We start from the raw sequence: 113,843 nt of genomic DNA, 5'->3' as shown, positions 1-113,843 counted from the left end.
AGCGCACCTGCGGCACGGCCACCAGCTTCCAGTGGTCGCGTTCCTGACGGCCTCTCAGGGGCGCACGACGACGGTCCATCCGGGGTTGTAGGTGTCCGGCACCGGGAATCGTTGCCAGTCACGCGCCCAGTGCGGTGGCCTCCGCTCGCGAAGGACCACCGCACTGGCGTGTGTCGGGGGGACCGTCTCCGTGACAGCGCAGCCCGCGGTGTAGGCGATGGGGATCGTCGAACTGTTCCCCGCGAGGACACACGGAGGACGCACCCCGTGCTCACGCAGCACGGAGACGATCCGGTCCCAGTCTCCGCGGGCCTGCTGCTGGATGCCCGCATGAGCGTGGACGAGACCGGCCTGGATGCCCCAGTGCCCGAGGAGTGCCAGGGCCAGCACCGCGGCTGTCGGCAGTGAACGGCGCGCGCGGGCCCGGTGGACGACGGCCAGGAGCCCGACAGCCGCGGGGAGCGCCAGCAGCGCGTACGCCGGCAGCAGGAACCGCGGCGCGGCGTAGGGGACGAGGAAGAGATACGGCGCCGCCGCGGCCACGGCCACCGCCACCGCCAGCCACAGCGGTGCAGCGGATCGGCGCGCCCGGCGCTCCGCCCACAGTCCCAGGCCGACCAGCAGCGGCAGCAGCACCCACCACTCCGTCACGGGCAGCGGTACGCCGTCGCCCGTACAGGGACGGCACAGCAGCGGGCCGTCCAGCGCGGTGAGATGGGCGCGCAGGGAGAAGACGGCCCGCAGGCCGCCCTGGACCTGGTCGGCCTCCGCTAGCCGGTTCCGCACCCCGCCGAACCGCACTTCGGCCTCGACGACCCAGGGCAGCGCACCCGCCACCAGTCCGGCCGCCACGGCCGACAGACGCCCCCTCAGGCGGCCGTGGCCGCGCAGTGCGGGCATCAGTACGGCCGCCAGGAGCAACGGCGCGGCGACGGCCACGCCGTCGTTGGGCCGCATCAGTGTCACCACCGCCAGGCCCGCCGCGACACCCGCGTACCGGGGACGCGGCGCGAGGAAGCAGCCCACCGCGGCGGTGGCACCCATCGCGGTGTAGTGGTTCGGCATCGCGGAACCGCCGTAGAACACGGTGATCCACAGGCTGCCGTACAGCCCGGCCGCCACCCACACCGTCGCCGGGCGGTGCACGATCCGCAGCCACGGCCGGAATCCCAGCCAGAGCGCACCACCGGCCAGCAGGAGCAGCCACACCCTCAGCAGTACCGTCGAGTCGCTCCAGGAGGCGATCGGAGCGAGCAGCAGGGGGACGCCGCGGGTACGCGGGGCGCTGAACGGGGTCGCGGGACCGTACGGGCCGAAGCGGCTGGCATACACGATCTCGTCCCAGCCGAGCGGCAGCGTGAGCGGTACGAGGACGGCCGACAGCAGGCAGAACCCGGCGGCCACGATCAACAGCTTCCGCTGGGCCGAGGCAGCCGTACGATCCGCGTTCATCCGACCCAGCCCAGCTTGCGCCGCCCTCGACGCACCGCTCCGCGGGCGAGGATGCCCGCGGTGGCGGTGAGCGCGGCAGCACGGTCGCGCCAGTCGGCCGGGCCGGGCGGTGGAGCAGCGGACCGCCCGGCCCGGTCCTCCAGCAGTGTGTCGAACAGGCGCTCGTAGCGGTCGGCGATGTCCTCGGGGGTGAATCGTTCCGCCGCACCGGTCCGGGCGGCCATGCCCATCTCGGCGCGCCGTCCGTCGTCCCGCATCAGCGCCACCAGCGCGTCGGACACACCCCGGGTGCTGTCGCGCGGGACCAGGAGGCCGTCCACACCGTGGCGGATGATCTCGCCGGGCCCGTGGGGGCAGTCGGTGCTCACCACCGGCAGGCCGCAGCGCATGGCCTCCACGATCGTCATTCCGAACGACTCGTGCGCGGAGGTCACCGCGGCGATGGAACCCTTGACCCACTCGGCCTCGATGGGAGTGGCCGCACCCATCAGGAAGACCCGGTCCCCCAGCCCGTGGTGGGCTATCCGGTCGGCTATCCGGGCGCGTTCCGGGCCGTCCCCGTAGATGCGCAGGGACCAGTCGGGGCAGGCCGCGCCCGCCAGGGCGAACGCGTCCACCAGCATCTCGTACCGCTTGACGCGGGCCAGCCGTCCCGCCGCGACGACGACCTTGGCCGCCGGGTCGGCCGGCGGCACCGCGGGTTCGGGGACGCTGTTGGGGATGGCCAGAACCTGGGTGTGCGGCAGCCTCATGCCGCGCCGGTGGTCGCGCGCGTCGGCCTCGGTCATGGTGACCAGGGCGTCGAGACCGCCGTACCAGCGCTGGAGTTCCGTCCGCAGGCGGTGCGGATGGTTGTCGTGGGTGAGGTGCTCCTGCCCAACGAGTACGGCATGTCGAGGACCGAATCGGGCCACCAGTGCGTTGAGTCCGGCCCTGGTGCCCACGATGACGTCTGCGTCCGTCTCCCGCAGCCAGTCGATGACCCGCCGCTCGGCGAGTTGGTGGTACTGCTCCGAGCGGCTGTCCCCCGTGGGGAAGAACTCTCCGGCCCCCAGGGCGAGCGGGTCCACCGTGTCCGCGGATCCCTTGCGCCGGTCCACCAGGGCCCGCAGCGGCACTTCCGGCGACCGCCCCAGTCGTGGCTTCTCGCGGTGCCGGAAGACCGACACGAGTTCCACCTGGTGTCGCCGTGCGAGCGTGTCGGCGAGTGTCATGGTCGTTCGTACGGTGCCGCCCACCGCGTAGGCGTTGTGCAGCAGGAAGGCGATGCGCATGTGCGGCGTCCCCCGGTTTTTCTGTGATGCGTCGCCTCAGCCGCGGTCGCTGTTCCAGCGGGCCTGTGGGAAGTCGATGTGCTTCGTGTCGGCGACGGTGTCGGTGCTGGTCGTCGTTCGGTCCGCCGCCGTGGTGTCCGGCCTGTGGCTGTCCCCCCGTGTGCTCCGGATGGTTCGACGTGCGGCGATGCCGCTACCGACGTTCACAGCCGACCAGTTGTCTGGCAGTCCCCTTCTGCCGCCGCATACAACTCCCGGGGCCCGGCTTCCTCACGTCTTGTCCGGGTGTGGGGTCGTTGCGGTTCCCGCAGCCTCACACAGCCCCGGCCAGTCCGCCGGGTGACGCAGTCGGCTGCGACTCCTGAAGACGACCGGGAAGAAATAGTCCGAATTATCCGCATAAGTAACATTGTGCTGGGAACTCCAATGCGCATGTCATGTCCGTCACGGCGTCATCCACGGGACCGGGGGCCGGCCCCACCGGTCCACCGGTCGCGAGCGCGCCCGCCCCGTGCCAAACTCACTGTTCGGGCGTCCCCCGCCGACGGTGCGCATCCAGCCGCCGTTCCCACCCGGGGACGGGGCACCAGGGTCCTTGCCCCCTTCCCCTCACTCCCCTCATTCCTCTCATTCCTCTCATTCCGCCGCGAGCGGTGCGCCGCCATGCCCGGCGCGTGTTCAGGGGGGCGATACGCCGTCGCCCAGCACGGAGGAGATCGCCATGACCACCGCCTTCTCACCGACCTGGCAGCACGCCGTCGTCACCGGCGGCGCGGGTTTCGTCGGTTCGCATCTGTGTACGGCCCTGTTGGACTCGGGCACCGAGGTCACCTGTGTCGACGACCTCAGTACAGGACGTGTCGACAACATCACCGCCCTGCTCGACCGCCCGGGGTTCACCCTGGTCGAGGCGAATGTCGCCGAGGGCATACCCGTCGACCTGCCCACCGACCTGGTGCTGCACTTCGCCTCCCCCGCGTCACCGGCCGACTATCTGCGATTGCCCCTGCACACGATGGAGACGGGCAGCCTCGGTACCCGTCACGCCCTGGAACTCGCCCACGCCCACGGCGCCCGCTTCCTGCTCGCCTCGACGTCGGAGGTGTACGGCGACCCGCAGCAGAATCCACAGGACGAACGCTACTGGGGCCATGTGAACCCGGTCGGGCCCCGCAGCGTGTACGACGAGGCCAAGCGGTTCGGTGAGGCGCTGACCACCGCCCACGCCGACGCCAGGGGCACCGACACCTGCATCGTGCGCCTGTTCAACACCTACGGTCCGCGCATGCGCGGCCACGACGGCCGGGCCGTGCCGACCTTCGTGCGGCAGGCCCTCGCCGGAGAACCCCTCACCGTCACCGGCGACGGCCGGCAGACCCGCTCGCTGTGCTACGTCGACGACACCGTACGAGGGGTGCTCGCGGCGGCGGCCCACGGCATGCGGGGCCCCGTCAACATCGGCAACCCGGGCGAGATCACCATGCTCGACCTGGCCCGGCTCGTCATCGCCCTCGCCGGTTCCGACTCCGAGATCCGCTTCATCGAACGCCCCACCGACGACCCGGCGTTGCGCTGCCCGGACATCACCCTCGCCCACGACAAGCTCGGTTGGGAGCCGCGGGTGGCGCCGGTGGACGGACTGCGGCGCACGATCGACTGGTTCCGCGCCGAAGCGGAGGCCGAGGCGCGCCGCACGACACCGGCCGCGCCCCACTGACTCCGATCCGCGGCGCGCGGCCGCCCGGGAACGCCCGTCGGCCCCGCGCGCCCGCCGACGGCGTCATCCCCTCGCCGAAAGGTCCCCCTTCATGCGCATTCTCGGAATCAACGCGCTGTTCCACGACCCCGCCGCCGCGCTCGTCATCGACGGCCGTACCGTCGCCGCCGCCGAGGAGGAGCGGTTCTCCCGCCGCAAACACGGCAAGCGGCCGGTGCCGTTCGCCGCGTGGGAACTGCCGGAGAAGGCCGCCTCCTGGTGCCTCACCCGGGCGGGCCTGCGCCCCCAGGACCTCGACGCGGTCGCCTACTCCTACGACCCCCGGCTCGCCCGTCCCGCCCACGAGATGGGCCTCGACGACCCCTGGGACCATCTGCGCCAGACCTACGCGCGCGAGGCCCCCGGCTTCCTCGGGACCGCGCTGCCCGGTCTGGATCCCGGCGTCGTCCGCTTCGTCCCGCACCACATGGCGCACGCCGCGTCGAGCGCGTTCGGCGCACCCGACGCCGGGGACTCCTCGGTGCTGGTGCTGGACGGCCGCGGTGAACGCGCCTCCCACCTGGCCGCCCGCCGCACCGACGACCGGCTGGAGGCGCTGTACGCGCAGGAACTGCCCCATTCCCTGGGGCTGGTGTACGAGGAGCTGACCGGGCACCTGGGATTCCTGCGCTCCTCCGACGAGTTCAAGGTGATGGCCCTCGCCTCCCACGGCACCCCGCGCATGCTGTCCGAGCTGCGCCGGTACGTGCATCCCACGGGTGACGGCGGGTTCCGCGCCACGGGCGTGCCCTGGCACGAGCTGTGCGCGCCGCGCGGCCCGGACGAGCCGTGGACGCGGGAGCACGCCGATGTGGCGGCGAGCGCGCAGGCCGTCCTGGAGGAGACAATGCTGGACCTGGTGCGCTGGCTGCACGGCCGGACCCACGACAGCACGCTCACCCTGGCCGGCGGTGTCGCCCTGAACTGCGTCGCCAACTCCCGTGTCGCCCGTGAGGGCCCCTTCTCCCGGGTGTGGGTGCAGCCCGCGGCCGGCGACGCCGGAACGGCTCTCGGCGGAGCGCTGCTGCTCGCGGCCGGGGAGGGCGACGACCCGGAACCGATGCCCGGCGCCGATCTGGGCCGCGACTGGTCGGACGCCGAGCTGGGGGCGTGGCTGAAGACGGCGGGCGTCCCGTTCGAGCGGCCGGCGGACATCGCGGCCACCGTGGCGCGGGCGCTGGCGGACAACGCCATCGTCGCCTGGTTCCAGGGCCGTTCCGAGTACGGGCCGAGGGCGCTCGGTCACCGCTCCCTGCTGGCCCACCCCGGTCACGCCGGGAACCTGGAGCGCCTCAACGACGTCAAGGGCCGCGAGCAGTTCCGGCCGGTGGCGCCCATGGTGCTCGCCGAGCGCGCCGGGGAGATCTTCGACGGTCCGCTGCCCAGCCCGTACATGCTGTTCGTGCACGACGTGGCCCCCGAGTGGCGTGAGCGCATACCGGCGGTCGTGCACGTGGACGGCACGGCCCGCATCCAGACCGTGGACGCGGGGCGGGAGCCGCTGGTGGCCCGCGTGCTCGGGGAGTTCGAGCGGCTGACGGGGCTGCCGGTCGTCGTCAACACCAGCCTCAACACCGCGGGCCGTCCGATGGTGGACGATCCGCGCGACGCCCTGGAGTGCTTCGGCTCCTCCCCCGTCGACCTGCTCGCCATCGGCCCGTACGCGGTACGCCGCCCGGGCCTGTTCGGCGCCGCCGGGGGCGAGGAGGTGGCGCGATGAGCGAGTTCACCCGCCAGGGGCGGCACCCCGGCGCCCGCGGTGACTCCGGCGACGGTGGCGGCGCGTACGCCGTGGTGGTCCCGACCCTGGGGCGGCCGAGCCTGGGGACGTGTCTGGACGCGCTCGCCCGGTCCGAGGGGCCGATGCCGGTGCGGGTGGTCCTCGTCGACGACCGTCCCGAGCCGGACCTGCCCCTGGAACACGAGGTCCCCCCGCCGTTGCGGGGCCGGACGACCGTGGTGAGGGGCCGCGCGGCGGGCCCGGCCGCCGCCCGCAACACCGGCTGGCGGGCCGCGGGCGCGGTGCCCTGGATCGTGTTCCTCGACGACGACGTGGTGCCCGGCCCCCGCTGGGCGGACGACCTCGCCCTGGACCTCGCCACGGCGCCCCCGGACAGCGCCGGGGTCACCGCCCGTATCGAGGTGCCCCTGCCGGCCGGGCGGCGGCCCACGGACTGGGAGCGCAACACGGCGGGCCTGGCGACGGCCCGGTGGATCACCGCCGACATGGCCTACCGCCGGGAGGCCCTGGAGTCCGTCGACGGCTTCGACGAGCGGTTCCGGCGGGCCTTCAGGGAGGACGCGGACCTCGCGCTGCGCGTCCTCGGCGCGGGCTGGACGCTCACCGACGGGACCCGGACCACCCGGCACCCGGTGCGGCCCGCGGACCGCTGGGTCTCCCTGCGGCTCCAGGCGGGCAACGCCGACGACGTGCTGATGACCCGGCGGCACGGCCGTGACTGGTGGGGCCGGGCGGGGGCGCCACGGGGGCGCCTGCCCGGACACCTGGCGGTGACGGCGTTCGCCGCGACGGGACTGGCCTGCGCCGCGCTCGGCCGACCGCGCGCCGCCGCGCTGTGCGCCGCCGGATGGCTGGCCGGAACCGCCGAGTTCGCGCTGGCCCGGATCCTGCCGGGGCCGCGCACCCGCGAGGAGATCGTGAGCATGGCGCTGACGAGTGCGGCCATCCCGCCCGCCGCCGTCTGGCACCGGCTGCGCGGCCAGGTCACGCACCGGGGCACGGCGCGGTTCCGGGCGGCGGCCTCGACGCGGGTGGACCTCGAGGAACGGGTGGACCTGGAGGAAGGGGTGCCCTCATGACCGGCGTCCCGACGCGCCCCTGGCTGCTCGGCACGCCCGCCCCGGTCGCGGGCGAAATGGGTGCCGGCCTGCCGGAGGCCGTCCTCTTCGACCGGGACGGCACGCTGGTGGTGGACGTCCCCTACAACGGCGACCCCGAGCGGGTCGAGCCCCTGCCCCTGGCCCGGGAGGCCGTCGCGGCCGTACGCGCGCGGGGCGTCCCCGTCGGTGTCGTGAGCAACCAGTCGGGCGTCGCCCGGGGCATGCTGACGTACCGTCAGGTCGATGCCGTGCGGCGGCGCGTCGACGAGCTGTTCGGCCCGTTCGACGTCTGGGCGGTGTGTCCGCACGGCCCGGACGACGGCTGTGGATGCCGCAAGCCCGCCCCGGGCCTGGTGCTCGCCGCGTGCGCCCGGCTCGGCGTGCGGGCCGCGCGGACGGTCGTCATCGGCGACATCGGCTCCGACCTGACCGCCGCCCGTGCCGCGGGCGCGCGCGGGGTGCTGGTGCCGACCCCGGTGACCCGGGCCGAGGAGATCGCCGCCGCCCGCCGAGCCGCCGACGGCGTGGCCGCCGACCTGGCCGATGCCGTACGGCTGGTGCTGGGCCCGGGTGCCGAGGGCGACCGCCCGGCCGCGGTGGGCGCGGGAGGCCGGCGATGAGCACCGCCGCTCCCCTCCCCCGCAGTCTCGTCGTGCGGCTGGACAGCGCCGGTGACGTGCTGCTGGCCGGTCCCGCCGTCCGCGCGGTGGCGGCGGGCTCCTCCCACACGGCACTGCTGTGCGGGCCGCAGGGGGCCGCGGCCGGGCGGCTGCTGCCGGGGGTGGACGAGGTGCTCGTGTACGACGCGCCGTGGGTGGGCTTCGAACCCGCCCCCGTGTCACGCACTGCCACCGAAGGGCTGGTCCAGCAGGTGGCGGCACGCCGCTTCGACCGCGCCCTGGTGCTGGTGTCGTACCACCAGAGCCCGCTGCCGGTGGCGCTGCTGCTGAAGCTGGCCGGCGTCGGTCACGTCGCCGCCGACAGCGAGGACTACCCCGGCGGGCTGCTCGACCTGCGCCACCGGCGGCTGCCGCACCGTCACGAGGCCCTGGCGGCCCTGGACCTGGTGCGGGACGCGGGCTTCGTGCTGCCGGACGGCGACGACGGGGCGCCGCGCGTCCTGCCGCCGCCGGACATGACGTCCCTGACCGGGACCGAACCGTACGTGGTGCTGCACCCGGGGGCCGCCGTACCGGCCCGCGCCTGGAGCCCCGACCGGGCGGCACGGGCCGCGGCCGCCCTGTCCGCGGCGGGCCACCGCGTGGTGGTCACCGGAGGGCCCGACGAACGCGACCTGACGTCGTACGTGGCGGGCGGACACGCCCTGGACCTCGGCGGCGCCACCGGTCTGCGGCAGCTGGCGGGGGTCCTGGCCGGGGCGCGCGTGGTGGTGGCCGGCAACACCGGGCCGACGCACCTCGCCGCCGCGGTCGGGACCCCCGTCGTCTGTCTGTTCGCGCCGGTCGTGCCGGCCGAGCGCTGGCGCCCCTACGGCGTGCCGCACGTGCTGCTCGGGGACCAGGGCGCCGCGTGCGCCGGGAGCCGGGCCCGGCGGTGTCCGCTGCCGGGGCACCCCTGCCTGGACGGTGTCGCCGACCGGCAGGTCCTCGCCGCCGTCTCGGCCCTCGGCGACAGGGCGAACGACCGCACCGAACGAGGAGCGACCGTATGAACATCCTGCTGTGGCATGTGCACGGCTCGTGGACGACGGCCTTCGTGCAGGGCCCCCACACCTATCTCGTTCCCGTGACGCCCGACCGGGGACCCGACGGCCTCGGCCGCGCCCGGACGTTCTCCTGGCCGGCCTCGGTGCACGAGGTGCCCCCCGAGGAGCTGCGGGACAGGCCGGTGGACCTGGTGGTCCTCCAGCGGCCGCACGAACTCGCCCTCGCCGAACGCTGGCTGGGCGGCCGTCGACCAGGACGCGATGTGCCCGCCGTCTATCTGGAGCACAACGCGCCGGACGGCGACGTACCGCGGACCCGGCACCCGTGCGCCGACCGCGGCGATCTCACGCTGGTCCACGTCACCCACTTCAACCGGCTGTTCTGGGACTGCGGCACCACTCGCACGGAGGTGATCGAGCACGGCGTCGTCGACCCCGGGCACCAGTACACGGGACGGCTCGCCCGTGCCGCCGTCGTCGTCAACGAACCCGTGCGGCGGGGCCGGTACACCGGCACCGATCTGCTGCCCGCCCTCGCGGAGGCGGCGCCCCTGGACGTGTTCGGCATGGGCACGGAGGGGCTGGCCGCCCACCTCGGCCTGCCGGAGGACCGCTGTCGCTGCGCCGACCTGCCCCAGAACCATCTGCACCCCGCCATGGCCCAGCGCCGCCTGTATCTGCATCCGGTGCGCTGGACGTCGCTCGGCCTGTCCCTGCTGGAGGCGATGCATCTGGGGATGCCGGTCGTGGCGCTCGCGACCACCGAGGCCGTCGAGGCGGTCCCGGCGGGCGCGGGCACCCTCTCCACCCGGCCCGAGGTGCTCGCCCGGGCCGTACGGCACTACCTGGAGGACCCCGCGGCGGCGGCCGAGGACGGCGCGCGCGCCCGGCAGGCGGCCCTCGAACGGTACGGACTCAAGCGCTTCCTGGACGACTGGGAGCGCGTGTTGACGGAGGCCCGCTCATGAACTCGATCCTGACCCCCTTCCGGCTCGGCGGCATCGCCTCCGCTCCGCGGTCCAGGTCCATCGCCCTGGTCTCGGAGCACGCGAGCCCGCTCGCCGTCCTCGGCGGGGTGGACGCGGGCGGCCAGAACGTCCATGTCGCCGCCCTCGCCGCCGCGCTCGCCGACCGGGGCCACGAGGTCACGGTCTACACCCGCCGGGACGCGCCGGACCTGCCCGACGAAGTGCCGCTGCGCCACGGGGTGACCGTGCACCATGTGCCCGCGGGTCCGCCGGAGTCGCTGCCCAAGGACGAACTCCTGCCCCACATGGGGGACTTCGGCCGCCATCTGGCCCAGGTGTGGCGGTCGGGGCCGCCGGACGTGGTCCACTCCCACTTCTGGATGTCGGGCGTCGCCGCGCTGCGGGCCACCCGGGAGCTGGGGCTGCCGCTGCTGCACACCTACCACGCCCTCGGCACGGTGAAGCGACGGCACCAGCAGCTCGCCGACACCAGTCCGCCGCAGCGGATCGCCCTGGAGCGGGAGGTGGGCCTCGCCTGCGACCGGGTCGTGGCGACCTGCCGGGACGAGGTCGACGAGCTGGCCCGGATGGGTGTGCCGTCGAGCAAGGTGAGCGTCGTGCCCTGCGGGGTCGACACCGAGCTGTTCACCCCGCGCGGTCCGGCCATGGCGCGCGGGCCCCTCCCCCACCGGGTGCTGCAACTGGGCCGGCTGGTGCCGCGCAAGGGCGCCGCCGTCTCGGTCACCGCCCTCGCCCTGCTGCCCGACACCGAGCTGGTCGTGGCCGGCGGCCCCCCGGCGGACCGGCTGGACGACGACCCCGAGGTCCGCAGGCTGCGTGCCCTCGCCGACGAGGTGGGCGTCGCCGACCGGGTCCGCTTCACGGGCGGCGTGCCCAGCCGGGAGGTGCCGCCGCTGCTGCGGGGCGCCGACGTGGTGGTGTGCCCCGCGGACTACGAGCCGTTCGGCATCGTGCCGCTGGAGGCGATGGCGTGCGGCCGGCCGGTGGTCGCCAGCACGGTGGGCGGTCAGCTCGACACCGTCGCCGACCCCGGCACCGGGCGGTTGGTGCCGCCCCGCGACCCCGGGGCACTGGCCCGTGCCGTCGGGGAACTCCTCGCTGATCCCGAGGCCCGCGCCACCTGCGGGGAGACCGGCCGGCGCCGCGTGCTGCGCCGCTACTGCTGGGACCGGGTGGGCGCGGCCACCGAGGCGGCCTACGAGCAGGTCGTCGACGCCCGCCCCGCCATGACCGGCGTGGTCTGACGGCCCCGCCCCACGGCACTGCGACCCCGAACCCCCACAGGTCCGAAGGAGGTGCGGGTCAGGCCGCCGTCCCCCGGGACGCGGCGCACCCGATCGCCATGACCGAATCCCGCGTACTCGACGCCGCGCAACTGCACTGCCGATCCCTCGAACAGGCGCTCGGCCGACTCCGTCGGGAGGGCCTCGGCCGGATCGCGGAGTGGGGCGGGCTCCTCGCCGACGTCCTGCCGTCCGGCGGTCGGCTGCTCGCCGCGGGCAACGGCGGCAGCGCCGCCCAGGCCCAGCACCTCACCGCCGAACTGGTGGGCCGCTACCGGCGGGAACGCCCCGCGTACTCGGCGATCTCGCTGCACGCCGAGACATCCAGCGTGACGGCCATCGGCAACGACTACGGCTTCGACCACGTCTTCGCCCGCCAGGTCTCGGCGCACGGCCGTCCCGGTGATGTGCTCCTGCTGCTGTCCACGTCCGGCCGCAGCGCCAACCTGATCACCGCGGCCGTCACCGCCCGCCGGGCCGGGCTGCGGGTCTGGGCGATGACCGGGCCCTCACCCAACCCGTTGGCCGACGCCGCCGACGAGACGCTGGCCATCGGCTCCGACAGCACGGCCACCGTGCAGGAGACCCACCTCGTGGCGGTCCACCTGCTGTGCGAGTGCTTCGACGCCGCGGTGGCCGCGCCGCCGCTCGGCGCCGCCGTGGCCGCGGGGACGCCCCGCCCGGTGCCGGTCCACGGGAGGGCGTCATGACCGGGGCGCACGGGAGGAACGGCTCGCGGCGGGCGGGCGGGCCGCACGGCGTCTCCGGGCCGCTCGTGGTCGTCGGGGACGTGCTGCTCGACGAGGACGTGGAGGGCACGGCCACCCGGCTGGCCCCCGACGCGCCCGCGCCCGTCGTCGACGTCACCGGCAGCCGCCGCCGGCCCGGTGGCGCCGGACTGGCCGCCGCGCTGGCCGCCGGCCACGGCCGTGAGGTGGTGCTGGTGACCGCCCTCGGCGAGGACGAGGCGAGCGACGCCGTGCGGCGGGAGCTGCGCGGCCGGGTCCGGCTCGTCGAACTGCCGCTGGAGGGCACCCTCCCCGTGAAGACCCGGGTGCTCTCGGGCGGCCGTCCCCTCCTGCGGATGGACCGGGGCGGCGGCACGCCCGGCGCGCCCAGCACGGCCGTACGGCAGGCCCTGGAGCAGGCCGGCACGCTGCTCGTCGCCGACTACGGGCGCCGCACCGCCGACGCCGTGCGGGACCAGCTGGCGGCGTTGGCCCCCCGTACGCCGCTGGTGTGGGACCCGCATCCCCGGGGCGGGCCTCCGGTGCCCGGCGCCCGTCTGGTGACGCCGAACGCGGCGGAGGTGCGCGGCCTGTGCGCCGAGGAGGACGGGGCCGGCGGAGACGGGAACGCGGCGTACGGTCGCGGCGGCGCGGCGGGGGCCGGGGCCCCGGCTTCCGGTGGCGGCAGCTCGCTGCGCGCGTACGCCGAGCGGGGCGCGGGGCTGGCCGCCCGGTGGCGGGCGGCGGGGGTCGCGGTGACGCTGGGCGAGCGCGGTGCGCTGCTGACGCGGCCCGGCGGCGGGACGCCGATGCTCGTTCCGGCGCCGTACCGGGCCGTGGGCGATCCCTGCGGTGCGGGCGACTGCTTCGCGGCGACGGCGGCCGTGGCGCTCGCGGACGGCGCGCTCCCGGAGGAGGCGGTCCAGCGGGCCGTCGCCGAGGCCGCCGCGTTCGTGTCGGCGGGCGGCGCGGGCAACCCCGGGCTCTGGCGCCGGGACCGTGCGCCCCGCCCGCCGGACGAGTCCGCCGCCGACGCGTTCACGCTGGCGGAGCGGGTGCGGGCGCGCGGGGGCACGGTGGTGGCCACCGGCGGCTGCTTCGACCTGCTGCACGCCGGTCATGTGGGCCTGCTGGAGAGCGCCCGGCGCATCGGCGACTGTCTGATCGTGTGCCTCAACTCGGACGCGTCCCTCACCCGCCGCAAGGGCCCCGGGCGTCCGCTGACTCCGCAGGCCGACCGGGTCCGTGTGCTCACCGCCCTCGGCAGTGTCGACGCGGTCGTGGTCTTCGAGGAGGACACCCCCGAGGCGCTGCTGCGGCGGCTGCGGCCCGACGTCTGGGTCAAGGGCGGCGACTACGCCGTCCAGGACCTCCCCGAGGCGGACGTCCTGCGTGGCTGGGGCGGACAGGCGGTCGTCCTGCCCTACCTCGACGGCCGCTCCACGACCCTGCTGGCCCGCCGGGCGGCCCGCGCCGCCGTACGCGTGGGACCGGCCGGTCCCACCGGGCCCGCCGGACCGTCCGGGGGCTGAGCGGTGGGCCGCATGGAACCGCAACCGTGGGAGCCGGGCGCCGGGGCCCGGGCGCACCGCCCCGCCGTGCTGGTCCTGCGGGCGCTGGGGCTCGGGGACCTGTTGACCGCCGTCCCCGCGTTGAAGGCCCTGCGACGGCGGCTGCCCGGCCATGAGATCGTGCTCGCCGCCCCGGAGCGGCTGGCCCCGGCGACGGCGGCGACCGGCCTGGTGGACCGGCTGCTGCCCACGTCCGCGGCCGGGCGGGAGGTCCCGGCGGACCTCGCGTGGACCGGGCCGCCGCCCGACCTCGCGGTGGACCTGCACGGCAACGGCCCGCCCAGCCATCTGCTGCTCCGGCGCCTGGGTCCGCGCCGGCTCCTCGCGTACGCGCACCCGGGGACGCCGGATGTGCTCGGGCCGGTGTGGCGGGAGGACGAGCACGAGCGGGATCGCTGGTGCCGGCTGCTGCGCTGGTACGGCGTCGAGGCGGACCCGGACGACCTGGGCGTCCCGGCGCCGACGGCACCCTCGCCGGCGCCCGGCGCGGTCGTCGTGCATCCCGGGGCGGACGCCGGGGCACGGCGCTGGCCGGGGGAACGGTTCGCCGCCGTGGCCGGGGAACTGCGGCGCCGGGGCCAGGAGGTGGTGGTGACGGCGGGGGCCGGTGAGGAGGCGGGGGCCCGATTTGTGGCCGCGACGGCGGGGTTGCCGCCGTCCGCCGTGCTGGTCGGCGCGGACGGCGACCTGCCGTTCGACCGGCTGGCCGCGCTTGTCGCGGGCGCCCGCTGTGTGATCGTCGGCGACACGGGCCCGGCGCATCTGGCCACCGCCCTCGGTACCCCGTCGGTCGTCCTGTTCGGCCCGGTGGCCCCCCGTCTGTGGGGACCGCCGGCCACCCCACGCCACCGGGTCCTGTGGCACCCCGGCGGCGACCCGGCCCCGCGCCCCGGCGACGCCCACGGCCGCCTGCCCGACGAGCGTCTCCTCCGCATCACGGCCGACGAGGTCGTCGAGGCCACCCTCGCGGTCCTCAGCCACGACGAGCCCGGCGGGCCCGCTCCCGGCAGCTGGCCGGCGGACAGGAACAGCCGGGCGGGGAGAAGGAACGACAGCCGAGCGGCCAAGCCGGACGGTCGGCCGGCCGAGCGGCACAGCGGGGTACTGCCCTCGGAGGCCCTGCAGTGAGGGGGCGGGGGTCCGGGCGGGCCGGTCGTGGGGCGAGACGGGCGCGAGTGGTCGGGGGGTCCGCTCGGGTGTCGGGGTGGGCGCGGGGCGCTGGGCGATCCCTTCGTGTGTCGGGGCGGTCAGGCCGCTGTGCTCAGTCCCGGGTGTGCGGCTGCCGTCTTGTCGTGGGCGGGGCCGGGCTCGGGGGTGAAGCCCCGTACCGCGTGTTCCTCGGCGTCCGGGACCAGCGCGGTCGTGGTCCGGCGGCGGCGCAGGGCGAAGCCCGCCGTGATGGTGGCCGCGATGAGGAGGCCGCCGGTGACGAGAGCGCCGCGCGGGCCGGCGAGTTCCATGAGGAGGCCGAGCAGCGGCGGGCCGGCGAGGCCCCAGCCGGTGCTGATGCTGCCCCAGACACCGAGGACCCGGCCCCTGAGGTGGGCGGGCGGATCGGTCTGGAGGACCGTGGTGCCCGCGGTGTCGGAGACGGACTCCACCACGGCCATCGGCAGGACCAGGACCAGGAGCACCGCCAGCGACGGGGAGAACCCGGCCACCGCCTGGAGCAGCGCTCCCCCGGCCGCCAGGACGCCGACCAGGCGGACGGACGGTCTGCGCAGCCGGGCGCCGAGGACCGCCCCCAGGATGCCGCCGACGGCGAGCACCGTGGAGACCGTGCCGAACGCCCCGGCGCCGCCCGCGAGGGGCCCGGTGACGAGCACGGCCAGCGTCAGCCCGTAGTTCCGTCCGAACATCGAGCTGATCCCGGTGATACCGGCGAGCGCGACGAGCCGGGGCCGGCGGAAGAAGTAGACCAGCCCCTGCCGCACGGTCATGTCGGTGTGGTGACCATGACGCTCCCCCGTGGCCGCCGACGTTGTCCTCGTCCCGGAGGCCGCCTTCGCCCCCGTCCGCGTGCCGCGCTGAGCGGGGATCACGGGGTGGGCGGCGGCAGTCCGGGACGTCTGGACCGCCTCGTGCACGGGACGGAGGAACGGGATGACCGAGGCGACGAACAGGAAGGACAGCCCGTTGGCGGTGTACGCGGCGGCCGTCCCGAGGAACCCGACGGTCACCCCTGCCAGCGCCGTCCCGGCGAGCCGCCCGGCGCTGTGCACAAGCGAGCCGACACCGATGGCCGAGGGCACGTCCTCCTTGCGCACGAGGTCGTTGCCGAGGAGCGCGCAGGCGGGACCGTCGACCGTGGCCACGAGGCCGGTCACGGCGGCCAGCACCATCAGCACGGTCACGTCGAGCCGGTCCGTGGCGACGAGGGCGGCGGTCACGAAGGCCACCGCGCCGAGCACCGCCTGGCTGACCGCGGCGGTCGTCCTGCGGGGCCAGCGGTCCACGGCGGCACCGCCCACGAGGCTGACGAGCAGCGCGGGCGCGGCCTGGACGGAGATGGACAGGCCGGTCGCGGCGGCCGAGCCCGTGATCTGGAGCACCAGGAGGTTCTGGACGGTGAGCTGCATCCAGGTCCCGGCGTTGGAGAGGAAGTTCGCGAGGGACCACCAGCGCATGCTGGGGTACTTCAGGGAACGCCAGGGCGAGCGCGAGGCGGGGGCGGGCGCGGGGCCCAGAAGTGAAGAAGAAGGCACGGTGAGCTACTCGGAGACGGGTCCGTGGACTCGGGCAGGGCGGGGCGAGGGGTACGGCTGCGAGGTCTCGGAACGCCGGCTGCGCTGCACGGCCGCTCCACCGGATCGCTCCGGAGGCCGCCCCGGTGGACCGGTGTCCCACGACGGCTGCGGCGTGGGCCCGTCCCGGGCACGGCATCGCCCATCGTGGCAGACGGGAGGGCCAGGCCCTCCGGGGACCGCGGTGAGCCCGCTCGGCCACCCGCCCAACTGCCCGCGGCCGAGGCGCTTTTGCCCCACCGGGTGGGCTTGCTCACAGCCGCCGCACCGCCGAACCACCGCCCCGGCCGGGAGTGACCGGGACGACACCGCCACGGGGCCCACACACCCGGTCGATCGCCCGACCGGCCCTGAAAGGCGGTGCGCATGACATCCGTGAGGTTCGGCCGGGGCTTCGGGACGTTTCCGCAGGGATGATCGGGTACTCGCAGCGTGAACCACGTACATCCGGAACAAAACGGGCAAAGGTGTTCCCGGTGGCCCGGAAGACCGGGAAGGAGCATCGCGATGAGTCAGGCGACACGGACCCGGTCCGCCTCCGCCGAGCGGACGGACATGGATCTGCTCTCCATCTACCTCAACGACCATCTGGCCGGCGCGACCGCAGGCGTCGATCGCGCCCGCCATCTGGCCCGGTCCTGCCAGGGCACCGACCTGGGCCCCACCCTGGGAGTGATCGCGGGCGAGATCGCCAAGGACCGGCGCAGCCTGACGGACATCATGCACAGGCTGCACATCCCGGCGCGCCGCTACAAGATCGGCCTGGGCTGGGCCGCGGAGAAACTGGGGCGGCTCAAGACGAACGGCAGGCTGGTACGCCGTTCCCCGCTGAGCACGGTCGCCGAACTGGAGGTGCTGCGCGTCGGCGTCACCGGCAAGATCGCGTGCTGGGAGACCCTGCGGCACCTCTGCGAGAGCGACGAACGTCTCGAACCCGACGTGCTCGACGATCTCCTCCACCGGGGCCACCGGCAGCTGAACGCCCTGGAGGAACTGCACCGGGAGCAGACCACGTCCACCTTCCGCACCGCCGACCCGCACGGTCAGGGAGCACAGTGATGAGCGAACAGACCCCGTCCCAGGCAGAGGGCGAACCGGACAACGGCACCGACATCGACACCGGCCGCGAACCGGCCCCCGACGAGCAGGTGCCCCGCACCACCCCGTCCCAGGCCGAAGGCGAACGCGACGACGAGGCCGAGGGCACCGACGCCGGCACCGACAGCACCACCAGCCGAGGCGACAGCGACAGCGGTGCGGGAGACGGCGACGACCGCCCCTGACACGACGAATCCGACGACGCCATGAACACCCGAGACGAACTTCCCGTCCTGCGGACCCTGGAGGAACTCGCGGACCTGGTACGGCGCACCTCCGGTCTCCATGTCCGCTGGTCGAACGGCCCCGACGCGGACCGCGCCCTCGCCACGAGCAGGGACGGCCTCACCGGCGTCCGGCTGCCGGGGCTGTCCGCCAACCCGCTCGACCTGGAGCCCTGGTGGGAGGACCGGCCGGTCGAACTGTGGGTGGCACGCCGCCTGTACGACTACTCGCACCTTCCGCGCGAGAAGGGGCCGGGAGTCCGCCCCTGGATCCTGCGCGGCCGGGTGAAGGGCCGGGGGCCCGACAACGAACCGCTCCTCGGTGACATCGAGCCCGTCGGCTGGATAGACGAGGCGCTCATCAAGGAGGCCCGGGAGACGGTCGACCGCCAGGAAGGCGCATGGGGCCCCATGCAACGCGACGGCGACGAGCCGTCCAAGGGCACCACCGACAACACCGACGGCGGCACCCCCGGCGGGGACACGACCCCCGGCGGGGACACGACCGACTGACCCCCACCCCGCTCCCCGCCAACCGGCTGTCGCCCGAACATCAGCTCCGGCTACCGGATTTCCGGGGCGCGTGCCGCGAGTTCGGCGAGGGGCGCTCCTGTGAGGCGGCAGACCGTCCACTCCTCCAGGAGTTCGGCGCCGAGTGACTTGTAGAAGCCGATCGCCGGGTCGTTCCAGTCGAGGACCCACCACTCGAAGCGCTCGAACCCGTCCCGGCGGCAGATCGCGGCGAGCGACGCGAGCAGGGCCTTGCCGTGTCCGCCGCCGCGGGCCGTCGGCCGTACGTAGAGGTCCTCCAGATGCATGCCGCGCGTACCGGTCCAGGTCGAGAAGCGGGGGAACCACAGGGCGTAGCCCACGGTCCCGCCGGTCTCCTCGTCCTCGGCGATCAGGGCGTACGCGGCGGGGTGCTCGCCGAACAGGGCCTCACGGAGCTGCTCCTCGGTCGCCCGCGCCTGCTCCACCGCCCTCTCGTACTCGGCGAGTTCGCGGATCATCGCGCGGATGTCCGCGACGTCGTTCACAGTGGCTGCCCTGATCATGCCGGAGATCATCGGTCACCGGATCGGACGGTGTCCACCCGGACGACGGCTCGACTCGGCGTCGTCGGCGCCTCACGGCGAGCGTCGGTCGGGGGCCGGCGGTGGCGGTGGTGGGTTCAGACCAGCACGCAGTCCTGGATGACCTTGCGCGCCACCAGCCGCCGCGCTTCGTCCAGTTCGCCCTCGATGGCGTCGGCCTCCGGGCCACCGAGGGTGACCGTCGCCGGCCGACCGGTGTCCCGGGACAGCCGGGCGATACGCGGATCGTCGGCATCGGCATCGGCATCGGCATCGGCGCCGGCCGGGCCGCCCGGCTCGCGGTCGGGCAGGGCGGCCGCGTGGGCGGCGACCTTCGTCCAGAAGTCCCGCTCCGCGTTCCGTACCGCCTCGCCGCGACCGAAGGTACGGGCGGCGATGGCCAGGCGGTGCATCTCGGTGCCCACGCTGTCGGCGGACCGCCGGTCGCGCAGCAGGGAGGCCGGCGCCGGGGCGGAGGCGACCCGGGCCGCCTCGGCGTCCGCCCGGAACTCCGCGTACCGCGCCGCCGGGCGCGTGAGCCGGACCAGCGCTCGGGCCAGGCCCTTCATCACCAGGTGCGGGATCCACAGGACGTAGTTCGCGAGCCGTCCGCGCTTCTTGACATCGCGGGTGGCCTCGGACACCGTGCCCGCGTGGTAGGCGGCCGGGGCCCCGTCCCAGATCCCCGCCGGCGCGTCGGCGCGGGCCGCCGCCAGGTCGATCCCGCCGTTCAGCGAGGTGAGCGCCGTACCGACCAGCGTGCCCCGCCGGACGTCACCGCCGAAGCACACCAGTTCCTGCGCGAGCGCGGCGACCCGCTGCTCCGGACCTGACGTCACCCACAGCGGAAGCCCGAGGTCCAGCACCCGGTGGCGGCGGATGCCGTACGCACGGACCCGTACGGCGAAGTCCGCGGTGACGCGCACGGTGTCGACGCGCCGCTCACCGACCTCGTCCGCGATCGTGTCCAGCAGCGTGAACAGGGCCGGCGCCTGCGCACGGCGCAGGACGGGCCAGTCGGACCCGAGGCCCCCTGTGCGGGGCCGCAGTTGGGCGGCGACGCCGAGCAGTACCAGCCCGATCAGGGGCTGCACGACCGTCGCCCACCCGAACACGATCAGGGCCAGACCGCCGATCAGCAACCCCGCCACGACGAGGTGGGTCGCACACGCGACGCCGTAGGCGACCGCAGTGGCCGTTCTCCCCCTGCCGGGCGCCGCGTTGTCCGCCGCAGCCGCCATCTGTGTCCGCCCCATGATGCCCTCCCCGTCGGCTGCGGAGATCATATGCGCGGGCCCCGCTCCCCATGCCCGGACCGACGGCGGGCCCGGTGCGTCGTGCACCGGGCCCGTCGCTCGCGCAGTCCCCGTCCCCACGGGAGGCGCGCTCACCACATGCCGCTCGCATGTGGGGTCGAGGATCGCCGTGCCGGGGGGCCGTGACCGGTTCGCCGTGCCAGTTGTCGCCGCTCCCGTGGGGACATCGTGATACCCGTGGGGCCGGTGGGAAAAGGGGGAAAGAGGGGTTACTGAGGGGTCCTCACACTCCCTGCACAGTCGGTGAGTTGCTCAGCCCGTGAGGCCCGCGCGATCGCAGGCGCGGCGGAGCCCGGGGGTGCAGATCTGGTCGACGGTGTAGACGCCGTCGTCGACAAGGGTCGGCTCGATGGTGCCGACCGTCACGGGGGTCGGCGCGAGCAGCACGGTGGGGATGTCCTCGGTGGTGGGGCTGTCGGTCGTGGTGGTGGCGATGTCGTCGAGGTCCTCCCCGCGGCCCAGGGCGACGGCCATGCGGGCCGCCGCGGACGCCTCCGCCTGGAAGGGCTTGTACACCGTCATGGACTGCTCGCCCCGGACGATGCGCCGCACGGCGTCGAGGTCGGCGTCCTGTCCGGTGACGGGGGGCAGTTCGCGCACGCCGGCCTTCTTGAGGGCGGAGATGACGCCCGCGGCGATGGCGTCGTTGGCGGCGAGGACACCGTCGATGCGCCGGGGCCCGAGGGCCGCGATGGCGGCGGCCATGTTGGCGTGGGCGTTGTCCGTGCTCCACCCCTGGGTCTGGTACTCCCTGCCGATCTTCACCTTGCCCTTGATGACGGACAGGGCGCCCTCCCGGTACCAGGCGGCGTTGGGGCTGGCCGGGTCGCCGTTCATCATGACGACGGTCCCGCCCTTCGCGTCGCGGCCCATCGCCTTCAGCAGGGCCGCGCCCTGGAGCCGGCCGACCTGTGCGCCGTTGAAGGAGACGTAGCCCGAGATCGGGCCTTCGGCCAGCCGGTCGTAGGCGACGACATGGACGCCGGCGCGGCGGGCCTCCTGGATCGAGGAGCGGATCGCCCGGGTGTCGGCGGCGTCGAGGATCAGGACCTCGGCCCCCTTGGTGATCATCGAGGTGACCTGTTCCCGCTGGCGGGCCGCGTCGTTCTCGGCGTTGGCGTACTGCACGGTGCAGCGCCGGCACAGTTCCCGGACGCGCTTTTCGATCAGCGGCTTGTCGGAGTGCTCCCAGCGGGGGATCGCTCCGCTCGGCAGGAGCAGGCCGACGGTGAAGCCGCCGTCCGTGCCCGGCTCGTCGCCCCCTCCGCAGGCGGCCGCGGACAACGCCATGAGCGCGGTGACGACCGCCGCGCCGACCTGTCGCGTGCGTGTTCTCATGACAGGTCCCTCGGTTCCGTTCGGGCTCCCGGGGCCGCCGCGCGGCGCGGCACCACGATCTCGCTCCACACCTGTTTGCCGCCCGCCACCGGCACCGTGCCGAAGGAGTCGGACATCGCCTCGACGAGCATCAGGCCCCGTCCGCCGGTCGACTCCCAGTCCACGATCACCGGCTTGGCCGGGGCGCGGGGCGAGGAGTCGCTGACGCAGACCCGCACCCGGTCGCCGCGCAGGGTGAGATCGATGCGTACGGGGCCCTGGGTGTGCACCAGGGCGTTGGTGACGAGTTCGGAGACGACCAGCAGGACCGCGTCGGCCACCTCCTGCGCCTGCCAGCGGCGCAGGGTGCGCGCGGTGAAGCGGCGGGCGTGCATGACCGCGTCGGGCAGCCGCCACACCGCCCAGCCGGCCTTGACCGGCCGGGTCCGCATCCCGTCGTACCGCATCAGCAGCAGCGCCACGTCGTCCTCTCGGGGACCGAAGTCGCCGAGGAGGGCGTCGGCCACGCGTCCCGGGTCCGCCGGATCGGCCACGGTCAGCGAGGCGCGCATCCGGCGCATGCCTTCGTCCAGGGGCAGGTCGGCGGCCTCGACGAGACCGTCGGTGACCATGGTGAGCACCGCGCCGGGGACGATCGGGACGGCGGTCATGGGGAACTCGGCGTCCGCGAGGATGCCGAGCGGGGGCCCGCCCTCCACGAGGACCTCCTCGGTGCGGCCGTCGGGGTGGCGCATCAGCGGGGAGAGGTGTCCGGCGCGGACGAAGAGGATGTTGTCCTCCTCCATGTCCAGTTCGGCGTAGCAGCAGGTGGCGAACAGGTCGGTCTCCATGCCGACGAGGAGCCGGTTGGCGTGTGAGATGACCACGTCGGGCGGGTGCCCTTCGACGGCGTAGGCGCGGACCGCCGTCCGCATCTGGCCCATGATCGTCGCGGCGCCCGCGCTGTGTCCCTGGACGTCGCCGATGACGAGCGCCACCCGGTCCTCGGAGAGGGCGATGACGTCGTACCAGTCGCCGCCGACCTGGAGGCCCTGCCGTGCGGGCACATAGCGGGCGACGGCGATCCCGCCGGGCAGGTCGGGCAGGCGCCGGGGCAGCAGACTGCGCTGGAGCATCGTCGCGAGTTCCTGCTCGGCGTCGTGTGCCTGCGCGCGCTTGAGCGCGTCGCCGACGAGCGCGGCGGTGGCGGTCAGCAGGGACCGCTCGTCGGGGACGAACTCGTGCGGACGGTCCCAGCCGATCAGGCACACGCCGACGGCGCGGCCCTTGGCGGGCAGTGGCAGGACGGCCAGTCCGCCGTCGCCGATGCCGACGAGCCCCGGCTCGAACTCCGTGCCGGCCGGCCACAGGTCCATGCGCCCGTCCCGCAGGGCCGTCTTCAGGGTGGGCAGCACGCTGATCGGCGCCTCCGGCCACTCCGTACGCCATTCGGCCCGCCACCGCTCGGGCCAGTAGGTGGTCTGGGGCGGGTCCAGCACGGTCACCACGAGCCGGTCGCCCTGGAGTTCGGCGAGCGCCACCCGGTCGGCGCCGAGCGGCTCGCGCAGCGCGCTGACCACGACCCGGCCGACGTCGCGGACCGTCGTGGCGTCGTCGAGTGCCGCGGTCAGCCACTGGATCCGGGAGACGTCGTCGGCGCTGCGGCGGAGCTCGGAGGTCGCGGTCACGATGCCCTGCACCCGCTCGGGCCGGCCGTCGGCGCCTGCCAGGACACGGCAGCCGAGGCTCAGCCAGCGCATCCCGCCGGTGGGGCAGCGGACGCGGAACTCCAGTTCCCGGCGCTCGACGGCCTGGGTCGTGGGTTCCACCACCGACATCAGGGCGTGCATGTCCTCCGGCACGGCGTGGGCCAACAGGGTGTCCACCTTGCCGTCGAACTCGTCCGGGGTGATCCCGACCAGGTCGAGCAGGGTCTCGTCCGCCTCGATGAGGCCGGTGTCCGGCACCAGGGCGAACGAGCCGACGTGCATACCGCGCAGGGCGGTGGTCAGCGGCGACACCGGTACGGCGCCACCGTCCCCGGCACGCAGGACGTCGGCCACCGCGTCGGCGTAGCGGCCGAGGAAGCCGCGCTGTTCGGGGTCGAAGCCGACGGTGGACGGCCCCACGACGACGAGGCAGCCACGGCGGCCGCCCTCGGTCCTCAGGGGCAGGGCACCCAGGGAGGCGCGCGTGCCCGGCGGCACCGGCCCGCCCTCCGGGTAGCCGGCGAGCGCCGGGGGGTCGAGCCAGAGCGGCAGGCCGGTGCGGAGGGCGTGCGCGGCGGCGGAGCGGCCGGACAGGGGCAGCCGTTCGGGTGGCGTGTGGGCGGCGGTGCCGCGTCCCGTGGTCTCGATCAGCCGGAGGTCGGTGTCCGCGGGGCCGGCGGTGTAGACGGCGACGAGCGCCGCCCCGGCGAACGCCAGCGCCCGTTCGCTGGCGGTGGCCTCCGGCAGCAGGGAGGGGAAGCGGGTGTCGGCGGCACCGTACCCGGACATCCGCGGCTCCGAGACTCCGGCCTGGACAGGGCCGTCATGGGGCATGTCCGCAACCTTCCTCCCGTCCATGCCGCGAGCCCTGACAAGATCAGGCACTCACCTACCAGAATCGCATATACGAACCAACCGGACAGAACGGGAGCGGATGGGCGGTGGCTCAGCATTCGCAGAACATCGCGGCCGGTGCCACACTGACGACGTGGTCGCCCCGCCGCTTCCACGCGGTACGTTCCGAAGCCGGGCAGCACCGCTCCGCGACCGGACACGCATCCCTGACTCCGCGACGCACACGCAATCCCCGCGCGGTGCGGGGCGACGCGGCGAAGGGCGAGGAGGTCTGTCGCATGAAGGCCCGCATCCGGGACGCGGCCACCACCGTGACCGCGGTCTCGACAGCCGTGGTCCTGACCGCCTGCGGGGCCGACGACGCCTCCGACGACCCCTCGGGCGAGAGCAGCGCCACCACGATCGGCCTGCTGCTGCCGGACTCCACCACGGCGCGGTGGGAGACGCAGGACAGGCTGCTGCTGGAGCGGGAGATCAAGGAGCGCTGCGCCGACTGCGAGGTCGAGCACGGCAACGCCAAGGGCGAGGTGGCCGCCCAGCAGGAGCAGATGGACTCCATGATCACCCGGGGGGTGGACGCCATCGTGCTCGTGGCCGTGGACTCCAGGGCTCTCGCGGGTTCGGTGAGGAAGGCGGAGGAGGCCGGCATCCCGGTCATCGCCTACGACCGGCTCGCCGAGGGGCCCATCTCGGGCTACGTCTCCTTCGACGGCGAGGAGGTGGGCCGACTCCAGGGCGAAGCCCTGCTGAGGGCCATGGGCGGGAGCGTGGAAGACGGCCAGATCGTCATGATGAACGGCGATCTCAGCGACCCCAACGCGGTGGCGTTCAAGAAGGGCGCGCTGTCCGTGCTGGAGGGCAAGGTGAAGATCGGCAAGGAGTACGACACCGCCCAGTGGCGGACGGAGACCGCGAACATGAACATGTCCAGCGCGCTGGCCAGTCTCGGTGCCGAGTCCATCGACGGGGTCTACGCGGCCAACGACGGCCTCGCCGCGGGCAGCATCTCCGCCCTCAAGGCGAACAAGGTCGAGCCGCTGCCGCCGGTCACCGGGCAGGACGCCGAGCTGCGTGCGGTCCAGCGGATCGTCACCGGCGACCAGTACATGACGGTCTACAAGCCCTTCGAGCCCGAGGCGTCCGCCGGTGCCGCCATGGCGGTGGCGGCGGCCCGCGGCGAGAACCTCGACGAGGTGGCCACGGACACCGTGTCCAGCGACGGCAGGAAGGTGCCCGCCGTCATGCTCACCCCCGTGGCCGTGACCGCCGACACGATCGAGGAGACCCTCGTGCGCGACGGCGCCTACACGGTCGAGCAGATCTGCGTCCCCGCAGTACAGGCCGCCTGCGAGAAGATCGGCCTGACCTGACAGCCGGTCACGAGCGGGCCCCGCGCCCCGGTGAGGAGATGGTTGCCCGTGCCGAGTCCCCCGTTGCTGGCGCTGCGCGGTGTGTGCAAGCGCTTCGGCGTCGTCGACGTCCTCAAGGACGTCGAGCTGGAGATCCACGCCGGGCAGGTCGTCGCCCTGCTGGGCGACAACGGGGCCGGCAAGTCCACCCTGGTGAAGGTGATCTCCGGGGTCGCTCCCGCGGACCGGGGTGTCATCGAGTGGGAGGGCGGCAGGGTCCAGATCAGGCGCCCCCACGACGCCCGTGATCTGGGTATCGCCACCGTCTACCAGGACCTCGCGCTGTGCGGGAACCTCGATGTCGTCGGCAATCTGTTCCTCGGGCGTGAGATCCGCAGGTTCGGGTTGCTCGACGAGGTCGAGATGGAGCGCCGCACCCGGCATCTGCTGGAGCGGCTGACCAGGGGCATCCCCGATCTGCGCGCCCCCGTGGTCGCGCTGTCCAGCGGTCAGCGGCAGACGGTCGCCATCGCCCGCTCCCTGCTGGGCGAGCCCCGTGTGCTCATCCTGGACGAGCCGACGGCGGCCCTGGGTCTTGAGCAGACCAACGAGGTCCTGGACCTCGTCGACCAGCTGCGCGACCGGGGCCTCGGGGTCCTGCTGATCAGCCACAACATGGGCGACGTCAAGGCGCTCGCGGACCGGGCCGCCGTGCTGCGCCTCGGACGCAACAACGGCTTCTTCGATGTGAACACCGCCTCCCAGGAGCAGATCATCGCCTGTATCACCGGCGCCACGGAGAACGTGCCCCGGCGGGTGGCCGCCCCCGAGGCGGGGTGGTGAAGGGGATGCGCGAGATGCGGGAGGACCCGAGGACGGAAGCGACCGAACCCGGGCCTGAGGCCGAGGAGCCGCGACGCGGCCGGGCCGCCGGGGCGATGGAACGCGGGGCCGCCGTGCTGCGGCGCAAGCTCAGCTCGGGCGAGCTGAACTCGCTGCCCGTCGTCCTCGTCCTCGTCGCCGTCTGGATCACCTTCCAGATCCTCAACCAGAACTTCCTCTCGCCCCGGAACCTGTCCAACCTCAGTGTGGACATCGTGGGCACGGGGCTGATCGCCGTCGGCATCGTTTTCGTGCTGCTCATCGGCGAGCTGGATCTGTCGGTCGGCGCGATCAGCGGGCTCGCCGCCGCCGTCTTCGCCGTGCTGAACGTGAACAACGGCGTCCCCGAATGGCTGGCACTGATCGTCGCCGTGCTGGCGGGCACCGCCGCCGGCACGGTCCAGGGTTTCTCCTTCGCCAGGACGCGGGTCCCCGCGTTCGTGGTCACCCTGGCGGGTCTGCTGACCTGGAACGGCCTCATGCTCTACATCCTGGGCACCAGCGGCACCGTCAACCTCGGCGAGGACGGCATCGTCGCCAAACTCACCAGCCACTACTTCAGCAACGACGCCGCCGCGTACGGTGTGGCGACGGTCAGCGCCGTCATGGTGTTCGCCGCCGCCCACCAGGACCGGCGGCGCCGTATGGCGGCCGGCATGCCGCACCGCTCCTTCACGGGCATCGCGGTGCGCACGGCGATCGTGGCGGTGCCGGCGTTCGCCATCGCCTACGTCCTCAACCGCTTCCAGGGGCTGCCGCTGGCCCTGCTCGTCTTCCTCGTGGTGGTGTCGGGCCTCGACATCGTGCTCCGCCGCACCCACTACGGGCGGCAGGTGTACGCGCTCGGCGGCGGCGTCGAGGCCGCGCGCCGCGCCAGCCTGAATGTGACCGGCGTCCAGACGGCGGTGCTGGCGGTCTCGGGCACCATGGCCGGGATCGGCGGCCTGTTCCTCGCCTCCCGCATCACGTCGGTGAGCCAGAGTTCCGGGTCGGGTGTCCTGCTGCTCAACGCGATCGCGGCGGCCGTCATCGGTGGCACCAGCCTGTTCGGAGGCCGGGGCACGACCTGGTCGGCGGTGCTGGGCATGCTGGTCATCCAGTCGATCGCGTCGGGCATGGCCATCACGGACACGCCCGTCGCCGTCCAGTTCATGATCACGGGCGGAGTGCTGTTCGCGGCGGTGGTCATCGACTCGCTGTCACGCCGCTCACAGGAGGCGCACGGGCGGGCCTGACGGTGCCGCACCCCTGTGACCGCGCCCTTGACCGGGCCCCTCCCCCGCCCCGACCATGTTGCGTATCGCTCAATTCGTTGCCCCATACGCATCACACTCAAGCACCACCACTCCGGCGGCCGAGGACCTGGGCACACTGATCCGCGACGAAGTCACGCCCCACCGCCTCGACGCGGTGTGGACCGAGGCCGTCCGCCGGGCGGGAGGGGGCGGGTCCTGTCGCGGGTGAGGACGTACTAGGGTCACCCGGTGACGAGTAGCGACACGACGTGTGGCCAGGTTGCGGACGGCAGTGGTGTGTCGGTGGAGGACGGGGACCGGCGGGGGCGGTTGCGCCGCTTCGGGTATGTCGGACGTCCGGCGGCCGACGTGCGGGAACGGCTGGTCCCGGCGTTCTCCGAGCCGGGGACCCGGCCGTGGGAGCGCCTCGGGCTCGGGGCGGTCGCGGCACGCCGGGTCGCGCACGCGATGGGCTGGCTCGGCCCGTTGCTCGTCGCCGCCCTGGCGGGCGCCATCCGCTTCTGGGACCTCGGCCGGCCACACGCCGTGATCTTCGACGAGACGTACTACGCCAAGGACGCCTGGTCCCTGCTGCGGCTCGGCTACGAGGGCACCTGGCCCGACCGCAAGATCGCCGACCCCCAGATCCTGGCGGACCCCCAGGTGATCCCCCTGACCGATCAGGGGACCTTCGTCGCGCATCCGCCGACGGGCAAGTGGGTCATCGCCGCCGGGGAGTGGATGTTCGGGCTCGACCCGTTCGGCTGGCGCTTCATGACGGCCCTGCTGGGCACGCTGTCGGTGCTGATGCTGTGCCGAACAGGACGCCGGCTGTTCCGGTCGACGCTGCTGGGATGTCTGGCCGGCGCGTTGATGGCGCTGGACGGCCTGCACTACGTGATGAGCCGCTCCGCGCTCCTCGACATCATCGTGATGTTCTTCGTGCTGGCGGCGTTCGGCTGCCTCCTGGTGGACCGGGACCGTGCGCGGGCCCGGCTCGCGGCCGCCCTCCCGGTCCGTGACGACGGCCGCGCCGGACCGGACGCGAAGGCCGCCGAGCGCACCGGGACGGGGCCGCGGCCCTGGCGACTCGCGGCCGGGGTCTGTCTGGGCCTGGCCGCGTCCACCAAGTGGAACGGCCTCTACGTCCTCGTCTTCTTCATGGTCCTGACCGGGCTGTGGGACGTCGCCGCCCGCCGGGTCGCGGGTGCCCGCCGCCCCTACCGGGCGGTGCTGCGCAAGGACCTCGGCTGGTCCCTGCTGTCCGTCGTCCCCGTGGCGGTGGTGACGTATGTGCTCACGTGGACCGGCTGGTTCCTGTCCGACAAGGGCTACGGGCGCCACTGGGCGGACGGCCGCGGCGGCTTCTGGTCGTGGATCCCGGCGCCGCTGCGCAGCCTGTGGCACTACGAGTACGGGGTCTACCACTTCAACGTGGGACTGCACACGGCGCACAAGTACGAGTCGAACCCGTGGAGTTGGCTCGTCCTCGGCCGTCCCGTGCTCTTCCACTACGAGTCGCCGAGCCCCGGGCAGGACGGCTGCGCCACCGCGGTCGACTGCTCGCAGACGGTCCTCGCCCTCGGCACCCCGCTGCTGTGGTGGACGGCGTGCTGCGCGCTCGGCTATCTGCTGTTCCGGTGGGCGCTGCGCCGCGACTGGCGCGCGGGCGCGGTGCTGTGCGGGGTCGGCGCGGGCTATCTGCCGTGGTTCCTGTACCAGGACCGCACCGTCTTCTCCTTCTACGCCGTGGTGTTGGTTCCGTTCCTGTGCCTGGCCGTGGCGATGACCGTGGGTGCGCTGCTCGGGCCGCCGGGCGCGCAGGAGAACCGCCGCTCCGCGGGTGCGGTCGTCGCCGGCGCCCTGGTGCTGCTCATCGCGTGGAACTTCATCTACTTCTTCCCGCTGTACTCGGGCCAGACCATCCCGTACGAGGGCTGGCGGGGCAGGATGTGGCTCGACACCTGGATCTGACCGTCCGTCGCCCCGCCCGCCGCGCTCACACGTATTCGGTCGCCGCGTCCAGCAGCCAGTCCGCGAGATGACCGGCGAAGGACGAGCGGACCAGCACCCAGAAACCGGCCCGGGGCTCGTCGCGGGCGACCAGGACGACCTGGGTGCGCCCGAGGGTCGTCTGGGCGCAGCGTCCCGGGCCGAAGGCGCGGGGGTGCAGGTCCAGCGGGCAGCCGTGGGCCAGGACGTCGCGGGCGCGGGGGCCGGCGACGAGGAGCGTGGTGCGCTGGGCGGAGACGTCGGTGACGGAGACCGGCTCGTCACCGGCCGCCTCCCGGATCCGGGTCTCCAGGTCCCGCTCCCGGCCGGGCGGGGCCACCAGGAGCCATTCGTCGGGGCCGAGCCACAGCGCCGTCAACTCGCCGGCGCGGACGACGGTGTTGGGTTCGAGGGGCAGGGTCAGGTCCAGGGCGAGCCCCACGGCGTCGGCCGCCGGGCCCTTGGCGTCGAGGCGCACGTTCACCTGGGTGAGGAAGGGGAGTTCGGCCAGCCGGACCGCGCCCTTGGAGGTGCGGGTGGCGGCGGCCAGTCGGCCGGCGGCCCGGTCCAGGGGGCTGCGGGGCGGGGAGGTGAGGACGGTGTCAGCCATCGCGGCGGGCTCCCTCGGGGTCGAAGAGGACGGGGCTTGCGACGGTCACCGGGACCAGCCGGTCGCCCACGGGGGCGTACAGCCGTTCGCCGATCCGGTCCCGGCCGCCCTTGATCAGGGCGAGCGCGAAGGTCCGGCCGAGGGCGGCGCTGCGATAGCTGGAGGTGACATGGCCGAGCATCGGGACCGGCGGGGCGGGGAGCACGCCGTCGGCGACCAGGTGGGTGCCCTCCGGGAGGAAGGTGCCTGGGTCCTCGGGGAGCAGGCCGACGAGGTGCTTGCGGTCGGGGCGGGCGGTGTCGGCGCGGGCGTGGGAGCGCTTGCCGATGAAGTCGGGCTTCTTCTTGGACACCGCCCAGCCCATGCCGAGGTCCTGCGGGGTGACCGTGCCGTCGGTGTCCTGGCCGATGATCGGGTAGCCCTTCTCGGCGCGCAGGACGTGCATGGTCTCGGTGCCGTAGGGGGTGATGCCGTGCGGGGCTCCCGCCTCGTCCAGGGCCTCCCACAGGGCGAGCGCCTGCCACGGTGACACATTGATCTCGTAGGCCAGTTCGCCGGAGAAGCTGATCCGGCAGACGCGGGCCTCGATGCCGGCGACGGTCGTCTCCCGCCACGCCATGAACGGGAAGTCGTCGTTGGCGACGGCCAGATTCGGGGCGAGGGCGCCGAGGACGTCGCGGGAGCGGGGGCCGACCAGGGCGACGGTGGCCCACTGCTCGGTCACCGAGGTGCAGTGGACCCGCAGTTCGGGCCACTCGGTCTGGAGCCACTCCTCCATCCAGTCGAGGACGGTGGCCGCGTTGCCCGTGGTCGTGGTCACCAGGAAGCGGTCCTGGGCGAGCCGGATGACCGTGCCGTCGTCGAAGACCATGCCGTCCAGGCGGCACATCACGCCGTAGCGGATCATGCCGACCTTCAGGGTGCTCATCATGTTGGTGTAGAGCCGGTCGAGGAAGACGGCGGCGTCCGGGCCCTGGACGTCGATCTTGCCGAGGGTGGAGGCGTCCATGAAGGCGACGCCCTCGCGGGCCGCCCGGCACTCGCGCAGCACGGCGGTCTCCATGTCCTCGCCGCCCTGCGGGTAGTACCAGGGGCGCTTCCACTGGCCGACGTTCTCGAAGAGGGCGCCGTGCGCGACGTGCCACTCGTGCAGCGCCGTCGTGCGGACCGGGTCGTGGAGGGCGCCCCGGTCGCGGCCCGCGAGGGCGGCGAAGGAGACCGGAATGTACGGCGGCCGGAAGGTGGTCGTGCCGAGCGCGGAGACGTCCACGCCGAGCAGTTCGGCGACGACACCGCTGGCGAGGACACCGGACGTCTTGCCCTGGTCGTTGGCGGTGCCGGCGGTGGTGTAGCGCTTGGTGTGCTCGACGGAGCGCATACCGGCGCCGGTCGCGCGGGCCAGGTCGTCGACGGTGACGTCGCGTTGCAGGTCGACGAAGCGGGGGGCGCCGTCGCGGCCGGGGACGGTGAACAGGTGCTGGGGCGGTGTCGGCCGGGGCTGTGCGGGCACCTGCGGGAGGCGGGGCGTCCCGGCCGTGTAGCCCTCGGCCTCGATCGCGCGGGCACCGGCGGCGGCACCCTGGGCGAGGGCCCCGGCGAGGTCCGGTGTGCCGCTCGCGCCGCCCGCGACCTCGACGGCCTGGCGGCAGGTGTCGGGGACGAAGGTGCCGAGGGCGTCGTCGTGGCGGAGCCTGCCGCCGGCCTGGCTGAACAGGTGCGCCACCGGGTTCCAGCCGCCGGAGACCAGCAGCAGGTCGGCGGCGAACTCCCGTCCGCCCTCGGTCTGCCCGCAGGGGGCGACGGTCACGGCGGTGAGGCGGGGGTCGCCTTCGGTGCCGATGACGGCGTGGCCGGTCAGCACCTCGACACCGGTCTCGCGGGCGCGCTCGGCCCACTCCCCCGCGTCGGGGCGGGTGTCGGCGATCACCGCGATGTCCACGCCCGCCGCGGCGAGGTCGAGTGCGGCGGCGTAGGCGCTGTCGTTGGTGGTGAGGACGACCGCGCGCCGGCCGGGCAGGATGCCGTGGCGGTGCAGGTGGGCGCGGGCCGAGGCGGCCAGCATCACTCCGGGCCGGTCGTTGTCCGCGAAGGCAAGGGAGCGTTCGTGGGCGCCGGTGGCGAGGACGACCCGGCGGGCGCGGATCCGCCAGACCCGCTCGCGCGAGACGTTCTCGGGTGCGGCCGCGCCGAGATGGTTGGTGCGGCGCTCCACGGCGAGAAGGTGGTTGTCGTCGTAGTAGCCGAAGACGGTGGTACGGCGCAGGACGCGGGCCTCGGGGGCGTTGCCGAGGCGGGCGGTGACCGCCTCGACCCAGTCGAGGTGTTCGTCGGTGTCCAGGAGGCTGCCGCCGGGTTCGGGACGGTCGTCGGCGAGGATGACACGGGCGCCGCTGTCCGCTGCCGCCGCGGCCGCGGCGAGACCGGCCGGGCCGGCGCCGACGATCAGCAGGTCGCAGTGGGCGTGAACGGCGTCGTAGCGGGCGGGGTCGGGGGTGGTGGCGAGGCGGCCCTGGCCGGGGAGGCTGCTCGCGACGAGGCCGTCGTACAGCTCGACGGCGGTGGCGGGCAGCATGGGCTCGGGGAAGGGCTCCTCGATCTGGACGACCGCGTTGGGTTCCTCGGGCCCGGCGGAGAAGATGCCGCGGGGGCGGCCGAGCTTGATGCTGGTGCCCGCCTGGATCACGCCGTTGGCGAGGAGGGCGGAGGCGAGGGTGTCGCCCCGGAAGCCGCGGTATTCGGTGCCGTCGAAGGTGAAGGTGAGGGGGGTGTCGCGGTCGATTCGGCCGCGGGTCGCGTGGCGGAACGGCTGGGTCGTCCCGCCCCCGCCGCCCCTACCCGTCCCGTCCTGAAGGGGCTCCGCCCCTTCGGACCCGGCGGGTGCTTCGCCCCCTGCACCCCCGCGGCGGTGGTCATTCGACTGCGGGCTGGTGGGGGCTGGTCGCGCAGTTCCCCGCGCCCCTTCTGGGGCTGCCGCCCCGGACCCCGCTGAACCCACCGGCCTCGGCCCCACAGGTGCCGGGCGTTCCTCGCCCGCCCGGTATACCGTCAGGATCTCGTTGGTCGAGGTGTCGCGGACGGCGTTGAACCAGCGGCGGCAGCCCGCCGCGTGGCTCCAGCGTTCGGCGAAGGGGCCCTTGGGGTTGTCGCGGAAGAAGAGGTAGCGCGCCCACTCCTCGTCGGTGAGGGCCGACGGGTCCTCGGGACAGGGGACGTGGGCCTGACCGCCGTAGTGGAACTCGGCCTCGTCGCGGGGCCCGCACCACGGGCAGGGGATGAGCAGCATGGTTCGGCTCCCAAGTGGTCCAGCGGTCCTAGTGGGCCACCGCGGCCGCGCCGTGCTCGTCGACGAGCGCGCCGGTGGTGAAACGGTCGAGCGAGAAGGGGGCGTTGAGCGGGTGGGGGGTGTCGTGGGCGATGGTGTGGGCGTAGACCCAGCCGACACCGGGCGTGGCCTTGAAGCCGCCCGTGCCCCAGCCGCAGTTGAGGTACAGGTTGTCGACCGGGGTGAGGCCGATGATCGGCGAGGCGTCGGGGCTGACGTCGACGATGCCGCCCCAGGTGCGCAGGACGTGGGCGCGGGCGAAGACCGGGAAGAGTTCCAGGGCCGCCGACATCTGTTCCTCGATGATGTGGAAGGCACCGCGCTGGGTGTACGCGTTGTAGGAGTCGATGCCCGCGCCCATCACCAGCTCGCCCTTGTGGGCCTGGCTGACGTACACATGGACCGCGTTGGACATCACGACCGTCGGGTGGACCGGCTCCAGCAGCTCGGACACGAGTGCCTGCAACGGGTGGCTCTGGAGCGGCAGTTCGATGCCCGCCATGGCCGCCAGGACCGAGGTGTGGCCGGCCGAGCAGAGCGCGACCTTGCCCGCGGCGATCGGACCGAGCGTGGTCCGCACGCCGACCACCCGGCCGCCCACCACGTCGAGGCCGGTGACCTCGCAGTTCTGGATGATGTCGACCCCGGCGGCGTCCGCCGAACGGGCCAGGCCCCACGCCACGTGGTCGTGCTTGGCGATGCCGGCGCGGGGCTGGTAGGTGCCGCCGAGGACCGGATAGCGCACGTCGGGCGAGATGTTGACGATCGGGCAGACGTCCTTCACCCCGTCCGCGTCCAGCCACTCGGCGTCGACGCCGTTGAGGCGGTTCGCCTCGACGCGGCGCACGCTGTCGCGGACGTCCTGGAGGCTGTGGGCGAGGTTCAGCACCCCGCGCTGGGAGAAGAGGATCGGGTAGTCGAGTTCGTCCGCCAGCCCCTCCCACAGCTTCAGCGCGTGCTCGTAGATGCCGGCGCTCTCGTCCCACAGGTAGTTGGAGCGGATGATCGTGGTGTTGCGGGCCATGTTGCCGCCCGCGAGCCAGCCCTTCTCCAGCACGGCGACGTTGGTGATGCCGTGGTTCTTCGCGAGGTAGTGCGCGGTGGCGAGGCCGTGTCCGCCGCCGCCGACGACGATCACGTCGTAGGACCGCTTGGGTTCCGGTGTGCGCCACAGCCAGTCGGGGTGCTCGGGGAGTTCGGCGCCGGGGGTACGGGGGCTCATCGGACGGCTCCGTCCACGGGAAGGGACAGGTTCATACGGGGTTCGCGTTCCTCTCGGCGGCCTCGACCACATTGGCGAGGAGCATCGCCCGTGTCATGGGGCCGACGCCGCCGGGCATCGGCGCGAGCCGGCCGGCCACCTCGGCGGCGTCCGGGTGCACATCGCCGACCAGCCCGTCGTCGGTGCGGGTGATACCGACGTCGAGGACGGTCGCGCCGGGGCGCAGCATGTCCTTGGTGATCAGTCCGGGCGAGCCGGCCGCGGCGACGACGATCTCGGCCTCGCGTACGTGCCAGGCCAGGCCCTTGGTCCCGGTGTGGCAGAGGGTGACGGTGGCGTTCTCCGACCTGCGGGTGAGGAGCAGGCCGAGGGGGCGTCCGACGGTGATGCCGCGTCCGACGACGCAGACCCGGGCGCCCGCGATCGGGACGTCGTACCGGCGGAGCAGTTCGACGATGCCGCGCGGGGTGCAGGGCAGCGGTGCCGGCTCGCCCAGGGTGAGCCTGCCGAGGTTCACGGGGTGGAGTCCGTCGGCGTCCTTGGCGGGGTCCATGCGTTCCAGGACGGCGCCCGCGTCGAGGTGGCGGGGCAGCGGGAGCTGGACGATGTAGCCGGTGCAGGCGGAGTCGGCGTTGAGTTCGTCGATGACGTCCTCGACCTGCCGCTGGGTGGCGTCGGCGGGCAGTTCCCGGCGGAGGGAGGCGATCCCCACCTGCGCGCAGTCCCGGTGCTTGCCGGCGACGTAGGCGCGGCTGCCGGGATCGTCGCCGACCAGCACCGTACCGAGCCCCGGCGGGCGACCGCCGCCGGCGGTCAGCTTGGCGACGCGTTCGGCGAGTTCGCGGCGGATGACACCGGCGGTCGCCTTCCCGTCCAGTGTCCGTGCGGTCTGTGCGGTCACAGTGACCCCTCACCCGCGCAGACGCGACATCGACGGGTCGAACAGCGGCTCCTCGGTCACGACCGCCTCCACACGCTGGTCGAAGTACCCGATGTGCACGGTGGTCCCGGGCACCGCCACCTCCGTCGGCAGCCACGCGTAGGCGATGCCCTTGCCGATGGTGTAGCCGTACGCGGCGCTGGTGACGTACCCGACGGCGCGGTCGCCGTCGTACACGGGCTCCTTGCCCATGACGACCGAGCGGGGGTCGTCGATGGTGAGGCAGGTCAGCCTGCGCCGCACGTCCTCCTTGCGGCGTTCCAGCGCGGCCTTCCCGATGAAGTCGCCCTTGTCGAGCTTGACGGCGAAGCCGACACCGGCCTCGTAGGGGTCGTGCTCGTACGTCATGTCGGTGCCGAAGGAGCGGTAGCCCTTCTCCAGGCGCAGGCTGTTGAAGGCCCCGCGCCCGGCGATGACGCCGCCGAGCGGCCGGGCCGCCGCCCACAGGGTGTCCCACAGCTTCTGGCCGAGGTCGGCGGTGGTGTACAGCTCCCAGCCGAGTTCACCGACGTATGACAGGCGCATGGCGGTCACGGGCACGGAGCCGATGTGGGCCCGCTTGGCGCGGAAGTACTTCAGGCCGTCGTTGGTGAAGTCCTCGTCGGTCAGCGCCTGGAGGACCTTGCGGGCCAGCGGGCCCCACAGTCCGACGCAGCAGGTGCCGGGGGTGATGTCGCGGACCTGGACCGTGCCGTCGGCGGGGAGGTGCCGGGTGAACCAGTCGAGGTCGAGGTTGCCGTTGGCGCCGACCTGGAAGAGATCGCGGGCGAGGCGGGCGACGGTGATGTCGCTGCGGATGCCGCCGTCGTGGTCGAGGAGCAGGGTGTACGTCACCGAACCGACGGACTTGGCGACCTTGCTGGTGGTCAGCCGCTCCAGGAAGTCGGCGGCGCCGGGCCCGGTGACCTCCAGGCGCTTGAGGGCCGTCATGTCGTATATGGCGACCGTCTCTCGGGTGGCCTGCGCCTCCGCGCCGACGATCGGTGACCAGAACCGCGCGGCCCAGTCGTTCGGGGTGGGGATGCCGCGGCCCTCGACGAGGGACGCGTTCGCCTCGTACCACTGCGGGCGCTCCCAGCCGTTCGCCTCCAGGAAGAACGCGCCGTGCTCCTCCTGGCGGGCGTGGAAGGGGCTCCTGCGGATCGGGCGGGGCTCTCCGGAGGGCTGGAGGGGGTGGAGGATGTCGTAGACCTCGACGAAGTTCCGGCAGTCGCGCGCCAGGACGTACTCGGGGGTGAGCTGGTGCGGCTCGAAGCGGTTGACGTCGCACTCGTGCAGGTCGAAGGACGAGCAGTGGCCGTCGACCAGCCATTCCGCCATGGCCCGGCCGACGCCGGCGGAGTGGGTGACCCATACCGCCTCGGCGACCCAGAAGCCCTTGAGGTCGGGGGACTCGCCGAGGAGCGGGAAGTTGTCGGTGGTGAAGGAGAACAGGCCGTTGATGCCCTCCTCGACCTTCGCGTCCTTCGTCGCCGGGAGCAGCGACTGGGTCTCGGTCCAGGCGTCGGCGAAGTCCTCCTCGGTGAACTTCAGGACCGACGGCATGGGCTGGGCATCGTCGAAGGAGCGGATGTCGTCGGCGGAGACCGGCATCGGGCGGTGGCCGTAGGAGCCGATGCCGATGCCGTCGAAGCGGTCGCGGTAGTAGAGGTCGGCGTCCTGGTGCCGCAGGATCGGGCGGACCGCCTCCTCGGTCTGGCCGGCGAGCGCGGGGATCGGGCCGGTCCAGGCGAGCTGGTGGGCGAGCGGGGTGAGCGGGAGGTTCATGCCGGCCATACGGGCGATGCGCGGGCCCCAGATGCCGGCGCAGCACACCACGATGTCGGCCTCCAGGTCACCCTGGTCGGTGCGCACGCCCGTCACCTGGCCGTCGGTCCGGAGGATGTCCAGGACCTCGTGGCGGGCGAGGAAGCGTACGCCGCGCTCGGTGGCCCGGCGGATCTGCGCCTCGACGGCGAGGACGGCCTTGGCGAGGCCGTCCGTCGGGACGAGGAGGCCGCCGAGGACCTTGTCGGGGTCGACGAGGGGGTGCTGCTCGACGCACTCCTCGGCGGTCAGCAGCCGGGCCTCGACGCCCCAGGCGGTGACCCAGCCGTGGCGGCGGTGCAGTTCGGTCAGGCGTTCGGGGGTGGTGGCCACTTCGAGGCCGCCGACCTGGAGGAAGCAGGGCTTGCCGTCGACGTCGAGGGAGCAGAACTTCTCGACGGTGTAGCGGGCCAGCTCCGTCATGGTCTTGGAGGAGTTCGTCTGGAAGACCAGGCCCGGGGCGTGTGACGAGGAGCCCCCGGTGGCGGGGAGCGGCCCCTGGTCGACCACGGTCACCTCGGTCCAGCCGCGCGCGGAGATCTCGTCCGCGAGTGCCGCGCCAACGACGCCCGCTCCGATGATGACCACTCGGGGTCCCGCCATCGCCGCACCTCCGATTGAAAACGAGTCCAGCCGGTTCAGTTGCTGTCTGCGCAACATGGTTCAGGTTGCGCAACTCAATGTGCCTGTCACGAGGAGGGGGTGTCAAGGGGTCCGTGACGTCGGAAAACGGCCTTCGGAAGGGCCCCGGGAACGGCGAAGCCCGGCGGGCGGCGCACCCTTGTGCACGCCGCCCGCCGGGCCTGTCCGACCGGTCTTCCGGCCCTGCTACGTGATCACTTGATCCAGGCGTCCACCTTGTCGCGGTTGGCCTCGACCCACTTCTTCGCCGCCGCCTCGGGCGCCATCTTGTCCACGGCGATGTACTTGGCCACGGTGTTCTGGTCCTCGTTCGTCCAGGTGAAGTTCTTGACCAGGTGGTACGCCGGGCTGTCCGACTTGGCGAACTTCGTGCTGACGATCTTGTCCAGCTCGTAGACGGGGTAGTCGCAGGCGACCTTCTCCGCGTCCGCGTCACAGCCGCTCTTGTACTCCGGCAGCTTCACCTTGACCAGGGGCACCTCGGCCATGAACCACTGCGGCTCGTAGAAGTAGCCGATGACCCATTCCTTGTCCTTCTCCGCCTTGCGGAAGGCCTGGATGAGCGCGGTCTCGCTGCCCGCGTACACCACCTTGAAGTCCAGCTTCAGGTTCTTCACCAGGGCCTCGTCGTTGGTGACGAACGACGGGTCGCCGTCGAGGAGCTGGCCCTTGCCGCCGGACTCGGAGGTTTTGAACTTGTCGGCGTACTTGTTCAGGTTCTTCCAGTCGGTGATGTCGGGGTGCGCCTTCGCGAGCCACGGCGGCACGTACCAGCCGATCAGGCCCTCGTTCCCGGTCGCACCGGCCTCGACGGCCGTCTTCTGGTCGGTGATGTACTTCTTCTTCAGATCGTCGTGGCCCCAGTTCTCGATGACGGCGTCGACCTCGCCCGTCCCGAAGCCCTGCCAGGCGATCTCCTCCTTCAGATCCTTCTTGGTGACCTTGCAGCCGAGGTCGTGCTCCGCGACGTACGCGACGACCGCCGCGTTGGCCTCATAGCCCACCCACGGGTTGACGGCGAGGTTGAAGGTGCCGCACTTGCCGGAGTCGCCCGAACCGCCCGAGCCCGCGGAGTCCTCACCGACCTTCGCGCCGCCGCAGGCGGTCAGGGCGAGCCCGAGGACGGCCAGTCCGGCCACGCCGGCTCTCCACTGTCGTACGTGTGTTGCCATGGTCAGTGCTCCTTACGCGCTCACGCGTCGCGCCGCGGCCTGAGTGATCCGGTCGAACATGACTCCGAGGAGGACGATGGCGAACCCGGCCGCCAGGCCCTTCCCGTACAGCTGCCCCTGGGCGAAGCCGGCCACGACGTCGTAGCCGAGGGCGCCCGCTCCTACCAGGCCGCCCACAACAACCATCGACAGCACGTAGATCAGGCCCTGGTTGGTCGCGAGCGTCAGGGCACTGCGTGACATCGGCAGTTGAACCTTGGTGATGATCTGCCAGGTGGTGCACCCGGCGGAGGTGGCCGCCTCCACGGTGGTCTCCGGCACGGCCCGCACCCCGTCCGCGATGATCTTGATGGCGACGGGCGCCGCGTACACGATCGCGGCGACGATGGCCGTGAAGCGGGTCGCTCCGAACAGCGCGAGGAACGGCACGAGATAGACGAACGGCGGCATGACCTGCGCCGCGTCCAGGGTCGGCCGCAGCACCCGGTCCACGAGGAGGCTGCGCCCCATCCACACCCCGAAGGCCACGCCGAGCACCATGACCAGGACGGTCGCCACGAGGGTGGAGGCCAGGGTCGTCATCGCGTCCGACCACAGGCCCGTCCCGACCAGCAGGCCCACGCAGACGGCTGCCACCGCACCGGCACGCCACCCGCCGAGCACCGCGCCGAGCGCGATCAGCACGGCGGCGACGAGCCACCAGGGCGAGTCGGTGAGCAGCGACTGGAACGGGTTGAGCAGACCGTTGGTGAGGGCGTCCCGGAAGGCGTTGGTCACACCCGACAGGCTGTCCTGGACCCAGGTCGTCGTGGTGTCGGCCGCCTTCGCGATGGACGTGCCGGCACCGCCCTCGCCGGGGAACTCGGCCGCCCACACATAGGTGTGCGACATGTACACGAGGACCGCGGCGACCACGCCGCCCGCGGCCAGCAGCGGCCGCCGCCAGGTCGCGAACCGGCCGCTCGTCCGCCGGGCCGTCTCCTGGCGCGCGCTGGCCGCCGTGGTGACCCGGTCGAGGACGATGGCCATGACGACGATGGCGAGGCCCGCGTTGAAGGCGGTGCCCACGTCGAGCGACTCCAGGGCCTGCATGACGGTCTTGCCGAGGCCGGGCGCGTCGATCAGGGCGGCGATCGTCACCATGGCGAGGGCCGCCATGATCGACTGGTTGACGCCCATCACCACGGTCCGCTTGGACATCGGCAGCAGCACCTTCAGCAGCGCCTGCCGCCGGGTCGCGCCGAGCGAGTCGGCCGCCTCGACGGTGGTCCCGGGGACGGACCGGATGGCGTGCGCGGTGATCCGGATGGCGGGCGGCGCCGCGTAGATGACGGTGGCGATGGTGGCCGAGGCGCCGCCGATGAGGAAGAACAGTGTCAGCGGGGCCAGGTAGACGAAGGTCGGCATCGTCTGCATGAAGTCCAGGAACGGCGTCACGACCCGGTTGAACCGGTCGGACAGTCCCGCCCACACGCCGAGCGGGATCGCGAACAGCAGCGCCACGAGGACCGCGGAGACGGTGAGGGCCAGGGTGTCCATGCTCTCCTGCCACAGTCCCTGGAGCCCGAAGAAGGTGAAGCCGGCCACGGCCAGCAGCGCCACCCGCCAGTTGCCCACGGCCAAGGAGACGTAGCCGACGATCCCGACGACACCGAGCCAGCCGATCTGCGGGAGGGGACGGCCGGCGGAGGGCTGGGAGATCAGCTCCTGGACGAAGGTCACCAGGGTGTCGATGACCAGCCGGATCTCATTGAAGAAGTAGAGGAAGAGCGGGTTGGAGTTGCGGTTGGCGCCGACGGAGTCGTTGAGGTCGTTGATCCAGCGGTGCAGATCCGTGAGGTCCGCCGCGGCGAGGGTGAGGGTGTGCCTGCCGCGGAGCAGGGCGAAGAGCACCAGCCAGACGACGACGATCGCCGCGACGACGGCACCGCGTCCGACCTTCCGTGTGCGCGCGCCGGACACGGCGGCCGGGGGGACGGCGTCGGTCTTCAGCGGCGGTTCGGGCTTCTGCGGTTGTTCCGGCTTCTCCACGGCGACGGTCATCACATGCCGCCTTCCTGCCCGGCGACCACCGCGAGGATCTCCTCGTCGCCGACGATGCCGAGCAGTTCGCCGTTCTCGACGACCTTGACCGGCTTGTCGGCCGCCAGCACCGCGCGGGTCGCCTCGCGGACGACGACGTCCGGGCCCAGCTCGGGGCCGTCCAGGGCGTCACCGTCGGCGACCGGCCGCATGATCCAGCGCAGGGTGAGCACGTCGCCGCGCGGGACGTCCTTGACGAACTCGCGGACGTAGTCGTCGGCGGGGGCGCCCACCAGTTCGTCGCCGGTGCCGCACTGGACCGTCCTGCCGTCGCGCATGATGAGAATGCGGTCGCCTAGTTTGAGCGCCTCGGAGAGGTCGTGGGTGATGAAGACCATCGTCTTGCCGACCTCGTGGTGCAGCCGGATGACCTCGTTCTGCATGTCGCGGCGGATCAGCGGGTCGAGCGCCGAGAAGGGCTCGTCGAAGAAGAGGACGTCCGGGTCGCCGGCGAGCGCCCGGGCGAGGCCGACGCGCTGCTGCATACCGCCGGAGAGCTGGTCGGGGTAGGAGTTCTCGTACCCGGAGAGGCCGACGAGCTCGACGACCTCCAGGGCCCGCCTGGTCCGCTCCGCCCTGCTCATGCCGCGGATCTCCAGGCCGAACGCCACGTTGTCGACGACCCGGCGGTGCGGCAGCAGCCCGAAGTGCTGGAAGACCATGGAGAACTTGCTCCGTCTGAGCTCCCGCAGGCGTCCGGCGTCCGCCTCGCGGATGTCCTCGCCCTCGAAGACGAGTTCCCCGGAGGTGGGTTCGATCAGGCGGGTGAGACAGCGCACCAGGGTGGACTTGCCGGAGCCGGACAGGCCCATGACGACGAAGACCTCGCCCTTGCGGACGTCGAAGTTCACGTCGCGGACGGCCGCGGTGCATCCCGTGCGGTCCATGAGCTCACGGCGGGTGAGGCCGCACAGCTCCTCCGACTCCGGCACCTGGTCCGCCTTCGGCCCGAACACCTTCCACAGCCGGCGCACGGATATGACCGGCGTACCGTCCGAGTCCTGAGGTGTGCCGCGCCGCTGCGGCACCTCGGTCTGCGTTGGGGTCACGATCGACCTCTTTTCGGCGTTCAGCCGCGGAACCAGTGCTGCGGCCGGGGTTGGATGTTCTGCCAGATGTGCTTGGGCTCTCGGTACTCGTTCAGGCCGGTCGGTCCCAGCTCCCGGCCCACGCCCGAGTGCCCGAAGCCACCCCATTCCGCTTGCGGCACATAGGGGTGGTAGTCGTTGATCCACACCGTGCCGTGGCGCAGCCCGCGGGCGACCCGCTGGGCCTTGCCCGCGTCCTGCGTCCAGACGGCTCCTGCGAGTCCGTACTCGGTGTCGTTGGCGATGCGTACGGCGTCGTCCTCGTCGGTGAACCGCTCCACCGTGAGCACGGGCCCGAAGGACTCCTCGTGCACCACGCGCATGTCCTGGCGGCACTCGTCGAGCACGGTCGGCGGGTAGAACCAGCCGTTCGCGAGCGCCGGGTCGGTGGGGCGCTCTCCGCCGCAGCGCAGGACGGCGCCCTCGGCGAGGCCGGCCGCGACGTACGCCTCGACCTTCTCCCGGTGCCGGGCGGAGATCAGCGCACCGGTCTCGGCCTCGGCGTCGAAGGGCCCGCCGAGCCGGATGAGCCGGGCACGGCGGACGATCTCGTCGACGAGGCGGTCGTGCAGGCGGTCCTCGACGATCAGCCGGGCGCCGGCCGAGCAGACCTGCCCCGAGTGCAGGAAGACGGCCGTGAGCGCGAAGTCCACGGCCGTCTCGAAGTCGGCGTCGGCGAAGATCACGTTGGGGTTCTTGCCGCCGAGTTCGAGGGCGACCTTCTTCACGGTCGCCGCGGCGGTGGCCATGATCCGTCTGCCGGTGTCCAGCCCCCCGGTGAAGGAGACCATGTCGACCCTCGGGTCCTCGGAGAGCGGGGCACCCACCTCGGGGCCGGTGCCGAGGACGAGGTTGGCGGCCCCGGCCGGGAGCCCGGCCTCCGCCAGCGCCCGCATCAGCAGGACCGAGGTGGAGGGGGTCAGCTCGCTGGGCTTCAGGACGATGGTGTTGCCCGCGAGGAGGGCCGGGGCCACCTTCCAACTGGCTTGCAGCAGCGGGTAGTTCCAGGGAGTGATGAGCCCGCACACGCCGACCGGCTCGTACACCACGCGGCTGACGGCGTCGTCGCGTCCGGTGTCGATCACCCGGCCGGCGTCGGTGCCGCCGAGACCGCCGTAGTAGCGGAAGCACGAGACGACGTCGGCGATGTCGTACTCGCTCTCCACCAGCCGCTTGCCGGTGTCGAGCGACTCGGCGCGGGCGAACTCCTTGGCGTCGCGCTCGATGATGTCGGCGGTGCGCAGCAGCAGGGCGCCGCGCTCCCGCTCGGGGGTGCGGGGCCAGGGTCCGCCGTCGAAGGCGGCACGGGCCGCCGCGATCGCGGCCTCGGCGTCGGGTCGGGTGCCCTCCGAGACGGTCGCGGCGAGCGAGCCGTCAGCGGGGCAGCGGATCTCCCGTCGCCCTCCGGCCACCGGATCCCGCCACGTCCCCGCCACATACAGGTCTGCCACTCGCCAAGCCCTTCAGCTGAAATGCGTTGCGCATCATGCATCCAATTGCTTGTGATGGAACACCATGTCGGGCGCCAAGACCTACGTCAAGAGGTTGGTGGATGACGATTCAGCCATGCGGACACTTGCGCGTCCACCCTTGACCGCACACGGAGTCGAGCCGACCATGTTGCGTATCGCTCACCTTGTTGTGCAATACGCACCGACGGAGGCTGTCATGTCCCCTCGACCGCACCCTGGCCGTGAGTACGTCCTCACCCTCTCGTGTCCCGACAGCGCGGGGCTGGTCCACGCGGTGAGCGGCTTCCTCGTGAGGAACTCCGGCAACATCCTGGAGAGCCAGCAGTTCGACGACCGGCTCCAGGGCCGCTTCTTCATGAGGGTCCACTTCGATGTCTCCGACCCGGACGCGGAGCTGAAGACCCTGCGTTACCGGTTCGGTCCGGTCGCGGAGGCGTACCGCATCTCCTGGACCCTCAGCGAGGCGTCCACCCCGACCCGGACGCTGATCATGGTGTCCCGGTTCGGCCACTGCCTGAACGACCTGCTCTTCCGCAGCCGCTCCGGCGCCCTCAACATCGAGATCCCGGCGATCGTCTCCAACCACCGGGACTTCGAAGGGCTCGCGGAGACCTACGGCATTCCCTTCCACCACGTCCCGGTCACGAGGGACACCAAGGCCGAGGCCGAGGCGCGGCTGCTGGAGCTGGTGCGCGACCTCGACATCGACCTGGTGGTGCTGGCCCGCTACATGCAGATCCTCTCCGACGACCTGTGCAAGCAGCTGGAGGGCCGCGCGATCAACATCCACCACTCCTTCCTGCCCAGCTTCAAGGGCGCGCGCCCCTACGACCAGGCCTACGACCGCGGGGTCAAGCTGGTCGGCGCGACGGCCCACTACGTGACCCCCGACCTCGACGAGGGCCAGATCATCGAGCAGGACGTGGTCCGCGTCGACCACTCCCTCGCCCCCAGGGACCTCGTCACCGTGGGGCGTGATGTGGAGGCCCAGGTCCTCGCGCACGCGGTGAAGTGGCACAGCGAGAGCCGGGTGATGGTGGACGGCAACCGCACGGTGGTCTTCCGCTGAGAGCGGGCACGGCGGCGGGCGGGGCCGGCTCTCCGGCCCCGCCCCATCTGTATACGGCCCGCGGGGGTGCCTCGTATACGGCCCGCGGGGGTGCCCGCCTCCGCGGGCCGCCGGGGTGCCGTCAGCCGCCGAGGCGCTCCAGCAGGTTCCGCCTCCACGTCTCCGTCTCGGCGATCTGGTTGAACGTGAACAGGTGCAGCCCCGCCACTCCCGCCGAGGGCGCGGTGAGGGCGCCCTCGGACCGGGTCAGCAGGGCCTCGGGCGAGTACCCGCCGGGCGCGGCGAAGCGCAGGAACCACAGGGGATGCCGGGCGAGGAATCGTGTCGACTCCCCCACCCCGATCCTCGTCGCCATGGCCAGCAGCTTCGCCCGCTGCACGGGCCCGGCGACCCCCACGTGCACGGGCAGTTCGACGCCCCTGCCGCGCACCCGGGCGATCCACTGTCCCAGCACCCTCGGATCGAAGCAGAGGTTGCTCACGACGTACGTGGCGTGCTCGCGCTTGTCCCACATGGCCTGCACGGTGATGTCGTCGTGGATCAGCGGATGGCTCTCGGGGTAGCCGGTGACGCCGACCTCGGCGAAGGGCCGCCCCAGCTCGCCGAGGCGGCGCAGCACCGGCAGCGCCCCCTCGTAGGTGCCGGCCGGCGGATCGGCGTCGCCGGCCGGTACGAAGACGTCGTCGACGCCCGCCTCGCGGAGCCGGTCGACGGTCTCCTTCAGGTGCGCGTCGTCCCGCAGCAGCCGCGCGGGCACGTGCGGGACGACGCGGTATCCGTGGGCGGCGAGCCGCGCGGTGAGGTCGAGGGTCGGCTCCAGGCCCTTGACGGGGGACGCCGTGACGGTGACGACGACGTCGCGCGGCACATGGGCGAGGACCTTCTCCTCGGTCGCCCTGGCGGGCAGCACCTCGTAGCGGACGCGGCGCAGCAGCGCACTGAGTCCCTGGGCGGTCAACCTCTACCCCGCGGACTTCTGGGCGTCACGGTGGCGGTAGTAGGCGGCCTTGGACGCGGGCAGCGGCTCCTTGCCGAGGATCAGGTCGGCGGCCTTCTCCGCGATCATCATCACGGGGGCGTAGATGTTGCCGTTGGTGACGTACGGCATGACGGACGCGTCCACGACGCGCAGGCCCTCGACGCCGTGCACCCGCATGCTGGCGGGGTCGACGACGGACATCTCGTCGGTGCCCATTTTGCAGGTGCAGGACGGGTGCAGGGCGGTCTCGCCGTCCTTGGCGACCCAGGCGAGGATCTCCTCGTCGGTCTCGACGGACGGTCCGGGTGAGATCTCCCCGCCGTTGTAGGGGGCGAGCGCGGGCTGGTTGAGGAGGTTGCGGGCCACACGGACCGCCTCCACCCATTCGCGGCGGTCCTGCTCGGTGGAGAGGTAGTTGAAGCGCAGCGCGGGGTGTTCGCGCGGGTCCTTGCTCTTGATCTTCACGGAGCCGATGGCGTCGGAGTACATGGGTCCGACGTGCACCTGGTAGCCGTGGCCGCCGGCCGGTACGGAGCCGTCGTAGCGGACCGCGATGGGCAGGAAGTGGAACATGAGGTTGGGGTAGTCGACGTCGTCGTTGCTGCGGCAGAAGCCGCCGGCCTCGAAGTGGTTGGTGGCGGCGGGCCCCTTGCGGAAGAGCCACTGGAGCCCGATGAAGGGGGCGCGCCACTTCGCCAGGTACGGCTGCATGGAGACGGGTTGTTTGCAGGCGTACTGGATGTAGACCTCGAGGTGGTCCTGCATGTTCTCGCCGACGCCGGGGAGGTCGTGGACGACGTCGATGCCGAGGGCGCTCAGCTCCTCGGCGTTGCCGACGCCGGAGAGCTGGAGCAGCTGCGGGGAGTTGATGGCGCCGCCGCACAGGATGACCTCATTGGCGCGGACCTGCTTCGGGGCGCCCTTGCCGCGCTGGTACTCCACGCCGACGGCCTTCTTGCCCTCGAAGAGGACGCGGGTGACGAGGGCGCGGGTGGTGACGGTGAGGTTGGGCCGCTTCATGGCGGGCTTGAGGTACGCCTTGGAGGCGGAGAGCCGGCGGCCGCGGTGGACGTTGCGGTCGAACTTGGCGAAGCCTTCCTGCCGGTAACCGTTGACGTCGTCCGTGGGGGCGTGGCCCGCCTCCTCGGTGGCCTTGAGGAAGGCGGCGAACAGCGGGTTGGTGGCGGGGCCGCGTTCGAGGACGAGGGGGCCGTCGTGGCCGCGGAACTCGTCGTCCGGGTCGGCGGCGAGACAGTTCTCCATGCGCCGGAAGTACGGCAGGCAGTGCGCGTAGTCCCAGTTCTCCATGCCGGGGTCGGCCGCCCAGCGCTCGTAGTCCATGGGGTTGCCGCGCTGGAAGATCATGCCGTTGATGCTGCTGGAGCCGCCGAGCACCTTGCCGCGGGCGTGGTAGACGCGCCGGCCGCCCATGTGGGGCTCGGGCTCGGACTCGTACTTCCAGTCGTAGAACCGGCTGCCGATCGGGTAGGTCAGCGCCGCGGGCATGTGGATGAAGACGTCCCACGGGTAGTCGGACCGGCCGGCTTCCAGGACCAGCACACGGTTGGCCGGGTCCGCGGAGAGCCTGTTCGCCAGTGCGCTGCCGGCCGAACCGCCGCCGACGATGACGAAGTCGTAGTGCAGGGGAGCCATGGTGCCTCGTCTCGCTCGCGCCATCGGTACGCGAGGCATGCTAGACCGGTATCGCAATACGCACCAGGTTGCGTGCAACGCAACTTGCCGGGGCGGGTTTCGCGCTGGTTACTTGCAATCGTGTTGTTTACTGCGCGTATAGTTTCGTTGTGAGCAACCACAGCCAAGTCACCGAAACCTCGAATTCACAGTCCGGTGGAGTGCAGTCGGTCGACCGCGCCATCAGCGTCCTGGAGATCCTGGCCCAGCGCGGGGAGGCGGGCGTCAGCGAGGTGGCCGCCGAGATCGATGTTCACAAGTCCACCGCGTTCCGTCTGCTCGGCGCCCTGGAGGCACGCGGTCTCGTGGAGCAGTCGGGCGAGCGCGGCAAGTACCGCCTCGGCTTCGGCATCGTACGCCTGGCGGGCGCGGTCACCGGACGCATCGACATCACCCAGCAGGGCCGCCCGGTCTGCGAGCGTCTGGCGGAGGAGATCGGCGAGACCGTCAACATCGCCGTGCTCCAGGAGCACTACGCGATCAACCTCTACCAGGTGCGCGGCCCCGCGGCCGTGACCGCGCACAACTGGGTCGGCCAGCTGACCCCGCTGCACGCCACGTCGAGCGGCAAGGTGCTGCTGGCGTACCTGCCCGCCACGGAGCGCGCCGCGCTGCTGACCGAGTCCGGGATGAAGAAGGTCACGCCGCACACCATCACCTCCCGGACGAGGCTGGAGAAGCAGCTCGCCGAGGTGCGGGAGGCCGGCTACGCCTGGACCCAGGAGGAGTTGGAGATCGGTCTGCACGCGATGGCGGCGCCGGTCCTCGACCGGGAGGGCCAGGTCATCGCGGCGGTCACCGCCTCGGGACCGTCGTACCGGTTCACCGAGGAGCGGATGCGGGAGCTGGCCCCGGTGCTGATCAAGGGAGCGGAGGAGATCAGCCACCGGATGGGTTACCTGGGCTGACCGCCCCCGGCCGCTACGACCGGCCGCCGAGGCGTTCGCCGACCCAGTCGTGGAAGGCGCCGATGTGGTGCTCACTGGGCACCAGGACGCCGCCCTTGGCGTACATCCGGGAGCTCATGCCGGGTTGTGTGCGTTCGCACGCCTCGAAGTCCTGCCGGTTGACCCGGTCGAAGAGTTCCACGGACCGGCTGACGTCCTTGCCGCTCTCGACGACGTGCGGGAGGTACAGCCAGTCGCACTCGACGATCGTGCGGTCCACGGCGACGGGGTACATCCGGTGGAAGATCACATGGTCGGGGACGAGGTTGATGAAGACCTGCGGCTTGACGGTGATCGCGTAGTAGCGGCGGTCCTGGTCGTCCGAGACGCCGGGGATGCGGTCCAGCCCCTCGGAGCCGTCGACGGTGAAGCCCCGCACCTCCTCGCCGAACTCCGCGCCGTGGCCGACGTAGTACTGGGCCGCGTAGCCGTCCGCGAACTCGGGGAGCACCTCGGTGAGTTCCGGGTGGATCGTGGCGCAGTGGTAGCACTCCATGAAGTTCTCGATGATGAGCTTCCAGTTGGCCTTGACGTCGTAGACGATGCGCTTGCCGACGGAGAGGCGGTCGACGTCGTAGCGCTCGATGGACTCGACGTCGCCGAGCCGCTCGACGACCGCGCCGATCACGTCCTCCTCGAAGGAGGGCGGGTTCTCCGCCAGGCACACCCAGACATAGCCGAGCCATTCCCTCACGGCCACGCTCACCAGGCCGTACTCGATGCGGCCGACGTCGGGCATCTTGGTGAGGTTGGGCGCCGCGACGAGCTTGCCGTTCAGGTCGTAGGTCCAGGCGTGGTACGGACACTGGAAGGCCCGCTTGACCTCGCCGGTCTCCTCCGTGCAGAGCTTGGCGCCGCGGTGCCGGCAGACGTTGAAGTAGGCACGGATCGAGTTGTCGCGGGCGCGGGTGACGAGGATGCTCTCGCGGCCCACGTCGACGGTGCGGAACGCGCCGGGCTTCGCCAGTTCGGAGGCGCGCGCGACGCAGAACCACATGGTCTCGAATATGTGCTCCTGCTCCTGGGCGAAGATCCCCGGATCCGTGTAGGAGGAGCCGGGGAGGGTGGCGATCAGGCTGTCCGGCAGGCTGGTCGAGGTCACGGTGCACTCCTCGGGAAACGTCGTGGATCGGACTGTCACGCGCCGGGAAGAGCGACTCCGGACGGCGTTGTGCAGGGAGCAGCGCTGCGTGCCATGAGCAACCGCAGCGTGGGGTGGGGCGGCCGCTGGTGTCAGGGTGTGGCGGCGAGTTGCTTGCGCCAGCGGGTGAACAGCCGGGGCTGGTTCATCCCGAGCACGGCGACCGGGTGACCGGCGCGCCGGTAGACCGCGAGGACGTCGCGGTCGTCGACGGCGCCCTGCTCGACGGTGACGCAGTCGGCGCCGGCCGCGTGACCGGCGAACTGGATCTTCACGCCGTACTGGTCGGACCAGAAGTACGGCGGCCGGGGCACGCCCGGTTCCACCGCGCCGCCCGCCAGCAGCGTGGCGACGGCGGCGGCGGGCCGCTCCTGGGCTCCGGTCCAGTGTTCGACGCGACGGTGGTGTCCGGCGCGCGGGTCGTACCAGGAGGCGCAGTCACCGACGGCGACGACTCCGGCGAGGCTGGTGCGGCCGTCGGCGCCGCACTTCACGCCGTTGTCGAGCGCGATGCCGGAGGCCTCCAGCCACTCGACGCAGGGACGGGCGCCCACGCCGACGACCACGATGTCGGCGGGGATCGTCCGGCCGTCCTCCAGGAGGACCGCGTCGACCCTGGTCTCGCCGCCCAGCCCCTTGACGCCGACTCCGCACAACAGCCGTACACCGTGGTCGGCGTGGAGGGCGGAGACGATACGGCCCATGTCCTCGCCGAGCGGCCCCGCGAGCGGTGTGGGCGCCGCCTCGACGACCGTGACGTCCAGACCGAGCGCGTACGCGGTGGAGGCGACCTCGGCGCCGATGAAGCCGCCGCCGATCACGACCAGCCGTCCGCCGCCGGCCAGTTCGTCCCGCAGGGCGCGGGCGTCGTCCAGGGTGCGCAGGACGTGCACTCCGGTGAGGCCCTCGGAGCCGGGCAGTCGCCGGGCGGCGGCGCCGGTGGCGATGACGATGCCGTCGGCCCGCACGGCGGTGCCGTCGGCGAGCCGGACGGTCCGCTCCCGGGCGTCGAGGCCCACGGCCCGGGTGCCGAGCAGCCACTCGGCCCGCAGGTCCTCGCCGTCCGCCTCCAGCGCGAGGTCGCTCTCACCGAGCACGCCGGAGAGGAACTCCTTGGACAGCGGGGGCCGGTCGTACGGGCGGTGGAGTTCGTCGCCGATGACGACCAGCCGTCCGTCGTAGCCCTGTCGGCGCAGCGAGCGCGCCGCCGAGAGACCGGCGAGCGAGGCGCCCACCACGGCCACCGTCCTCACGCGGGACCACCGGCGAGCCGGGCCGCCACGCAGGGCGGCAGGTTGGGGGCGTCCGTGGACACCTTCACGTGGATCACGCCGTCCTCGACGACGACCTCGTGGGTCCGCACCGGCAGCTTGGCCGGCGGAGCGTCGACCGACCCGGTCCGCAGGTCGAACTTCGAGGCGTGCAGCGGGCATTCCACCTCGCAGCCCTCCAGCCAGCCGTCGGCGAGCGAGGCGTCCTGGTGGGTGCAGGTGTCGTCGATGGCGAAGACCTCGCCGTCGTCGGTGTGGAACACCGAGACCGGCGGGTCGATGTCGAGCCGGATGGCCTCGCCTCGCGGGAGATCCACGAGACGGCACGCGGGAATCATCATGACACCTCGGTGCGTATAGCGAAACGGATTGCGGTAAGCGCAACATCAGTCTGGGGTCGCCCTGAACCCTTGTCAAGGCGTCGAAAGGGCCGCTTCGGACGGGTCCGCGGGCCGTCCTCACGACAGCTCGAAACGCCCGCACCACCTGCGGAAACAGGCGGTACGGGCGCCGCGCGGAGAGCCTCGGGGGACCTGGTCAGAAACCGCGGTCGAGCCATTCCTCCAGGTGCGGGGCCTCCGTGGCGATCGTGGTCGTGCCCCCGTGGCCGGTGTGGACGACGGTGTCACCCGGCAGGGTCAGCAGCCGGTCGCGGATCGAGCCGACGATGGTGGGGAAGTCGCTGTACGACCTGCCCGTGGCGCCGGGTCCGCCCGCGAACAGGGTGTCGCCGCTGAACAGGGCCGTCAGGTCCGGCGCGTACAGGCAGACCGCGCCGGGCGCGTGGCCGGGCGTGTGCAGCACGGTCAGCCCCACACCGGCCACCGTCAGGACCTGCCCGTCGGCGAGTTCACCGTCGGGCGCGCGCTCGGGATGGGTCTGCTTCCACAGCGGCATGTCGTCAGGGTGGAGCAGGACCGGGGCGCCGGTGCGGTCGGCGAGGGCGGGGGCGGCGTCGATGTGGTCGTTGTGGGCGTGGGTGCAGACGATGGCCGTCAGCCGGCGGTCGCCGACGGCCTCGGCGATGGCGTCGGCGTCGTGGGCGGCGTCGATGACGACGACCTCGTGGTCGTCGCCGACGATCCACACGTTGTTGTCGACGTCCCAGGTACCGCCGTCCAGGCTGAACGTGCCCGAGGTGACGAGGTGTTCGATGCGGGCGCCGGCCGTCACAGGACCACCACCGAGCGCAGCACGTCGCCGTGGTGCATCCGCTCGAACGCCTTCTCGACGTCGTCCAGGGCGATGGTCTCGGTGACGAAGGCGTCGAGGTCGAGCCGGCCCTGGAGGTAGAGGTCGATGAGCATCGGGAAGTCGCGGGAGGGCAGGCAGTCGCCGTACCAGGACGACTTCAGCGAACCGCCGCGGCCGAAGACGTCGAGCAGGGGCAGCTCCAGCTTCATCTCCGGGGTGGGCACGCCGACGAGGACGACCGTGCCGGCGAGGTCGCGGGCGTAGAACGCCTGCCGGTAGGTCTCCGGACGGCCCACCGCCTCGATGACGACGTCGGCGCCGAAGCCGCCGGTCAGCTCGCGGATCGCCTCGACGGCGTCGGTCTCACGGGAGTTGACCGTGTGGGTCGCGCCCAGCTTCTGGGCGGTCCGGAGCTTCCGGTCGTCGATGTCCACCGCGATGATCTTCGCCGCGCCCGCCAGGTTCGACCCGACGACCGCGGCGGCGCCGACCCCGCCGCAGCCGATGACGGCGACGCTGTCACCGCGACCGACGTTGCCGGTGTTGATGGCCGCGCCGATGCCGGCCATGACGCCGCAGCCGAGCAGACCGGCGGCCGCCGGGGACGCGGCGCGGTCGACCTTGGTGCACTGCCCCGCCGCCACCAGCGTCTTCTCCGCGAAGGCGCCGATGCCCAGCGCCGGGGACAGCTCCGTGCCGTCGGTCAGGGTCATCTTCTGCTTGGCGTTGTGCGTGGCGAAGCAGTACCACGGCCGGCCGCGCCGGCAGGCCCGGCACTGCCCGCACACGGCACGCCAGTTGAGGATGACGAAGTCACCGGGGGCCACATCGGTGACCCCCTCCCCCACCGACTCCACGACACCGGCGGCCTCGTGGCCCAGCAGGAAGGGGAAGTCGTCGTTGATGCCGCCCTCGCGGTAGTGCAGATCGGTGTGGCAGACCCCGCACGCCTCGACCTTGACCAGCGCCTCGCCCGGCCCCGGGTCGGGCACGACGATCGTTTCCAGGCTGACGGGGGCGCCCTTCCCCCGCGCGACGACAGCACGGACCTGGTGAGCCATGGCCACTCCTCGGCTGGTACGAGACCTGAGACTGACTGATGTTGCTTATGGCGGTACACATCGCATGTTCCGCAACACAGCATCGGGGAGGGCGGACCGGGGGTCAAGGCGTCGACCTGTGGTTTCCGGCAGGCCCCGACGGGGACCCGCCGACCATGACTGAGCGGACCCTCTCGCGCCGGCCACTGCAGCCCGCGCACCGGCCACGACAGCCGTCGCGGCGACCCTCGTTCCGGCCGGCCGCCGTCGCCGTCGAGGCGGGCTTCCGGTTGCTGGCCGGGGTGCGCGGCGCTCCCGCGCTGCACCCGCACGGACTGACGTGCGCGGCGGAGCTGGAGGTCGTGACCGACGGGGGTGAACCCTGGGGCGTCCCGTGGCTGGACACGGTCGGGGTGTACGAGGCGACGGTGCGCCTCTCCCGAGCGGCCGGCCTGCCACGGCGGCTGCCCGACGGGCTGGGGCTGGCCGTGCGCGTCGCCCGGGCGGACGGTCCGGACCGGCCGCTCGACCTGCTCCTCACCAGCAGCGGCCGTGGCCGGTTCACCCGCCGCCTCCCCCTGCCGCGCGCCGACGCGCTGGGCGGCCCCTACTCCACCCTGGTCGCCTACCGGGTCGGCGGCCGCTCCCGGCTCCTCGCGGCCTTCCCGCGTCCGGGGCGGCGGGCGCCCGGCGACCCGGCGAGCCTGCGCGAGGCCCTGGCCGAGGCGCCGCTCGTCTTCATCCTGTGCGCCGCCGACGCACCGCACCGCCTTCCGGGGCGGCGGGCGGCCACGGCTCCGGCCGCCGCCCCACCTGGCACCCCGTGGCGGCCGTTCGCCATCCTGACGGTACGCGGGCCACTCCCGGCGCCGCAGGAGGCGGCCCTCGGCTTCGACCCGTACCTCCACGACGCCCACGCCTTCACCCCCGGCCAAGCCCTGGCCACATCCCGCCGAGCCGCGTACCGAGGCTCCCGGAAGGGCCGGGGAAAGACCCCCCGCCCCTGACCCCGACAGCCACGCCGCGGAACCTCCGCCCACACCCGGCCGCCCTCCCGGGCCGCAGCCAGCACACGGCCGCTGCCGGGCCCACGGCGGCGGTGACGCCCACGCCTTCACCCCCGGCCAAGCCCTGGCTGCCGGGCCCACGGCGGCGGTCAGCGCCACCGCCCGCAGCCGTGCGCAGCAAGGGGTTCGCGGCCATGCGCGGCTGGTCTCGTCGACGACGCCCCCGCCTGCGGACGGGGGCGAAGGTCGGGGTCGGTCAGCGGGCCGTTCGGCCCATGCGGTCGCTGCCGCGAGAGCGCATGCCGGCCCGGCCGCCGCGGCCGCTCCGGTCGGTCTCGCCCGCCGCCGCACCGGCGGCCAGCGCGAGGAGCAGCGCGACGGCGCCGACGATGATGTTGTTCACGATGGTCCGCGTGGTGTCCACGTTCCCCGCGACGACCCACGGGGCGACGATGGTCCAGACCCCGATCAGCGCGGCCGCCCACGCCCTGGCGTGAGTGCGCTCGTAGGCGTGACCGAAGCCGCTCAGCAGGAGCGCGTAGGCGATACCGGTGATCAGGTTGTTGATGGCCAGCGTGCCGAAGCCGTTGAAGCCCGCTATCCAGGGCGACGCGGCCAGGTACAGCCCCGTGACGAGGGCCAGCGCCTCGACGGCCTGCCCCTGCTGGGTCGAGGCCGCCCGCTCGGCCCGGGCGTGACGTTCCCGCATCTCGAGGATGTCCGGATGCGACTCCAGGGTGGTGTGGGTCTGGTCGGTCATTGCTCGCCTCCTGCTTCGGGGGGTCACGATCCATGTCCCCGATCGCCTGCCCGAGTACCCACGCGAATGCCTTGAATCGGGTGATTTCGGTGTGCGGGCCGGGACCAGGAAAGGATGGTGGCCCGGACCGGGAAACGGGGCGGCCCGGACCCGGCAAGGGGATGGCCGGAACGCGGCAGGGGTTTTCGCGGCGCGACATGCACGACGGAGGCGGGGGTACTTCGTCCGCTCGGCCATCACAAGGAGTCCCCATGACCTTCAATCCTCTGGAGCAGCGGGGCATCCCGCTGGACCGCCAGCTCCGCGACTGGCGTGAGCTGAACGTGGAGCCGATCGACCCCGACCGGTGCGACCCCTACACCCGCTGCCGGATCATCACCATGAACGGCATCGAGGTGGAGGCGATCCTCTTCAGCCACCAGCTCGCCCGCAACACCGTCGACCCCGAGGTCAAACGGCAGCTCGCCCGGACCCGCTACATCGAGGCGCAGCAGCAGAAGGTGGTGAACTGGCTGCTGCCCGGCGTGGCCTCCGTGCTGGAGACGACCATCGCCTACGAGCAGGTCGCGGTGGACCTGACGGCGTGGGTCGCGCGGATGGAACCGGATCCCTATCTGAAGCAGGCGTACGAGTTCGGTGTGCTGGAGGACTTCGACCACCTGTACCGGTACGCCAACCTGTACGAGATGATCGAGCACCGCAAGGCGGAGTCGATCGTCGAGGGCCTCACGGAGGTCATGCCGGGCCGGCCGACCAGGTACCACCACCGCGACCCGTACGACAACGTGCGCGACCCGTACGCGAAGGACGAGACGGACCCGCTCTCGAAGCTGCACGCGCTGACGATCATGTCGGCGGAGCAGCAGACCATGAACTTCTACATGAACGTCGGCCCGCAGTACATGGAGCCGATCGCCCGCCGGCTGTACCAGGAGATCGGGCTCATCGAGGAGGAGCACGTCACCCACTACGAGTCCCTCGTCGACCCGGGTGAGACGTGGTGGGAGCAGCTGGTCAACCACGAGTACAACGAGTGCTACCTCTACTACTCCTTCATGGAGCAGGAGAGCGACCCCAAGGTCAAGGCCGTCTGGGAGCTGCACCTCAACATGGAGCTGGAGCACCTGCACATCGCCTGCGACCTGATGCGTCGGCACGACGGACGCGATCCCGCCTCGGTGCTCGCACCGCAGCTGCCGAACGTGCTGACGTTCGAGCCGAACAAGGGCTATCTGCGGGAGCTGCTGAACACGCAGATGGATCTGACCACGCTCGGCGCCGGGTACGTGCGGGACGCGCACGAGCGGTTCGAGTCGATGCAGGAGCGGATCCACGGCGGCGAGGCACCGCCCAGCGATCAGGTCATCGCGGAGCACGGGGCGATGTTCGGTCGGGAGTACCGCGTGCAGTCCGAGGGCGAGCACCCCGACCCCGCCCAGCGCGAGAAGTGAAGGAGGGCGAGATGACCGAGCTCCACACCCCGCACGCGGGGGACGACCAGGCCGAGGACACGGACGTGGTGGCGCTGCTGATGCGGCAGCACGGCGACATCCGCAATCTCTTCGACGAGGTCGAGGCGAGCACGGGCGAGGAGCGCCGTGACGCCTTCCGCCGGCTCGTGCGGCTGCTGGCCGTGCACGAGACCGCCGAGGAGGAGGTCGTCCACCCCTTCGCCCGGAGCGCCCTGACCGGCGGCGGGCAGGTCGTCGACGACCGGCTCGCCGAGGAACGGGCCGCGAAGGAGACCTTGGCGGAGCTGGACGACCTGGACACGGATGACCCGAAGTTCCTGCCCCGGCTGATGCGGCTGCGTACGGAGGTGCAGGAGCACGCCCGGGCCGAGGAACGCTACGAGTTCACGCACATCCGCCGCGGCGCGGACCCCGGCCGGCTCGCCGCCATGGCCAAGGCGGTCAAGGCCGCCGAGGCGATGGCGCCCACCCGCCCCCATCCCGGTGTGGAGTCCTCGGCGGCGAACCTGGCCCTCGGGCCGGTCGCCGCCCTCATGGACCGCACGAAGGACGCCGTCCGCAAGGCCCTGGGCAAGGACGGCTGAGCGCCCGGCGCGGCCGACGTGGCGGGGGTGGTCCGGGAGTGGTCGGGGCCCCTGCGGGCCCGGAGTGGCCGGGGAGGCCGGGGAGGTCTCTAATGGTGGAGGGAGCGGCGGCGATTGGAGGACGTCTGGCGTTGTCGACCTGGGGTTTCGCCCGGTCGACGGAGCCGCTCGCACCCGGTGGTGAGGGCGGCGCCGCCCCGGCCGTACGGGCTCTCGCGGCCGTGACGCAAAACGGTTCCTCCGGGCGTTCCCGGCGGTCCGGCGCGGCATGGTGCGGGGCACCGCCGGGCACACATGTGTCGGGTTTGCGGTGAAGCGGCTGGGCACTCGGATCGTCCCAGGAGCAAGCGCTTGAGTCGAGGTGATCAACCCCGCGGGACGGGTGTCGGCCAGGGTCCCTCGCGAGCCGGTCACGGCAGCGAGCCGAGCAGAGGGCGACTGATGACGACGATCGGCCTGGAAGAGGAGTACGTGCTGGTCGACCCTGTCACGGGCCTACCGGTCCCCTACGCCGAGAAGGTGCGCCTGTCGGCGTGTCTGGCGCACCTGGCGGAGGAGCACGAGGTGCACTACGAGCTGCTCCAGTCGCAGGTCGAGGTGACCACCCCGGTATGTCGCACCCTGGACGAGATCGGCGGGCACCTGCTGCGGCTGCGGCACGCGGTGGGCGCCGCCGCCGAGGAGCACGGCTGCCGTATCGCGGCGGCCGCGACACCCCCGCTGCGCGACGCGCGTTCCATGGCCGTGACCGATCAGACCCGCTATCGGGCCATGCTCGCGCAGGCACCCCAGCTGGTGGAGGAGCAGCTGGTCAACGGCATGCATGTGCATGTGGGGGTACCCAGCCGCGAGGTCGGCGTGGAAGTGCTCAACCGGCTGCGCGTCTGGTTGCCGACGCTGACCGCGATGTCGGCGAACTCCCCGCTGTGGGACGGCCACGACACCGGTTTCGCCAGCTGGCGCACGGTCGTCTTCAGCCGGTGGCCGGTCAGCGGTATGCCGCCCTCCTTCCTGGACTCGGCCGACTACGACCGCCGGGTGCGTCAGCTGGTGGACAGCGGTCTGATCTCCGACACCGGCCAGGTGTACTGGCAGGCCCGCCTCTCGGAGCGCTACCCGACCATCGAGGTGCGCTGCCCCGACGTACAGCTGCGCGCGGACGACGCCGTGATGTTCGCCGGGATCGTCCGGGCCCTGGTGGAGACCGCCCGCTCCGAGGCGGCCGACGGCGTTCCCCCGCCCGACTGCGCGCCGGAGCTCCTGGAGGCGGCCATGTGGCACGCCGCCCGCCATGGCCTGGGCGACACGCTGATCGCTCCCGACGGTCAGCGGCGCCGGGCCGGCGACGTGCTGTGCGGGCTCCTGCGCCACGTCGCCCCGGCGCTGGAGGCGTCGGGTGACACCCGGGAGGTGACGAGCCTGGTGCACCGGCTGCTCCAGGGCGGCACCGGAGCGGACCGCCAGCGGACCGCCCTCGCGACGGGCGGCCCGAGGGCGGCCATAGAGCTGATCACCACGGAGAGCACACTCCCCTGACGCCCGACGCCGTTCCGCCGTCCGGCCCCGCAATGCCGTCCTCGCCCCGTAACGCCGTCCAGGCGTCGGGTCCCGGCTTGCCTTGCCTGGCGAGGTTTTCCGGCCTTCCCTTCGCCCCTCCCCTCCCCTACCGCTGGGGCCCGGGAGCGTGGCCGGGCGGCGTCGGCGGGTGGTCCGAGGCGTCGTCGCGGGCGACGGAGAGCCGGCCGCCCGACCGTGTCTCCGGGGTCAGTTCGACCTGCACCTGATGGGTCGTCTGACGGTCCACGGAGCCGCCCAGTTCGGCCGTCACCACGCCGATGCGCACCCCGCCGCGACCCGAGCCGGACTGGTGGACCTGCACGGTGAACGTCAGGCTCACCTTGTCGACGCTGAATCCGACGGACCTGCCCTGCGCCTCGTCCCGGGCGCGCTCCAGCTCGCCCCTGATCTGCCGGATCACCTCGGTCAATCCCACGAACCCCGGTCCATCGGTCAACTCGCACCCCCCGCACGCCTGTTGATCCCTGTCGCCCCAGTATGCGCCGGGACGTGTCGCTCGTATAGTTGTGCTATGGCGGACGACGGGGGAGTCGTTGATGGTTCGTCACTCGGGACGCCCGGCTGGGCTGTGCGCATCCGCCGGGCGGACGGAAAGATCGCGGGCGCCGGCATTCTGCTGAGCCCCGACCGGGTGCTCACCTGCGCCCATGTGGTGGCGGACCGGGAGGCCCGGTTCACCGCGGAGTTCGTCGGGGCGGCGCCCGGTCTCGCGGTGCCCTCGGTCGCCGCGTGGGTCGACGGGGACGCGTACGTCCCCAACACCCGGGACGCGGACGGCGATCCGATCGGCGACGTGGCGCTGCTCCGCCTCGAACAGCCGAGGCCCCTGACGGAGCCGACCCTGCTGCACCGGCTCTCCGCGCCCAACCGAGCCGTCCAGATGTACGGCTTCCCGTACGACCACAACGGCGGCATCTGGTTCCGGGCCAGCATCGTCGGCGGCTGCGGACGGGACGGGCAGGTCCAGCTGAGCCCGAGGAGCCCAGGAGAGCTGGCCAGTCCCGGGTGCAGCGGCTCGGGAGTGATGGACACCCTGACCGGCAAGGTCATCGGGATGGTCCTCAGCGGTATCGCGGACCAGCACGGCAACCTGTTCTCCTTCATGAGCCCGGCCGAGACCATCGTCCGGCACCTGCCCCAGGTCCGCCTCTGGACCCGGGGCAGGACGGCCGTGGACGACGGGCTCCGGACGACCCGGCAGGACACGGCCGAGGCACTGCTCGACGAGCCGTACGCCCAGCGCCTCGCCGACTGGCTGCAGGACGACGGCCGGCAGGTGAAGATCAGCCTGGTCCCCGCCGACGACGCGGTACGGGGCGCCACGCTGCGCCGCGCGATCACCCTCGCCGACCGGGAGCTGCGCACCGCGGCGTCCGTCGGCCGCGCCTCCCTCGACCCGCCGGGCACCGTCCCGTCGGCCGGCGGCCACGACCTGGCCGTGAACGCGGCCGGGCTGACCTCCGCCGAGATCGGGGAGCGCATCGCGGAGCGCATGGGGCTGTGGCAGCATCCGGCGGACCCGGTGGCGGAGCGGATCCAGGCCGCGGACGTCACCCTCACCGTGGTCGTCGTCGGGGTCGACGAGGCCACCGATCCGCCCGCGCTGCTGGAGCTGTTGAAGGCCCTGCGCGCCAAGGGCAACCGCCTCCTGCTGGTCTTCCGCGCCACCGGCCCCGTCTACCACCGCGCCCGGCGGGAACTGGTCATCGAGCCCGAACGAGAGCGCCGCGCGCGCCTCGTCGGACGGCTGGAGGAGATCACCGGACCGCTCGCCCGCGCCCTCCACGAGGGCATGGCGGCCGTACGGGCCGAGAACCTGAGCCCCGTCGACGCCGATCTGGTGCGGGCGCACGCCGCCCTCGCCGCCCTCAAACTCATGGGGGACGCCGACGACGCCGGCCCGCAGCTGGCCCGGTACGAGCGCCTCGCCCGGCGGGTGGCCGCGCGGCTGACCAGGAGCGTCCGCGCTCTCGACGCGCTCCGCGACCGGCGGGACGAGTTGGACGGCAGGCTCCGCGGCTACCACGACCTGCATCTGAACTCCGTACGAGGCAACGAGGAGGACCTCACCTTGGACGCTCTTCGTCTGCGCGCGCACGAACTGCTGCGGGCCAGGCCGTGCGACGTCAAGGCCGCCGAGGCGGCCGTGGAGGCGTACACCCGCCGCGTCGACCGCCGGGCCCCGCGGAGACGGGGACAGGGGGGTGCCTCCGCGTCATGACGTCCTTACCCGTGCCGTGCCCGAGATCCGACTGCCCGGGCGGCGGCCGCATCATGGTGACCGGCTTCTGCGACACCTGCCACCGACGGCCCCCCGACCTGTCCCGGACGACTCCGGCACGGCCCGCCCCCGACCCCGGACCCGATGCCGGGAAGCAGCCCCGCGGGCCCGTCCGGCGGGTCCCCGAGACCCTCGACAACGACGGGCTGGTGGTCCTCCCGGAGATCCCCTCCCCCGATCCCTCCGAGGCCGCGGCCACCGTCGCCGCCCCGCCCACCGGCGGCAGGCGCTGCGGTGTCGACAACTGCGCCGGGACCATCGGTGTGGCCTTCCCCGGCGGCCCCGCCCTCACCCGGGGCTACTGCCCCCGGTGCGGCCGGGCCTACTCCTTCGAGCCGAAGCTGCGCCCCGGCGACCGGGTCGGGGACCACTACCGGGTGCTCGGCTTCCTCGCGGTGGGCGGCCTCGGCTGGGTGTACCTGGCGGAGGACACCCGGGTGCCGGACCTCCATGTCGTCCTCAAGGGGCTGATCAACACCGGCGACGCCGTCGCCCGGCGGTCCGCCGTCGAGGAGCGCCACTCGCTGACCACGCTCCACCACCGGGACATCGTGCGCATCGTCACGTATGTGCGGCACCAGGGGCCCGGCGAGCCGGAACCCACCGGCTACATCGTGATGGAGTACGTCTCGGGCCGCTCGCTGGACTGGATCCGGCGTGCCTCCGACACGGAGCTCACGGCCCTCTTCGGCGGCCCCTTCGGCATCGGACATGTGATCACGTACGGCTGCAAGATCCTCGGAGCGCTGGAGTACCTGCACCACCAGGGCCTGCTGTACTGCGACATGAAGCCCGAGAACGTCATCCACTACGGGCGCGACATCAAGGTCATCGACCTCGGGGCGATCCGGCGGACCGACGACCGGTCCTCCACCCTCGTCTACACCTCGGGCTACGCGCCGCCGAAGCAGGAACGCGACCAGCGCGGCTTCCACATCGACACCGACCTCTTCACCGTGGGCCGGACGCTGGAGACCCTGGCCGCGCGCGCCGAGCCCGCCGCGGGGCTCGCGGCCCGCTCCTTCGACGCGCTGATCAGACGGGCCACGCACGCGGAGCCGGCGGCCCGCTTCACGTCCGCGGCGGAGATGTCCCGTCAGCTGTGGGAGGTGCTGCGCGAGCACCAGGCACTCCGCGGGCACCCGCCGTACCCGGAACGCTCCACCCGGTTCGAGCCGACCGCGGCGGTCTTCGGCGCGGCGCTCGGCACGGTACCGGCGCTGGACCACTGGACCCGCCGCTCCGGGCAGGACACGCCGGAGCTGCCCGTCGGGCCACCGGACCCGGAGGAGACCGCGCGGGCGCTGCCGGTGCCGATCCCCGATCCGGCGGACCCCGCCGCCGTGCTGCTCGGCGGACTCGTCTCCGGCAGCCCCGAGCGCACCGCGGAGCGCGCCGAACGGGACCCGGCGCTCGGCACGGTCGAGACGGCGTGGTGGCTGTGCCGGGCCTACCTGGCCGCGGGGGACACGGACCGGGCCGAGCGGTGGCTCGACCGGGCCCGCGAGCGGAGCGGCGCGTACGACTGGCGGACCTTCTGGCACCAGGGCCTGGTGTGGCTGACGCGCGGGCAGGCGCAGCGGGCGGAGGCCGAGTTCGCGGCCGCCTACTCGGCGCTGCCCGGGGAGTCGGCGCCGAAGCTGGCGCTGGGGTTCTGCGCGGAGTACCGCTCGGCCGCCGAGGACCGGACCGAGGCGTACTACGAGGCCGTGTGGCGACGGGACCGGACGCAGGGCAGCGCGGCCTTCGGCCTCGCCCGGCTCCATCTGCGGCGGGGGGACCGGGCGCGGGCGGTCGCGGTGCTGGACGAGGTGCCGACGACGTCACGGCACTACGACGCCGCGCGTGTCGCCGCGATCCGGGTGCTCACCGGCCGGCTGGCCGGATCGGGGCCGACGGTGGACGAGCTGGCCGACGCGGACCGGCGGCTGGCGCGGCTGGCGGGCCCGGGGCAGCACCTGGTGGGGAGCGCCGCCTGGGACCGGCTGGTCACCGAGGTCCGCGAGAACGCGCTCGGCTGTCGGCCGCCCGGAGGGTGGGGTCCGCGCTTCCCGGCCGGTGAGGTGTTCGGGCCGCTGGACACCCGCGGGGGATTGAGCACCCTGCTGTCGGGGTCGCTGCGCAGACTCGCGGACCAGGCGGGCAGCGCCGTCGAGCGCGGTGAGCTGCTGGACCTGGCGTACGCGGCCCTCCCGGAGCCGGTCCGGCTGCGCGAGCTGCTGCGGGGCCGACGGCGGACGGCGTGAGAGTGCGGGCCCGCGGCCGGGACGCCGGCGGGCCGTGAACGGGCCGGGCGGGCCGGGGGCCCGCGGACGAGGGCGAGCGCGAGGAGCGCGGACACCGTGGACACAGGCGCATTCGTGAACGAGTACGCGAGGAACGAGGAACCGTCGGGCGGCGGGGACGCGGGGACCACGTCCGTGGGCCTCGACATCAGCCAGTGGAAGTACCTGTCCCGTGAGGCGCGGGAACCGCAGATGCACGCCATCCTGACCGTCGAGGCCGACGGTACGCAGAACGGCGGCGGGACGGGCCCGGTGCTGGCGCAGGTTCTGGCGGTGGACTGCTCCAGTTCCATGGCGTATCCGCAGGAGAAGCTGCGCGCGGCGCACCAGGCGGCCGTGGCGGCGCTGCGGCTGCTGCCCGACGGCACGCCCTTCGCGGTGGTCCGGGGCACCCAGTCGGCCGACATGGTCTATCCGACGACGGCGACCATGGCGCGGGCGAACGACCGGCACCGGGCACGGGCGGAGAGGGCGGTGCTCGATCTGGTGGCCGGGGGCGGTACCTGCATCGGCAGCTGGCTCGACCTCTCGCGCAGGCTGCTGATCGAGGCGGACGCGCCCATCGGCCATGTCCTGCTGCTGACCGACGGCAAGAACCAGCACGACGAGCTGATGCCGCTGGCGGACGTCCTGGAGGCGTGCGCGGGGCGGTTCGTGTGCGACGCCTGGGGCATCGGCGACGGCTGGGACGGCCGGGAGCTGCTGCGCATCACCAGCCGGCTGCACGGCACGACCTCGTCGGTGCGGGAGGCGGCTTCCCTGCCCGAGGAGTACGAGCGGGTGATGCACCGGCTGCTCGCCAAGAGCATCCCGGAGCTGGTGATCTCCGTGACCCCCGTGGCCGGGGCCGGGGTGCGCTCCCTCAAGCAGGTGTTCCCGACCGAGGTGGAGCTGGACCCGGTCGGCCCGGACGGCGACGGGACCTGGCGGTTCGTCACGCGCGCGTGGGGCGACGAGACCCGCCGGTACCAGCTGTGCCTGTCCGCCGACCCGGCGGGGATGCCCCGGGGGGAGGACCTGCAGCTCGCGGTGGTCGCCCTCGACGTGCCCGGCGGCCACGGGGTGGAGGTGACGCCGGCCCTGCCGTGCGTGGTGCACTGGACCGACGACGTGGCGCTGTCGGCGCGCAGCGACCTCCAGGTGGAGCACTTCGAGCGGCATCAGCGGCTCGGCGAGGCCGTCGCGGCGGCCACGGACGCCCACCGCAACGGCCGGAGCGACCTGGCGCAGCAGCATCTGGGCCGGGCCGTGCGGCTCGCCCACGCGATCGGTGCCGAGCAGGCGCTCGACCGGTTGGAGCGGCTGGTGGAGATCCTCGACGCCGAGGCGGGGCGGGTCAGGCTCCGCTCCGGGGTGGCGGCCGTCGACTTCGAGCATGCGATCACCGCCAGCAGCGTCAGCACGTACGAGCCCGACGCGGGCTCCACCGACGACGTGTTCCCCGACGACCCGGTCGCGGCCTCCTTGCCGTGCCCCTCCTGCCGGGAGCGGACGTCCGCGGCGGCGCGCTTCTGTTCGCGGTGCGGTCACGACCTCCGGGAGGGGGCGTGAACACCACCGGGCGCGCTCTGGTGCGCAGGCTCTGGGTGCTGCTGTCCCTCGTGGTGGTCTCCACCCTGGTCCTGTTCGGTGCCTACCGCGGGGTGCACGACGACACGGTGCCGCTGGCGTCGTCGAGCGCCCCGGGCATCCTGGCGGTGGACACCGCGAGGAACGCCGTGCTGCGGGCGCACGAGGCGGTCGAAGAGAGCGGTCCGGCCCCGGACGCGACGGGTGACTTCGACACCCAGATTTCGGTCGCCCACCAGAGCATCGCCGTCGCGGCCTCGGAGAATGTCGCCGGACCGGCGGACCGGCACAGCCTGAAGACGATCACCGGGTTGATCACGGTGTACTCGACCTGGGTGGAGCAGGCGGGGCAGGAGGAGGACGCGTCGCTGCGCGCGGCCTTCCTGCACTACGCGCAGCGCGGCCGGGACGACATCGTCGAGCGTCTCGACGAGCTGCGGGGCCGGCAGCTTGCGGTCGCCCGTGAGCAGGCGTCGTTCCCCTGGCCGCTGTGGCTGGGCTGGGGAACGGTGGCCGTGCTGGGCCTCGCGCTGTGCGGGGCGCTGGTGGAGGCGCAGTGGTTCGCGCGGCGTCGCTTCCGTACGGCCGTGCAGCCGTGGCTGCTCGCCGCCACGGTTCTGTGGGCGGGCTGGGTGGCGGTCCTCGGTTGGTTCACGGTACGGGCGCACCGGGCGATGGGTGACTCGCTCGCCGAGCTGCGCGGGGCCCGGGAGGCGGACGAGATACCGCGGGCCGGGGCGAACGTGGAGCGGTACATGGCGGACGCCGCGTTCTGGGCGTCGCTGTCCGGTTGGGTCCTCGTCGGAGGGGTCGTCCTGATGGTGTTGACGGTGTCGGGGCTGGGGCCGCGCATCTCCGAGTACCGGTTCAGGGTGTCGCGATGAGCCGCCCGCGGACCAGGACGCTCGTCGCCGTCGGTGTGTGTCTGGTGCTGCTGGCGACGGTGGTCGCGGTGGTGCGTCTGACGGGGGGCTGGACCGGGTCGGTGACGGTCCTCGCCAACTGGAGCGGTGCCGAGCGGGAGCAGTTCGAGCGGGCGGTGCGGCCGTTCGAGAAGGAGTACCGCATCGACGTCGTGTACCAGGGCAGTTCGGCGCTGAGCCAGGTGCTGGCGGCCGATCTGGCGGCCGGTACGCAGCCCGACGTGGCGCTGCTGCCGGGGCCCGGGGAGCTGACTGCGTACGCGGCCGAGGGCAGGCTGGAGCCGTTGGACGGCCTGTTCGAGGCGGGGTCGTACGCCGGGGTCTGGGTGCCGAAGGTGGCGGGCGCGGACGGCCGCAGGCGCACGTACTGGCTGCCGGTGAAGACCGGTCTGAAGAGCATGGTGTGGCACGCGGGCGATCTGTCGGCGGACGGGATCGGGCGGGCCGCCGGTGAGCCCGGCCGCTGGTGCGTGGGCATGGAGTCCGGTGCCACCTCGGGCTGGCCGGGCACCGACTGGGTGGAGGACGTCCTGCTCCAGCAGGCCGGCCCGGAGGCGTACGCCCAGTGGGCGAACGGCCGCCTCCCGTGGACGGACCCCCGGGTACGCAAGGCGTGGCGCGCCTGGGGCGACATGGTGGGCGCGGGCGACCGCTCCCGCGTCGGCCGTCTGCTGCGGGACAACTTCGCCCGGGACTGTCCCCGCCGGAACCTGGAGCACCTGGGCTCGTTCCGCGGCGACCGCTGGAAGGCCGTGGCGGGCGACTTCGTGCACTCCGCCGAGGTGATCCCGGGCGCGCGGGAGGGCGCCGACCACTGGGAGGTCTCCGGGGACCTCGCGGCCATGCTGAACGCGACGGACGAGGCCAGGAAGCTGATCCGTTTCCTGGCCGACCCCGACACCCGGCTGCCGGACTTCACCGCGAACCGGAAGGCCGCCGCACCGGGCGGTCGGCAGGACGCCCCGGAGAGGCGGATCGGTGCGATCCTGCGCGGTGCGGAGCGGCGACTGTGCTGGGACGCCTCGGACACCATGCCCCCTGCCCTGCGCGACGCCTTCCACCGGGCGGTCCTCCGTTTCCTGGTCGCCCCCGGCGAACTGGACGACCGGCTGCGGGAGTTGGAGGACCTCAGCGACGACCGCCGCCCCACCCTGCCGGTGTGCGGCGGCGGCTGACGAGGTGTGGGCCACCGGCTCACGCGGAGGGCGCCGGCGCGGGCCCGTTCGCCGCGTTCAACCGCCCGCACGAACGGGCTCCACGGGCTCGGGCACGGCCTCCGTCTCCACCGACCGGGCCGCCGGGCGGCGTACGGCACGTCGGGGGACCCGGCGGGCGAGGGGTTCGGTCCAGCGGGCGGCGAGCGGGCCCAGCACGACGAGGATCAGGACGTACGCGGTGGCGAGCGGGCCGATCCGGGGTTCGACGCCGACGGCGAGTCCGGCGATGACGATGGAGAACTCGCCCCGGGCGACGAGGGTTCCGCCTGCCCGCCAGCGGCCCTTCGCGGGGATACCGGCGCGGCGGGCGGCCCAGTGACCGGTGGCGATCTTCGTGAGGGCGGTGACGACGGCCAGGGCGAGGGCCGGGACGAGCACGGGCGGGATGGCGGAGGGGTCGGTGCGCAGGCCGAAGAAGACGAAGAACACCGCGGCGAACAGATCCCGCAGCGGGGTGAGGATGCTGCTGGCTCCTTCGGCGACCTCGCCGGACAGGGCGATCCCCACGAGGAACGCGCCCACGGCGGCCGAGACCTGCAGGTGCTGGGCGACTCCGGCGACGACGAGGGTGAGGCCGAGGACGACCAGGAGGAGCAGTTCGGCGTTGTCGGAGGAGACGGCGCGGCTGATCAGCCGGCCGTGGCGCAGGGCCGCGTAGAGGACGACGCCGACGGTGCCGAGGGAGATCAGCAGGGTGAGGGCACCGCCGGCGAGGCTCACCCCGGCGAGCAGGGCGGTCAGGATCGGCAGGTAGACGGCCATGGAGAGGTCCTCGAGGACCAGGATGCCCAGCACCACGGGCGTCTCGCGGTTGCCGAGCCGGCCCAGGTCGCCGAGGACCTTGGCGATGACGCCGGACGAGGAGATCCAGGTGACCCCGGCCAGCGCGACGGCCGCGACCGGGCCCCAGCCGAGGATCAGGGCGAGCGCGGCGCCGGGGGCGGCGTTGAGGACGAAGTCGACGGCGCCGGAGGGGTACTGGGTCTTGAGGTTGGTGACGAGTTCGGTGGCGCTGTACTCCAGGCCGAGCAGGAGCAGCAGCAGGACGACGCCTATCTCGGCGCCGGTGGCGACGAACTCCTCGCTCGCCCGCAGCGGCAGGATGCCGCCGTGGCCGAAGGCGAGCCCGGCGAGGAGATAGAGGGGTATGGGGGAGAAGCCCACACGTCCGGCGAGGCGTCCCAGCAGGCCGAGGGCGAGGATGATCGCCCCGAGTTCGATGAGCATGGCGGTGGTGTGATGCACGGGCGTCTGTCCTCCGTTGACGAGGGCGGGCGGCGTCTGTGCCTGGTGTCGAGCAGGCGTGTGCAGCGGGCTGGGTCCGGTCGGCCCGTCACTCGCCCGTATCGGGAACACTGTCGCGAGCGGCGATCACGGCACGCACGCGGATGACTCGGCCCATGCCCTCGCCCCCCTCACGCCGGCCCTTGACCGCCGACCACTCCCCCCACGCCTGAGCGAACACATGCTCAATGGAGCATAAGTATTCCGTAAGGATGCTAGCGCACCCGGAAAGGGAAAATGTGAAAACCGCACAGGGGGTGTGGTGTCAACGGCCCGTGCCGAGCAGCGACATGAGCGTCTCGGTGAAGGCGGTCGCCGACTGGTCGGCGTGCTCGCGCATCCGCGCGGCCACGGCGTCCGCGCCCCCGCCCTCCACGAGGCGGACGAGCCGGTCGGCGCGCCGCTCGTGGCCCTCACGGGTGTCGGGAAGGGTCGTCAGATAGAAGTCCGCCGCGTCGTAGGCCATGTGGAACACATGCTTCTTCACGTCGCTCAGCGTCAGATAGTCGTCGTGCGTCATGGGCACCGGCTCGGGAGCGCCCACGCACAGGGCCGGCGTGCCGGCGCCCCAGGCGTTGACCGCCAGGTGGTAGGTGTCCGTGATGACCAGCCGGTACCGGGGCAGGACACGCAGCAGATCGCCGAGGGTGTGGCCGCCCGGCCGCCGCGCGATGTGGCCGGCGCGGGAGGGGATGTCCCGGTCGAACCAGGGCAGCCATTCGAGCGGGGCGCCGAGCCGGTCCGCGAGGGTCGCGCAGAAGTCCGGCAGCCATGCGGGGATCTCGGTGCGCGCGCCGAGGAACACGCCGATCGCGCCGCCCTCCGGAAGGTCCTGGGACCAGGCCGTGGCCGGGAGGTGGTCGAGGTCGCCCGGGCGGGACAGCAGCGCCGCGTCCGAACCGAAGTGCTCGGTCGTGCGGTCCCCGCGCAAGCGCGCGATCCTGGCCGCCGAAAGCGGTTCACGCATCCACATCCGGTGACTGCGCGTCACCAGCCGGGAGAACAGCGGGCCGTACTCCTTGTCCTCGTAGTCGGACTGCGTGTTGTGCAGAATCGTCCCGCCGTAACTGAGGGTCCGGGCAAGGAGTTCGTCCGGCTGGTCCGCCAGCAGCAGCGTGCGGTTCAGCAGCAGCCGGGCCTCGTCCCGGTCCCGCGCCATGCCGAAGTCGAGCAGGCGGTTCGTGGCGTCCTGGGCCAGATAGTGCCGGGTGTGCAGGAAGTCGCCCCAGAAGACGACCGCGTCATGGTCGCGCAGCTCGTCCACGTGCTCGGCCAACGGCCGGAAGCGGAACGGGAACTCGGTGCCCCGCGCGCACTCCCGCGGTTCCACCGTCTCCGGTGGGTGCAGGGTGTACCAGGTGGCGTCGACGGGGGCGGGCATCCTCCGCCGCAGGGACTCGAACGCCAGGTCGACGGTCACCATGCCGGTGTTGCGGTACCCGATGTTCGGCGCGGTGATGACCGCAACGCGTGCCATGTGCTCGTTCTCCCCCTCGCCGTCGGCGGCGCCGTCGCGGTCGGAAACGGATCATGTGCCAACGTACACGTCCGCCCCGGCCCGTCGACGCCCGGCCCGCCGCCCCTGCCTACCTCAACAGCCCTGGTCGGGGCCGGACTTGGCAGCACGCCGGACCGGCGGGCATCCGTGCGTCGCGCCGGGGGGCGGCGCCGCTCCTCAGACGATGGGGTCGAACCAGGTGGGCGCGTCGGACATGGCCTGCTTGATCCGGAAGAGCGCGAACTCGCTCAGCTCGGGCAGGGCGTCCAGGGAGTACCAGCCGACCTCCAGCGACTCGTCGTCGTTGACCCGTGCCTCTCCCCCGACGGCACGGCACCGGAAGGTGGTGTCCATGTACTGGCAGACGTCCCCGTTGTCGTACCGCACCGGTTCGAGCGCCTGGACGAGGACGATCCGCTCGGGCACGCACCGGACCGCCGTCTCCTCGTGCACCTCGCGCACCGCACAGGCGGCGGGCTGCTCCCCGGGCTCCGGGATACCGCCGATGAGCGACCACTGGCCGTTGTCGGACCGGCGGTTCAGCAGCACTCTGCCGTCGTCGTCGAGGACGACGGCGGTGACCCCGGGGAGCCACAGGAGCTGATGACCGGCCGAGACACGGAGCGTGCGGATGAATTCAGGGGTAGCCATGGAGCCGACCCTAACGGGCCGATTCCCTCACCCCGACGCTTCCCGGACGCGCACACGAGGCGTACGGCTACACGCCACCGGCGCGCCTCCCGCGCACACCGGCCCCGATCGCCCAGCCGAGCCCGCCCATCGCGACCAGCACCAGAAGCATCTCGGGCGCGATGCCCACCTTGGTGGCGGGCGTCTCCGAGGACCGCAGCGGCACCTGCTGGACCAGGGAGTCCGCGACGAACATCCCGGTCCTCTGGGTGATCCTCCCGTCGGGCATGATGATCGCGCTGACCCCGCTGGTCACCGGCACGGTGACGGTGCGGCTGTGTTCGACCGCGCGGACCCGGGACATGGCGAGCTGCTGGTAGGTCATCTCGCTGCGGTCGAAGGTGGCGTTGTTGCTCGGTACGGAGATCAACTGCGCGCCGTCGGCGACCTCGGAGCGCACCGCCCAGTCGAAGGCCGCCTCGTAGCAGGTGACGAGACCGACCCGGGCGCCGTCCATGGTGAACACGCCGGGCTCGGTGCCACGGCTGAAGTCCGTGCGGACCATGGACGTCCACTGGTCGTTGATGGCGCCGATGAGCGACCGGAGGGGCAGGTACTCGCCGAACGGCTGGATCTGCCGCTTGTCGTAGGTGTCGGTGGGGCCCTTCTCCGGGTCCCAGAGGATCTGTTCGTTGTAGAGCTTGCCGTCCCGCTCGACCACGCCGCCGACGGAGATGGGCGCGCCGATGGCGGTGGCCGCCTGCTCGATGACCGCGCGGGCGTCGTCGTTGGCGAAGGGGTCGATGTCGGAGGAGTTCTCCGGCCAGAGCACGAAGTCCGGCCGCTCCACCTTGCCGGCCTTGACCTCGGCGGCGAGCCGCTCCGTCTCCTTGGCGTGGTAGTCGAGGACCGCCCGGCGCTGGGCGTTGAAGTCGAGCCCGAGCCGCGGGACGTTGCCCTGGATGACCGCGACGGTCGCCGTGCCGTCCTCGGCCTTGTCGCTGACGAGGCCGCGCGAGGCGAGGGCGCCGGCCACGGGGACGGCCACACTCAGTGCCGCCACCGCGGCGGTTCCCCGGCGGAGCGCGGTTCCGGTGCGCCGCGCCGCGACGACCAGCCGGACGGCCTCGAACAGCCCGAAGCCGCACAGGACGACGGCGAAGCCGAGCACCGGGGTGCCGCCCAGCGCGGCGAGCGGCAGGAAGACTCCGTCCGCCTGACCGAAGGCGATCTTGCCCCAGGGGAAGCCGTTGAAGGGGGCACGCGCGCGTGCGGCCTCGCCGGCGATCCACAGGGCCGCGGCCCACAGGGGCCAGCCGGGGAGCTTCGAGACGAGTGCGGTGCCGGCGCCGACGAGCGCCACGAACACCGCTTCGATGGCGACGAGCGCGAGCCACGGCCCGGGGCCGACCTCCACACCGGTCCAGACGAGAAGCGGCAGCAGGAAGCCGAGGCCGAAGAGGTAACCGAGGCCGAGTCCCGCCTTCCAGCTCCGCCCGCGCAGCACCCAGCCGAAGCCCGCGAACGCCGGCAGGGCCAGCCACCACAGGGTCCGGGGCGGGAAACTGACGTAGAGCAGCACTCCGCAGAGCGCCGCGGCGGCGGCCGGAAGGAGCCGACGGGCCCAGCGGGACGCCCGGGAAACGGGCGCGGCCTGGGGTTCGAGCTGTTCCGGCTCGTCTACGGGAGTCGCGGTGACGGTCACTCGGGGAGTGTACGGCGCGTGACCCCGGCGCTGACAGCGCGGTCCTTCCGGGTCCGGTGAGGCGTTCGCCGCACGCTCCCCGCACATCTGCCGCATCGTTTCTGCGCAACTCATCCACACATGGGCACATCACCCGTTACGGTGTGCCCGAGCCTCTGACGTGCGGCCGAACACGGTCGAGCGGTCGGGGCCGGGCACAGCGGGGGGCGGTTTGGGGTCCACAGCGACGGAGTCCGCGGCCGGAGCGTCGGCCGCCTCCGGCAGACGGAACGTCTCCGATGTGACCGGCGTGATCATGCTCGGGGCGTGTGCGGCCTGGTCGCTGATCACGGCGACGGCTCGGGGCGGTCGCCCCGAAGGTGTGCTGCTCGCGGTGCTCGCCGTGTCGGCGGGTTACGCGGCGGGGCGCATCTGCGGTGCCCTGCTGCCGGTCTTGGCGCCGGGTGCGGGGGCGCTGGCCGGGCTCGGTCTGGCGGTCACCGCCCCGCACGCCACGGCGGGCTCGCCGTTCGCCTCGCCGCTCGGGCACAGGGGCGCGACGGCGGCGCTGCTGGTTCTGTCGGCGGGCGCCGTCTGCTGCGCCGCCTGGGCGGCCCGTGCCCCCGGCCTACGGTTCGCCCTGCGGCTGCTGGCCGTCGGCGTCGCGGTGGCGGCGGGCGTGCTCGGCTCGACCGCCGGGGTCGTCGCGTGCGCGGGGGTAATGCTGTGTTCGCTCGCCGCGGCCCGGATGCCCCGCGGCGCGGGGCTCGCGGGCCTGGCGTTCGTCGCCGCCCTGGTGACGGCGACGACCTGGGCGACGGCCGAGGAAGCGTTGCCGTCGGGGCTGACCGACTCCCTGGAGGGCCAGCTCACCCCCCACCGCGTCCTGCTGTGGCACGACGCGCTCGTCATGGCCCGCGCCGAACCGCTGCTCGGTGCCGGCCCCGGCCGCTTCGGCGAGCTCAGCCCGACGGTCGCCCAGGCGCTGCCGTCCGACGACAAGCCGCACTCGGCGCCGCTCCAGCTGGCGGCCGAGCAGGGACTCATCGGTGTGGCCCTGCCGGCCGCGGTGTTCTGCTGGGTCCTGTACGTCCTGTGGCGGAGCCCGCGGGCCACCCCGGTCGTGCTCACCGCGGGCGCGGCGCTCACCGCGCTGGCCGCGATCGCAACGGTCGGCAACGCGCTGAGCTTCACGACGGTGACGGCGGGCGCGGGCCTGCTCGCGGGAATGGCGACGGCACGGCCCCTCGCGGACGAGGAGGGCGGCGTCGGCACCGGACCGTGACGCGGCCGGCGGACGAGATCACCGCGGACGCCGCCGGCCGACGGCCGGCCGGGGTCAGCGTGCGGTGCCGGACGCCTTGGGCCTGAGCCGGGCACGGATGACACGGACGGCCGTCTCGGCGTGGTCGACGGTGATGGTGAACGTGTGTCCGTCGAGGAGGCGCAGCACCACGGCCTCGCCTCTGCGTACGACGACGGCGGTGCCCTTCTCCGGGCGCCAGCGGTAACCCCAGCCGCCCCATTGGTGGGGGGTGACACAGGGGGCGAAGTCCACGTCGGTGACCTGGGAGAGAGGGATGCGGCGGCGTGGTACGCCGATGTGGCCGCAGCGCACCTCCAGGCACTCCCCGTCGACCCTCACGGAGACGTGCACGAACGCCAGCGTCCCGAACAGCACGAGCAGCCCGGCCGCGATGCAGCCGACGACCGACATGACGAGCGGGGCCGTACCGGACGTCCACGCGGAGTCGACCGCCAGTTCGATGCCCAGCGCCATGAAGGCGGCGCCGCCGAGCGCCAGGAGCCACTGGGCGCGATTGGTCGCGCGCCCGGTCCAGACCTCGGAGGTGCGGGCCTCAGGGCTGCCCGGCTCGCCGTGGGGGTGGTCCCTCATGGCTCCGAGCGTACTCAGGTTCCGCTGCGCAGGCACCTGGTCGCGGAACGTTACTTCTCGGGCTGCGAGGCGAGCGTCGCGCCGACCGCCTGGAGCAGCCTGCCCTCCTCGTAGGCCAGCGCCGGGGCCGGCAGCGCGCCCTCGCGTCCGCTGAGGATGACCGTCAGGCCGGCCTCGGTCCAGTCGGCGTCCGGGGCGGGAGGCTCGCCGATCCGGCGCAGTGCCTGGGCGGCCACGGCTCCGGCGGAGCCGTGCAGCACGAGGGGCGGGTGGCCGGGCTTCTGGACGGCCGCGCGGATCCGTTCGGCGACCAGTTCGTAGTGGGTGCAGCCGAGGACGACGGTCGTGACGTCGTCGGGGGTGAGGGCGGCTGCCGCGGCGATCGCGGCGTCGACGGCCGCGTCGTCGGCGTGCTCGACGGCTTCGGCGAGCCCCCAGCAGGGCACCTCGGTGACCGGCACGCCGTCGGCGAACTCCTCGATCAGTCCGCGCTGGTAGGGGCTGCCGGTGGTGGCCGGCGTCGCCCAGATGGTGAAGGGCCCGCCCCCGGCCGCGGCCGGCTTGATCGCCGGGACCGTGCCGATGACCGGCAGCCCCGGTTCGAGGAGGGCGCGCAGGGCGGGCAGGGCGTGCACGGAGGCCGTGTTGCAGCCGACGATCAGGGCGTCCGGCCGGTGCGCTGCCGCCGCCTCGGCGACCGCGAGGGCGCGCTGCGTCAGGTCCTGCGGGGTCCGCGGTCCCCAGGGCATCCCGTCGGGGTCGGACGAGATCACGAGATGCGCGTCGGGTCGCAGTCGCCGTACCGCGGCGGCGGCGGGAAGCAGACCGATACCGGAGTCCATGAGCGCGATCTTCACCCGGCCACGATAGACGATTGCCCCGGCCGGACCGTCGCCGTGGGGCAGACTGCCGACGTGAGCGCCATCGCGTGGACCGCCGCCGTATCACTCGCCGCCTGGCTGTGGCTGCTGCTCGGCCAGGGCTTCTTCTGGCGCACGGATGTACGCCTACCGCCCCGCCGGGACCCGGACGGCTGGCCGTCCGTCTGTGTCGTCGTCCCCGCGCGCGACGAGGCGGCCGTCCTGGCGGAGAGCCTGCCGTCGCTGCTGGCCCAGGAGTACCCGGGCCGCGCGGAGATCTTCCTCGTCGACGACGGCAGTACGGACGGCACCGGCGATCTCGCCCGGGGGCTGGCCGTACGGCACGGCGGGCTGCCGCTCACCGTCTCCTCGCCCGGGGAGCCGCCCGCCGGCTGGACGGGCAAGCTGTGGGCCCTGCGGCACGGGATCGGGATGGCACGCGCGCGTGGACCCGAGTACCTGCTGCTGACGGACGCGGACATCGCCCACCGGCCGGACAGTCTGCGGGCGCTGGTGGCGGCCGCGCGCACCGGCGGCTTCGACCTGGTGTCGCAGATGGCGCGGCTGCGGGCGGAGAGCGGGTGGGAACGGCTGGTGGTCCCCGCCTTCGTCTACTTCTTCGCCCAGCTGTACCCGTTCCGCCGGATCGGCGTGCGGGGCTCGCGCACGGCCGCCGCCGCGGGTGGCTGTGTGCTGCTGCGGACGGAGGCCGCCGAGCGGGCCCGGATCCCGGACGCCATCCGGCAGGCCGTCATCGACGACGTGGCGCTCGCCCGGGCGGTCAAGGGGAGCGGCGGCCACATCTGGCTGGGGCTCGCCGAGCGGGTGGACAGCGTGCGGGCCTATCCGCGGCTGGGCGACCTGTGGCGGATGGTCTCCCGCAGCGCCTACGCCCAGCTGCGCCACAACCCCCTGCTGCTCGCGGGCACGGTTCTCGGTCTGCTGCTGGTCTACGGGGTGCCGCCCGCCGCGCTCCTGCTGGGGCTCGCGGCGGGCGACCTGCCGACGGCGCTGTCCGGCGGGCTCGCCTGGGCCCTGATGACGGCGACGTACCTGCCGATGCGGCGGTACTACCGGCAGCCACTGTGGTCGGCCGCGCTGCTGCCGTTCACGGCGGTCCTGTACCTCCTGATGACGGTCGATTCCGCGGTACAGCACTACCGAGGGCGCGGCGCGGCCTGGAAGGGCCGCACCTACGCCCGCCCGGAGACGGTTCCCGAGGAGGGCTAGCCACTCTGTGGGGCGGCGGCCCGCGCGGGAGGGGCGGCTATTTTCTGCCGGGTGTCCAGTTCATCCCCCATCCGTACGCGTAGTCGACCGTGCGCTGGGGACTGACGCCGCGCTCGGGGACGAGGTAGCGGGCCTCGCGCTGGACGACGAGGTCGCCGCCCTGGTTGGTGATGAGGGCGAGGGCGCAGACGGTGGACGGGACGGTGCACTCGTCGAGGGAGAAGTCGACGGGCGCGCCGTGCTGGGGCTGGAGCGTGACCGTCGCGTGGAGGTCCGCGAAGGAGCGGGCGCCCTCGTAGATGGTGACGAAGATGAGGATGCGCCGGAAGGCGTTCCTGTGGTCCAGGTTGATGGTGAGGTTCTCGCCGCTCGTCACGGCACCGGTGCGGTCGTCGCCGTCGAGGTGGATGAACGGCGGCCGGTGCAGCGCCCCGAAGGCGTTGCCGAGCGCCTGGACGACGCCCTTGCTGCCGTCGGACAGTTCGAACAGGGCGCAGAGGTCGAGGTCGAGGTCGGCGTGCATGGCGACGGCCCGGCCCAGCTTGCTGCCCCACCCGGTGAACTGCTTGCGGACCTCCCAGTTGAGGTTCACGCGCATGGCGCCGGATGTGCCGCCCTGTTTGGCCAGCGAGACCGCCGGGGCCTCCTTGGTGAGGGTGACCTTGGCGAGGCGCACGGGGGCCGTGGGCGCCGCGGGCGGGGCCGGGGGCGCGGGTGGCGCGGTCGTCACCGGGGGCGGCACGGTGACGGGCGGGGGCACCGGCGCCGGAGGCGACACCAGGGTCGGAGGGGACACGTGCGGCGGAAGGGGGACCTGCGCCGAAGGGGAGGCGGGCGTCCGCGTCGCCGCGGCGTGCTGGGGTTCGTCCACGGTGATGCCGAAGTCGGTGGCCAGACCTTCGAGTCCGCTGCTGTAGCCCTGACCGACGGCACGGAACTTCCAGGCGCCCTGACGGCGGTAGAACTCACCGAGCACGAAGGCCGTCTCGACACCGGCGTCGGTGCTGTCGAAGCGCGCGACCTCGGCGCCCGCCCGCTCGTCGAGCACACGGATGTACAGGCCGGGCACCTGCCCAAACGTTCCGCCGTCGGCGGACGCGGCCAGGACCACGGTCTCGACGGCGGGTTCGACACGGGTGAGGTCGACGTGCAGGGCGTCGGTCACCTGTCCGCCGATGTCCCGTTTGCCCTCGTGCCGGACGGCACCGGAGGAGTGCGCGGGCTGGTTGTAGAAGACGAAGTCCGCGTCGGAACGGACCTTGCCCCCGGCCAGCAGCAGCGCCGACGCGTCGGCGTCCGGCACGCCCGGCCCGGAGCGCCAGCCCAGTTCCACGCGTAGCGCGGTCGTCGGCACCGCGACGTTCGATCCTTTCGGCATTGACATGTCCGCCCCCATCAGAAGGTCACCCAGAAGGGTCATCGCCAGGCCGCGTCCCCCGCGGTCGATCCGAAGCGTCCGGCCCGCTTGTCGGCGCCAAACCTATTCCCCCGGCGCCCGAACCCCCAGAAGCCGTACCGAAAGATCATGGCCAACCGTCGGTAACCCGCTCGGAACTCGGCCTTTACACGATCACAGCACTTTTTGCCGCCCTTTTTCGCCGAGTTCGCTCGCATTGGGGATCCAGCGTCACGGCGGACACGGAAAACAACCCTCTTATCGGTCTCCCCAACCAGCACATCGTGGGCTTAACTTATGTGCCATGACCTCCCCCCGCTCCACCTACGGCGGCGGTTACTACTCCGCCTCGTCCTTCGCGGACACCCCGATCTACGACTCTCTCGTCGCCGAGCGGGGAACCCCTCAGATCGCGCCGATCCGAGTCCCCGCCGCGTACGACACACCGGGCAGCAGTCTGCCCGCGCTGCCGTCGGCGCTCCCGGCGCTGCCGGCGGGCCCCTCCCAGCCCTCCCCCGCCTACGGTTACCCGCAGGCCCAGCAGCCGTCGCCGCTCCAGCAGGCGCCGAGCGCGTACATCCCGCAGCAGGCGGCCGGCCCGCGTGGTTACCCCGGCGCCCAGCAGCCGCAGCAGCAGCGCCCCATGGGCGCCGGCACGGGATACGAGGCCATGCGCCCCGCCGCCCCGCGCCCGGCCCCCACGGCCTCGTACCCGCAGGATCCGTACAACGGCCAGCAGTACCGCGGGTACTGAGCCGCGATACTGAGCCGACTCAGAAAATTCCGCGTGGGGTGGTCGCCGCCGTTTGGCAGGATGACCCCATGGGGAATCCGTCACTGCACTCGATCCACGTCCACCCGCTGAAGGCGGCCCGGGGCTTCGCCCCCGAGGAGGCCGTCGTGGAGCCCTGGGGTCTGGCGGGTGACCGACGCTGGGTGCTGGTCGACGACTCGGGCAAGGTCATCACACAACGCCCGCATCCGAGCATGGCGTTGGCCGCCGCCGGGCTGGAGCCCGGCGGCGGTGTCGTGCTGTCCGCCCCCGGCCGTGAGCCGCTCGCCGTCGCCGTGCCCGGGCCGGCCCCGACGATCACGGTCGAGATCTGGCGGGACAAGGTCGAGGCGGTCCCCGCCGACCCCGCCGCGCACGCCTGGTTCAGCGAGTACCTGGGCGTCCCTGTGCGCCTGGTCCACCTCGACGACCCGGCCACCCGCCGGCCCGTCGACCCCGAGTTCGCCCGCCCCGGAGAGACGGTCAGCTTCGCCGACGGCTACCCCCTGCTGCTCACCACCCTCGCCTCGCTCGACGCCCTCAACTCCCTGATCGCCCACGGCGACCACCCCGAGGAGGGCCCGCTGCCCATGAACCGCTTCCGACCGAACGTCGTGGTGGACGGCACGGAGGCGTGGGCCGAGGACGGCTGGCGGCGCGTCGCCATCGGCGAGGTCGCCTTCCGGGTCGCCAAGATGTGCGGGCGGTGCGTGGTGACCACCACCGACCAGGGCACCGCCGAGCGCGGCCGTGAGCCGCTGCGCACCCTCGCGCGACACCGGCGGTTCGACGACAAGCTGGTCTTCGGTCAGAACCTGGTTCCCGAATCCCTGGGCACGGTTCGGATCGGGGATCCGGTGCGCGTACTGGAATAGCCTTGCGCCTCCCGGGAGTTCGGCCCTGGGAGATCCCTCGGAGATCCCCAGGGACGCATGGGAGTACCATCCACCTTGAAAATTCAACATCGCGGATTCGGTCGCGGGCCGGGAACACGGGTGGCCGGCTTGGCCGTTGGGCCTTTGTGAGAAGTTCATGAGAAGGCCGGTGGGAGAGGTGATTTCGCTCTCTCTTCACCGGTACCGCGCGTGGGAGTCCCCGCCGGGGGGTTATCACGGACGCGGAAGGGGGCGTGGGACTGTGCGGGCGATCGGCGGGCTGGGGGCAGTCGGCGGACTGTGGCGTTGGCGCCGCAATCCCCTGCGCCGGACGACCGATCTCGTCGAGGCGTGGCTGGCGTTCGCGGCCCTCGTCCTGATCCTCGTCGCCACCCCCCTGGTCGGCGCCGCCGTCGGAACCACCGCCCAGAGTTCCCTGCAGCAGTCCGTACGGGAGCAGCGGGCGGCCCGGCATCTGGTGACGGCCACCGTCGTCAAGCGGGTCGCCGGCTATCCGATCGACCCCGACCCCGAGACGTCGACCTCCCGCGACCGGCACAGCCGCGTGGTCGCCGACTGGACCGGCCCCGACGGCACCGACCGGCACGGCACGGTCATGGCCGGCCTCGAGGACCCGCGGCCGGGGGACCGCTTCGCGCTGTGGACGGACGCCCAGGGCCGTACGGTCGGCAGGCCGCTCGACAGCGCCACCGCGACCACCCACGCGGTCCTGGCCGGAATCGGCGCGGCCGTACTGGCCGCGGGGTTCATCGAGGGCTGCAGACGGTTGATCGTCTGGCGCATGGTCCGCCACCGGTACGCGTGTTGGGACCAGGCATGGGACAAGGCGGGGCCGGACTGGGGCAGGACGGGCGCGGGCAGCTGACGGCCTTCCCACTCCGGTCAACTCCCCCTGCCCGCGCACGCTACGGTGGACCGACCAGCCGAACTGTTCGGCATCGACCCGCGTTCCACGAGGTGGGGGCACAGCAACGCCATGGCACAGGGCACGGTCCAGGTGACGCACACCGGTACATCGCGGTGGCGGCGCCGCACGGGTGAGTACACATCGCTCGCCGCGGCCCTGGAGGCCGCGAGCGACGGCGATGTGCTCATCGTCGCCCCCGGCACGTACCGGGAGAACCTCGTCGTGCGGCGCGGGGTCACGCTGCGCGGCCCGGAGGGGTCGCCCGGTTCCGTGCGGATCGCGCCCGTGGACGGGGTGCCGCTGACGGTGTCCGCCTCCGCCGTGGTGCAGGACCTGCACGTGGAGGGCCAGGACGCGGCGGCCCCGGCACTGCTCGTCGAGGACGGCACACCCGAACTCATGGACCTGCGGATCGTGACCCGCTCCGCGGTCGGCATCGAGGTGCGCGGCACCGCCCGTCCGACGGTGCGCCGGTGCACGGTCGACAATCCCGCCGGGATCGGCATCGCCGTGGTCGACGGCGGCGGCGGGGTGTTCGAGGAGTGCGAGGTCGTCGCGGCCGGGCAGGCCGGTGTCGCGGTGCGCGGCGGCGGCCATCCGCGGCTCGACCGGTGCCGGGTGCACCACGCCTCCGGCTCGGGTCTGACGGCGACCGGCGAGAACTCCGCCCTGGAGGCCGTCGGTTGCGAGATCTACGAGGTCCGCGGCAGCGGCGTCCAGATCACCGGCCGGGCGACGGCCCATCTCAGCGACTGCGATGTGCACCGGACGACCGCGGACGGCGTCACGCTCGACACGGACGCCGTGCTCACCCTGGCGGACTGCCGTATCCACGACATCCCGGAGAACGCGGTGGACCTGCGGTCCCGCTCCGTGCTCACCCTGACCCGCACCACGGTGCGGCAGTTCGGGCGCAACGGACTGTCGGTGTGGGACCCGGGCACCCGCGTGGACGCCAACCAGTGCGAGATCTTCGACAGCACGGGCGACTACCCGGCCGTCTGGGTCAGCGACGGGGCCACGGCGGTCCTGGAGTCCTGCCGGGTCCACGACGTGCCGGACGCCCTGTTCGTCCTGGACCGGGGGTCCCGCGCGGACGTCGTGGACAGCGATCTGTCGCAGGTGCGGAACACGGCGGTCTCGGTGAGCGACGGAGCGACCGCGCAGCTCGACGACTGCCGGATCCGGGACGCCGCGACGGGCGCCTGGTTCCGCGACCACGGCAGCGGCGGCACCCTCAACGGCTGCACCCTGGACGGCACACAGACCGGAGTGATCGTCACCAAGGGCGCGGACCCCACCATCGAGCGCTGCACGGTCACCTCGCCCGCCGAGGCGGGCTTCTACGTCTCGGCCGAGGGCCGCGGCAGCTTCCTCAACTGCCGGGTGACCGGCAGCGGCGGCTACGGCTTCCACATCATCGACGGCTGCCGCGCGACCCTGCGCAAGTGCCGCACCGAGCGCTGCGCGCGCGGCGGCTACGAGTTCGCGGAGGGCGGCCCCGGCACCCCCGGCGGCGGCCCCGTGGTCGAGGACTGCGCCAGCGACGAGAGCGGCGGCGTGCGGCCCCCCGTCGCGCACGAGACGGCGACGCAGACCGCTCCCCGCTCCCCCGGCCTGCTGGGTTCCATCCCCGGCCAGCGCGCCGTCGATCCGGACCCGCCGGCGCTCACCGCGCCCGCCGAGGAGCCGGAGCAGCGGGCCCGCACGTCGAAGGCCGTGCTCGGCGAACTGGACGCGCTGGTCGGCCTGGACAGCGTCAAGCGCGAGGTGCGGGCCCTCACGGACATGATCGAGGTGGGCCGACGCCGCCAACAGGCCGGTCTGAAGGCCGCCTCCGTCAAACGGCACCTGGTGTTCACCGGCTCCCCCGGCACCGGCAAGACCACCGTCGCCCGTCTCTACGGCGAGATCCTGGCCTCCCTCGGTGTCCTCGACAAGGGCCACCTCGTCGAGGTGTCCCGGGTGGACCTGGTCGGCGAGCACATCGGGTCCACCGCGATCCGCACCCAGGAGGCGTTCGAACGGGCCCGTGGCGGGGTGCTGTTCATCGACGAGGCGTACGCGCTGTCCCCCGAGGACTCCGGGCGGGACTTCGGCAAGGAGGCCATCGACACCCTCGTGAAGCTGATGGAGGACCACCGGGACGCCGTCGTGGTGATCGTCGCCGGGTACACGGCGGAGATGGAGCGCTTCCTCACCGTCAACCCCGGTGTGGCCTCCCGCTTCTCCCGCACGATCACCTTCGACGACTACGTCCCCGAGGAACTGCTGCGCATCGTCGAGCAGCAGGCCGAGGAGCACGAGTACCGGCTGGCGCCCGGGGCGGGCGACGCCCTGCTGAAGTACTTCGCCGCGATCCCCAAGGGACCCGCCTTCGGCAACGGCCGTACCGCGCGGCAGACCTTCGAGGCGATGGTGGAGCGCCACGCGAGCCGGGTCGCCCAGGTCGACGAACCGAGCACCGACGACCTCACGTTGCTCTACGCGGAGGACCTTCCCGAGCTGCCGTGACGGCGCCCCCCGGCGCGTGCCGCCGAGCAGCCGGGGCACGGCCCCTGGGGTGAGCCCCAGGGGGAGAACCCCACCACGGGTGTGCGGTCGGCCGGATGGGGCCGAAGGGCGTCGGCCGACAGCATGATCCCCATGACGCATCGCACCCGACGAGCCCTCGTCCTCGCCCTGTCCGTGTCGGCCGCCGCCACGACGCTGACCGCCGTCGCCGGTCCGGCGGCCGGAGCACCCTCCACGCCGCCCCCGCTCACCTGGCGCCCGTGCGCGCAGCCCAACGGCCCCGCCGACCAGGAGTGCGCCGACCTGCCCGTCCCGCTCGACTACCGCGACCCCGACGGCCCGCGGCTCACGCTCGCCGTGTCCCGGCTGCGCAGCGAGCACCCCGAGGCTCGGCGCGGCACGCTCCTGGTCATCCCGGGCGGACCGGGCGGTTCGGGCGTCCGGCGGCTGACCCAGCAGGGGAAGGCGCTGCGCGGCCAACTCGGCGGCGCGTACGACATCGTCAGCCTGGACCCCCGGGGCGTGGGCGGCAGCACGAGGGCGAGCTGCGGCCTCCCCGCCGAGGACCGGCATCTGGTCACCCTGCGGAGCTGGCCCGAGCCCGACGGCGGCATCGGCGAGAACGCCGCCCGGGCCCGGCGCACCGCCGAGGCGTGCGCGAGGAACGGCGGGGCCGTGCTGCGCAGTCTCACCACCGCCAACGAGGTCCGCGACATCGACCGCTTCCGGCAGGCCCTGGGCGAGGAGCGGCTGTCGGCGTACGGAGTGTCGTACGGGACGTACGTGGGCGCCGTCTACGCGCAGAAGTACCCGGAGCGGACCGACCGCTGGGTGCTGGACAGCAACGACGACCCGGATCCGCGCCGGGTCGCGCGGCGCTGGCTGGAGAACATGGCGCGGGGTGCGGAGGACCGGTTCCCGGACTTCGCCGCCTGGGCCGCCGATCCGGCCCGCGCGCCGCAGGGTTCGCGGCTCGCCGAGCGGCCGGAGGACGTACGGCCCCTGTTCCTGACCCTGGCGGCCGAACTGGACCGTGCGCCACGGGAGACGACCACCCCGGGTGTGCCGCTCACGGGCAACCGGCTGCGCCAGGCGATGCAGCTCGCCCTCTACAACGACGCGTCCTTCGACAAACTGGCCCTTTTGATACGGCAGGCCGGCGACCCGAAGGCGACGCCGGTCCTGCCGCCCGATCTGGCCGGGCCGCTGAGCGACGAGGACGCGGCGGCGGTCATGGCGGTGATCTGCAACGACGTGCGCTGGCCGACGTCGGTGGCGGCGCACCGGCGAGCGGTGGCGAAGCACCGCGTCGAGTATCCGCTCACGGCCGGCATGCCGGTGAACATCGGTCCGTGCTCCTACTGGAAGGACCGGCCCGCCGAGAGGCCGACCCGGATCACCGACGAGGGCCCGTCCAACATCCTCATGATCCAGAACCGGCGGGATCCGGCCACGCCCCACGTCGGCGCGCTGCGGATGCGGGCGGCCCTCGGCGACCGGGCGCGGCTCGTCACCGTGGAGCGCGGCGGTCACGGCGTCTACCTGGGCACGGGCAACGCGTGCGGCGACCGGGCGGTGACCACGTTCCTGCTCACCGGCCAGCGGCCCGGGGCGGACGTGACCTGCCCCGACGCGTAGACGGGGCGCCCCGACGGCACTCGGCCCCGGCCCTGGGCCCGTCGCACGGCAGACGCGCATGGTCAGACAGGCCCTAGCAGTCGCGGGGGCGCGGCACCTCGGGGTCGATGCGGGCCAGCAGCCGCTGCCGCTCGGCGGCGAAGGCGGGGTCCGCCTGGTAGTCGGAGTGGCCGAGGATCGGGGCGGGCAGCGGGTGGTCGGCGGTGCGGCCGTAGGCGAGGGGGTCCTCGAAGGGCTCGGCGTCGACCTCCGGCCCGCATCGGCCGGGCAGCCGGACGGGACCGCCTATGGGGTCGGTGAGGCGGTACAGATTGCGCCAGCAGTCGACCTCGCGGTGCAGGGAGGCGAGGGAGGCCGGGCCGAAGTGGGCCGGGAACCAGCGCCCGTACAGCCGCTCCAGCGGTGAGCCGTACGTCAGCAGCGCGACCCTGCCGCGCACCGACGGGGTCAGCTGCCAGGCGGCGGCCGCGGCGAGGACGCTGCCCTGGGAGTGTCCGGAGATGACCAGCCGTCCGCCCGTCGTCCGTGTCCAGGTGGCCATCCGCCAGGTGAGGTCGGGCACGGCACGCTCGGCGTAGCAGGGCGGTGCGAAGGGGTGCGCGGCCCTCGGCCAGAAGGTGCCGACGTCCCAGAGGATGCCGATGGTGCGGCGCGCGGAGGCGTCCTTGTAGGCGCGGCGGCCCCAGGTGACGAAGAGCAGGAAGCCGACGCCGATCAGCCAGGACCCGAGAGCCTGCGCGGTCTGGGCGGCGCCCGCGACGAAGGCGTGCGAGTCCCGCGCCGCCCGCGCCGGGGGCTCCCCGGTGGCGAACGCGCCGGCCAGCGCTCCGGCGCCGAGCAGGAGCGTCACGGTGGAGATGACGCCGATGACGCGGGGTGCGCGGTCGGTGAGGGCGGCCATGGCGCGGGTGCGGGCGATGCGGAGGGTCCGGGCGGCGTCGCGGGGTTCGGGCTCCTCGTCCGGGCCGCTCCCGCGTCGGTGCATGGCGTCCGTCAGGCCGTACTCCGTCTCCACCGCCGCGGCCTCCTCGCGCCGCAGGACCCAGGTGCGGCGGGCCAGCCAGACGAGCAGGGCCAGGACCACCAGCAGCAGGGGCGGGATGACGGCGGCCTGCCAGGTGAGGAGGATCGGCGGTCCGGGGAGGGCGTCGTCGGTACCGCCGAGCCAGTCGGCGACGCGCTGGGCGACTCCGGCGGTCATGACACCGCCGAGAGCGCAGGCCAGCATCGCGACGGCGGGGCCGCCCAGGCCGTACAGCGCCGTCCGCGGATCGGGGCGGGAGCGGTGGAGGACGCGGGCGACGACACCGAGGGCGATGACGAGGAGCCCCTGGACCAGGGTGATCCCGCCGAAGGTCAGGTCCCCCGGCAGCCGCCCCGCCGACCGCCAGCCGGGGCGCGACCAGCCCGCGTACACCACGGCGAGGACGAGCAGGACGATCGAGGCCGTGGGCAGGCCGCGCACCAGGTGCCCGTCGAGCTCGCGGTCCAGGCGCTTCTCGGAGCGGCCCCTGCGGCACACCACCCACACCACGACCACCGCGAGCACGACGAGGGCCGCGTTGAACAGCCACCCCAGGAGTTCCAGGACGGCCGGGCCGCCCGGGCGGCGGTCCTCGCGGGCCGCGGAGGTGCCGACGGCCGCCGCGACCGTGAGGAACGCGGCCGCCGTGTGGGCGGCGCGGAGCCTGGCCACGAGACGGCGCCCGTACCAGAAGCCGGGGCGGCCGAGCGCGACGGGCTCGGCGTCGTCCTCGGCGGGGCGGACGTCCGCGCGGTCCATGGGGCGCTGGGACTCGTACGCGCTCCAGGTGCGGTGGGAGAGGTACCACAGCAGCGCGGTCAGGGCGGTGGGCACGAGGGCGGCCAGGGCGAGACGGCGTCCGGGACCGCTCCACCAGCCGTGGCGGGAGAGGTCCGGGGAGAGGAAGCCGAGCCAGGTGTGCGCCTCGGCGCACGCGCGGGTGCCCGCGCACTGCCAGGCGGTCAGATCGAGGGCGACCTCGCACGCGGCGGCCACCAGCAGCACGGTCAGCGTCAGGCCGGTGAGGCGGACGAGGAGGCCGTGGAGACGTATCGTCCGCCGTCGCCCCCGGGTGGTGGGGCGCATCCAGTGGGCGAGGTTGACGACCATGAACGGCAGCAGCAGCAACCACAGGGCGCGGGAGCCGTTGCCGGAGGTGAGGTTGCACCAGACGTATGCCTCGGGCACGGGTCCGCGGCGGTGGCCGGCGGGGCGGGTCTCGGCGTCGGCGTCGTCGATGCGGCGGAAGACGGCCGCCGTGTCGTCGCCGGTGACGCGGACGGTGCGCGGGTCGTCCAGCATGCGTTCGGGGGTGGTGCCGCCGACGCCGTGGACGAGCAGTTCGAGTGCGATGTCGTCGTCGGTCCCGGCGCGGCCGGTGGCCTCGCGCCCGCCCGTCTCGGACCGTCCGGGGCGTTCTCCGTACTCGGCGTGCTCCGTCGCACGATCCACTGGTCCGCTTCCCCCGTGATGCGCCGCGAGGCATGTGTCATGTGCAGGTACAGATGATCGCCGCAAAGCGGTCCTCGTACACCTGTGGTCACCGAATCTCCCCGATCCGTGTGATAGTGACGGGCGCGGACACGCGATACCGGCTGTTCGCGCGCGTGCAGGCAGTGGCGCGACCCGTGGTGTGGCGTGCGAATATGGGACGTCCTCGGGACCGGGGACGGGGGAATGTCCCAGTCGGAGGGGGTATGGGAGGGTGTCGGGCGTGATGGGGCGAAAGGACCGGAGCGAGCGTGAGTGAGAATCAGAACCTCCTCGCGGAGCAGCGGCGTGCCCTGATCCTCGACGAGGTGCGCCGCAGGGGCGGGGTCCGGGTCAACGAGTTGACCCGGAAGCTGGGCGTCTCGGACATGACGGTCCGCCGCGACCTGGACGCGCTCGCCCGCCAGGGCGCCGTGGAGAAGGTGCACGGCGGCGCGGTGCCGGTGGCCGAGGCGAGTACGCACGAGCCCGGCTTCGAGGCGAAGTCCGGGCTGGAGCTGAGCGCCAAGGAGGACATCGCGCGGGCCGCCGCCGAGTTGGTGGCGCCGGGTTCCGCGATCGCCCTGTCAGGCGGTACGACGACCTACGCGCTCGCGCACCGGCTCGTGGACGTGCCGGATCTGACCGTGGTCACCAACTCGGTGCGGGTCGCGGACGTCTTCCACGCCGCGCAGCGCACGACGGGCCCCCGGCAGGGGGCGGCGACGGTCGTGCTCACCGGTGGGGTGCGCACTCCGTCCGACTCGCTCGTGGGGCCGGTGGCCGATCAGGCGATCGCGGCGCTCCACTTCGATGTGCTGTTCCTCGGTGTCCACGGGATATCGGTCGAGGCGGGCCTGTCCACGCCGAACCTGGCGGAGGCCGAGACCAACCGCCGGCTCGTGCAGTCGGCGCGGCGGGTCGTCGTCGTGGCCGACCACACCAAGTGGGGGACGGTGGGCCTGAGTTCGTTCGCCGCGCTGGACCAGGTGGACACGCTGGTGACGGACGCCGGGCTGGCCGCGCAGGCGCGGGCGGAGATCTCCGAGTACCTGCGGCGGCTGGTGGTGGCCGGCGAGGACGAGGACGGCGACCTCTGATTCACCGCGGGGGCGCCGCCCACACCCCGGTGGCCAGGAGGGACTCGATGGCCGCCGTGTAGGGGGCGATGTCCAGCCCCTGCTCCGTCAGCCAGGCGTCGGAGTAGTACTTGTCGAGGTAGCGGTCGCCGGGGTCGCACAGGAGCGTGACGACACTGCCCCGGCGTCCCTCCGCGACCATCTCGGCGACGATCTTGAGCGCGCTCCACAGGCCCGTTCCGGTGGAGCCGCCGGCCTTGCGGCCGATGGCCTGCTCCAGGGCCCGCACGGCGGCGACGCTGGCGGCGTCGGGGACCTTCATCATGCGGTCGATGGCCCCGGGGACGAAGCTGGGCTCCATGCGGGGGCGGCCGATGCCCTCGATACGGGAGCCGCAGTCGCAGGTGACGTCCGGGTCGCCGGTGGTCCAGCCCTCGAAGAAACAGGAGTTCTCGGGGTCCGCGACACAGATGCGGGTGTCGTACTGCATGTAGTGGACATAGCGCGCGAGGGTCGCGGAGGTGCCGCCGGTACCGGCGGTGGCGACGATCCAGGCGGGCTCGGGGAAACGCTCCAACTCCAGCTGGCGGAAGATGGATTCGGCGATGTTGTTGTTGCCGCGCCAGTCCGTGGCCCGTTCCGCGTAGGTGAACTGGTCCATGTAGTGGCCGCCGGTCTCCACCGCGAGACGGGCCGACTCCTCGTACATCTTCCGTGAGTCGTCCACGAAGTGGCAGCGACCGCCGTGGAATTCGATGAGACGGATCTTCTCGGCGCTGGTCGTGCGCGGCATGACGGCGATGAAGGGGACGCCGATCAGTTTGGCGAAGTACGCCTCCGACACGGCGGTGGAGCCGCTGGACGCCTCGATGACGGGGCGGTCCGGCCGGATCCAGCCGTTGCACAGGCCGTAGAGGAAGAGGGAGCGGGCGAGCCGGTGCTTCAGGCTGCCGGTCGGATGGGTCGACTCGTCCTTCAGGTACAGGTCGATCCCCCACTTCTCGGGCAGCGGGAAGCGCAGCAGATGGGTGTCGGCGGAGCGGTTGGCGTCGGCCTGGACCCGGCGGACGGCTTCTTTGAGCCAGGTCCGGTACGTGGGGTCGCTGTGGTCGACGTCGAGGGTCGCGCCAGGGCGGGTGGTCCGGGGGGTGCTCATGGCGTGCTCCTCACAGGGTGCGCCGACGGCGTGTCGCAGCGTCGGACGTCCCGATGATAAACACCTTCCGCACGCTTCTCACCTGCATAAACATGCCTTTGAGCAACTCAAAGGCACTCCTGTGGCGGCCATGCGCGGGGCGCATGGGGGGCGCATGCCGCGCGTGCGCCGGAACCCCGCCCCCGACCAACCGTGCGCACTGGTGCTCGACGGCCGGGACGTGCAGACTTCACCGCACGGGCCTGGTCGGGCCCCCGAGGGGGTGGCGCTGGGGAAAAGCGCCCCTCGGGCACACTGGATCGCGGTCCGGTAAGGATCACGACGGAGGACAGCCGAAAGCGCACTAGGGGGCGGGGCACATGGCGGAGCCGGAGTTCACGGCCACGGGCGTGCGGATCGGGAAGCGGCTGCGGCAGCTCACCCGGGCCGGCCAGGTCAGGATCGAGGACGGCCGGCTCCAGTTGCTGACCAGTTACGGCAGCGAGATCGACAGCGCCCCGGTGCAGGCGGTGCGCGCCTCGAAGCCCTGGTTCGCCAACGAGGACCGGGCGTTGGCCGACGTCAACGGCACCCGCTACACGCTCACCCTGAACGAGCACGACCCCGCTCCGGGCAAGCCCGGTCCGCCCTCGGCGCGCCGGTTCATCGAGGCGGTGCGCAGGGCGGCGGGGCGCGGCGGCTGAGAACCGCGAGTTGCGGGACCCGACCCCCTGGGTCACGCTGTTCTCACGTAACTCTGGGTTTACCGGCGATAACGCTGCGAACCAGCCCGCCGGCCACGACAGCGGGCGGCGATCGGTACGCAGCCACCCCACGAGCAGACGGCAGCCCCGGCGGCCGTCCACCAGGCGGCAGTCACAGGCGGCCGTCCCACAGCAGGCGGCGTTTTTCGCCCAGCCACCTCGCTGGATCCGTACTCCGATCTTCCGGACTCACATCGGGGAGTCGCAGCCGTGATCAGCCAGCAAAGCAGGCACTGCACGGTGGAGCTCCAAGCCCTGCCGTCGCGGATCGGCCAGGTCCGCAGAATCGTATCTGCGCAATTGCGCTACTGGCATCTGGATCCGTTGATAGAGCGGGCCGCGCTCGGTGTGACCGAGTTGCTGTCCAACGTCCACCGGCACGCGGAGCCGGACAAGTCGTGCACCGTGGAGATGGAGTTGCTCCTCGGCCGGCTCACGGTCTCGGTGCAGGACAACGACCCCCGCCTCCCGGTCGTCCAGGACGCGGAGCTCTTCGCCACCAGTGGGCGCGGGCTCGCGATGGTCGCCGCGGTGAGCGAGAGCTGGGGCGTCCGGCCGCACGGCCAGTCGGGGAAGGTCGTGTGGTTCACGCTGCCGGCGTCCTCGGCCGCGGTGCCGAAGATCTCGCCGTACGACGTCGGGCAGCCCCTGCCGCAGTTGCAGCCGTGCGACACCGGGCGCCGGCCCGCCGCTCGCGGGCGCAGGCCCGAACACGCTCCCGCCCGGTCGGCCGTCGCAGGCTGACCGGGCGGTGACCACCTTCGCCGTACGGCTCGGCCGTGCGCCGGCCCGCGGCGTCGGCCGCTGACTCACCGACACCTCACCCGCCCTTGCCCGACCGTCCGAACTGCTCGTCCAGGACGGACAGTCGGCGCCAGTACTCGTCCTCGTCGATCTCGCCGGAGGCGAAGCGGCGGCCGAGCATCGCGATCGGCGAGTCGCCGGAGGGTGAGTCGCCGGCGGGGCGGCGGTCGCCGTTGGAGGCGAAGCCGTCCGCCGACGGCCGCCACGGGGCTCGGCGCCCGCGCCATACGGTGCGCCGCAGGAGGGTGACGACGCCGACGAGGACCGCCGCCCAGATCAGAGGGAGGAACAGGACCCACGGGCCGGGGCCGCCGCCGTTCCAGTGCGCGAGGGTGTGCATCTCGAACTCATCTCCTCGGAACGCGCCTTGTGTCGATGAGTCGAGGTTCTCGCCGCGCAGGGGTGCGGGTCGTCGTACGGGCAGCGGCAGTGGGAGTACCTCCCGGGGAGTACGGGGCCCGTCAGGTCAGGGCTGCCAGCGGGTCGTCCAGGACCGGCTGCCAGGCCAGTTCGGCGGCTCCCACCAGGCTGTTGTGGTCGAGGGTGCAGGGGAGGACGGGGACCACTCCGCTCTGGCGGCCCCACAGGCTGCGGTCGGCGACGACGGTGCGCAGACGGTCGGGGTCGGCGTCCAGGAGCGTGCGGTGCAGGCCGCCGAGGATGATGCGGTCGGGGTTGAGGATGTTGACGAGGCCGGCGAGGCCCAGGCCCAGGCGGTCGATGAGGGACTCGGTGGCGGTGCGGACGGCCGGGTCGGCGTACTCGGTACGGATCAGGTCGTTGGCCTGCTGAAGCAGGGAGACCACGGGGCCGGGGTCACGGCCGGCCGCGGTGAGGAAGGCCAGCGGGTCGGCCTCGACGTCGAGGCAGCCGCGGCTGCCGCAGTGGCAGGGGCGGCCCTCGGGGTTGACGGTGAGGTGGCCGACTTCGAGGGCCAGGCCGGAACTGCCGGTGTGCAGGCGGCCGTCGAGGACCAGCGCGCCGCCGACGCCCCGGTGCCCGGTGGCCACGCAGAGGAGGTCGCGGGCGCCCCGGCCGGCGCCGTGGCGGTGTTCGGCGAGCGCGGCGAGGTTCACGTCGTTGGCAGCGAAGGCCGGGCCCTCGATACCGGCCGCCCGTACCCGTTCGGAGAAGATCTCGCGGACCGGAGCACCGGCCGGCCAGGCCAGATGGAGGGGGTTCAGCGCCAGACCCGCCGGTTCGGCCACGGCGGACGGCACGGCGAGGCCCGCGCCGACGCAGCGCCGTCCCGTCTCGCGAAGCAGGTCCGCGCCCGCTTCGACGACCGACCCGAGCACCTTCGCCGGGTCCGCGTCGACGGTCTCGCAGCCGGGAGCCGTCGCCACGATCCGTCCGCCGAGCCCGACCAGCGCGGCCCGCCACCCGTCGGCGTGCACCTGCGCGGCGAGCGCGACGGGACCCTCCTCGGCGACCTCCAGACGGTGCGAGGGACGGCCCTGGGAACCGGCGGCGGCACCAGGGTGCGCGTCGACCCGGATCAGCCCCAGCGCCTCCAGCTCGGCGGCCACGGCACCCGCCGTGGCCCGGGTGACGCCCAGCTCGGCGGTGAGCACGGCCCTCGTCGGCGCCCGCCCGGTGTGCACCAGTTCCAGTGCCGGGCCGAGCGCGCCCCTGCCCCGGTCCAGCCGGGTGCGTGTCGTCGTCGGTGTCCCTTCGCCCGCCGCCTTGGGGGCCGCCTTGCCGTCCATGAGGGCGAGTCTCCCATGATCCGTACCGGCTCGGGTGCGGCCGAGTCGGCCTCAGCCGCCGCCGAAGCCGCTCACCCGCAGGGTGATGTTCAGCCGCCCGGCCAGGCCCAACGCGGGCGGCGCCGTCCCCGCGTGCACCCGGGGCACCCCGTGGTACGCCTGGCGGGACGGGCCGCCGAACACGAAGAGGTCACCACTGCGCAGTTCCACGTCCGTGTACGGCCGGGCCCGCGACCGCGGGTTGCCGAAGCGGAAGACACAGGTGTCGCCGAGGCTCAGGGACACCACGGGCGCGTCCGACTTCTCGTCGCTGTCGCGGTGCATGCCCATACGGGCGTCCCCGTCGTAGAAGTTGATCAGGGCGATGTCGTACGGGTCCGTCGTCCAGACCGTCCCGGCGCTGCCGAGGGCGTCCGCGACCGCGCCGCGGGCCAGGTCGTCCAGCCAGGCCGGGAACGGCTTCACGGGTGCGCCGTCGCCGTCGACGACGGTGCGGGCGTAGCCGTACGGGTACCAGTGGTGGCCGAGGCAGACCTGCCGGGCGGTCATCGTGCCGCCGCCGGGGGTGCGGACCGTGCGGAGGCCGGCGGGTGGGCGGGCCCACTCGCGGCACGCGGCCAGGAGCCGCCGCTGGCGCTCCGGGTCCAGCCAGTCCGGGACGTGGACCGCGCCGGGCGCGATCTCCGTGCGGCCGCGGGGGAACAGCTCGGCGTCCATCGGTCCATCATCACGCACCGGCTCGGGACACGGCCTGAGCTGCGGCTCGGTTAGCCTGGGCACACGATGAGCGACCGTATGACCGCGCCCTGGGGCGAGTACGCCCTGGCCCGCCTCCCCGAGGACCCCCGTGACCGGCTGCGCGCCTGGGACGCGTCCGACGCGTATCTGCTGCGCCACCTCGCGAGCAGCGGGACTCCGCTGGACGGGACGGTCGTGGTGGTCGGTGACCGCTGGGGCGCGCTGACGACGGCGCTCGCCGGGCACCGGCCGACCCAGATCACCGACTCCTTCCTGAGCCGGGAGGCCACCCGGGCGAACCTGGCGCGCAACGGGTTCGAGGCGGACACCGTCCGGCTGCTCACCACCCAGGACCCGCCGCCGGACCGGATCGACGTGCTCCTCGTCCGGGTTCCCAAGAGCCTCGCGCTCCTGGAGGACCAGCTGCACCGGCTGGCGCCGGCCGTGCACGAGGGGACGGTCGTCGTCGGCACCGGCATGGTCAAGGAGATCCACACCTCGACGCTGAAGCTGTTCGAGCGGATCCTGGGGCCGACCCGCACCTCCCTCGCCGAGCAGAAGGCCCGGCTGATCCTCTGCACCCCGGACACCGGGACCATGGGGGCTCGCGGGGCCGACCCATGGCCGTACACCTATGAACTGCCGGACGGCATCGGCCCGTTGGCCGGGCGCACCGTCGTCAACCACGCGGGGGTGTTCTGTGCCGACCGGCTCGACATCGGCACCCGGTTCTTCCTCGGGCACCTGCCGCCGGGCCGCGGGGGCGGGCGTGTGGTGGATCTGGGGTGCGGCAACGGGGTCGTCGGCACGGCGGTCGCGTTGGGCGACCCGGACGCCGAGGTGGTGTTCGTGGACGAGTCCTACCAGGCGGTGGCCTCGGCGGAGGCGACGTACCGGGCGAACGCCGACGGCAAGGCCGAGTTCCGGGTCGGGGACGGGATGGCGGGGTTCGCGCCGGACAGCGTCGACCTCGTCCTCAACAACCCGCCCTTCCACTCCCACCAGGCGACGACCGACGCCACGGCCTGGCGGATGTTCACCGGGGCGCGACGTGCGCTGCGACCGGGGGGCGAGCTGTGGGTGGTCGGGAATCGCCATCTGGGGTATCACGTGAAGCTGCGGCGGGTCTTCGGCAACAGCCGACTGGTGGCGAGCGACGCGAAGTTCGTGGTGCTGAAGGCCGTCAAGCGGGGGTCGTGACGCCAGGGGGGCGACGGCTCGGGGCGCGACGGCGGGTACGCGACGGGCGACGACAGGGGTTCGTGACGCCAGACTCGTGGCAACGGGGTTCGTGACCAGGGGCGTTCGCGTGCGTGGTCTTCGTCCGGGGGTCAGGGAGTCATTCCGCGCAGGGCCCTCGGGGATGCGCCCAGTTCACGGCGGCACGCCTTGTTGAACGCCTGGAGGTCGGGGATGCCCACGGAGGCGGCGACGGCGGGGATGGAGAGGGTCGTGGCGCGCAGCAGATGGTGGGCGCGTTCGAGTCTGCGGCGGCGGATGTAGCCGACGACCGTGCTGCCCGTCTCCGTCCGGAACAGCCGGGTCAGGTGGTTGTGGGAGACACCGGCCGCCCGGGCCACCTCCGGGATGGAGAGCGGCGCCGCGAGATGGGCCTCGATGTGGGCGATGGCCGTGATGACCGCCGGGTGCGGGCCGGGGTCCGCCGCGGCGGGCGGGGTGAGGTGGGCGACCCGCCACAGGGTCGCCCAGATCTCGGCCCTGGTGCGCTCGGGCTCGCTCGGGGCGGCGGCCACCGCCTGGAGCAACAGGCCAGTCAGGGCCGGGAGTTCGGGGCCGGCGTCCTGGACGACGGGGATCGTGCGGAGCGTGCCGGTGGGGGTGATGCGCAGGTGGGCGTAGAGGTGTTCCGAGCGGCCCCGGTAGCGGTAGCGGACCGTCGTGCCGGGCGGGACGAGGCTGACCCGGCCGGGGCGGATGGTGTGGACCGTGCCGTCGACGGTCAGCTCGGCCTCGTACTGGTAGAGGTGCAGCTGCCAGAGTTCCGGGAGCCGGAACACGTCCGTACGCCCGGCCACCCCGTGCACGCCGACTCCGATGCCCGCGACGACGGGTGGCTCACCGAGGTGGATCTCCGTCTCCCGCATGACGGAAAACTACCAGTGACGGCCGTCACATTCCCCGCCCGGGTGGCTCCGTCAGCAGGACCTTCACTCAGCGCCTCTCGGCCGCGTACACAGCACTTCCCGGCCGCGCTCGCCCTTGCCCTCTCCCCCTCCGCCCCCTCCCCGCCGCTCACTCGGCAGGGGCGGCCAGGACGGTGATCAGTCGTGCCACCGTCCGGGTCATCGCCGTACGGCCCTCCGCCAGGTAGGTGCGGGGGTCCACCGCCTCGGGGCGGGCGGTCAGGAAGTCGCGGATCGCGCCGGTGAGGGCGATGTTGAGGGCGGTGCCGATGTTGACCTTGGCGATGCCGCCGGTGACGGCCGCCCGGAGTTCGTCGTCCGGGACGCCCGAGGAGCCGTGCAGGACGAGGGGGACGTCGAGGGTGCCGGAGAGCCGCTTGAGGAGGGTGTGGTCGAGGGCGGCGGTACGGGTGGTCATGGCGTGCGCGCTGCCGATCGCCACGGCGAGGGCGTCGACGCCGGAATCGGCCACGAAGGCGCGGGCCTCGTCGGGGTCCGTACGGGCGCCGGGGGCGTGCGCGTCCAGCGGCGGCAGGCCGTTCTTGCCGCCGACCTGGCCCAACTCGGCCTCGATCCAGAGACCTCGGGCGTGCGCCCAGTCCACCGCGGCCCGGGTGGCGGCGAGGTTCTCGGCGTACGGGAGGCGCGACGCGTCGTACATCACCGAGCTGAACCCGGCGTCGGGTGCCCGGCGCAGCAGGTCGTCGCTCTGGATGTGGTCGAGGTGCAGCGCGACGGGTACGGCCGCCCGCTCGGCCGCGGCGGTGGCGGCGCGGGCCAACGGGACCAGGTCACCACCGTGGAACCTGACCGCGTTCTCGCTGACCTGGAGGACGACGGGGGCGGCGACGGACTCGGCGCCCGCGACGACGGCTTCGGCGTGCTCCAGGGTGATGATGTTGAACGCGGCCACGGCGGTGTGCGCTGCGGCCGCCCCCGTGATCAGCTCACCGGTCGTCGTGAGGGGCACAACTCCTCCTGAGGGGATGGCGGTCGAGGATCGGTGGCGTGCGGTCCGCGTGCGTCGAGCCTCGCCGTGCGGTCCGCGTGCGTCTCGCCTCGTCGTGCGGTCCGGACCGGGAGCTGCGTCATGAGGTCGGGACGGGTGGCTGCGTCACGCGGTCGGGACGGGGGCTTCGTCATGGGGTCGGGTCGAGGATCACCGAGCGGGTGAGGTGGCGCGGCCGGTCCGGGTCGAGGCCGCGGGCGGCGGCCACGGTGACGGCGAGGCGTTGGGCGCGGACGAGTTCGGCGAGGGGGTCGAGCCGGCCGGCCACCCAGGTCGCGCCGGTCCGGCGCACCTGCTCGGCCAGCCCTTCGGGTGCCGGGCCGAACATCCACGTCGCCGTACCCCGTGTGGTGACGCTGATCGGGCCGTGCCGGTACTCCATCGCCGGGTACGCCTCGCTCCACGCCAGCGCGGCCTCGCGCATCTTCAGCGCGGCCTCGTGCGCGAGGCCCACGGTCCAGCCCCGGCCTAGGAAGGTGAACTGGGCGCTGTCCACGGCCTCTTCGGGCAGCGGGGCCTCCAGTGCGGTGCGGGCGTCGGTCACGGCCTCCTCGGCCGGTTGGCCCAGGTGGGCGCGGAGCAGGGTGAGTGCAGTGGTGGCGAAGCGGGTCTGGACGACGGACTGCTCATCGGCGAAGTCCAGCACGACGAGGTCGTCGGCGGCCGTCATCACCGGCGTGTCCGGGTCCGCCGTGATCGCGGTGGTGCGGGTACGGCCCCGCAGCGAGCCGAGCAGGTCGAGCACCTCGGTGGTGGTGCCGGACCGGGTGAGGGCGACGACCCGGTCGTAGGCGCGCCCCCGGGGGAACTCGGAGGCCGGGAAGGCGTCCGTCTCGCCCTGGCCGAGGCTTTCGCGCAGTGCGGCGGCGGCCTGGGCCATGAAGTACGACGTGCCGCAGCCGACGAGCGCCACCCGCTCCCCCGCCGTCGGCAGGGCCCCGGCCTGGGACGCCGCTTCGGTGGCGGCGCGGGCCCAGCACTCGGGCTGGCTGGTCAGTTCGTCCTCGACGTGGGTCATGCGGTCACCTTCCCAGCAGACGACGGCTCCCTGCTCGTATGTGCAAGATAGAGCCTCGTTTCGAACATCTTCAAGCATGCGGCTGGCGCCGTCTGCGTTAGGGTCGTCCGACGATCATGTCCGGTCGGAGAGATGAGGTGAGGTGCCCGATGTCCCGCGACGCGCGCTGGCAGGTCCTGCTCGAACTGCTCGTGGAGCGGGGGCGGCTCGACGTGGAGGAGGCGGCGGCCGAGCTGGCGGTCTCGGCGGCGACCATCCGGCGCGACTTCGACCAGTTGGCGGAGCAGCAGATGCTCGTCCGGACGCGGGGCGGGGCGGTCGTGCACGGGGTCTCGTACGAGCTGCCGCTGCGCTACAAGACGGCACGGCGCGCGACCGAGAAGCAGCGGGTGGCGAAGGCGGTGGCGGATCTCGTCGCGCCCGGTGAGGCAGTGGGCCTGACGGGCGGCACGACCACCACGGAGGTCGCGCGGGCACTGGCCGTGCGGGGCGATCTGGCGGCCGGGGCGCCCGGGGCGCCCGCGCTGACCGTGGTCACCAACGCGCTCAACATCGCGAGCGAGCTCGCCGTGCGGCCCCAGTTCAAGATCGTGGTGACCGGCGGCGTGGCCCGCGCGCAGTCGTACGAGCTGGTCGGGCCGCTGGCGGACGGAGTGCTCGGGCAGATCACCCTGGATGTGGCGGTGCTCGGTGTCGTCGCCTTCGACGTGGTGCACGGCGCGGCGGCGCACGACGAGGCGGAGGCGGCGGTCAACCGGCTGTTGTGCGAGCGCGCGGAGCGGGTGGTCGTGGCGGCCGACTCCAGCAAGCTGGGGCGGCGGGCGTTCGCGTGGATCTGCGCCACCGGATCGGTGGACACCCTGGTCACGGACAAGGCGGCGGAACCGGAGGCGGTTCGACGGTTCGAGGAGGCGGGGGTACGGGTCGTCGCGGTCTGAGGCAGGGCCTCGGACGGGTCGGTCCCGTGGCCGGGGCGAGCATGCCGCCGTGTTGCAGGGTGGTGCGGACGGTGACGGCGGGGCCCGCGCCCGTGCCGTTCAGTCGGGCGTGTGGGCGAGGAGGCCGCACAGGAGGGGGATGCGGGGCTCGGGCAGGCGCCACCAGCCGGACGGGGTGCGGGTCATCCGGGGCCGGCGGGGCCAGGGCAGTTCGCCGCTCTCCATCAGTGCCCGCGTCTCAGTGTCCGCACCCCAGTGCCCGCGTCTCAGTGCCCGCACCCCGGTGCCCGCGTCTCAGTGTCCGTGCCCGGCGGACGTGTCGTGCGTTCCGTCCGCGCCGTGGGGCTCCTGCGGGGTGGCCGGGCCTCCGGCGCGGACGGTGAACGCGGCGGTGCGGACCTTCCCTTCGTGCTTGAAGTCGAGGAAGAGACGGTAGGTGCCGGCGCTGGGCGCGGTGGCCGTGAAGGAGATGCCGGGGCCGGGGTCGGTCTTGCCGTCGCCCGGCTCGCCGTTGGGGTGGACGTGCAGGTAGGCGAGGTCACCGGAGCGCAGGGCGACCAGGTGGCCGTAGGCGCCGAGGTAGGGCTGGAGGTCGGTGACGGGGCGGCCGTTCCGGGAGACGGTCAGCTTCAGCTCACTCGCGCCGCCCGGGCGCAGTGCGCCCTCCAGCCCGACCTCGTAGCCGTCGGTCCTCGCGGTGGCGTCGGGCTTCGGGAGCGGCCGGGGTGTGTAGGCGCCGGAGGCCGCGAGGTCGGCGCCGAGCGTGAGGTTCTCGGCGCCCTTCCGCGCGGGGGTGAAGTCGGCGAAGACGCGGTAGCCGCCCGCCCTGGGCAGGTCGACCGGGGTGCTCCAGGTGCCGTCGGCGGCGCGGGTGGGGTGGAGGTGGCGGTAGGTGTCCAGGTCGCGTGAGGCGACGATGAGGTGCAGTTCCTTGTCGTGCTCGCGCTGGTAGGCGGTGACGGCGCGGCCGTCGTCGTCGCGGATGACGAAGCGCAGGTCGGCGCGCTTCCCGGCGGTGACGGCCGGGGTGCGCAGGTCGAGGGTGTAGCCGCCCTCGGATATCTGCAGGCCGCCGGCGGGAGGGGACTCGTGCCGCCCGGCGTGGCCACCGCCCTCCCCGGGCTCCGGCGACGCGGAGGCGGCCGCGCCGCGGTGCCCGTCGTGGCGCGGGGGCGCGCCGTCCCCGGCGTCCGCGACGACGGGCTCGACGCCCTTGCCCACGCCGTAGGCGGTGCCGAAGGTCGCGGCCAGCGCGGCGGCGAACGCGGTGATCCTCAGTCCGGTGTTCATGGCCGTCTCCTCGGGATTCGGCGGGTCTCGATGCAGCTCACCATACCCCCTGGGGGTACTTAGTCAAGCGTTCGGCGGAACTTGCGCGAAATACCCCTCGGGGGTATACAGGCTGTATCGCGAGGGTACCCCCGGCCCGTATCCGGGGGTCGCTTCCGGACCCGACAGGGCCTGACCGGGAGCGGTCGCCACCGACGACGTACGAGGAGCAGCAGCCATGACCACCACCGCGCCCGGCGCCACCGCCGAGGTCGAACTCCTGATCGGCGGCATGACCTGCGCCTCCTGCGCGGCGCGCGTCGAGAAGAAGCTGAACCGCATGGACGGTGTCACCGCCACGGTCAACTACGCCACCGAGAAGGCGAAGGTCAGCTACGCCGGCGACATCTCCGTCGGTGACCTGATCGCCACCGTCGAGGCGACCGGGTACACGGCGCGCGAGCCCGAGCCGCCCCAGTCGGCCGGGGACGAGGAGCGGGAGCCGGCCGACGACGAACTGCGGCCGCTGCGGCAGCGGTTGGTCACCGCGGTGGTGCTGGCCGTGCCCGTCATCGCGATGGCCATGGTCCCGGCGCTGCAGTTCGAGTACTGGCAGTGGCTGTCGCTGACACTGGCGGCGCCCGTGGTGACCTACGCGGGGTGGCCCTTCCACCGGGCGGCCTGGACGAACGCCCGGCACGGCGCCGCCACCATGGACACCCTCATCTCCATCGGCACCCTGGCCGCGTTCGGCTGGTCGCTGTGGGCACTGTTCCTCGGCACGGCGGGCACCCCGGGAATGACCCATCCCTTCGAGCTGACCATCGCCCGCGGCGACGGATCGGGGAGCATCTACCTGGAGGCGGCGGCAGGGGTCACGGCGTTCATCCTGGCCGGACGGTACTTCGAGGCCCGCTCCAAGCGGAAGGCGGGCGCGGCACTGCGGGCCCTGCTGGAGCTGGGCGCGAAGGACGTCACCCTCCTGCGCCCCGACGGCGGCGAACGGACCGTGCCGGCCACCGAGTTGCGGGTCGGCGACCGCTTCCTCGTACGGCCCGGGGAGAAGATCGCCACGGACGGCACGGTGGTCGAGGGTTCCTCGGCGGTGGACGCCTCCATGCTCACCGGCGAGTCCGTGCCGGTGGAGGTGTCCCCCGGCGACTCCGTCACCGGCGCCACGGTCAACGCGGGCGGCCGACTCGTCGTCGAGGCGACCCGGATCGGTGCCGACACCCAGCTCTCCCGGATGGCCCGGTTGGTCGAGGACGCGCAGAACGGGAAGGCCGCCGCCCAGCGGCTCGCCGACCGGGTCTCCGCCGTCTTCGTCCCAGTCGTGATCGCCCTCGCCCTGGGCACCCTCGGTTTCTGGCTCGGCAACGGCGCGTCGCTCACGGCGGCGTTCACCGCCGCCGTCGCCGTACTGATCATCGCCTGCCCGTGCGCGCTGGGGCTGGCCACGCCGACCGCGCTGCTGGTCGGTACCGGGCGCGGCGCCCAGCTGGGCATCCTGATCAAGGGTCCCGAGGTGCTGGAGTCCACGCGCCGGGTCGACACGGTCGTCCTCGACAAGACGGGGACGGTCACCACCGGCCGGATGACGCTGCTGGCCGTGCACACCGCCGACGGCACGGACGAGGCCGACGTCCTGCGGCTGGCGGGCGCCCTGGAGCACTCCTCCGAGCACCCGATCGCCCGCGCCGTCGCCGACGGCGCGCTGCAGAAGCTCGGCTCGCTGCCCGCACCGGAGGACTTCGCGAACGTGCCCGGCCTCGGCGTCCAGGGAGTGGTCGACGGCCACGCCGTCCTCGTCGGCCGGGAGCGGCTGCTGGCCGAGTGGGCGCTGGAGCTGCCGGAGGAGCTCAGGCGGGCCGGGGCCGAGGCGGAGGCGGCTGGGCGTACGGCCGTCGCGGTCGCCTGGGACGGCGAGGCGCGGGCGGTGCTGGCGGTCGCCGACGCGGTGAAGGAGACCAGCGCGGACGCGATCGCCGGGCTGCGCGCACTCGGCCTCACCCCGATCCTGCTCACCGGGGACAACAGGGCCGTGGCCGAGTCGGTCGCCCGTCAGGTCGGTATCGCACCCGACGACGTGATCGCCGAGGTACTGCCCGAGGACAAGGTCGATGTCGTCAAGCGGCTCCAGGCCGAGGGCCGTTCGGTCGCGATGGTCGGCGACGGCGTGAACGACGCGGCCGCGCTCGCCCAGGCCGACCTGGGGCTGGCCATGGGCACCGGCACGGACGCGGCGATCGAGGCCGGTGACCTCACCCTCGTCCGGGGCGACCTGCGCGCGGCGGTCGACGCCATCCGCCTCGCCCGCCGGACGCTCGGCACCATCCGGTCCAACCTGTTCTGGGCGTTCGCCTACAACGTGGCCGCCCTGCCGCTCGCCGCGGCCGGCCTGCTCAACCCGATGATCGCCGGAGCGGCCATGGCTTTCTCGTCGGTGTTCGTGGTCGGCAACTCCCTGCGCCTGCGTACGTTCAAGGCGCCTTTCACCGCTTCCTGAGCGTGAACGGCCCATTCCCTTGAGTTATCGGGTGGTTATCGAAACACTCTCGCCGCTCACGCCACAGGAAATCCTTCGAGAAATCCGACACGTAATTCCCGGCGGAATGAGTACTCCCGGAACGCGTCACGCAGAGTACGCGCCCGGGAGTGCGCCGGCGGACGGTCCGGTCACGCACAGCTACCAGCTCCGCCGCCGGACTGGGTCCCCGGGGCGGACTCCGCGCCGTACGGGCCGCTCACGCACCGCTCGCGCACCGCCCTGGGCGGCACTTCTCTTCCGTCGCCGAAGGGGCTTAGCGTCTCGGCATGAAGATTCTTCTCATCGGTGCCACCGGAACGCTCGGCACGGCCGTGCACAAGACGCTGTCCAGCCGCGGTCATGAAGTCCTCACCGTGGGGCGCGGCGGCGGCGACCTGCGCTGCGACCTCACCGACCCCGCGCAGATCACCGACCTGTACGACCGGGCGGGCCGGTTGGACGCGGTGGTCAGCGCCGCCGGCGACGTACCGTTCAAGCCGGTCACCGAGCTGACGCCCGACGACCACCTCGCCGCCTTCCGGGGCAAGGTGCTCAGCCAGATCGAGCTGGTACGGCAAGGCATACCGCGCGTCGCCGCACGCGGCTCCTTCACCCTCATCACCGGCGTGCTGGCCCGCGAACCCATCCCCACGGGCGCCGCGGCCTCCATGGCCAACGGCGCGGTGGAGGCGTTCGTCCGCGCCGCCGCCATCGAGATCGCCCCGCAGCGCATCAACGCGATCAGCCCCACCGTCTTCACCGAGAGCCTCGCCGACTACGGCGACTACTTCCCCGGCATGCCCCCGGTCGACCTCGCCGATGTCGCCCAGGCGTACGTCCGCTCCGTCGAGGGCGCCCACACGGGGCAGGTCTACGCCCTGTAGGGGCGGCGCCAGGGGCGGCCGCCGCCCGGCGGTCGCCGCCCGGCAGCCACCGAGTGCCGGGGCATCGAGGTTCGCGGAGCATCGAGCTGTCCGCCCGTGAAAGCCCTTGCCCCGGCCACCCGTCCGACCTAGCCTGCTTTTGTGCCGCAAATAAACAAAACCCGATCGCACAGCGTCGTGCCGGGTGGCGACCTCACCCGGCTCCGCGTCGCCATCACCGCCTTCTTCGCCCTGGACGGATTCGTCTTCGCCGGATGGGTCGTGCGGATCCCCGCGGTGAAGGAGCAGACGGGCGCCTCCCCCGGAGCCCTCGGCCTGGCCCTGCTGGGTGTGTCCGCCGGCGCGGTGGTCACGATGATGCTGACCGGGCGGCTGTGCCGCCGCTTCGGCAGCCACCCGGTGACGGTCGCGTGCGCGGTCCTGCTGTCGCTGAGCGTGGCCCTGCCGCCACTGACCCACTCGGCACTCGCCCTGGGCGCCGTCCTGCTGGTCTTCGGCGCGGCGTTCGGCGGGATCAACGTCGCCTTCAACAGCGCCGCCGTGGACCTGGTGGCCGTCCTGCGACGCCCCGTCATGCCGAGCTTCCACGCCGCCTTCAGCCTCGGCGGCATGATCGGGGCGGGCCTCGGCGGACTGGTCGCGGGGTCCGTGTCCGCCACCTCCCATCTGCTCGGCATCACCGCGATCGGCCTGCTGGTGACCGCCGTCGCGGGACGCACCCTGCTGCGCCACGAGCCCCCGGCACCACCGGAACGCCTGCCCACCACGGCGGACGGCGGACCGACCACGTCGAACGGCACGCACGACCGCGTCGGCGGCCACGACCGTCCGGGCACCCGCGGCCTGGTGGTCACCTTCGGCCTGATCGCCCTGTGCACGGCGTACGGCGAGGGCGCGCTCGCCGACTGGGGCGCACTGCACCTGGAGGAGGACCTGGACGCCTCCCCCGGCGTCGCGGCGCTCGGCTACTCCTGCTTCGCACTCGCCATGACCATCGGCCGGCTGACCGGGACGGCCCTGCTGGAACGCCTGGGCCGGACCCGTGTGCTGGTGGTCGGCGGCGCCACCGCCGCGGCCGGCATGCTGCTCGGGTCCCTCGCCCCGTCGGTGTGGGCGACGCTGCTCGGCTTCGCGATCACCGGTCTGGGCCTCGCCAACATCTTCCCCGTCGCCATCGAACGCGCGGGCGCCCTCGCCGGGCCCGGCGGGGTGGCCACCGCGTCCACACTCGGTTACCTCGGCATGCTGCTCGGCCCGCCCGCGATCGGCTTCCTCGCCGAATGGCACTCCCTTCCCACCGCGCTCACCAGCGTCGCGGCACTCGCCGCGTTCGCCTCCGCCATCGCGTTCGTCACTCGCCGTGCAGCCCCGAAATGACCACGCACCGTTGTCATTTGACGCCTCGCGGTGCAAGTCGAAAGCTGCCGACAAGATGAGGCAACCATTCAGTCGTTCGATTCGTATAACTCCCTGGAGGCACAGCGATCCGGCCCAACAGGGTGCGGCCGGAGCGTCACCATCCGTTTTTCCGGATGGTCCCGAACCAAGGAGAAACGATGCGACTGTTCGTACTCAACTACGCTCGCACCACTGAGCAGTTGGAGTTCAGCGCTCCGTACACCTACGACTCCGGGCTGCAGTTGAACGTGCTCCCCGACGGGCGGATCGCCGCCCACGACCTGGCTCTGATGCGGGAACTGGGGGCCACCACGTCCACGGCGGGCTCGAAGACCCACTTCGACGACTGAACGCGGACAAACGACAGATGACGGTGCTGATCCTGACGTCCGAACAGGATGTGACGGCAGACCTCGTGGTGGCCCGACTGAACAGGACCGGCGTACCCGTGGTCCGCCTCGACCCCGCCGACCTGCCCGGCGGGGTCGCACTCTCCGGTGAGTACGTCCACGGCGCCTTCCGCGGGCATCTGTCCGCCGGGGGGCGTCTGGTCAGCATGAGCGGCCTGCGGTCCATCTGGCTGCGCAGGCCGGGTATTCCCGCCAGCCGGGTGGCCGAGCCGTCCGGCTGGCTCACCGAGGAGTCCTCGCAGGCCCTGTACGGCATGCTGCGCGCCACGGGTGCCCGCTGGATGAACGACCCGGACGCGGCGCGGCGCGCCCGGCACAAGCCCTGGCAGTTGCGGCACGCCCAGCAGGTCGGGCTGCCGGTGCCGGCCACGCTCATCACCACGTTCCCGCAGGCCGCCCGGGACTTCGCCGCGCGCTTCCCCGACCTGGTGGTGAAGCCGGTCTCCGGCACCCACCCGCAGGAACCGCCCAGGACGGTACCCACCAGCCGTATCGCGCCCGGCACGGACTTCGCCGCGGTCGCCTTCGGCCCCACGCTGCTGCAACGCCGGGTCGCCAAGACCGCCGACGTCCGCCTCACCGCCGTCGGCGACCGGATGCTGGCCGCCCGCAAGCCGGTCCATCCGGACGCCCACCCCGACGAGGTCGACGTCCGCTACGCCGTCTCCGACGCGCCCTGGCACCCGGTCGACATCCCGGCGCGTACCGCCGGCGCCGTACGCGCCTACCTCCGGGACGCCGGACTGGCCTACGGGGCCTTCGACTTCGCGGAGGACGCCGACGGCATCTGGTGGTTCCTGGAGTGCAACCAGTCGGGGCAGTTCGGCTTCGTGGAGATGGACACCGGCCAGCCGATCGCCGAGAGCGTCGCCGACTGGCTGACCCACCGGGAACCGGGGTCGGCCCGCACTCCATTTGGCAGACTCGCGCCATGGACACTGCCGAGCACGTGAGAACCCTGGACGAGGAGGGCCGTCTGCTGGCCGCCGCCGCGCGGGAGGCCGGACCCGACGCCGAGGTCCCGACCTGCCCGGGCTGGCGGGTACGGGACCTGTTGCGGCACACCGGCACCGTCCACCGCTGGGCGACGGGCTTCGTCGCCGACGGGCACCCCGCGCCCCGGCAGCCGGAGGCAGAGCCCGGACTGGACGGTGAGCCGCTGCTGGCCTGGTACGAGGAGGGGCACCGTCGGCTCGTCGACACGCTGCGCACCGCCCCTGCCGACGTCGCGTGCTGGAGCTTCCTGCCCGCACCGTCCCCGCTGGCCTTCTGGGCCCGCCGCCAGGCCCACGAGACGACCGTGCACCGCGCCGACGCGGAGTCCGCGCGCGGCGGCACACCCACCGGGCCGGCGACCGCCCTCGCCGTCGACGGCATCGACGAACTCCTGCTCGCCTTCCACGCCCGCCCGAAGAGCCGGGTACGCACCGAGAAACCCCGCGTCCTGCGGGTCCGGGCGACGGGCGCCGGCGCGAGTACGGGTGCGAGCGCGGAAACGGGTGCGGGCACCGACATCGTGTGGACCGTACGCCTGAGTTCGGAACCGCCCGTCACGACCCGCACCGTCACGCCCCGCACCGACGCGTCCCCCGCGCCAGGTGTGGGCGCCGACGGGAACGGGGACCCGGCCATGCCCGTGGACTGCGAGCTAGCGGGCCCGGCGTCCCAGCTGTACCTCTCCCTCTGGAACCGTCTGCCGTTCCCGTCCGTCACGGGCGACCCCTCACTCGCCGCGCTGTGGCGGGAGAACTCCGGCATCGTCATGCGGTAGGGCCTGTCTGACAATTCGCGTCTGCCGCGCGACGCCATGCACGCACTCTCGCCGCACCGGCCCCAGACCCAAGTACGTCCAGTACGAGGGCCTGGGGCCGGCACCCCGAGAGCACGCACCTGACGCCGCGCGGCCGCCCTTCGGGCGACGACCCGAATTGTCAGACAGGCCCTAGCCGGAACGGTCGCGGGCCCCGGCGAAAACGCCGGGCGGACGACATGCCTCAGCCCAGCCAGCCAGGCCGTACCAGCCCGGACTCGTAGGCCAGCACCACGAGTTGGGCCCGGTCGCGGGCGCCCAGTTTGACCATGGTGCGGCTCACATGGGTCTTGGCGGTCAACGGGCTGACGACGAGCCGTCGGGCGATCTCGTCGTTCGTCAGGCCGATTCCGACGAGGGCCATGACCTCCCTCTCCCGCTCGGTGAGCCGGGCGAGGGAGGCCGCGGCAGCGGGTTCCTTGGAGCGGGCCGCGAACTCCGCGATCAGTCTCCGGGTCACACCGGGTGAGAGCAGCGCGTCGCCGTCGACCACCGCCCGTACCGCGCGCACCAGTTCCTCGGGCTCGGTGTCCTTCACCAGGAAGCCCGACGCTCCCGCCCGGATCGCCTCGAAGACGTACTCGTCGAGCTCGAAGGTGGTCAGCATGACGACCCTGACCCCGTCGAGCCCCTGGTCGCCGGTGATGCGCCGGGTCGCCGCCAGTCCGTCCAGCACCGGCATGCGGATGTCCATCAGGACCACATCGGGGCGCAGTTCACGCGCCTTGCGCAGCGCCTCGTCACCGTCGCCGGCCTCCCCGGCCACCTCGATGCCGGGCTGCGCGTCGAGCAGCGCCTTGAACCCGGCCCGCACCAACGACTGGTCGTCGGCGAGCAGTACACGGATCACCGGTCCTCCTCGGTCTCGCGGATCACCGGTCCTCCTGAGTCCCGCCGGGCGCCCGCAGCGGCAGTACGGCGAGGACCCGGAACCCCCCGTCGGCGCGCGGTCCCGCCTCGATCGTCCCACCCAGCGCGGCGGCCCGCTCCCGCATCCCGACGAGACCGGTGCCGCTGCCGCCGGCCTCGGTGCCGGTCGCGGGCCCGTCGTCGTCGATCCGCAGCCGCAGCTCACCGCCCCCGTGGTCGAGGCGCACGCGCGCGTGCCGTGACCCCGAGTGCCGTACGACGTTGGTGAGGGCCTCCTGGACGATGCGGAAGGCGGCCAGGCCGACGCCCGGCGGCAGGGCGGGCACCTCGCCCTCGATGTCGACGGTGAGGCCCGCGTCCGCCGCCTGCGCGACGAGTTCGGGCAGCCGGTCGAGCCCCGGCGCGGGGTCGCGCGGCGCGTCGCCGGGGGCCCGGAGGGTGCCCAGGACCTGGCGGACCTCCCCCAGGGCCTCCTTGCTGGCCTCCTTGATGGTGGTGAGGGCGGTGCGGGCCTGTTCCGGGTCGGAGTCGAGCAGGGCGAGGCCCACACCCGCCTGGACGTTGATCACCGAGATGCTGTGGGCGAGGACGTCGTGCAGTTCGCGGGCGATCCGCAGCCGCTCCTCGTCCGCGCGCCGCCGGGCGGCCTGCGCCCGCTCGGCCCGTTCCCGGGCCCACTGCTCACGCCGCACCCGTGCCGGCTCCGAGACGGCGAGGATCGCCACGCCCCAGGCCACGACGACACCCTCCTGCCCCCAGCTCGCCGCGTCGTCCCCACCGGGCGGCAGCCACTGGTACAGCCAGTGCGCCACCAGGACGTGCCCCGCCCACAACGCGCCCATGGCCGTCCAGGCGGCCTTGCGGTGCCCGGCGACGACCGCGCTGAAGCAGCCCAGGGCGACGGTGAGGAACACCGGGCCGTACGGATAGCCGGCGCCCAGATAGACCATGGCCGACGCGGCCGTGCCGAAGGCGACGACCACCGGCCGCCGCCACCGCCACAGCAGCAGCAGGGAGCCCAGGAGCAGCAGGACGCGGCCGAAGGGGTCCAGGAGGGCGCGCTCGCCCTCCTGCATGCCGGCGGCCGCGGTCGAGCCGAGCTGCACGAGGACGGTGAACGCGAGAGTCGAGCGCCAGGGCCAGCGGGGCCGGGACGCGTCGCCCTCCGGGCGGTTCCACCACGGCGGCGCCCCGTGCCACCGGTGCCGAGGCGACCACAGGTGCCCGGTACCGCCGCCCCGTTCCGGGGAACCGTCCGCCCCCGCGCCCTGCTCTGCCATGACGGCCACGCTAGACGCCGGGCCCCGATCCCGGCGTCACCCGGGCGAGGTGATCACACATACTCCCCGGGAAGTACGCCGTCCCGCCCCGACCAGGCCGGGTGCGGGCCCTCCCGCGCCGGACGCCCGACCGCTTCGGGCACCCACCTCGGCTGGGCGCCTCAGCGCTCCCCCGCGCCGGACTGCGGATGTACGAGGCCCACGTGATGGGCGAGCTGGCCCGCCGCGTGGCGGAAGAACGTCCCCCGGTCCTCGACCACTCGGTTGAACTGCCCGAACACCTCGAAGTTGACCAGCCCGAACAGCTGCGCCCACGCCCCGATCAGCACCACGACCACCTCCGGCGGCAGATCGGGGGCGAGATCCTCGGCCATGCGCCGCGCCTCGGGCCGCAGCTCGGCGGGCAACTTCCACTGGGCGACGCCCTTGTCCTGGTAGGCGTCACGGACGATCCCGGTCAGCAGGAGCCCGACCCGCGCGGCGGCCGGCACCGTCGTCGAGGGCGCGGTGTAGCCGGGCACCGGCGAGCCGTAGATCAACGCGTACTCGTGCGGCCGCGCCAACGCCCACTCCCGCACCGCCTCGCACACCGCGACCCACTGCCGCGCCGGGCTCTCACTGCTCCTCACCTTCGCGTACGCCGCCTCGGCGGCCTCACCGAGGGAGTCGTACGCGTCGATGATCAACGCGGTCAGCAGTTCGTCACGGCTGGGGAAGTAGCGGTAGAGCGCCGAGGAGACCATGCCCAATTCGCGGGCGACGGCGCGCAGCGACAGCTTGGCCGCGCCCTCGGCGGCGAGCTGTCTGCGCGCCTCGTCCTTGATCGCGGCGGTGACTTCGTTCCGGGCGCGGGCACGGGCTCCCTGTGCGGTGCTCATACGCAGCAGTGTGCCACAAGGGCAGAGCAGTGCACACGTTTGTGAGCAGCGCACACACCCGAGAGCGGGGCACTTAGTCGAGAGCGGCGATCACAGACGAGAGCGACCGACAGGAACGAGAGCACTGCTCTTGCTTTGGAGCACCCACCTCGTGCACACTGCTCTCAAGCGAGAGCACCGCTCTCTCAATCGCTCGCGGAGGGGACCCCATGTCAACGACCCACTACATCAAGGCCAACGCCGTCGACCGCGTCGTCAACAACTTCATCGGCTGGCTCGCCCGCCGAGGCGTCAGCCTCCTCGGCACCGCGGAACTCTCCGTGCGCGGCCGCAAGAGCGGCGAGTGGCGGCGCCTGCCGGTCAACCCGCTGCCGTACGAGGGCGGCCCCTACCTCGTCTCGGCGCGCGGCCACTCCGAGTGGGTCCGGAACATGCGGGCAGCGGGCGGCGGCCGGCTCCAGGTGGGGCGCCGGGTGCAGGAGTTCACGGCGGTCGAGCTGCCCGACGAGGAGAAGCCGGTGGTGCTGCGGACCTATCTCAAGAAGTGGGGTTGGGAGGTGGGTCGCTTCTTCGGTGACGTCACCGCCGACTCGACGGACGAGGAACTGCTCGCCGCCGCACCGAAGCACCCCGTCTTCCGGATCACCCTCACCACGTGACCGCCCGGGCGAAGGCGACCGCCTACCGGTCGAACGCCGTGAGCGCGCGCTGGGCGATCGGATGGGTGCGGACGATCTCGCCCAGGGAGGTCGAGCCGCGCGTGATGTCGACGAAGGCACGCCAGGCGGGCCGGAAACCGGTGATCGCCGCGTGGAACAGGCCGGGCCGCCGCTCGAAGGCGATCAGCAGCCGCTTGCCGACGCTCATCTCCACACCGAGTCCGGCCTTCACGGCGAACGCGTAGTTCAACGCCTGCCGCCGGGTGTCCACCGCGTCGTGCGCCTCGGCGATGCGGACCGCCCACTCCCCCGCGAGCCGCCCCGAGCGCAGCGCGAAGGAGATGCCCTCGCGCGTCCACGGCTCCAGCAGCCCCGCCGCGTCGCCGCACACCAGCACCCGCCCCCGGGAGAGCGGCGAGTCGTCGGCGCGGCAGCGCGTCAAGTGCCCCGAGGAGATGCTCGGTTCGAAGCCGGCGAGGCCGAGCCGTCCGATGAAGTCCTCCAAGTACCGCTTGGTGGCGGCGCCTTCACCGCGCGCGGAGATGACGCCCACCGTCAGTGTGTCGCCCTTGGGGAAGACCCATCCGTAACTGCCGGGCATGGGGCCCCAGTCGATGAGGACGCGACCCTTCCAGTCCTCGGCGACGGTCTCCGGTACGGGGATCTCCGCCTCCAGGCCCAGGTCGACCTGGTCCAGTTTCACTCCGACGTGCGCCCCTATGCGGCTGGCGCTGCCGTCCGCGCCGACCACGGCCCGTGCCAGCAGGGTCTCGCCGCCCTGGAGGACGACGGCGACCGTGCGGCGGTCCGGTACGGCCGAGCCGTGCTGCTCGACGCGGGTGACCGTGACGCCCGTGCGCAGTTCGGCGCCGGCCTTCTGCGCGTGCTCGACGAGCTGCTGGTCGAACTCGGGCCGGTTGATCAGCCCGAAGAGCATCTGCTTGGACTTGCGCGTACGGGAGTAGCGGCCGTCGAGGGAGAAGGTGACGGCGTGCACGCGGTCCTTGAAGGGCAGTTCGAAGCCGGGCGGCAGCGCGTCCCGCGAGGGGCCGATGATGCCGCCGCCGCAGGTCTTGTACCGGGGCAGTTCGGCCTTCTCCAGCAACAGGACGCTGCGTCCCGCGACCGCCGCCGCGTAGGCGGCCGAGGCCCCCGCGGGCCCCGCGCCCACCACGACGACGTCCCACACCCGCTGCACGTCGTCCGCCGAAGAGTTCTCGCTGCTCACGATGGTCTACTGCTCCCGATCCAGCCGCCTGCCGCACCTGTCCCACGCATCCTACGGCGGTCGTCACCGACCGTCGCTGTGGGAGGATCGGCAGCGCGTGCGCCCTACACCGATACACCGGGTCCGCGCGTACGCACGCACACCCACAGAAGCACAACGTCGCACCCACGAGGAGCGTGCCCATGTCGTCGAACCCGGTCGCCGAGACCGTCGCCTCGCTGATGCCCAGGGCGAAGGAGGAGCTCACCGAACTGGTGGCCTTCAAGTCGGTGGCGGACTTCGACCAGTTCCCGAGGAGCGAGAGCGAGGGCGCCGCGAACTGGGTCGCCGACGCGCTGCGCGCCGAGGGCTTCCAGGACGTGGCCCTGCTCGACACCCCCGACGGCACCCAGTCCGTGTACGGGTGCCTGCCGGGGCCCGAGGGCGCGAAGACCGTCCTGCTGTACGCGCACTACGACGTCCAGCCGCCGCTGGACGAGGCCGCCTGGGTCACGCCGCCGTTCGAGCTGACCGAGCGGGACGGGCGCTGGTACGGGCGCGGGGCCGCCGACTGCAAGGGCGGTGTGATCATGCATCTGCTGGCGCTGCGCGCGCTCAAGGCGAACGGCGGCGTCCCGGTCACCGTCAAGCTGATCGCCGAGGGCTCGGAGGAGATGGGCACGGGTGGTCTCCAGCAGTACGCGGAACAGCACCCCGAGCTGCTCGCGGCCGACACCGTCGTCATCGGCGACGCCGGCAACTTCCGCGCCGGGCTGCCGACGGTCACCGCGTCGCTGCGCGGCATGATCCTGATGCGGGTGCGGATCGACGCCCTCGAAGGCAACCTGCACTCGGGCCAGTTCGGCGGCGCGGCCCCCGACGCGCTGGCCGCGCTGATCCGCGTCCTGGACTCGCTGCGCGCCGCCGACGGGACGACGACCGTCGACGGCCTCGCGGGTGACGGCACCTGGGACGGTCTGCAGTACGACGACGAGCGGTTCCGTGAGGACGCCAAGGTGCTCGGCGGTGTCGAACTGGTCGGATCCGGCACGGTCGCCGACCGGATCTGGGCGCGCCCCGCAGCCACCGTGCTCGGCATCGACGCGCCTCCGGTGGTCGGGGCGACCCCGTCGATCCAGGCGAGCGCCCGCGCGCTGGTCGGGCTGCGCGTCCCGCCGGGCGTGGACGTCCAGGAGGCGATGAAGCTGCTGGAGGCCCATCTCGTGGCGCACACGCCCTGGGGTGCCCGGGTGAGCTGTGAGCCGATCGGCCACGGCCAGGCGTTCCGCGCCGACACCTCCAGCCCGGCGTACGAGGCGATGGCCGCGGCGATGGCCGTCGCCTACCCGGGCCAGGAGATGCAGTACGCGGGCCACGGCGGCTCGATCCCGCTGTGCAACACCCTCGCCGCCCTCTACCCGCGGGCCGAGATCCTCCTCATCGGCCTCAGCGAGCCGGAGGCACAGATCCACGCGGTCAACGAGAGCGTGTCCCCGGACGAGCTGGAGCGCATGGCGGTGACGGAGGCGCTGTTCCTGAGGAACTACGCGGCGAGCTGAGCGGACGAGGCGCCCCCGGTGCGGCACCGCCGCCCACCGGGGGCGCCGGACGCGCCTCCCGCACAAGGTGGGCAGGGGGACGGCCGTCACACGGGCGCGCCCGCCTCCAGATAGACCGCGGCGCCCCGCTCCCGGGCCCGCAGGGCCCATCGCAACCGCTCGTAGCGGACCGGCGGCAGCAGGTCCGCGGCCTCCTCCTCGGTGACGAAGCGCCAGTCGCGCAGTTCGGGGCCGGGCAGTACGGGCCGCTGCGACCCTGCCGCGTCGAGGCGGCCGCCGTCGAAGAGGAGGCGCAGTCCGCCGTATCCGGGCGGCGAGGGGGACTCCCAGTCGACGACGAGCAGCCGCGGTACGTGCTCGAGCCGTATCCCGGTCTCCTCGACGACCTCGCGCATGCCGGCGCGGGCCGGCGCCTCGCCGGGCTCCACGACACCGCCGGGGAACTCCCAGCCGGGCTTGTAGGTCGGGTCGACGAGCAGGACCCGGTCGTCGTCGTCGAACATCAGCACCCCGGCGGCCACGGTCTCCGCGGTCGGCTCGGGGGTCTGCACGATGTCGCAGACGGGTACGTTCCCGTCGCGTACGGCGTCGGCGATGCGCCGTGCGGTCTCGTACGGGGTGAGGGCACTCGTGTCGACGAGGTGGGCGTCGGCGGTGAGCCAGCCGCCGAGGGCGGCGCGGTAGGGCACGATCTGGTCGTACGCCCATTGACGCATCCGCATCTCGCCGTCGGGGAGGTCCGGCGGTATGTCCCGTCCCGCTATTCGCTCCCGCAGGATCGTTTCGGCCGGTGCCAGGAGCAGATGCCGTACGGGGATGCGGCGGGCGGCGAGACCGCCGAAGATCTCGTCGCGGTACTCCTGGCGGAGCAGGGTCATGGGGACCACGAGGGTGCCGCCCAGCTCGGTGAGCAGCGCGGCGGCGGTGTCGACGACCAGCCGTCGCCAGCTGGGCAGGTCCTGGTAGTCGCCGACCTCGGCGAGGCGCTTGGCCGGCAACATGTGCGTCAGTGCGCCGCCGATGACCTCGGGGTCGAAGAGCGTGCTGTTCGGGATCAGGTCGATCAGTTCCCGTGCGGTGGTGGTCTTCCCCGCACCGAACGCACCGTTGATCCAGACGATCACGGTTCCCCCTCTTCTGTTGACCCCCTGAGGCTTGCCCTCCACTACGACGCGGAAACCAGCCGCTGATGAGGAGGTGAAATACACGGTGGCGGGGGGGGGGAGAGGGGGGGGGGGAGAACCGGGGGGGGGGGGGGGGGGGGGGGGGGGGGAGGGGGGGGAGGACAAATGCTTTTTTGTTGGGTGGGGGGGGAGCGTACTCAACAGAAACCAC

General features: G+C 73.0%; 95 protein-coding genes and 1 pseudogene (1 of these 96 running past the window's edge). 49 read left to right on the top strand and 47 right to left on the bottom strand.

What is annotated here, in order from left to right:
• On the top strand, positions 1-47 hold the 3' end of the coding sequence (locus tag ACZ4Z2_RS16010) for a family 43 glycosylhydrolase (RefSeq protein ID WP_468076323.1). 1,495 nt of this gene lie to the left of the window's left edge; 47 of the gene's 1,542 nt are visible here — the last part of the coding sequence; its start codon lies beyond the left edge, outside the window; it ends in the stop codon at positions 45-47.
• A 7-nt stretch (positions 48-54) separates the two neighbouring features.
• On the opposite strand, the gene ACZ4Z2_RS16005 is transcribed toward ACZ4Z2_RS16010, so the two are convergent.
• The gene (locus ACZ4Z2_RS16005) at positions 55-1,452 is read right to left on the bottom strand and encodes a hypothetical protein (RefSeq protein WP_468076321.1); all 1,398 of its coding nucleotides are present in this window, start codon (positions 1,450-1,452) and stop codon (positions 55-57) included.
• On the bottom strand, positions 1,449-2,726 hold the full coding sequence (locus tag ACZ4Z2_RS16000) for a glycosyltransferase family 4 protein (RefSeq protein WP_468076319.1): 1,278 nt from the start codon (positions 2,724-2,726) through the stop codon (positions 1,449-1,451). Before ACZ4Z2_RS16000 ends, ACZ4Z2_RS16005 begins: the two co-directional genes overlap by 4 nt.
• Positions 2,727-3,447: 721 nt before the next feature.
• On the opposite strand from ACZ4Z2_RS16000, the gene ACZ4Z2_RS15995 reads away from it, so the two are divergent.
• From ACZ4Z2_RS15995 to ACZ4Z2_RS15950, 10 genes are all read left to right on the top strand, one after another.
• The gene (locus tag ACZ4Z2_RS15995) at positions 3,448-4,443 is read left to right on the top strand and encodes an NAD-dependent epimerase/dehydratase family protein (protein WP_468076317.1); all 996 of its coding nucleotides are present in this window, start codon (positions 3,448-3,450) and stop codon (positions 4,441-4,443) included.
• Positions 4,444-4,534: 91 nt separating this feature from the next.
• A complete protein-coding gene (locus tag ACZ4Z2_RS15990) occupies positions 4,535-6,202 on the top strand; it encodes a carbamoyltransferase family protein (RefSeq protein ID WP_468076315.1) in 1,668 nt (555 codons plus the stop codon).
• Positions 6,199-7,302 (top strand): glycosyltransferase family 2 protein, encoded by a 1,104-nt coding sequence (locus ACZ4Z2_RS15985; protein WP_468076313.1) that lies wholly within the window; start codon positions 6,199-6,201, stop codon positions 7,300-7,302. Before ACZ4Z2_RS15990 ends, ACZ4Z2_RS15985 begins: the two co-directional genes overlap by 4 nt.
• Positions 7,299-7,943 (top strand): D-glycero-alpha-D-manno-heptose-1,7-bisphosphate 7-phosphatase, encoded by a 645-nt coding sequence (locus tag ACZ4Z2_RS15980; protein ID WP_468076311.1) that lies wholly within the window; start codon positions 7,299-7,301, stop codon positions 7,941-7,943. Before ACZ4Z2_RS15985 ends, ACZ4Z2_RS15980 begins: the two co-directional genes overlap by 4 nt.
• Complete coding sequence (locus ACZ4Z2_RS15975; RefSeq protein ID WP_468076309.1) at positions 7,940-8,995, top strand: glycosyltransferase family 9 protein; 1,056 nt, start codon at positions 7,940-7,942, stop codon at positions 8,993-8,995. The genes ACZ4Z2_RS15980 and ACZ4Z2_RS15975 overlap by 4 nt, the downstream gene beginning before the upstream one ends.
• Entirely contained in the window at positions 8,992-9,957 is a 966-nt protein-coding gene (locus ACZ4Z2_RS15970) for a glycosyltransferase (RefSeq protein WP_468076307.1), read from the top strand. Before ACZ4Z2_RS15975 ends, ACZ4Z2_RS15970 begins: the two co-directional genes overlap by 4 nt.
• On the top strand, positions 9,954-11,222 hold the full coding sequence (locus ACZ4Z2_RS15965) for a glycosyltransferase (RefSeq protein ID WP_468076305.1): 1,269 nt from the start codon (positions 9,954-9,956) through the stop codon (positions 11,220-11,222). Before ACZ4Z2_RS15970 ends, ACZ4Z2_RS15965 begins: the two co-directional genes overlap by 4 nt.
• 98 nt (positions 11,223-11,320) lie before the next feature.
• Positions 11,321-11,971, top strand: coding sequence for a D-sedoheptulose-7-phosphate isomerase (locus tag ACZ4Z2_RS15960; protein ID WP_468076303.1), 651 nt, complete (start codon positions 11,321-11,323; stop codon positions 11,969-11,971).
• Positions 11,968-13,521 (top strand): D-glycero-beta-D-manno-heptose 1-phosphate adenylyltransferase, encoded by a 1,554-nt coding sequence (gene rfaE2 / locus ACZ4Z2_RS15955; RefSeq protein ID WP_468076301.1) that lies wholly within the window; start codon positions 11,968-11,970, stop codon positions 13,519-13,521. Before ACZ4Z2_RS15960 ends, rfaE2 begins: the two co-directional genes overlap by 4 nt.
• Before the next feature lie 12 nt (positions 13,522-13,533).
• A complete protein-coding gene (locus tag ACZ4Z2_RS15950; RefSeq protein WP_468076299.1) occupies positions 13,534-14,688 on the top strand; it encodes a glycosyltransferase family 9 protein in 1,155 nt (384 codons plus the stop codon).
• 119 nt (positions 14,689-14,807) lie between these two features.
• Here the strand turns inward: ACZ4Z2_RS15950 and ACZ4Z2_RS15945 are convergent, their stop codons facing one another.
• Entirely contained in the window at positions 14,808-16,187 is a 1,380-nt protein-coding gene (locus tag ACZ4Z2_RS15945; RefSeq protein WP_468076297.1) for an MFS transporter, read from the bottom strand.
• Between the two features lie 624 nt (positions 16,188-16,811).
• On the opposite strand from ACZ4Z2_RS15945, the gene ACZ4Z2_RS15940 reads away from it, so the two are divergent.
• Genes ACZ4Z2_RS15940 through ACZ4Z2_RS15930 form a run of 3 tightly spaced genes read left to right on the top strand, consistent with a single transcriptional unit; the run spans position 16,812 to position 18,139 of the window.
• Entirely contained in the window at positions 16,812-17,363 is a 552-nt protein-coding gene (locus ACZ4Z2_RS15940; protein WP_468076295.1) for a hypothetical protein, read from the top strand.
• Positions 17,363-17,587: a hypothetical protein gene (locus ACZ4Z2_RS15935; RefSeq protein ID WP_468076294.1), complete on the top strand. Its 225-nt coding sequence runs from the start codon at positions 17,363-17,365 to the stop codon at positions 17,585-17,587. Before ACZ4Z2_RS15940 ends, ACZ4Z2_RS15935 begins: the two co-directional genes overlap by 1 nt.
• Before the next feature lie 21 nt (positions 17,588-17,608).
• Positions 17,609-18,139, top strand: a complete 531-nt coding sequence (locus ACZ4Z2_RS15930) for a DUF6098 family protein (RefSeq protein WP_468076292.1) — start codon at positions 17,609-17,611, stop codon at positions 18,137-18,139.
• Positions 18,140-18,189: 50 nt separating this feature from the next.
• Here ACZ4Z2_RS15930 and ACZ4Z2_RS15925 read toward each other — a convergent pair whose 3' ends face one another.
• From ACZ4Z2_RS15925 to ACZ4Z2_RS15910, 4 genes are all read right to left on the bottom strand, one after another.
• Positions 18,190-18,681, bottom strand: coding sequence for a GNAT family N-acetyltransferase (locus ACZ4Z2_RS15925; RefSeq protein ID WP_468076290.1), 492 nt, complete (start codon positions 18,679-18,681; stop codon positions 18,190-18,192).
• Positions 18,682-18,797: 116 nt separating this feature from the next.
• Positions 18,798-19,955, bottom strand: coding sequence for a M48 family metallopeptidase (locus ACZ4Z2_RS15920; RefSeq protein ID WP_468076288.1), 1,158 nt, complete (start codon positions 19,953-19,955; stop codon positions 18,798-18,800).
• A 312-nt stretch (positions 19,956-20,267) separates the two neighbouring features.
• Positions 20,268-21,353, bottom strand: a complete 1,086-nt coding sequence (locus ACZ4Z2_RS15915; RefSeq protein ID WP_468076286.1) for a sugar ABC transporter substrate-binding protein — start codon at positions 21,351-21,353, stop codon at positions 20,268-20,270.
• Positions 21,350-23,830 carry a SpoIIE family protein phosphatase gene (locus tag ACZ4Z2_RS15910; protein ID WP_468076284.1) on the bottom strand — a complete coding sequence of 827 codons (2,481 nt, stop codon included), beginning with the start codon at positions 23,828-23,830 and terminating at the stop codon, positions 21,350-21,352. The genes ACZ4Z2_RS15915 and ACZ4Z2_RS15910 overlap by 4 nt, the downstream gene beginning before the upstream one ends.
• A gap of 344 nt (positions 23,831-24,174) precedes the next feature.
• Between ACZ4Z2_RS15910 and ACZ4Z2_RS15905 the strand changes: the two genes are divergently transcribed.
• The 4 genes from ACZ4Z2_RS15905 (at position 24,175) to ACZ4Z2_RS15890 (ending at position 29,336) form a co-directional block, all read left to right on the top strand.
• Positions 24,175-25,266: a sugar ABC transporter substrate-binding protein gene (locus tag ACZ4Z2_RS15905; RefSeq protein ID WP_468076282.1), complete on the top strand. Its 1,092-nt coding sequence runs from the start codon at positions 24,175-24,177 to the stop codon at positions 25,264-25,266.
• Positions 25,267-25,314: 48 nt separating this feature from the next.
• Positions 25,315-26,088, top strand: coding sequence for an ATP-binding cassette domain-containing protein (locus ACZ4Z2_RS15900; RefSeq protein WP_468076280.1), 774 nt, complete (start codon positions 25,315-25,317; stop codon positions 26,086-26,088).
• A gap of 14 nt (positions 26,089-26,102) precedes the next feature.
• The gene (locus ACZ4Z2_RS15895) at positions 26,103-27,362 is read left to right on the top strand and encodes a sugar ABC transporter permease (RefSeq protein WP_468076396.1); all 1,260 of its coding nucleotides are present in this window, start codon (positions 26,103-26,105) and stop codon (positions 27,360-27,362) included.
• A 249-nt stretch (positions 27,363-27,611) separates the two neighbouring features.
• On the top strand, positions 27,612-29,336 hold the full coding sequence (locus ACZ4Z2_RS15890; protein WP_468076278.1) for a dolichyl-phosphate-mannose--protein mannosyltransferase: 1,725 nt from the start codon (positions 27,612-27,614) through the stop codon (positions 29,334-29,336).
• 25 nt (positions 29,337-29,361) lie between these two features.
• Here the strand turns inward: ACZ4Z2_RS15890 and ACZ4Z2_RS15885 are convergent, their stop codons facing one another.
• The 9 genes from ACZ4Z2_RS15885 to ACZ4Z2_RS15845 all read right to left on the bottom strand — a co-directional run bounded on the left by ACZ4Z2_RS15885 (position 29,362) and on the right by ACZ4Z2_RS15845 (position 43,689).
• Entirely contained in the window at positions 29,362-29,964 is a 603-nt protein-coding gene (locus ACZ4Z2_RS15885; protein ID WP_468076276.1) for a sarcosine oxidase subunit gamma, read from the bottom strand.
• Positions 29,957-33,247 (bottom strand): sarcosine oxidase subunit delta family protein, encoded by a 3,291-nt coding sequence (locus ACZ4Z2_RS15880; RefSeq protein WP_468076274.1) that lies wholly within the window; start codon positions 33,245-33,247, stop codon positions 29,957-29,959. Before ACZ4Z2_RS15880 ends, ACZ4Z2_RS15885 begins: the two co-directional genes overlap by 8 nt.
• Positions 33,248-33,275: 28 nt before the next feature.
• The gene (locus ACZ4Z2_RS15875) at positions 33,276-34,508 is read right to left on the bottom strand and encodes a sarcosine oxidase subunit beta family protein (RefSeq protein WP_468076272.1); all 1,233 of its coding nucleotides are present in this window, start codon (positions 34,506-34,508) and stop codon (positions 33,276-33,278) included.
• Positions 34,509-34,539: 31 nt separating this feature from the next.
• On the bottom strand, positions 34,540-35,409 hold the full coding sequence (locus ACZ4Z2_RS15870; protein WP_468076270.1) for a bifunctional methylenetetrahydrofolate dehydrogenase/methenyltetrahydrofolate cyclohydrolase: 870 nt from the start codon (positions 35,407-35,409) through the stop codon (positions 34,540-34,542).
• Between the two features lie 9 nt (positions 35,410-35,418).
• The gene (locus tag ACZ4Z2_RS15865; protein ID WP_468076269.1) at positions 35,419-37,857 is read right to left on the bottom strand and encodes a GcvT family protein; all 2,439 of its coding nucleotides are present in this window, start codon (positions 37,855-37,857) and stop codon (positions 35,419-35,421) included.
• A gap of 233 nt (positions 37,858-38,090) precedes the next feature.
• Positions 38,091-39,068, bottom strand: a complete 978-nt coding sequence (locus ACZ4Z2_RS15860) for an ABC transporter substrate-binding protein (protein WP_468076267.1) — start codon at positions 39,066-39,068, stop codon at positions 38,091-38,093.
• Positions 39,069-39,080: 12 nt separating this feature from the next.
• Positions 39,081-41,111: an ABC transporter permease gene (locus ACZ4Z2_RS15855; protein WP_468076265.1), complete on the bottom strand. Its 2,031-nt coding sequence runs from the start codon at positions 41,109-41,111 to the stop codon at positions 39,081-39,083.
• Complete coding sequence (locus tag ACZ4Z2_RS15850) at positions 41,111-42,199, bottom strand: quaternary amine ABC transporter ATP-binding protein (protein ID WP_468076263.1); 1,089 nt, start codon at positions 42,197-42,199, stop codon at positions 41,111-41,113. Before ACZ4Z2_RS15850 ends, ACZ4Z2_RS15855 begins: the two co-directional genes overlap by 1 nt.
• A 20-nt stretch (positions 42,200-42,219) precedes the next feature.
• Positions 42,220-43,689 (bottom strand): aldehyde dehydrogenase family protein, encoded by a 1,470-nt coding sequence (locus ACZ4Z2_RS15845; RefSeq protein WP_468076261.1) that lies wholly within the window; start codon positions 43,687-43,689, stop codon positions 42,220-42,222.
• Between the two features lie 217 nt (positions 43,690-43,906).
• On the opposite strand from ACZ4Z2_RS15845, the gene purU reads away from it, so the two are divergent.
• Positions 43,907-44,779 (top strand): formyltetrahydrofolate deformylase, encoded by an 873-nt coding sequence (gene purU / locus ACZ4Z2_RS15840; RefSeq protein WP_468076259.1) that lies wholly within the window; start codon positions 43,907-43,909, stop codon positions 44,777-44,779.
• Between the two features lie 121 nt (positions 44,780-44,900).
• Here purU and ACZ4Z2_RS15835 read toward each other — a convergent pair whose 3' ends face one another.
• Both ACZ4Z2_RS15835 and betA read right to left on the bottom strand, forming a co-directional pair.
• Positions 44,901-45,737 (bottom strand): methylenetetrahydrofolate reductase, encoded by an 837-nt coding sequence (locus tag ACZ4Z2_RS15835; RefSeq protein ID WP_468076257.1) that lies wholly within the window; start codon positions 45,735-45,737, stop codon positions 44,901-44,903.
• Between the two features lie 3 nt (positions 45,738-45,740).
• Positions 45,741-47,411 carry a choline dehydrogenase gene (betA, locus tag ACZ4Z2_RS15830; RefSeq protein ID WP_468076255.1) on the bottom strand — a complete coding sequence of 557 codons (1,671 nt, stop codon included), beginning with the start codon at positions 47,409-47,411 and terminating at the stop codon, positions 45,741-45,743.
• Positions 47,412-47,611: 200 nt separating this feature from the next.
• On the opposite strand from betA, the gene ACZ4Z2_RS15825 reads away from it, so the two are divergent.
• Entirely contained in the window at positions 47,612-48,358 is a 747-nt protein-coding gene (locus ACZ4Z2_RS15825; protein ID WP_468076253.1) for an IclR family transcriptional regulator, read from the top strand.
• Between the two features lie 13 nt (positions 48,359-48,371).
• Here ACZ4Z2_RS15825 and ACZ4Z2_RS15820 read toward each other — a convergent pair whose 3' ends face one another.
• The 5 genes from ACZ4Z2_RS15820 to ACZ4Z2_RS15800 all read right to left on the bottom strand — a co-directional run bounded on the left by ACZ4Z2_RS15820 (position 48,372) and on the right by ACZ4Z2_RS15800 (position 53,064).
• A complete protein-coding gene (locus ACZ4Z2_RS15820) occupies positions 48,372-49,499 on the bottom strand; it encodes an aromatic ring-hydroxylating oxygenase subunit alpha (RefSeq protein ID WP_468076251.1) in 1,128 nt (375 codons plus the stop codon).
• A 131-nt stretch (positions 49,500-49,630) separates the two neighbouring features.
• Positions 49,631-50,791: an NAD(P)/FAD-dependent oxidoreductase gene (locus ACZ4Z2_RS15815; RefSeq protein WP_468076249.1), complete on the bottom strand. Its 1,161-nt coding sequence runs from the start codon at positions 50,789-50,791 to the stop codon at positions 49,631-49,633.
• A complete protein-coding gene (locus tag ACZ4Z2_RS15810; protein ID WP_468076247.1) occupies positions 50,788-51,150 on the bottom strand; it encodes a bifunctional 3-phenylpropionate/cinnamic acid dioxygenase ferredoxin subunit in 363 nt (120 codons plus the stop codon). Before ACZ4Z2_RS15810 ends, ACZ4Z2_RS15815 begins: the two co-directional genes overlap by 4 nt.
• Before the next feature lie 196 nt (positions 51,151-51,346).
• Positions 51,347-51,982 carry an MBL fold metallo-hydrolase gene (locus tag ACZ4Z2_RS15805; protein ID WP_468076245.1) on the bottom strand — a complete coding sequence of 212 codons (636 nt, stop codon included), beginning with the start codon at positions 51,980-51,982 and terminating at the stop codon, positions 51,347-51,349.
• Positions 51,979-53,064 (bottom strand): S-(hydroxymethyl)mycothiol dehydrogenase, encoded by a 1,086-nt coding sequence (locus ACZ4Z2_RS15800; RefSeq protein WP_468076243.1) that lies wholly within the window; start codon positions 53,062-53,064, stop codon positions 51,979-51,981. Before ACZ4Z2_RS15800 ends, ACZ4Z2_RS15805 begins: the two co-directional genes overlap by 4 nt.
• A 155-nt stretch (positions 53,065-53,219) precedes the next feature.
• Between ACZ4Z2_RS15800 and ACZ4Z2_RS15795 the strand changes: the two genes are divergently transcribed.
• Positions 53,220-54,050: a phosphodiesterase gene (locus tag ACZ4Z2_RS15795; protein ID WP_468076241.1), complete on the top strand. Its 831-nt coding sequence runs from the start codon at positions 53,220-53,222 to the stop codon at positions 54,048-54,050.
• 256 nt (positions 54,051-54,306) lie between these two features.
• Here ACZ4Z2_RS15795 and ACZ4Z2_RS15790 read toward each other — a convergent pair whose 3' ends face one another.
• Entirely contained in the window at positions 54,307-54,810 is a 504-nt protein-coding gene (locus ACZ4Z2_RS15790; protein WP_468076239.1) for an SPW repeat protein, read from the bottom strand.
• Between the two features lie 251 nt (positions 54,811-55,061).
• Here ACZ4Z2_RS15790 and ACZ4Z2_RS15785 point away from each other — a divergent pair, with 251 nt between their 5' ends.
• From ACZ4Z2_RS15785 to ACZ4Z2_RS15775, 3 genes are all read left to right on the top strand, one after another.
• Entirely contained in the window at positions 55,062-56,261 is a 1,200-nt protein-coding gene (locus ACZ4Z2_RS15785) for a hypothetical protein (protein ID WP_468076237.1), read from the top strand.
• An 11-nt stretch (positions 56,262-56,272) separates the two neighbouring features.
• Positions 56,273-56,866: a hemerythrin domain-containing protein gene (locus ACZ4Z2_RS15780; RefSeq protein ID WP_468076235.1), complete on the top strand. Its 594-nt coding sequence runs from the start codon at positions 56,273-56,275 to the stop codon at positions 56,864-56,866.
• Between the two features lie 441 nt (positions 56,867-57,307).
• The gene (locus ACZ4Z2_RS15775) at positions 57,308-58,402 is read left to right on the top strand and encodes a carboxylate-amine ligase (protein ID WP_468076233.1); all 1,095 of its coding nucleotides are present in this window, start codon (positions 57,308-57,310) and stop codon (positions 58,400-58,402) included.
• Positions 58,403-58,529: 127 nt separating this feature from the next.
• On the opposite strand, the gene ACZ4Z2_RS15770 is transcribed toward ACZ4Z2_RS15775, so the two are convergent.
• Positions 58,530-58,859 (bottom strand): trypco2 family protein, encoded by a 330-nt coding sequence (locus ACZ4Z2_RS15770; protein WP_468076231.1) that lies wholly within the window; start codon positions 58,857-58,859, stop codon positions 58,530-58,532.
• Positions 58,860-58,955: 96 nt separating this feature from the next.
• Here ACZ4Z2_RS15770 and ACZ4Z2_RS15765 point away from each other — a divergent pair, with 96 nt between their 5' ends.
• The 5 genes from ACZ4Z2_RS15765 to ACZ4Z2_RS15745 all read left to right on the top strand — a co-directional run bounded on the left by ACZ4Z2_RS15765 (position 58,956) and on the right by ACZ4Z2_RS15745 (position 66,677).
• Entirely contained in the window at positions 58,956-60,665 is a 1,710-nt protein-coding gene (locus ACZ4Z2_RS15765) for a trypsin-like serine peptidase (protein ID WP_468076229.1), read from the top strand.
• Positions 60,662-62,971: a tetratricopeptide repeat protein gene (locus ACZ4Z2_RS15760; RefSeq protein WP_468076227.1), complete on the top strand. Its 2,310-nt coding sequence runs from the start codon at positions 60,662-60,664 to the stop codon at positions 62,969-62,971. The genes ACZ4Z2_RS15765 and ACZ4Z2_RS15760 overlap by 4 nt, the downstream gene beginning before the upstream one ends.
• A 96-nt stretch (positions 62,972-63,067) precedes the next feature.
• On the top strand, positions 63,068-64,561 hold the full coding sequence (locus ACZ4Z2_RS15755) for a VWA domain-containing protein (RefSeq protein WP_468076226.1): 1,494 nt from the start codon (positions 63,068-63,070) through the stop codon (positions 64,559-64,561).
• Positions 64,558-65,463: a hypothetical protein gene (locus ACZ4Z2_RS15750; RefSeq protein WP_468076224.1), complete on the top strand. Its 906-nt coding sequence runs from the start codon at positions 64,558-64,560 to the stop codon at positions 65,461-65,463. The genes ACZ4Z2_RS15755 and ACZ4Z2_RS15750 overlap by 4 nt, the downstream gene beginning before the upstream one ends.
• Positions 65,460-66,677 (top strand): ABC transporter substrate-binding protein, encoded by a 1,218-nt coding sequence (locus tag ACZ4Z2_RS15745; protein WP_468076222.1) that lies wholly within the window; start codon positions 65,460-65,462, stop codon positions 66,675-66,677. Before ACZ4Z2_RS15750 ends, ACZ4Z2_RS15745 begins: the two co-directional genes overlap by 4 nt.
• A 57-nt stretch (positions 66,678-66,734) precedes the next feature.
• Here the strand turns inward: ACZ4Z2_RS15745 and ACZ4Z2_RS15740 are convergent, their stop codons facing one another.
• The 4 genes from ACZ4Z2_RS15740 to lnt all read right to left on the bottom strand — a co-directional run bounded on the left by ACZ4Z2_RS15740 (position 66,735) and on the right by lnt (position 71,836).
• The gene (locus ACZ4Z2_RS15740) at positions 66,735-67,964 is read right to left on the bottom strand and encodes a cation:proton antiporter (protein WP_468076221.1); all 1,230 of its coding nucleotides are present in this window, start codon (positions 67,962-67,964) and stop codon (positions 66,735-66,737) included.
• Positions 67,965-68,268: 304 nt separating this feature from the next.
• Positions 68,269-69,480, bottom strand: a complete 1,212-nt coding sequence (locus tag ACZ4Z2_RS15735) for a hypothetical protein (RefSeq protein WP_468076219.1) — start codon at positions 69,478-69,480, stop codon at positions 68,269-68,271.
• Positions 69,481-69,678: 198 nt separating this feature from the next.
• Positions 69,679-70,152 (bottom strand): NUDIX hydrolase, encoded by a 474-nt coding sequence (locus ACZ4Z2_RS15730; protein ID WP_468076217.1) that lies wholly within the window; start codon positions 70,150-70,152, stop codon positions 69,679-69,681.
• Positions 70,153-70,219: 67 nt separating this feature from the next.
• Positions 70,220-71,836, bottom strand: a complete 1,617-nt coding sequence (lnt, locus tag ACZ4Z2_RS15725; RefSeq protein WP_468076215.1) for an apolipoprotein N-acyltransferase — start codon at positions 71,834-71,836, stop codon at positions 70,220-70,222.
• 289 nt (positions 71,837-72,125) lie between these two features.
• On the opposite strand from lnt, the gene ACZ4Z2_RS15720 reads away from it, so the two are divergent.
• Positions 72,126-73,100, top strand: a complete 975-nt coding sequence (locus tag ACZ4Z2_RS15720) for an O-antigen ligase family protein (protein ID WP_468076394.1) — start codon at positions 72,126-72,128, stop codon at positions 73,098-73,100.
• A gap of 54 nt (positions 73,101-73,154) precedes the next feature.
• Here ACZ4Z2_RS15720 and ACZ4Z2_RS15715 read toward each other — a convergent pair whose 3' ends face one another.
• On the bottom strand, positions 73,155-73,712 hold the full coding sequence (locus ACZ4Z2_RS15715; RefSeq protein WP_468076213.1) for a hypothetical protein: 558 nt from the start codon (positions 73,710-73,712) through the stop codon (positions 73,155-73,157).
• A gap of 50 nt (positions 73,713-73,762) precedes the next feature.
• Positions 73,763-74,569 carry a glutamate racemase gene (locus ACZ4Z2_RS15710; RefSeq protein WP_468076211.1) on the bottom strand — a complete coding sequence of 269 codons (807 nt, stop codon included), beginning with the start codon at positions 74,567-74,569 and terminating at the stop codon, positions 73,763-73,765.
• A 57-nt stretch (positions 74,570-74,626) separates the two neighbouring features.
• Between ACZ4Z2_RS15710 and ACZ4Z2_RS15705 the strand changes: the two genes are divergently transcribed.
• Complete coding sequence (locus tag ACZ4Z2_RS15705) at positions 74,627-75,802, top strand: glycosyltransferase (RefSeq protein WP_468076209.1); 1,176 nt, start codon at positions 74,627-74,629, stop codon at positions 75,800-75,802.
• Between the two features lie 37 nt (positions 75,803-75,839).
• Here the strand turns inward: ACZ4Z2_RS15705 and ACZ4Z2_RS15700 are convergent, their stop codons facing one another.
• Positions 75,840-77,186: a TerD family protein gene (locus ACZ4Z2_RS15700; protein WP_468076207.1), complete on the bottom strand. Its 1,347-nt coding sequence runs from the start codon at positions 77,184-77,186 to the stop codon at positions 75,840-75,842.
• 316 nt (positions 77,187-77,502) lie between these two features.
• Between ACZ4Z2_RS15700 and ACZ4Z2_RS15695 the strand changes: the two genes are divergently transcribed.
• From ACZ4Z2_RS15695 to ACZ4Z2_RS15675, 5 genes are all read left to right on the top strand, one after another.
• Complete coding sequence (locus ACZ4Z2_RS15695) at positions 77,503-77,952, top strand: DUF6643 family protein (protein ID WP_468076205.1); 450 nt, start codon at positions 77,503-77,505, stop codon at positions 77,950-77,952.
• A gap of 68 nt (positions 77,953-78,020) precedes the next feature.
• The gene (locus ACZ4Z2_RS15690) at positions 78,021-78,845 is read left to right on the top strand and encodes an MOSC domain-containing protein (RefSeq protein WP_468076204.1); all 825 of its coding nucleotides are present in this window, start codon (positions 78,021-78,023) and stop codon (positions 78,843-78,845) included.
• Positions 78,846-79,107: 262 nt separating this feature from the next.
• A complete protein-coding gene (locus tag ACZ4Z2_RS15685; RefSeq protein WP_468076202.1) occupies positions 79,108-79,731 on the top strand; it encodes an Rv1733c family protein in 624 nt (207 codons plus the stop codon).
• A 111-nt stretch (positions 79,732-79,842) separates the two neighbouring features.
• Positions 79,843-82,287, top strand: a complete 2,445-nt coding sequence (locus ACZ4Z2_RS15680) for a right-handed parallel beta-helix repeat-containing protein (RefSeq protein ID WP_468076201.1) — start codon at positions 79,843-79,845, stop codon at positions 82,285-82,287.
• A gap of 132 nt (positions 82,288-82,419) precedes the next feature.
• Positions 82,420-83,925 (top strand): alpha/beta hydrolase, encoded by a 1,506-nt coding sequence (locus tag ACZ4Z2_RS15675; protein ID WP_468076199.1) that lies wholly within the window; start codon positions 82,420-82,422, stop codon positions 83,923-83,925.
• 73 nt (positions 83,926-83,998) lie between these two features.
• Here ACZ4Z2_RS15675 and ACZ4Z2_RS15670 read toward each other — a convergent pair whose 3' ends face one another.
• Positions 83,999-86,401: a hypothetical protein gene (locus tag ACZ4Z2_RS15670; RefSeq protein WP_468076197.1), complete on the bottom strand. Its 2,403-nt coding sequence runs from the start codon at positions 86,399-86,401 to the stop codon at positions 83,999-84,001.
• A gap of 290 nt (positions 86,402-86,691) precedes the next feature.
• Between ACZ4Z2_RS15670 and ACZ4Z2_RS15665 the strand changes: the two genes are divergently transcribed.
• Positions 86,692-87,519, top strand: a complete 828-nt coding sequence (locus tag ACZ4Z2_RS15665; protein ID WP_468076195.1) for a DeoR/GlpR family DNA-binding transcription regulator — start codon at positions 86,692-86,694, stop codon at positions 87,517-87,519.
• A 1-nt stretch (position 87,520) separates the two neighbouring features.
• On the opposite strand, the gene cds1 is transcribed toward ACZ4Z2_RS15665, so the two are convergent.
• A complete protein-coding gene (cds1, locus tag ACZ4Z2_RS15660) occupies positions 87,521-88,654 on the bottom strand; it encodes an L-cysteine desulfhydrase Cds1 (RefSeq protein ID WP_468076193.1) in 1,134 nt (377 codons plus the stop codon).
• Positions 88,655-89,013: 359 nt separating this feature from the next.
• Here cds1 and ACZ4Z2_RS15655 point away from each other — a divergent pair, with 359 nt between their 5' ends.
• Complete coding sequence (locus tag ACZ4Z2_RS15655; protein ID WP_451293521.1) at positions 89,014-89,337, top strand: hypothetical protein; 324 nt, start codon at positions 89,014-89,016, stop codon at positions 89,335-89,337.
• Between the two features lie 270 nt (positions 89,338-89,607).
• A complete protein-coding gene (locus ACZ4Z2_RS15650) occupies positions 89,608-90,141 on the top strand; it encodes an ATP-binding protein (protein ID WP_468076190.1) in 534 nt (177 codons plus the stop codon).
• A gap of 76 nt (positions 90,142-90,217) precedes the next feature.
• Here the strand turns inward: ACZ4Z2_RS15650 and ACZ4Z2_RS15645 are convergent, their stop codons facing one another.
• The 3 genes from ACZ4Z2_RS15645 to ACZ4Z2_RS15635 form a co-directional block, all read right to left on the bottom strand.
• Positions 90,218-90,541, bottom strand: coding sequence for an SHOCT domain-containing protein (locus ACZ4Z2_RS15645; RefSeq protein ID WP_468076189.1), 324 nt, complete (start codon positions 90,539-90,541; stop codon positions 90,218-90,220).
• Between the two features lie 121 nt (positions 90,542-90,662).
• On the bottom strand, positions 90,663-91,910 hold the full coding sequence (locus ACZ4Z2_RS15640) for an ROK family protein (RefSeq protein ID WP_468076187.1): 1,248 nt from the start codon (positions 91,908-91,910) through the stop codon (positions 90,663-90,665).
• A 51-nt stretch (positions 91,911-91,961) separates the two neighbouring features.
• On the bottom strand, positions 91,962-92,627 hold the full coding sequence (locus ACZ4Z2_RS15635) for an alpha-ketoglutarate-dependent dioxygenase AlkB family protein (protein WP_468076185.1): 666 nt from the start codon (positions 92,625-92,627) through the stop codon (positions 91,962-91,964).
• A gap of 66 nt (positions 92,628-92,693) precedes the next feature.
• Here ACZ4Z2_RS15635 and ACZ4Z2_RS15630 point away from each other — a divergent pair, with 66 nt between their 5' ends.
• Entirely contained in the window at positions 92,694-93,848 is a 1,155-nt protein-coding gene (locus ACZ4Z2_RS15630; protein ID WP_468076183.1) for a methyltransferase, read from the top strand.
• A 131-nt stretch (positions 93,849-93,979) separates the two neighbouring features.
• On the opposite strand, the gene ACZ4Z2_RS15625 is transcribed toward ACZ4Z2_RS15630, so the two are convergent.
• The 3 genes from ACZ4Z2_RS15625 to ACZ4Z2_RS15615 form a co-directional block, all read right to left on the bottom strand.
• Complete coding sequence (locus ACZ4Z2_RS15625; RefSeq protein ID WP_468076181.1) at positions 93,980-94,753, bottom strand: helix-turn-helix domain-containing protein; 774 nt, start codon at positions 94,751-94,753, stop codon at positions 93,980-93,982.
• A 148-nt stretch (positions 94,754-94,901) separates the two neighbouring features.
• Positions 94,902-95,762, bottom strand: coding sequence for a class II fructose-bisphosphate aldolase (locus ACZ4Z2_RS15620; protein ID WP_468076179.1), 861 nt, complete (start codon positions 95,760-95,762; stop codon positions 94,902-94,904).
• 169 nt (positions 95,763-95,931) lie between these two features.
• Positions 95,932-96,819: an SIS domain-containing protein gene (locus tag ACZ4Z2_RS15615; RefSeq protein ID WP_468076177.1), complete on the bottom strand. Its 888-nt coding sequence runs from the start codon at positions 96,817-96,819 to the stop codon at positions 95,932-95,934.
• A gap of 149 nt (positions 96,820-96,968) precedes the next feature.
• Between ACZ4Z2_RS15615 and ACZ4Z2_RS15610 the strand changes: the two genes are divergently transcribed.
• Positions 96,969-97,757 (top strand): DeoR/GlpR family DNA-binding transcription regulator, encoded by a 789-nt coding sequence (locus tag ACZ4Z2_RS15610; protein ID WP_468076175.1) that lies wholly within the window; start codon positions 96,969-96,971, stop codon positions 97,755-97,757.
• Positions 97,758-97,856: 99 nt separating this feature from the next.
• Here the strand turns inward: ACZ4Z2_RS15610 and ACZ4Z2_RS15605 are convergent.
• Both ACZ4Z2_RS15605 and ACZ4Z2_RS15600 read right to left on the bottom strand, forming a co-directional pair.
• Positions 97,857-97,991, bottom strand: a pseudogene (locus ACZ4Z2_RS15605) (SAM-dependent methyltransferase); the annotation flags it as partial.
• A 60-nt stretch (positions 97,992-98,051) separates the two neighbouring features.
• Positions 98,052-99,047: a hypothetical protein gene (locus ACZ4Z2_RS15600; RefSeq protein WP_468076173.1), complete on the bottom strand. Its 996-nt coding sequence runs from the start codon at positions 99,045-99,047 to the stop codon at positions 98,052-98,054.
• 217 nt (positions 99,048-99,264) lie between these two features.
• Here ACZ4Z2_RS15600 and ACZ4Z2_RS15595 point away from each other — a divergent pair, with 217 nt between their 5' ends.
• From ACZ4Z2_RS15595 to ACZ4Z2_RS15570, 6 genes are all read left to right on the top strand, one after another.
• The gene (locus tag ACZ4Z2_RS15595; RefSeq protein WP_468076171.1) at positions 99,265-101,532 is read left to right on the top strand and encodes a heavy metal translocating P-type ATPase; all 2,268 of its coding nucleotides are present in this window, start codon (positions 99,265-99,267) and stop codon (positions 101,530-101,532) included.
• A gap of 308 nt (positions 101,533-101,840) precedes the next feature.
• The gene (locus ACZ4Z2_RS15590) at positions 101,841-102,437 is read left to right on the top strand and encodes a short chain dehydrogenase (RefSeq protein WP_468076169.1); all 597 of its coding nucleotides are present in this window, start codon (positions 101,841-101,843) and stop codon (positions 102,435-102,437) included.
• A gap of 177 nt (positions 102,438-102,614) precedes the next feature.
• The gene (locus ACZ4Z2_RS15585; protein ID WP_468076167.1) at positions 102,615-103,814 is read left to right on the top strand and encodes an MFS transporter; all 1,200 of its coding nucleotides are present in this window, start codon (positions 102,615-102,617) and stop codon (positions 103,812-103,814) included.
• Between the two features lie 179 nt (positions 103,815-103,993).
• Positions 103,994-104,185: a putative ATP-grasp-modified RiPP gene (tgmA, locus tag ACZ4Z2_RS15580; RefSeq protein ID WP_055517641.1), complete on the top strand. Its 192-nt coding sequence runs from the start codon at positions 103,994-103,996 to the stop codon at positions 104,183-104,185.
• 17 nt (positions 104,186-104,202) lie between these two features.
• The gene (tgmB, locus tag ACZ4Z2_RS15575; RefSeq protein WP_468076165.1) at positions 104,203-105,198 is read left to right on the top strand and encodes an ATP-grasp ribosomal peptide maturase; all 996 of its coding nucleotides are present in this window, start codon (positions 104,203-104,205) and stop codon (positions 105,196-105,198) included.
• The gene (locus ACZ4Z2_RS15570; protein WP_468076163.1) at positions 105,177-106,016 is read left to right on the top strand and encodes a maleylpyruvate isomerase family mycothiol-dependent enzyme; all 840 of its coding nucleotides are present in this window, start codon (positions 105,177-105,179) and stop codon (positions 106,014-106,016) included. Before tgmB ends, ACZ4Z2_RS15570 begins: the two co-directional genes overlap by 22 nt.
• A 223-nt stretch (positions 106,017-106,239) precedes the next feature.
• Here the strand turns inward: ACZ4Z2_RS15570 and ACZ4Z2_RS15565 are convergent, their stop codons facing one another.
• The 3 genes from ACZ4Z2_RS15565 to ACZ4Z2_RS15555 form a co-directional block, all read right to left on the bottom strand.
• Entirely contained in the window at positions 106,240-106,905 is a 666-nt protein-coding gene (locus ACZ4Z2_RS15565; RefSeq protein WP_468076161.1) for a response regulator, read from the bottom strand.
• 22 nt (positions 106,906-106,927) lie between these two features.
• Positions 106,928-108,205: a sensor histidine kinase gene (locus tag ACZ4Z2_RS15560; protein ID WP_468076159.1), complete on the bottom strand. Its 1,278-nt coding sequence runs from the start codon at positions 108,203-108,205 to the stop codon at positions 106,928-106,930.
• A gap of 161 nt (positions 108,206-108,366) precedes the next feature.
• The gene (locus tag ACZ4Z2_RS15555) at positions 108,367-109,083 is read right to left on the bottom strand and encodes a TetR/AcrR family transcriptional regulator (protein ID WP_468076157.1); all 717 of its coding nucleotides are present in this window, start codon (positions 109,081-109,083) and stop codon (positions 108,367-108,369) included.
• Between the two features lie 209 nt (positions 109,084-109,292).
• Here ACZ4Z2_RS15555 and ACZ4Z2_RS15550 point away from each other — a divergent pair, with 209 nt between their 5' ends.
• A complete protein-coding gene (locus ACZ4Z2_RS15550; protein ID WP_468076155.1) occupies positions 109,293-109,742 on the top strand; it encodes a nitroreductase family deazaflavin-dependent oxidoreductase in 450 nt (149 codons plus the stop codon).
• Between the two features lie 22 nt (positions 109,743-109,764).
• Here the strand turns inward: ACZ4Z2_RS15550 and ACZ4Z2_RS15545 are convergent, their stop codons facing one another.
• Complete coding sequence (locus ACZ4Z2_RS15545) at positions 109,765-110,970, bottom strand: geranylgeranyl reductase family protein (RefSeq protein WP_055716198.1); 1,206 nt, start codon at positions 110,968-110,970, stop codon at positions 109,765-109,767.
• Between the two features lie 182 nt (positions 110,971-111,152).
• Here ACZ4Z2_RS15545 and ACZ4Z2_RS15540 point away from each other — a divergent pair, with 182 nt between their 5' ends.
• The gene (locus ACZ4Z2_RS15540; protein ID WP_468076153.1) at positions 111,153-112,508 is read left to right on the top strand and encodes a M20/M25/M40 family metallo-hydrolase; all 1,356 of its coding nucleotides are present in this window, start codon (positions 111,153-111,155) and stop codon (positions 112,506-112,508) included.
• Positions 112,509-112,594: 86 nt separating this feature from the next.
• Here ACZ4Z2_RS15540 and ACZ4Z2_RS15535 read toward each other — a convergent pair whose 3' ends face one another.
• Positions 112,595-113,632, bottom strand: a complete 1,038-nt coding sequence (locus tag ACZ4Z2_RS15535) for an NUDIX hydrolase (RefSeq protein ID WP_468076151.1) — start codon at positions 113,630-113,632, stop codon at positions 112,595-112,597.
• Positions 113,633-113,843: the final 211 nt, after the last annotated feature.

The sequence above is a fragment of the Streptomyces sp. NPDC030183 genome, assembly GCF_055573455.1.
The sequence above is the reverse complement of the archived record's forward strand: the minus strand, read 5'-3'. Positions and strand labels throughout refer to the sequence as shown.

What these genes read in the sequence shown, in the direction of transcription:
- ACZ4Z2_RS15895 (WP_468076396.1), top strand. Translation starts at nt 26,103, where the DNA reads ATGCGGGAGGACCCGAGGACGGAAGCGACCGAACCCGGGCCTGAGGCC.
- ACZ4Z2_RS15635 (WP_468076185.1), bottom strand. Translation starts at nt 92,627, where the DNA reads ATGGACGCCGAGCTGTTCCCCCGCGGCCGCACGGAGATCGCGCCCGGC.
- ACZ4Z2_RS15760 (WP_468076227.1), top strand. Translation starts at nt 60,662, where the DNA reads ATGACGTCCTTACCCGTGCCGTGCCCGAGATCCGACTGCCCGGGCGGC.
- ACZ4Z2_RS15880 (WP_468076274.1), bottom strand. Translation starts at nt 33,247, where the DNA reads ATGCTGCTCATCCCCTGCCCGTGGTGCGGGCCCCGCGACGAGGCCGAG.
- ACZ4Z2_RS15715 (WP_468076213.1), bottom strand. Translation starts at nt 73,712, where the DNA reads ATGAGGGACCACCCCCACGGCGAGCCGGGCAGCCCTGAGGCCCGCACC.
- ACZ4Z2_RS15795 (WP_468076241.1), top strand. Translation starts at nt 53,220, where the DNA reads ATGACTGAGCGGACCCTCTCGCGCCGGCCACTGCAGCCCGCGCACCGG.
- ACZ4Z2_RS15680 (WP_468076201.1), top strand. Translation starts at nt 79,843, where the DNA reads ATGGCACAGGGCACGGTCCAGGTGACGCACACCGGTACATCGCGGTGG.
- ACZ4Z2_RS15785 (WP_468076237.1), top strand. Translation starts at nt 55,062, where the DNA reads ATGACCTTCAATCCTCTGGAGCAGCGGGGCATCCCGCTGGACCGCCAG.
- ACZ4Z2_RS16000 (WP_468076319.1), bottom strand. Translation starts at nt 2,726, where the DNA reads ATGCGCATCGCCTTCCTGCTGCACAACGCCTACGCGGTGGGCGGCACC.
- ACZ4Z2_RS15970 (WP_468076307.1), top strand. Translation starts at nt 8,992, where the DNA reads ATGAACATCCTGCTGTGGCATGTGCACGGCTCGTGGACGACGGCCTTC.
- ACZ4Z2_RS15590 (WP_468076169.1), top strand. Translation starts at nt 101,841, where the DNA reads ATGAAGATTCTTCTCATCGGTGCCACCGGAACGCTCGGCACGGCCGTG.
- ACZ4Z2_RS15975 (WP_468076309.1), top strand. Translation starts at nt 7,940, where the DNA reads ATGAGCACCGCCGCTCCCCTCCCCCGCAGTCTCGTCGTGCGGCTGGAC.
- ACZ4Z2_RS15695 (WP_468076205.1), top strand. Translation starts at nt 77,503, where the DNA reads ATGACCTCCCCCCGCTCCACCTACGGCGGCGGTTACTACTCCGCCTCG.
- ACZ4Z2_RS15800 (WP_468076243.1), bottom strand. Translation starts at nt 53,064, where the DNA reads ATGGCTCACCAGGTCCGTGCTGTCGTCGCGCGGGGGAAGGGCGCCCCC.
- tgmA (WP_055517641.1), top strand. Translation starts at nt 103,994, where the DNA reads ATGCGACTGTTCGTACTCAACTACGCTCGCACCACTGAGCAGTTGGAG.
- ACZ4Z2_RS15570 (WP_468076163.1), top strand. Translation starts at nt 105,177, where the DNA reads ATGGACACTGCCGAGCACGTGAGAACCCTGGACGAGGAGGGCCGTCTG.
- ACZ4Z2_RS15855 (WP_468076265.1), bottom strand. Translation starts at nt 41,111, where the DNA reads ATGACCGTCGCCGTGGAGAAGCCGGAACAACCGCAGAAGCCCGAACCG.
- ACZ4Z2_RS15980 (WP_468076311.1), top strand. Translation starts at nt 7,299, where the DNA reads ATGACCGGCGTCCCGACGCGCCCCTGGCTGCTCGGCACGCCCGCCCCG.
- ACZ4Z2_RS15940 (WP_468076295.1), top strand. Translation starts at nt 16,812, where the DNA reads ATGAGTCAGGCGACACGGACCCGGTCCGCCTCCGCCGAGCGGACGGAC.
- ACZ4Z2_RS15915 (WP_468076286.1), bottom strand. Translation starts at nt 21,353, where the DNA reads ATGAGAACACGCACGCGACAGGTCGGCGCGGCGGTCGTCACCGCGCTC.
- ACZ4Z2_RS15885 (WP_468076276.1), bottom strand. Translation starts at nt 29,964, where the DNA reads ATGGCTGACACCGTCCTCACCTCCCCGCCCCGCAGCCCCCTGGACCGG.
- ACZ4Z2_RS15615 (WP_468076177.1), bottom strand. Translation starts at nt 96,819, where the DNA reads ATGACCCACGTCGAGGACGAACTGACCAGCCAGCCCGAGTGCTGGGCC.
- betA (WP_468076255.1), bottom strand. Translation starts at nt 47,411, where the DNA reads ATGGCTCCCCTGCACTACGACTTCGTCATCGTCGGCGGCGGTTCGGCC.
- ACZ4Z2_RS15675 (WP_468076199.1), top strand. Translation starts at nt 82,420, where the DNA reads ATGACGCATCGCACCCGACGAGCCCTCGTCCTCGCCCTGTCCGTGTCG.
- ACZ4Z2_RS15995 (WP_468076317.1), top strand. Translation starts at nt 3,448, where the DNA reads ATGACCACCGCCTTCTCACCGACCTGGCAGCACGCCGTCGTCACCGGC.
- ACZ4Z2_RS15935 (WP_468076294.1), top strand. Translation starts at nt 17,363, where the DNA reads ATGAGCGAACAGACCCCGTCCCAGGCAGAGGGCGAACCGGACAACGGC.
- ACZ4Z2_RS15990 (WP_468076315.1), top strand. Translation starts at nt 4,535, where the DNA reads ATGCGCATTCTCGGAATCAACGCGCTGTTCCACGACCCCGCCGCCGCG.
- ACZ4Z2_RS16005 (WP_468076321.1), bottom strand. Translation starts at nt 1,452, where the DNA reads ATGAACGCGGATCGTACGGCTGCCTCGGCCCAGCGGAAGCTGTTGATC.
- ACZ4Z2_RS15945 (WP_468076297.1), bottom strand. Translation starts at nt 16,187, where the DNA reads ATGCGCTGGTGGTCCCTCGCGAACTTCCTCTCCAACGCCGGGACCTGG.
- ACZ4Z2_RS15780 (WP_468076235.1), top strand. Translation starts at nt 56,273, where the DNA reads ATGACCGAGCTCCACACCCCGCACGCGGGGGACGACCAGGCCGAGGAC.
- ACZ4Z2_RS15950 (WP_468076299.1), top strand. Translation starts at nt 13,534, where the DNA reads ATGGAACCGCAACCGTGGGAGCCGGGCGCCGGGGCCCGGGCGCACCGC.
- ACZ4Z2_RS15560 (WP_468076159.1), bottom strand. Translation starts at nt 108,205, where the DNA reads ATGGCAGAGCAGGGCGCGGGGGCGGACGGTTCCCCGGAACGGGGCGGC.
- ACZ4Z2_RS15555 (WP_468076157.1), bottom strand. Translation starts at nt 109,083, where the DNA reads ATGAGCACCGCACAGGGAGCCCGTGCCCGCGCCCGGAACGAAGTCACC.
- ACZ4Z2_RS15745 (WP_468076222.1), top strand. Translation starts at nt 65,460, where the DNA reads ATGAGCCGCCCGCGGACCAGGACGCTCGTCGCCGTCGGTGTGTGTCTG.
- ACZ4Z2_RS15920 (WP_468076288.1), bottom strand. Translation starts at nt 19,955, where the DNA reads ATGGGGCGGACACAGATGGCGGCTGCGGCGGACAACGCGGCGCCCGGC.
- ACZ4Z2_RS15655 (WP_451293521.1), top strand. Translation starts at nt 89,014, where the DNA reads ATGGCGGAGCCGGAGTTCACGGCCACGGGCGTGCGGATCGGGAAGCGG.
- ACZ4Z2_RS15930 (WP_468076292.1), top strand. Translation starts at nt 17,609, where the DNA reads ATGAACACCCGAGACGAACTTCCCGTCCTGCGGACCCTGGAGGAACTC.
- ACZ4Z2_RS15910 (WP_468076284.1), bottom strand. Translation starts at nt 23,830, where the DNA reads ATGTCCGGGTACGGTGCCGCCGACACCCGCTTCCCCTCCCTGCTGCCG.
- ACZ4Z2_RS15965 (WP_468076305.1), top strand. Translation starts at nt 9,954, where the DNA reads ATGAACTCGATCCTGACCCCCTTCCGGCTCGGCGGCATCGCCTCCGCT.
- rfaE2 (WP_468076301.1), top strand. Translation starts at nt 11,968, where the DNA reads ATGACCGGGGCGCACGGGAGGAACGGCTCGCGGCGGGCGGGCGGGCCG.
- ACZ4Z2_RS15550 (WP_468076155.1), top strand. Translation starts at nt 109,293, where the DNA reads ATGTCAACGACCCACTACATCAAGGCCAACGCCGTCGACCGCGTCGTC.
- ACZ4Z2_RS15595 (WP_468076171.1), top strand. Translation starts at nt 99,265, where the DNA reads ATGACCACCACCGCGCCCGGCGCCACCGCCGAGGTCGAACTCCTGATC.
- ACZ4Z2_RS15690 (WP_468076204.1), top strand. Translation starts at nt 78,021, where the DNA reads ATGGGGAATCCGTCACTGCACTCGATCCACGTCCACCCGCTGAAGGCG.
- ACZ4Z2_RS15905 (WP_468076282.1), top strand. Translation starts at nt 24,175, where the DNA reads ATGAAGGCCCGCATCCGGGACGCGGCCACCACCGTGACCGCGGTCTCG.
- ACZ4Z2_RS15810 (WP_468076247.1), bottom strand. Translation starts at nt 51,150, where the DNA reads ATGATGATTCCCGCGTGCCGTCTCGTGGATCTCCCGCGAGGCGAGGCC.
- ACZ4Z2_RS15625 (WP_468076181.1), bottom strand. Translation starts at nt 94,753, where the DNA reads ATGCGGGAGACGGAGATCCACCTCGGTGAGCCACCCGTCGTCGCGGGC.
- ACZ4Z2_RS15775 (WP_468076233.1), top strand. Translation starts at nt 57,308, where the DNA reads ATGACGACGATCGGCCTGGAAGAGGAGTACGTGCTGGTCGACCCTGTC.
- ACZ4Z2_RS15735 (WP_468076219.1), bottom strand. Translation starts at nt 69,480, where the DNA reads ATGGCACGCGTTGCGGTCATCACCGCGCCGAACATCGGGTACCGCAAC.
- cds1 (WP_468076193.1), bottom strand. Translation starts at nt 88,654, where the DNA reads ATGAGCACCCCCCGGACCACCCGCCCTGGCGCGACCCTCGACGTCGAC.
- purU (WP_468076259.1), top strand. Translation starts at nt 43,907, where the DNA reads ATGTCCCCTCGACCGCACCCTGGCCGTGAGTACGTCCTCACCCTCTCG.
- ACZ4Z2_RS15540 (WP_468076153.1), top strand. Translation starts at nt 111,153, where the DNA reads ATGTCGTCGAACCCGGTCGCCGAGACCGTCGCCTCGCTGATGCCCAGG.
- tgmB (WP_468076165.1), top strand. Translation starts at nt 104,203, where the DNA reads ATGACGGTGCTGATCCTGACGTCCGAACAGGATGTGACGGCAGACCTC.
- ACZ4Z2_RS15925 (WP_468076290.1), bottom strand. Translation starts at nt 18,681, where the DNA reads ATGATCAGGGCAGCCACTGTGAACGACGTCGCGGACATCCGCGCGATG.
- ACZ4Z2_RS15985 (WP_468076313.1), top strand. Translation starts at nt 6,199, where the DNA reads ATGAGCGAGTTCACCCGCCAGGGGCGGCACCCCGGCGCCCGCGGTGAC.
- ACZ4Z2_RS15765 (WP_468076229.1), top strand. Translation starts at nt 58,956, where the DNA reads ATGGCGGACGACGGGGGAGTCGTTGATGGTTCGTCACTCGGGACGCCC.
- ACZ4Z2_RS15700 (WP_468076207.1), bottom strand. Translation starts at nt 77,186, where the DNA reads ATGTCAATGCCGAAAGGATCGAACGTCGCGGTGCCGACGACCGCGCTA.
- ACZ4Z2_RS15875 (WP_468076272.1), bottom strand. Translation starts at nt 34,508, where the DNA reads ATGAGCCCCCGTACCCCCGGCGCCGAACTCCCCGAGCACCCCGACTGG.
- ACZ4Z2_RS15730 (WP_468076217.1), bottom strand. Translation starts at nt 70,152, where the DNA reads ATGGCTACCCCTGAATTCATCCGCACGCTCCGTGTCTCGGCCGGTCAT.
- ACZ4Z2_RS15960 (WP_468076303.1), top strand. Translation starts at nt 11,321, where the DNA reads ATGACCGAATCCCGCGTACTCGACGCCGCGCAACTGCACTGCCGATCC.
- ACZ4Z2_RS15630 (WP_468076183.1), top strand. Translation starts at nt 92,694, where the DNA reads ATGAGCGACCGTATGACCGCGCCCTGGGGCGAGTACGCCCTGGCCCGC.
- ACZ4Z2_RS15865 (WP_468076269.1), bottom strand. Translation starts at nt 37,857, where the DNA reads ATGGCGGGACCCCGAGTGGTCATCATCGGAGCGGGCGTCGTTGGCGCG.
- ACZ4Z2_RS15610 (WP_468076175.1), top strand. Translation starts at nt 96,969, where the DNA reads ATGTCCCGCGACGCGCGCTGGCAGGTCCTGCTCGAACTGCTCGTGGAG.
- ACZ4Z2_RS15645 (WP_468076189.1), bottom strand. Translation starts at nt 90,541, where the DNA reads ATGCACACCCTCGCGCACTGGAACGGCGGCGGCCCCGGCCCGTGGGTC.
- ACZ4Z2_RS15860 (WP_468076267.1), bottom strand. Translation starts at nt 39,068, where the DNA reads ATGGCAACACACGTACGACAGTGGAGAGCCGGCGTGGCCGGACTGGCC.
- ACZ4Z2_RS15640 (WP_468076187.1), bottom strand. Translation starts at nt 91,910, where the DNA reads ATGGACGGCAAGGCGGCCCCCAAGGCGGCGGGCGAAGGGACACCGACG.
- ACZ4Z2_RS15790 (WP_468076239.1), bottom strand. Translation starts at nt 54,810, where the DNA reads ATGACCGACCAGACCCACACCACCCTGGAGTCGCATCCGGACATCCTC.
- ACZ4Z2_RS15600 (WP_468076173.1), bottom strand. Translation starts at nt 99,047, where the DNA reads ATGAACACCGGACTGAGGATCACCGCGTTCGCCGCCGCGCTGGCCGCG.